Genomic DNA, 115,343 nt, shown 5'->3' on the forward strand with positions numbered 1-115,343 from the left:
TGTAACCCTCCCCAAAAAACTGGTCATTAGCTATTAGAGTTTTTCCGTTTACACTGAAACAAACGGAGAACGCATGATGAAAAAATCACGCTACACAGAAACGCAAATCGTAAAGATCCTGAAGGAAGTCGAAGCAGGACGAAAGGTTAACGAAGTCTGTCGTGAATATGGCATCTCTGATGCGACATACTACAACTGGAAGTCCAAGTATGGTGGTATGGAAGCGTCAGATGTTAAACGGCTCAAAGAGCTCGAGGATGAGAATCGGAGGCTCAAGCAAATGTTTGCAGACCTCAGCCTCGAGCACCGTATCGTTAAAGATATCCTGGAAAAAAAGCTGTAAGGCCAGCGGTTAAACGCGAGCTCGTCGATTACGCTCGCAAACACTATCAGGTCAGTTTGCGAATGGCCTGCCGCGTAGTTGGCATTAGCGACTCAGTCTATCGCTACCGACCAGAGCCTCATCGAGATGATGAGGTTATCGCTAAATTGCAAGAGGCAGTAGAGCGGTACCCTGCATACGGTTTTAGCAAATTATTTAAAGTACTTAGGCGCTGGGGACACCGATGGAATCATAAACGAGTCCATCGAGTGTACTGTTCGCTCAAGCTAAACCTACGGCGCAAGGGCAAAAAGCGCCTACCTAAACGAAATCCAGCGCCACTGATATGCCCAGAGTCGATCAACAGTTGCTGGTCTATCGATTTCATGAGTGACGCATTGCTCTGCGGCAGACGCTTTCGTACGTTCAATGTCGTGGACGATTTCAACCGTGAGGTGCTAGCGATTGAAGTAGATCTCAATCTGCCTGCACCACGCATTATAAGGGTGCTAGAACGCATTATTGCCTGGCGAGGGTACCCCAGTAAGCTGCGCATGGATAATGGCCCTGAATTTATCTCGACCACTCTGGCTGAATGGGCTGAAGAAAACGCAGTTGAACTGGAATTTATTCGCCCAGGCAAACCAACGGAGAACTCCTATATAGAGCGATTTAACCGAACTTATCGGACAGAAATACTCAACATGTACGTGTTCAAAACCTTGAGCGAAGTCCGAGACCTGACAGAAAAATGGATGAAGGAATACAACGATGAACGCCCTCATGATTCACTCGATGATCTGACTCCTTGGGAGTATTTAGCAAGGCATGAAAGTAGGAAAAACTCTAATTTAGAGTGCCACTAAAACAGGGAGGGTTACAATTGGCTTTTCGATAGAGTGGTGCTTGCATCGTGTGTACTCTTTTGTGTACTTCACAAGATGCATTGCTTTAGTGCAGATATGAAAAAAGGCCTGATAAATCAGACCTCTTAGAATGTGGCGGTGAGTGAGAGATTCGAACTCTCGATACGTTGCCGTATACACACTTTCCAGGCGTGCTCCTTCAGCCACTCGGACAACTCACCGAATCAAATTGTGGTTGGTATTGCTAACCAACGAGGCGCTAATTTAATGATTCTACTCAATTAGGTCAAGCCAAATAGTGAAAAAAAGACGGCTTAAAGCACTGTTTGGTTACTAACTAACTCATTTGATCGCCAATGCATCAAATTAAGCTTGTTGATAGTAGCCAGGGACACGAAACCATTTACGGCAGATGTCGAGAAAGTAGCCGTACAACACGCCCATCGCACATGATACAACCGCATTTGAGCTGACGGCGGTGATAATTTGCTCGGGTGCTGCGCCAACCGCAAATAAAATCGCAGCGTACACCGGAGACTGGAACAAAACGTACGCGACTAAGTCTGAAACATTCTTCATCTTACTGGTTGCCGATATACGCGAGCCTTGCTTAAGTACAAAATCACGAAACAGGCCATATGGCCAAGCAATGGCAATGTTAACCGGAATCGAGAGCATTCTCGAGGCAAGCGACTGTTCAAATGACATACCAGAAACAAAGACTTCAATCAGCATTCCAGATATAAAGCAAAACACCACCATTGCAAAGGTATCCGCTGCTGCATTGCGAATACAAAAAGGCCCACGCGACTTCATCTTCACCTCAAAATATAAAACCAATCAAAAGACAGTTAAAAGAACCATTAACTAGACAACAAGCAACAGTGTAGTTAATGGCGCTATTAAAACATCAAATATGTAGTTTTAGATTTCAAATTAAATTATAAGGTGTGGATAAATGACCAAATTCTGTAATTAAGTTAGATTAAAGCACTGGTTTTGATGGAAACGTTCAAATAACAACCAAAAACAAGAAAGTTAGTAACAATAATCTTTAACCAAGACCGTCAATACATCCAATTCAGTTGCGCTTGGCATTTTACCTTGCTGCAAACTAACGTTGATGTCTTGAAGGCATTTTTGTAATTGTGGCGTAGAAATAGACTCAAGTGCCTGAGTAATGATCTCGTAGCGATTGATAGCATAAGGCAGATCTTGGTTCTCAATCGCCATATAGAACAGCGCTAACGCTTCTTCAAAGTCTATCCCACGGCCTTGCGCTGCAACTAACGAATGTTGGCGATATTGATAGAGTTTGTCTGAATAGGTCATTAACGCATCATCAAGCTCTATCTCATCGATGGGCTTCGAGATAATGAAATCGACACCAACGCCCATCATCCGCTCTCGCGTCTCTTTAAAGACATCAGCGGTACAACCAAAGATCAATACATTCGCTTTAGCACTATTGAGGCTGCGAATTGCAGCGGTGGCATCAACACCATCCATGACTGGCATATGGTTGTCCATCAGTACTAAGTCGTAGTTATCGTTGACGATAGCATGAACACTGAGCTCTCCATTTTCTACCGTGTCACAAGAGAAACCTTTATTGGTCATGAAAGTGGTTAAGATAATGGCGTTGGTGCGGTTATCTTCCACAATCAATGCCCTGAGGCCGTGGTAATCTAGTTTCTTGTTTTCGGTATAATCTGTATACGCAGGTTCGCAGTGCTGTACTTTTAAACGTACTTCAAAGCTCGACCCAATCCCTAATTCGCTGGTAAGTTGAATGTCACCTTCCATTAAATCGCACAGCTGTTTCACGATCGCTAAGCCAAGCCCTGTTCCACCATATCGCCTTGTTGTAGAAGACTCGGCTTGCTCAAATGGCTTAAAGACTTTTTGCTGCGCTTCTTTCGCAATACCGATCCCCGTATCACGTACACGGATAAGTAAGTAGTCACTACCCTGACGCTGCTCTTCTTTGAAATACACCTCAACATAGCCACGAGAAGTGAACTTGACGGCGTTATTGAGTAGATTAAACAATACTTGGCGCACGCGAGCTTTGTCGCACATATACCAACGATCACTTGCGACCTCTGAGTAAACTTTGAACTGTAAGCCTTTCTCAGAACAAAGGGTGTAGTAAACACTGTTGATACTGCCAATAATGGCTTCAAGCGGGAACGGGGCGCGCTCCAGCTCTAGATGGCCTTGCTCTACTTTAGAAAAATCGAGAATTTCATTGAGTAAGGTCATCATGTGCTCACCAGACTCGTACAGCGTCTTAAGGTGTTTGCGCTGCTCGTCAGTCAGGTCTGTTTTTAATAAGATTTGCGCCGTCCCCAATACCCCATTCATTGGAGTACGGATCTCGTGTGATAAGGTCGCTAAAAAGGCACTCTTGGCTTTAGTCGACGCCTGCGCTTTGACTTTTTCGCGCTCTAAATAGATGGTTTTGTGATTGAAGGTATCGATTAAATACTTAATTTCATCTTGGCTATCATAGTGAGTCTCAATGATGCCCCCTTCCTTTGAAGCGTCTACACTACGCGCGATGGCTATGATCGGGGAAATCAAAAAACGATCGATAAGAAAGTAACCAAACATCACACACACGAGCATTATCGGTACAATGCCCGCTTCTACTTTCGACACCACATCATAAACTTGATCAGCAACTAACTGGCTAGCATTAACCACTTCAACGCTCCAACCAAGCCCACCAAACTGGTTACGGCCGATATAGATATTCTGTGTGAGCTCAAAATTGAATTCTGTAATCGTCTCGCCATAGCCATCACGTAAAAGCACCCCCAGGCCATATTCTTCTGCATGCACTCGGACGAAATCAACAAGAGTCTCAAGAGAGATGTCCACCGTCGCTACCCCAGCGAATCGACCGTCAACGTAATAAGGAGAAGAAGCGGTTATCATCTGGACATGGATAAACGGGTCGATATAAACGGGCGACCATGACACCGTTCCTTGCGGCTTATCAACCACCGACAAATACCACGACTCGTTCTCGTACCCGCCTAGTGCCGGGTTGTTCCATGAGTGTATTTGATCAATAAGCCCGTCACTGGCACGAGAAAAAAACAGACTGGTATAAGCTTTATCGGTTGAGATTGAGTGGGGAACCGGCCATATACCGCCACTCACCGTGACACCATCAATGACGGTAAACAGCTGACTAAGCTGCTCGGTTTGATGTTGTGGAGAGTCAGCGTTACTGCCAATACTGACGATGGCCTTTAAGATACCTAAAGAGACATTCACCGGTTGTTTGATTTGTTCTGATATTAGCTCAGTACGCAGATCGAGGTTTTGCTTGAGCTGATCACGCGTTGGAGGTTCAACCACAAGGTAGCTGATCGTCCCTATAAGGGCGATCACAAGCGCAAGGTAGATAGCTAGCGCAACAATACTTTTCCTTTTGAGCGATGAACGTATATCCATAAATCTTTGAATTTTGTGTATTTATAAGAAATTATAGCGAATATATCACCACAGCAACCTTTTTATCTCACTGTTTGACTGTGATACCATCACGTCATTACTATTCTAGCTCGATATAGGATGTCTGTTTTGACACTACAACAACTACTTGCCCTGCCTGAACTTGAGGGAAGATTAATCAATGAAGCCAAGACCCAAGGCTTTGTCACGGCCATGGCAGCGGCGCCAAACATACTCCCTCCTAACGAGTGGCTACCTTTTTTGTGGGGTGGCGAGGAAGTCGCACCATTTAGTGACGGTGAGCAGTTAGAGTCTTATATCGAACATATTATTGCGATGTGGAACGACTATCGCCCGGCATTACTTGAAAACCGTTGGCAATGGCCACAAGGTTGTGCATTAGATGATGAAGAGATCGTCACTGAATCTACCCGCGAGTTTTGCGAAGGCGTATTGCAAGGGTGGCAACTTACTCGTGATGATTGGGAAACCGTAATGCCAGAAGAGAGCGAAGATAATGCCCTACTCGGCGGCGTGCTACTGTCATTGAGTATGCTTTATGATCCAGAAACCTCGATTGCGACATTGGCAGAACAAGGTATTCAAGGACTAGAGCAGTTTGAAGAGATTTTCAACGCAATGCCAACCATGCTTAGCGGTCTAACAATGCGCGCTAGTATGCTTGCAGAACAAGCATAAATCAGACTGGTAACAATCAAAAACGCAGCAAGAACGCTGCGTTTTTTTGTTTTTATCGCGCTGGTATCATCACGTTGTAATCGAGCGCCAGTTTAAGTGCTCGATACGTTCATCAGCAATATAGAACACCTTAGCGCCTGGGGTTATTTCTCTATCCAGATCTGGATTTAACTCGATGCCTTGACCAACATCGAGAGCAATCAAGGTGGCTTGGTAATGACGCTTCATAAAATCGAACGCCACATCGACCGAAATAGCCTCAAGATCTTGAGGATAGATAGTTGAGTACTGCGTCATGCCACGTGTCGATGCCAATAGCTCTTGATGGAGAGCGCTTGAACCTGGGTCTACCGCGGCTTTGGCGAGCATTTCAGCACCTACCGCCGGGATGCACTCCGCATTTGGGCAGTGTTGGCTGAGTAAATGGCTTAGCGCTTCATCTTTAAAATAAGCAAGTAGATGAGCAGTAGGATTAATATTGGTGCAATAGAGCGCGGCTGACAGGGTAATATCGTCTTCCATGTTATCGACGACAATACAGCTGGCCTTATCGATGGCTGCTTTTTCCATCTCTTGTTTATCGGTATAACTGTTAACTTTTACAAAGCCAATTTCACCTGGCAGCGGGTTTTCGATATCGGAACGGCTGCATAATACAATCGGTCGCTTACCTGCTTCTTCGTGTTGCAGCATACGAATTAAGTGCATGGTACGTTGACCATTCCAACCCAGTAATAAGATATGATTTTCCACACCAACTCTCCGTTTTCCTAATATACCCGCACGCCAGTACTCAACCGCCCCTGAGGCTAAACGGCCAATCAACGCCGCAAATAGTGATAATCCTCCGGGGATGACAAATAAGATCACCACCCACTTTCCTAAAGGTGTCACAGGTGAATGATCGCCATAACCGACCGTGCTTGCCGTCACCATTAAGAAATAAATGAATGTCGACACCTCTTCTGTTAGCGCCTGTTCACCGCTCAGGCGCAACAGCAGCCAAGACAACGCAATATACGTAAACAGTAAGATAAAAAGATTACGATTGCTTAAGCTAAACAGATGGGAGTGGAGCCACTTTCTTACTACGATCCAAACTGTCATAACGCTCCTTATTACCTTATTTCACTCTAAGTCATTGAATAAATTCAACATAGCTTAGAAACAAGAAATGATATCATAGCGAAGATGTTACAAAGCCAGCTCACAGGCTGGCTTTCATCGCTGTCAACACATGCGGTTTATGCGTTGCCTTTGACTTGCATGTTCAGCTGCTCAGCAAAGTCGAGCATACGATTAAGAGGAATCAATGATTTAACGCGTAGCGCTTCATCAACAAAGATTTCATGATCCTCACCGCCATCACGTAACGCAGTTTCAATCGCTTTTAATCCGTTCATCGCCATCCAAGGGCAATGTGCACAGCTGCGACACGTTGCTCCAGCACCTGCTGTTGGCGCTTCAATCAACTCTTTTTCTGGCACCAATTGCTGCATCTTAAAGAAGATACCTTTGTCGGTGGCAACGATCATTTTTTGCTGAGGTAGAGCTTTCGCCGCTTTGATCAATTGGCTAGTAGAGCCGACCGCATCGGCCAATTCGACTACGCTCGCTGGTGATTCAGGGTGAACAAGAATAGCCGCATCTGGGTAGACACTTTTCATCTTACGCAATGCATCAGCTGAAAATTCATCGTGTACCACACACTCGCCTTGCCACAGCAACATATCTGCACCCGTTTTATTGGCAATATATGAACCTAAGTGACGATCTGGCCCCCAAATAATCGGCTTATCTTCAGCATCAAGGTGTTCCACTATTTCCAATGCAATGCTTGAGGTCACCACCCAATCGGCGCGCGCTTTCACGGCCGCCGAGGTGTTGGCGTAAACCACAACCGTATGATCAGGATGGGCATCACAAAACTGTGAAAACTTGTCGGCTGGACAGCCCAAATCAAGAGAACACTCGGCTTCAAGCGTCGGCATTAAGATACGCTTTTCAGGCGTCAGAATTTTTGCTGATTCGCCCATAAAACGCACACCCGCGATGATCAGCGTACTGGCCGGATGACGATTGCCAAATTTGGCCATCTCTAGCGAGTCACCCACAAAGCCGCCAGTCTCTTCAGCTAGTGCTTGGATCTCTGGGTCGGTGTAGTAATGGGCAATCAAAACCGCGTCTTTTTCTATCAGCAGCGCTTTGATGTTGTCAATATGCGCTTGCTGCTGCTCTTTGGTAAGCGGTGCAGGTTTTGCTGGAAATGGGTAAACGGTCTCTATTTTGTCTAATATGTGGCTCATTGCTCTTGCTCTACGCAACTTCCTATAATCCGGCTATTGTAACCTTAACGTTGGCGTAGATGCCAGTTTCGCTCAATAGCAGAATAAAAAAAGGAGCGACTGGCGCTCCTTTTATACTGTTGGATAAGACTACAAATGCTCTTGCGCCAATTTAGCCGAGGCACTATTTGGATACTCTGCAACAACTTGCTGATAGTACTTAGTCGCTTGCTGTTGGTTATTATTGCGCTGGGCGAGATCACCCAACTTAACCAACGCATCGGCACGCTTATTAGACTCTTTGTACGCCACTACCGCGGCAAAACTCTTCGCGGCTTCTGTATCTTGCTTTTTGGCAAAATAAAGTTGGCCTAACCAATAATGTGAGTTAGGAGTAAAGCTGGATTCCGGATAATCGTTTTGGAACTGCTTGAAAGCAGTAATCGCACCGGTGTAATCACGCTTTTTCAGAATTAGGTCGACCGCATTTTGATACGCGGTTTGTTCGTCAACGTCAGAGCTGAAAGTCCCCGCCTTTTCTGGTTGACTATCACTCACCTGCGGAGTTTCTGCAGGGCTTGCGACTTGCGAGCGCAGTTTATCTAATTCGATAAACAGTTCACGTTGACGCTGCAACATTTGTTGCATGTCGTAAGTGCTTTTTTCTAGCTGACCACGAAGGTTGCTGATTTCGAGTGACATATCATCAAGCTGCTGCTGCATTTGCAACTGAACTCGATTACGATTTTCCAATAGGCGCTCTAAGCGCTGGACATCGGTTTCATTAGAAACTGAAGACGTGGTGTTGACAGTGTTGCTGCCGCTTAGATCGGATACTGGAGCTGGTGCAGCGAACGCATGGCTCGCTGCACTTGCCAGTAACGTAAGCGTAACAACGCGCTTAAGGTTACTGAACATCAGGTATTTCCTTTATTAGTACACTAGAACTGCGCGGCGGTTCTTAGCGTATACATCTTCTGATTGACCTAGAAGAAGTGGTTTCTCTTCACCGTAGCTTACGATAGAGATTTGGTCAGCTTGAACACCTAAAGCTTGTAGGTACTTAGATACCGCGCTTGCACGACGTTCGCCTAGTGCGATGTTGTACTCTGGAGTACCACGCTCATCAGCATGACCTTCAACCGTCACGTTTAGTGCAGGGTTCTTGCTTAGGTATGCTGCGTGTGCTGCTAGCATCTCTTCGTAGTCGCCAGCAATCGTCGCGTTGTCAAAAGCAAAGTAGATGGTTTGAGTTTCGCGTAGCGCTTGCTCTTTTAGTTCTTGCTCTGACAGTTGACCGTTTGCATCAAGTGGAGAGACAGCGGTGTTATCAACAGTTTGAGTTTGATTAGTCTGAGTAGAACCAGATGCATTTGCCGCGTCATCGCTTGAGCTACATGCAGTAACTGCAAGTACTGGTAGCGCAATTAGAAGCCCTTTAAGAACTTTGTTAAGTTGCATTATTATCGTTTCCTTTGTTATTGATACTTACTTGCTACAAAAACGGTGACCATGCAGGTGCACGAACTCGACCATTTGTTGCCGGTAATCTTGCTTTAAAGCGTCCATCAATAGAGACCATTGATAGTACATTTTTCTGGTTGTAGATCGAGCTATAAATGACCATCCCACCGTTTGGCGAAATACTCGGAGACTCATCTAACAATGTTTTGGTTAATATTTCCATCGCCCCAGTTTCCAAATCAAGCTTGGCGAGATTAAAGCCCGCGTTGCTTCGATTAACCATCACTAAGAAGCGACCGTCTGGGGTAATTTGACCACCTAAGTTTTGGCTACCCTGCCAAGTTAAGCGGTTGGCTGAACCATTTGCCAAATCTACTTGATAAATTTGAGGTTTTCCACCCCGATCGGAGGTAAAGATAAGAGATTTACCATCTGGATGCCAATACGGTTCCGTATTATTAGATCGACCACGAGTTATTTGAGTCAGTTTTCTTGTGGTTAGGTCAAGTGTATACACTTGTAAGCTGCCCGTTTTAGACAATACTAGAGCAAGCTGACTGCCATCAGGTGAGAATCTTGGCGCACCATTATGACGCGGGTATGACGTCACTTTCTCACGTTCACCGGTGTAGATGTTCATGATGAAAATCTCAGCTTGACCGTTTTGGAAACTAACATAAGCCAGCTTCTGACCATCTGGAGACCAAGCCGGAGACATCAAGGGTTGCTTCGAACGTAACACTAAACGCTCGTTGTAGCCATCATAATCCGCCACGCGCAGTTGATAAGGAAAACTGTCACTATCGTTAACAACCACATAAGCAATGCGCGTTAAGAAGGCGCCCTTTTCACCCGTTAAAGCTTCATACACCAAATCAGAAATGCGGTGTGCATACTCACGCATGCGCTTACCGGGCACAGTGGCACGTTTATTAAATAACACATGATCTTTTGACAGTACTAACTGGCCATCATTGCTTAACGCTTTGCTCTGACCTTGCGTTAACTGACCACGCACCACGTCAACCAATTGATAATTGATCACGTAATTGCCTTCAGCATCTTGTGTAATCGAGCCTGTGACTAACGCATCAACCCCAAGTCCGGTCCAAGCATTGAAGTCGACTTCGGCTTCGCTGTACGGTGTTTGTGGCATCTTACTCGTCGCAACCGGGCTAAACTTACCGCTGCGCTGTAAATCGGAGGCAATTACAGACGAAACGTCTTGAGGCAATTTACCCGGGCCATCCCATTTAAATGGCACAATAGCGATGGGACGCGCCGAGACGATACCATCAGTAATGACCAACTCTAACGCGGCATTTGCCGTTTGAACTACGCTCAACAACGTGAGCACACATCCTATTACTAGTCGCTTTAACACAAGCTATTCCTTATCACTCAGGTACTACGGTTAAATTGATATTCTTAACTTTGTTGACGATATCCGGGTCTTTCGGCAATGGAAAACTGCTTACACGAGCCACGGCTCGTTTGGTTGCCGCACATAAACGACTGTCGCCCTCTAAAACCGAGAGATTGCCCAAAATCGCATCTGCTCCAGTTGGGATCAGACGTAAATTAACTCGGCAGGACTTTCCCCGAAAGCTGTCCTCCAACAATAAGTTTTGTTTGATCAGCTGGGTATAAATCGCACCATAACGTTGTGCTTCATTGGCAACAAACTTAGAGCGCGCTGAGGTATTCAACTCAACTTCCGATTCAAGGCCAGCAAAAATATCATTCAGTGCGGCTTCTTGCTCTTTACGCTCTCGCTCAATACGCTCTAACCGTTGCTTTTCTTTACGAGCTTTTTCCGCCGCTTCTTTAGCGGCCTTCTCTTTCGCTATCCGTTCTTGTTCCGCTTTGGCGGCGGCTTCACGTTCGCGACGGGCTTTTTCTTCAGCCTCTTTCGCAGCCTTTTCGCGTGCCACTCGCTCTTGCTCTGCCTTAGCGATGGCGGCCTCTTTGGCTAAACGTTCTTGTTCAGCCTTTTTGACTGCTTGCTCTTTCGCTTTACGTTCTTGCTCTAGCTTAACCGCGCGCTGTTTTTCTTCTTGAGCACGTTTTTCTTCGGCTTGGCGCTCTTTTTCTTTTTCTGCGCGACGCTTTTCTGCCTCACGAGCCGCTTTAGCTTCTTTAACTTGCTGCTCTTTGAGCTTACGAATACGCTCTTCTTCTATCTTGCGATTTTTTTCGAGCTGTTCGCTTTCACGACGCAGTTTATCAAGGCGATCTTGCTCTTTTTTCGCCGCCGCTTCACGCTGACTACGAATTTGCTGCGCCTGTTGCTTAACCAGTGCCGGATCAATGACCACCGCCTGAACCATTCTGCCGCTCGGCTCTGGCTTAGACATGGTAAAGTCAGTGCCCCAGATAAGGGCGATAATCAATAACGCATGCAAAGCGACCGAGATTAAAATCGGCTTTTTGTAGTCGCTACTTTTTTTAATTTGCTTCTCTTTCATGAATCGCGAACGTTATTCCTTTATGTCCGTCAGCAACCCGACTTTCGGGATACCAGCGCGACTCAATTCGTCTAAAACCAAAACCACATCAGCGTATGGAGTGGCTGCATCTCCACCCACCGCAACCGGTGAATTGGGTTTAAGTGATAACTCAGCTTTGACACGAACAATCACATCTTGCAATGAAATACCGCGCGTGACTTCTTCATCATTGACGCTGAGTCCCAAATTACCCTCTTTATCGATTTCAACAATGATAAAGCTAGCATCACTGTCACCAGCAAGATCGGAAGCTGGTTTGGCCGTGGCGGTTTTTGGCAATTCAACATCTACCCCTTGGGTAACAAAGGGAGAGGTGACCATGAAAATGATCAGCAGCACCAACATAACGTCGATGTAAGGAACCACATTGATCTCAGCCGTCAGTTTTCGCTTTTTCGTTTGGTAACCAGCCATTACCATTAATCCTTATGCACTGTGTCTCGTCCAGCCATGGCTTGACGGTGCAAAATACTGTGGAACTCTTCAGAAAACGTCGCATAGTTGTGCTCAAGCTTACCCACTTGATTGCTAAGGCGGTTATAGGCCATAACAGCAGGAATCGCGGCAAATAAGCCCATCGCGGTTGCAACCAAGGCTTCAGCGATACCCGGAGCCACCATGGCTAATGTCGCTTGCTTGACTTCACCTAAGGCGATAAACGCATGCATGATGCCCCATACCGTACCAAACAAGCCGATATAAGGACTGATCGAACCGACTGTTGCCAAGAAAGGCAAATGGCTTTCTAACTCGTCCACTTCACGCGCGACCGCAACACGCATGGTGCGCCCAGTGCCTTCCATAATGTAATCTGGTGAACCGGAATTGGATTTACGTAAACGCGCAAATTCGGTAAAACCTGAATAAAAGATCTCTTCAGTGCCCGTTAATTCATCTTTGCGTTTTTTAGCATTTTGATAAAGGATCGACAGGTCAGTCCCCGACCAAAACTGGTCTTCGAATTTTTCGGTATCTTTCGCGGCTTGTGACAATACTTTGCTGCGTTTGATGATCATCGCCCAAGAAAGGATCGACATACCTAAAAGAATCAGCATTACCATTTTTACAAGCAGACTGGCCTGCAAAAACAGATCGAGCATCGAGATATCAGCGGTCACTGTAAGTTAACTCCATCACTATTGATTTAGGCATCGCTTTCGGCCTCATTTTTTTATTATCGATACATGCTACCTTAACCATTGCTTTACACAATGTCTTGCCATCATGATTAACGATCTCCTGACAGAAGACCAATGAGGCTTTTTTCAGGTCAGCAATTTTGGTCGTCACTGTCAGGTGGTCATCAAGACGTGCGCCTTGTAAGAAATCGATGTCCATGTGTCGGACTACAAAACCTAAGTTTTGTTCCAACAGTACCTGTTGCGACACACCAATTGTGCGAAGCAGTTCTGTTCTTGCCCGCTCAAAGAATTTGAGATAGTTCGAATGATACACAACGCCACCGGCGTCAGTATCTTCGTAATACACCGTCACCGGCCATTCAAAAATCGCAGCTTGCTGTTGCACCTTACTATCCACCAGTGAATTATCCACCAATTACTTTTCTAGCTAGATACTATAACGCAACTCGTCACCCACAATGCAAGGGTAAATCGATGAATTCAAAGCTTGAAACAAAAAAAAGCGCTCACTCTTCAATGAGTCGCGCTTTTTTTATACAACCGGTTTTACATTAAGCTCAAAACGAGGCTAAACGCAGTACCGTCAAATAAATTAAGATGGTCAAACTGCAATAAGGGCTGAACAACAACTGCCAGTACCAATTGCGTGGTTTAAAACCCAGTCCAAATACCATACTTGAGCACACTGCCCAAATTAGCATCGGTGAAATCAGGCCGTTAAAACCGCCAATCGATGCTGCATAGAGTTCTGGATTCCACATTACCATTGCGACATGGTAAAAACCAAGAACCAGAGATAAGGCTCTCAAAAGAGCCTTATCAACAGGGGCATGAAGTTTCGCCACCTGCTCAGAGAGATTACTCACTGTCTTTGTCCATCATTTCAGAGTGCTCTAACCAAAGAGCGTTGATGATGCCAAATGCACAAGCCAATAGTACACCTAGAATCCATGCAAAATACCACATAGTCAATGCTCCTTAGTAAGCTGAAACGTCGTTGTCTTCGATGTGCTTGTTATCTAGACGACCGAACATTTTGTAATAAGTCCAAGTCGTGTAGCCAAGAATCACAGGAACCATCACAGCAGCAACCGCCGTCATTAGGCCTAGCGTCAACTCGCTTGCTGTTGAGTCCCACATGGTTAAGCTGTGGCTAGGCACAAGGCTTGACGGCATGACAAACGGGAACATAGCAAAACCGGCGGTTAAAATCACACCAGCATTGGCCAAACTAGAGAATAGGAAGGCAAAGCCACCACGCTCTAGACGAGAAGCGACCACGGCAAGTAGCGGCATAAATACCCCTAAGATCGGTGCCGCCCACATCGCTGGGTAGGTTTCAAAGTTTGTCATCCAAGCACCCACTTGAGTCACCACTTCTTTGTTCAATGGGTTTGAATCGGCGAAGGTATCTAGGGTGCTGGTAAGGACATAACCTTCAATAGACTGAACCCAGAAGCCACCTAGTACAAACAGTGCAACGACAATCAGACCTGCAATCTGCGCGGTATTACGAGCACGGGCATGCAGCGCTTGAGTGGTTTTCATCTGTAACCAGGTTGAACCTTGAAGCACAAACAACATCAGGCTCAATACACCACATAGCAAAGCAAATGGATTAAGCAGAGCAAAGAAGGTGCCTTTGTATTGAGACATCAATAAGTCATTGAGTTCAAATGGGACACCTTGTAGCAGGTTACCAAAAGCGACACCGAAGATAACCGGAGGCACTGCACCACTGAAACAGATAGCGCCATCCCATACATTACGCCACTGTGGGTTTTCGATTTTTGAACGGTAGTCTAGGCCCAAAGGACGTAGCCAGAGCGCCGCAAGGGTAATATACATTGCCAGGTAAAAACCTGAAAATGACGTGGCATACACAAGTGGCCATGCTGCAAACAAAGCGCCACCAGCGGTAATTAACCAAACTTGGTTACCATCCCAGTGCGGTGCGATGGTGTTGATCATCACACGGCGCTCTGTGTCAGTTTTACCAATCACAGGCACAAGCGCGCCCACACCCATATCGAAACCATCAGTCACAGCGAAACCAACCAGTAGCACACCAATCAGTACCCACCAGATGAATCGCAAGATTTCATAATCAAACATTGTTCTCTCCTTGCCTATGCTTCTACTTGGCGGCTAACTTTGTCTTCAACAGTGTCGACATTCTGTTCGAAGTGGTAGCGTCCCGTTTTCAGGCTACTTGGTCCTTTACGCGCAAACTTCACCATGAGGTAAACTTCTGCAATCAAGAACACGGTATACAGCGCTAGAATGGCAAATAGTGACGTCCACAGCTCAGTGACAGTCAATGCAGAGGCTGCAACATGGGTTGGCAAGATTTCACCAACAGCCCAAGGTTGACGACCAAATTCTGCAACGAACCAACCGGCTTCAATCGCAATCCAAGGCAATGGAATGCTGAGTAGTGTCGCTTTAAGAATCCAACGTTTTTGTTCGATCTTTTGGCGACATGTTTGAATAAACGCGGCACCGAAAACAAACAGCATGATGAAACCACAAGCAACCATAATACGGAACGAGAAGAACAGTGGCCAAACGGTTGGAATTGAGTCATCCGCCGCGGCTTGGATTTGCTCTTCGGTCGCATCAACGACTTGTTCGGTGTAACGTTTTAGCAGCAGTCCGTAACCTAAGTCACCTTTTACTTCATCAAACGCGGCTTGGTTTTCTGCTGATTTGTCACCAGCACGCAGTTTTTCGAGCAGTTCGTAAGCGTACATACCAGTACGAATGCGCTCTACGTGTTCGTCACGCAGGTCACGAAGACCAGTGACTTGCTCGTCAAATGAACGCGTTGCAATAATGCCCATAACGTAAGGGATCTTGATCGCGTAATCTGTGTGCATCTCATCTTGGTTTGGAACACCAAACAGAGTGAAGGCCGCAGGTGCTGGCTCGGTGTGCCATTCTGCTTCTACTGCCGCAAGTTTGACTTTTTGAACTTCACCTAGCTCGTAACCAGACTCATCACCTAGCACGATAACCGACAAAATGGCGGCCATACCAAACGAGGCGGCAATGGCAAATGAACGACGAGCGAAAGCAACATCACGACCTTTAAGTAGGTAGTAAGAGCTGATACCAAGAATAAACATCGCGCCAGTGGTGTAACCGGAAGCCACTGTATGCACAAACTTAACCTGAGCAACTGGGTTAAGCACAACTTCGGCAAAGCTGACCATTTCCATACGCATGGTCTCAAAGTTGAATTCTGCCCCTACCGGGTTTTGCATCCAACCGTTGGCAACAAGAATCCAAAGTGCAGAGAAGTTAGAACCTAATGCCACTAACCAAGTGACAACTAAGTGTTGACGTTTTGATAAGCGATCCCAGCCAAAGAAGAATAAACCGACAAAAGTGGATTCTAAAAAGAATGCGACCAGTGCTTCAATCGCCAGTGGTGCACCAAAAATATCACCGACATAGTGTGAGTAATAGGACCAGTTAGTACCAAACTGGAATTCCATGGTAAGGCCCGTGGCCACACCTAGTGCGAAGTTAATACCAAAAAGCTTACCCCAGAACTTGGTCATGTCCTTGTAGATTTGCTTGTCCGTCATTACGTACAAAGATTCCATGATGGCAAGTAGGAATGCCATACCCAGAGTCAAAGGTACGAAGAGGAAGTGATACATCGCTGTCAGTGCAAATTGCAACCGCGACAGATCAACTACGTCTACGTCAATCATGTTTACTCCTATGTGTCGGCTGAAGACACTTTTCACATTAATGCATTGTTAGTCAGAGTTAATCAAACTCGAACACTGTTGCCAAACATCGGCTTCTTGTTGCAAAAATGTACTGTAATGGTTAGTTAATTGTTAAGCATCAGCTAATATAGCTGGAGCTAATACTACTGCTAAAAAATGATTGTTTCAAAAGGTTTATATCCAGAGTTCGCTTTGATTTAAATCAAATTTTGTGCGCCCAATCTGAGCATAAAACCATCACATTGATCTATATCAACAGTTTACATTATGTTTTGTTACGGCAGGGTTATTGCCAAGATGGTGATAACTATTTATGCAAAACAAGCGGTTAACAACTCATTCATTTGCGCTACGTATCCACTGACAAGCAATATTTATTAGTGTGATCATGATCACTAAAATAAAAAGCCAGCATTTAATTGCTGGCTAGTGGAAACTTATTTTTCAATTCCGAAATGAAGATAGGCACGGTCGGTTGCAACCCGTCCTCTTGGCGTTCTTTGCAAATAGCCTTGCTGAATAAGATAAGGTTCGAGTACATCCTCTATGGTGTCTTTTTCTTCACCGATCGCGGCTGCCATGTTATCAAGCCCCACGGGACCACCACCAAATTTCTCCATAATCGCTAGCAAAAGTTTTCTATCCATGTAGTCGAAACCTTTGGCATCAACATCAAGCATGTTAAGCGCTTTGTCAGCAATATCGAGGCATATATGCCCGTTACCTTTCACTTCAGCGTAGTCACGAACTCGACGTAATAATCGATTCGCAATACGTGGAGTGCCACGGGCGCGTCTTGCCACCTCTAAGGCTCCTTCTGCTTCCATCGACAACCCTAAGCAATCAGCGCTGCGTTGCACAATATTTTGCAAGTCAGGGATATTGTAATACTCAAGACGCTGAGTAATACCAAAACGGTCACGCAATGGTGAGGTTAACGAGCCTGCTCTTGTCGTCGCGCCAATCAGAGTAAAAGGCGGCAAGTCGATTTTAATTGAGCGAGCAGCAGGCCCTTCCCCGATCATAATATCCAACTGATAGTCTTCCATCGCAGGATAGAGCACTTCTTCAACCACTGGACTCAGACGGTGGATCTCATCGATAAATAACACATCGTTTTCTTCGAGATTGGTTAGCAGCGCGGCAAGATCACCCGCTTTTTCTAATACCGGCCCTGATGTAGTGCGGATATTAACGTCCATTTCGTTGGCGACGATGTTGGCTAATGTGGTTTTGCCCAAACCCGGTGGACCAAAAATTAGCAAATGATCCAGTGCTTCACTTCTTAGTTGCGCAGCCTTGATAAAGATTTCCATCTGGCTGCGCACATGGTCTTGCCCTTTATAGTCTTCAAGTTTTTTCGGCCGTATGGCTCTATCAATAACGTCTTCTTCTCGGTAGACACTATTGTCAGGTGCGATAAGGCGATCCGCTTCAATCATAGTTTATGCCTCTATACCATCGACTTAAGAGCTTCTCGGATAAGCTGCTCACTGCTCATATTCTCTTTCATTACCTGAGAAACGACTTTAGATGCTTGTGTCGGCTTGTAGCCTAATGCCAGTAGTGCACTCACGGCTTCTTCCTCAGCGCTTGACTGAGCTAATTGAGGTGAACTGTCCGTCGCAGCGGCATCCGTAAACGGTGTAAAGAGATCGCCAGCCCCCCAACCTTTGAGACGGTCTTTCATTTCCACCACCAAACGTTCGGCAGTCTTTTTACCAACGCCCGGTAATTTGACCAAGGTCGACACATCTTCACGCTCAACTGAAGCTACAAACTGGCTGGCCGTCATGCCCGATAGAATGCCTAAGCCCAATTTAGGACCAACGCCATTAGCTTTAATCACTTCGCGAAACAACGCACGCTCTTTAACATTGTTAAAGCCATACAACAATTGAGCATCCTCTCGAACAACAAAATGAGTATAGATGATCGCTTCTTCGCCGACATTTGGCAGTTCATAAAAGCAGCTCATCGGCATCTGGACTTCATAGCCAATACCATTCACTTCAATAAGCAGTTGGGGAGGTTGTTTTTCAATTAGAATGCCGCGTAGACGTCCAATCACGGTGAGTACTCTTGGAAAAATGGATTTGCGACAGGATAATAAAGAACTGGATAGACATCCAGTTCTTTATCAATCGAGGATCAAAAAGGCGTGAGCGAATCGCAGAAGGCTACAAGTTTAAAACTAGCGGTATCGACCGCGACGCGCACTGGTCGCTTTACCTGCAAGTGCAACGAGAGTTTTGTTGGTATTGGCATGGCAAATTGCAACGCCCAACGCATCCGCGGCATCCGCTTGAGGTTTAGCGGGTAACTTGAGCATATTTTGCACCATGTGTTGAACCTGATCTTTATCAGCGCCACCGTTACCGACCACCGCTTGTTTAACTAGCCTTGCCGCATATTCGTAAACGGGTAAGTCAGCATTGACCGCCGCTACGATAGCACTGCCTCGTGCTTGACCTAATTTCAAGGCAGAGTCTGGATTGCGCGCCATAAAAACTTGTTCAATGGCGAAGGCATCAGGCTGGAACTGAGTAATGATTTCAGACACTCCGGCGTAGATTTGCTTAAGTCGGCCTGGCAGCTCTTTTTCTGAAGTACGGATACAGCCACTGCCGAGATAATGCAGATGGCGACCCGTTTGTCGAATCACACCATAGCCTGTGATGCGTGAACCTGGGTCGATACCTAAGATGATAGACATGAGATTGTTAATTATCGCTAAAATGGCCAATGATCTTAATCTAGCTCGACCACTATAGCGAGGTAATTATCGCCCGGCTGGACAAACCGGCCTCAAGTGCCACTTCTAGGACTGGCGTCGGATCGGCCACCAGCCTCTCTCCTGTCCAATAGTCATACCAATAGACCGGGTAGTTGGCCGTCAGCGTCACATCACGGGCCCGACCGCGATAATTAAACAGACAATGTAAGTCGTTGCGTTCGGTAAGCGGCAAATATGCATGGTGCAAGTTCAATGCGCTAAATCGGGCTGACTCTTGATTATGACGATGCCTAATAATGAGCTTGGCTAAGGATCGCTTGGCAAATGGTGTTAACTCATCTAACGGATCGCCGGAAAGCAGTAAGCCACCACAAGCAAGTAGTGTATCTCGATGGAATTGGTAATTTCTGCGCTCAGTCGCTTGGTTTGGCAAAGACACAAAGGTGGCGCAATCTGGATCAATTTGCCATAACTTACGATGTTGCCAGCTGCGATAGAACGTCTCTTTGGCTATTTGTTCAAAACGGTTTGCGCAGCGCTCGACATCATCAGAAACACGCATCGCATCAACCATGCCAAGCGATGGCCACATTGGCGCGTTACAGCCCAAAATAAGCGCCTCTCCTGCGCCTTCAATGATCGCTTCCATGCCCAATCGATATGCTTCTACTCCTGTAACACCACTTTGGCTACGCACGCCTTTTAAAGTCCCCCAGTAGTTGGCGTCGAGTTTGAATAGCTCTACCCCCCACTCTTCTCGCATCGTGCGCACGACTTGAGTCAAATGCTCTTGCACTTCGAGGTTAGTGGTATCAAGAATATACCAAGGGGTACAGCGCCAGCCTCCATAGGTAACATCTTCAGCTTTGAGCAAACTGCCATCAACATGACGCACAAACCAGTCAGGATGGTCTTGAAAGAGCTGTGATTCAGGTTGAGCGATAAAGGGAGCCAACCAAATAGCGGGCTTTTTGCCTTGCGAACGAATCTCGCTAAGCACCGATTTAATTCCAGAGGGAAACTTAGTGGAAGGCGTTAACCAATCCCCCATATAAGCTTGGTAACCGTCATCTAATAATACATAGTCAAGCTGCTTAAGGTGTTGGCGCATCTCAGCAACGTTTTTCTCAATATGCTGTTCCGTCACCTCTGCGTAATAGGCATACCAAGAACACCAACCTAATGGTGAACGTTGCGTCACCCCCTGACGTGCAGGGTGGCGTTGGTTTATCAACTGAGTAAATTCTTGATAGAGCTCTGATAGCGAATCTCCGCGTAACACCACCACCGACTCCAGCCGATTGGTTGACCAGTCCTGCGGGCAGCTATTTTCGCCATCAAGATAGGCATGAATTCGCAGTTTTTCCTGCTGCTGTGTCACGGTAAAGTACCCAGCAAAGCGCTCACAAGAGGTAAAACCAAACAGAGCATAACCGGCAGAATCTTCAATCACTAAGTAGTTGTAGTAACGCTTAGCTTCATCGGTTGGATAAATGCGATAACTGGGACTGTTATCTGGGCAGCGGCCAACATCAATGGGGTTATCCCATTTCCCCGTTGTTTGTGCCAGCATCTGAAAACCATCGCCGAGCAGAGTCGCTTGCTTTTCAAAATCAAAGTCACTACTAAATAACAGATAATGCTGACCGATAGCGTGATTGGACAATCCGCGATAGAAGAAACTCAGCTGGTTTTGCAACACCTCGACACTAAGGTCGCGATTATCCACCGTAACCCACCGATCGTTGGATAAACGATAATTTTGCGACATATGACACTCTTTATTATTCGTTTTGGTCAATTAGAGCATTACGCCTTGATATTGTCTATTTGCTCAACAAAAACTAACACTACCGAGCTCACGTTTATGACACCAGTGAACAGAGCGACATTCTCAACACGCCTAACTCATTAGCCGAGCGCGTAACTAGGCTACAATTACTGATAATCCACACAACAGGTGAAGTCGGTGTACTCAATGAGGATTAAGCACATAATGTCGGTTGTATTGTCGCTTTGGTGTACGGCGGCCTTCGCACAGTCACAGTCACAATCACAATCACAATCAGCACCAGTATTAAAGGTGGCACAAACACAGTGGCCACCGTTTATTATGGATTCCGCCTATGGGCAGGGCATCGCTTATGATTTCATCATTGAAGGACTCGTCGCAGCAGGATACCAAGTTGAGTTTAGCGAAAAGCCTTGGGGGCGAATTCTAAAAGAGACGACTCATGGTAAAAATGATGTCATCGTCGCAATGTGGAAAACGGAGCAGCGCGAAAAACACTTTTTGTTCACCGAACCTTATATGCATAATCAGATGTCAGTGTTGTCACGCCGCAACAGTGATTTTGAGTTTACCGACATCGATAGTCTTAAAGGTAAAGAAGTCGCCTTAATCAATCGTTATGCTTATACCGCCAAGTTACTCGATTACCCTCATTTCATTCCTGTTAATTCGATTGATCTGCCCAACAGCGTGCGCTTGGTACTGACCGAACGTGCCGATGTGCTCGTTTCTGATGAAATTGTTGCACGTTGGACGCTAAAAGAGATGAGACTTGACCCATCACAGATCAAGTTCAGTAGCACTTACCTCGATACGTCCCCTTTGTACGCAGGTGTGCGACGTGATCATCCTCTTGCACAAGAAATCGTCAATGCGCTCAATCACTACTTTAAAAATCACGGAGAAAGACGCTTGGTAGAATTAAAAACCAAATACGGCCTATCAGACTAGAGCCAAAAAATGAAAAACCAGCCAAACGGCTGGTTTTTCATCAGTAGCAAAATGGTTATGCCACTTCGATTGGACCACCAAATGAGGTCACTGGTGGTACCTTACCAGTGAATTTCTCAAAGTTGACGATACAAGTATTAGCAGAGGTTGCCTGTGCGAGCTCAGACGTGCCGATATCTAACGTTAGCGTATTTGGATCGCCGTAGGTACAAATCGCCCCTTCTTTCTCGTTGAGTGGGCCATACCAAGCCCCCTCTTCAATCCGAATAACGCCACGTGGGTAGCTGTCGGTCAGTACTGCACCCGCAAGCAATTGGCCACGGTCGTTGTAAACACGCACTAAATCGCCCTCTTTAATGCCTTTCTCTTTGGCATCAAGTGGGTTGATGTAAACCGGTTCACGACCTTGTACAGCGTAGGTCGCACGGAACGCTTCAGATTCACACATTTGCGAGTGAAGACGCTTGTCTGGGTGACATGACTGTAACCAGAACGGATGCTTCTCAGAACCAGGGCCACCGTGTGAACGCTCGGTTTTTTCAAACCACATTGGGTGCTCTTGACAGTGTTCATAGCCGTAACGGCCAATCTTACGTGAAGTGATTTCGATAAAACCAGAAGGAGTACCCAGTGGGTTAATTTCTGGATCTTGACGGAAGTCAGCATGGCGAACCCAAGGTTTACCTTCACCGAAATCAAGCACGCTCTTCTCCCAGAACTCATCAAACTCTGGCATATCGAACTTACCGTCATTCGCTTTACGACAGTCGTTATAGAGGCTTTCGATCCACTCCATTTCACTCATACCGCGCGTGTATTCATCACGACGGCCAAAGCGCTGAGTCAACTCACTCATGATTTGGAAATCAGGCTTCGATTGGAACAGTGGATCAACCAAGCGATGCATGGCGACCAGGCCTTTGCTTGAGTAAGAACCGTAAACGTCGATATCGTTACGCTCCCACTGAGTACAAGCTGGTAGCACGATGTCTGAGAAACGACAGGATGCCGTCCAAGCAAACTCAATCGTCACCACGGTTTGTAGTTTCTTGAACGCTTGCTTCATACGGTTGCGGTCTTGGTGGTGATGCCAAGGGTTGTTACCTGAAATCACCATCATTTTGAAGTCTGGAAGCTTCACTTTACCGCCATTGTAACGGATCTCTTTGCCCGGCTCTAACAGGCAGTCAATCCAACGCGCAACCGGAATCGTGCGGCTATAACCGTTGAAATCGTTGTTGTCCCATTTCGGCTTCATTCCGGTGTCTAGATTACGTGGGAAGCCACCAGGTCCGGCAAAACCGGTCGATGGCACACCGATACTTGAATAGTGGTGACCGTATGAAATGCCGCCACCAGGCAGACCAATTTGACCCACCATCGCAGCGACTACGGCAGCGGCCCAGTATGGCTGCTCACCATGCTCTTGACGCTGAATACACCAACCCATCAAGATTTGAGTGCGACCGTTAACCAACATGCGAGCAAATTCACGAATCTTATCGGCTTTTACGCCACAGATTTCCGCTGCCCACTCTGGAGTTTTCGCTACTTTATCTTTGGTTTCACCCTGAATATATTGGATGAACTCGCTAAAGCCTAAACAGTAAGTATCGATAAATTGCTTATCGTATAGGTCTTCATTGTAGAGTACATGAGCCACCGCCAATATAAACGCCACATCGGTTTGTGGGTTGATGTAAAGGTGGTCATTGTCGAGATAGCGCTGGGTTTTATTCTTAACCGGATCAACCGACAAGACATTGATCTCACCTTTAGCGACTTTTTCTTTTAACTGCTCAAGGTAAGCAAACGACTCATGGGTTTCACAGTTCCAACCCACTTGGAGGTTTTTAACCGGATCGTTGGCCCACATTACGATATTGTCTGAATGTTTAAGGATTTCAGACCATGAAGTTCCTTGTGCATACACTTCGGTAGACCCGAGAACGTATGGCAAAATGGTTTGGCCTGCGCCCGTTGAGTAGTCACCCACTTTAGTAATAAAGTTGCCATGCATACCCACAGCGCGCTGCATGTGCGCCGTACAGTTGTTAAATGAACCCGTTTGGTTCCAACCCGTTTGACCTGCGTGCAGTGCCCAAGGGCCGTAATCTTTTTGTACTCGCTCTAGTTCACGATAAAACAGATCTAACGCTTCATCCCAAGTGACGCGAATGAAACGGTTATTACCGCGTGTTTCTGCGCTGTATTTGTGTTTCTTAAGCCAATCTAAGCGCACCATAGGGTAACGAACACGTGATGGGCTGTAGATAATACCTTTGATGCCGTTAAGCATCTCGGTCGGGTTTTTATCTAATTCTAACGGTTTGATCTCTTGAACTTTACCTGCGTAGATGTGGGCACGAAACGCGCCCCAGTGAGAACCAGATACCTTCCAAGTTCCAGTACTCTCAACCGCATGAGCAGAAGTAGACGCTAATAAGCTCGGACCAATGACCGACGCCGCACTTGTCGTTGCAACGCCTTTGAGAAAACTTCTTCGTGTAATAGCCATTTAAATTACTCCATCCGACGCTTATTAGTGATGACCTTCAGCATAATCTGAAGAGTGTTTTTGCAAGTACTTCAAGATAAGTGCTTCACTGTCTGTATCTAGGTTAACGAAGGCAAGCATACCGTCGAACATACCTGGCCAAGTATTGGCATCAAAGTGCTCTTCTGCTGGCTGGGTATGACAAACCGAACAGTTGGTTTTGTAGGCTTCTTTGGATTTTTCCCACACTGGCGTGATGTCGTTTAGCATCGACTCTTTCTTAAGCCAAACGTTAGCAGACACTTTCTCCCAAGGCAGGCCAGTCAGTTCATCGACTTTTTTCTCGCCCGTTTTGACCACGTTGGCGTCCATTGAAGCTTCTTTAAGTAAAGATGCCACGGCAATGTTCTTACCAAAATCTTCTTGGATAACGCGACCAAAGCCTTTTGCTTTACGCCAACCATCAATTTCGATCGCGACATAATCGCCTTTTTCTTCAATCACTTTGACCACCGACGCTGGGTTAAGCAAGCCCGCTTCTGTCGCCCCTTGCTCGTCAAAGTAAATCGGCAGGTGACGTACACTAACCAATGATTGACCAACAGAGTAATTCGTATTCGAGGCAAGCGCTTCTAAGTCACCAACAATGCCACCGATGCTATCCATACCTGCAGGTAGTTTGTGTGCGATGCCTTTGTGACAATCAACACAACTTTGATCTTTCTCTGCCGCTTGCTTCATTTGAATGCGAGCTGTCGGAGACATAAGTTCAAAGTCCATTGAATCGTAATTGTGACAGTTTTTACACTCTAACGACTTATTAGCAGAGAAACGATCCCATTCATGCTTGGCCAATTCGATACGACGCTCTTCAAATACTCCGGGTTCGTCATAATTGCCAAACACCTGAGCAAACACTTCTTTGGAAGCCTGCATCTTACGTGCAATCTTGTCGGTCCAATTGTGTGGTACGTGGCAGTCAGGACAGGTCGCACGCACTCCTGAATGGTTTTTCCAGTGAACCGTTTCTTGCAGTTCAACGTAAACATTGTCACGCATGGTGTGACAACTGATACAAAATTCTTCTGTGTTGGTCGCTTCTAGCGCAGTGTTAAAACCACCCCAGAAGATAACCCCAGCAACAAAGCCGCCCATGGTCAGCACGCCTAGGCTGATATGGACAGCTGGACGCCGCATAGTGCGCCACAGTTTAACAATCATTGATTTCATGGTTTGCTCTCTTAAAATCTTTTTAAAAATGTGGTGTTGAGCTCACGGACTTTTACATGCCGTGCGCGCCCGGAGGTCCCATTACAAACACTTGGAGCATCCACACCAAGAATCCGTAACCGCCGACGAACGCCACACTTAAAACCGGAAAAAGAACAACCGCGATGAAGAAGAACGACTTCCACTCCAGAGAGCGTTTTTCACTACTCTCAGTTTTGTTAACATCACTCATACATTTGCCTATTTTGTATTTAGTGTTATTGGTTAGCTCAGTCAGATGAGCTGAAGTTTTTTACAATCTCTAATGAAAAAGATTAGACCATACTAGGAGTAAGGTTCAATCAATTCATCGCTTCTGAAGCTTGTTATTCCACACTTTTTTGAGCTCAACCAGAGATGTGTTTAATCGTGCTTTGATGTGTCAATATGCCATTATTTATGAACAAATATGAACAGGATTTTGGGCGATAAAAAAGCCCAAAAATACCCAAAAACTGACCCTGTTTTCGACACTTAAGCAGTGACTATGTCAGTTAATCTTAGACTGAATGTAAATGAGTTGTTACTTGGCTTGTTGAGGATTGGGCTTATTATCAATTTCAAGACAAGGTGACCTTTGGCGGTTTTCGCGTACAATAATCCTTCATGATCAGGAGGATGTTATGGACAGTGTGGTGGATATTTCATGGTTGACCTTGGGGTTGTTTTCGAGCTTGCTGATCATTCCATTCTCAATCAGTCGCTACTATCAACTTAAACTAAGCAAAGAGATCGCAGTTAGCGTTGGGCGCATGGCACTGCAGTTAATCTTGGTCGGGGCCTATCTTGAATACCTTTTCAAGCTCAATAGCTTAGCCATCAATGTCATCTGGATTATCGTCATGACCCTGATTGGGGCGAGTGCCATCACAAGCAAAGCCAAATTACCACGCGCTAAACTGATGCTTCCGGTGGTGACAGGTCTGTTTGTGGCTTTGATTCCAATGCTAGGAATTATCGCGTTAGGCGTGATTAAACCGACGCCTTTTTATCATGCTCAATATTTGATCCCTTTGGCTGGCATGTTGCTTGGTAACTCGATGAGCGGCAATATTGTGGCATTGCAAAATTTTTTCCGCGCTTTCGAAGCGCGCAAAGCAGAATATGAAGCGGCGATATCGTTGGGCGCCTCCCCAAGCTACGCCACACTGCCTTTTGTACGCGATGCGATTGCACGTTCAGTCGCACCAACATTAGCCACGATGGCAACGACTGGTCTTGTGACGTTACCGGGTATGATGACAGGTCAAATTCTCGGTGGTGCCAGCCCGATGGTGGCGATTAAATATCAAATTATGATCATGATTGCGATATTCGTTACCATGTCACTTTCTGTGGCATTGTCGCTGAAACTGTCAGTCCATAGTTGTATCAGTCGTTATGGTCGTGTGCTGGTCAACGTCGTTCATGATGACGCCATATAGCGCCTATTTAGCGATTGTAGGATCTTATCCACAGAATCTGTGGATAACCGTGGTGATACCTAGAAGTCAACTGGTCAAACCTGAGTTAATGAATTATCTCTCACAAAATTCACTTTGCATTCATACGCATATCTTTTAATTCTACCAATGTAATAAATACGTAAAGACCAGACATTAGCCTTGCGCTATCAAATCAATGCAAGGAATGCGAGCGATGACTTTGGACCAACACAGCTTGGATAATGCATTTACCGAACGAGATGAAATGAGAGATTGGTTAATCACTCAGCCTGAGGCCTTAATAGAGAATGCGGTTAACGATGGCTTGTTAGGCCATCATCAAGATCAAAAAAACTCACTTAAAGTGAGTTTTTAAACCAGTTCGCATCATTGCTGTCAATCACGTAGATAGATTAACCAGTACCACATGCCGACAAACACCCCACCACCAATGATGTTGCCCAATGTCACCGGGAGCAAATTATTGGTGATAAAATCCAGCATATTCAAATCAGCATAGTCGGCGATATTGGCTCCGGTCATTTGCCAAAATTCAGCAGGTGCGAAATTTTTAATCCCAATCGCCATCGGAACCTGGAACATATTGGCAATACAGTGCTCAAACCCTGCAGAGACAAACATCGCAACGGGTAAAATCATGACTGCGATTTTATCTGTCAAAGTTCGGCCACTGAATGTCATCCAAACGGCCACACACACTAAGACATTACACATGACACCCAATGCCACTGCTGAGAGAAAAGTATGATGAAGCTTGTGTTGTGAAATCGCCATTGCGTTGAGGCCAACTTGTCCATGGTCAAACATATATTGTTTGGTCAACAGCATACAAACGACCAATAACAAGGCACCAATCAAGTTACCGCAATAGACAACCGTCCAGTTTTTTATCAGGGTTCGCCACGAAATTTTGCCACTTGCTCGAGCAACTAAAGTCAGCACTGAGCTAGTAAATAGCTCACCGCCAGTCACCACTACCAGAATCAGTCCGAGACTAAAGGCTAAACCGCCTAATAAACGCGTAATTCCCCACGGTAGATCGCCTGCCCCTGTAGTGACCACAGTATAAAAGACAAAAGCGATACCGATATGGATACCTGCCGAAATCGCCAGAAGGAAAGACTTGATAGGATCTTTGGTCGCTTTGCCCACGCCAATTTCAGCCGCACGTTCGGCCATTTGTGGGGGTAAAAGAGAATCAAATTGGTTGAGGTTTATCATTTCGAAACATTTTGCAACATCAGGGTCAATGGGCGCGGATAATTACTTGAAATGTGATCAAATTCAAGCACAAATTATACAATGCCGATGAAAAGCCGTTGCATGTAAACTAAGTAAGCGCAGTTTTGTCTTTTACGACTAATATCTATGTTAAAAAAAACTCCACACAAATACATAAAGCCCATATTTTTCAATCAATTAAAATAAACCTTCTACCGTTAATTGTGTCTGACACCATTTTTAGGCTAAATATTCATATTAAAGTCAATTTTTATACTATTTTCTCATTTATAGGCGCAAGGCGGCTCGCGATACTGTTTAGTGGTAGCCTGCTTTGATCTCGCTCTAGTCTTATCGTGACTGTTTAACTCCTGAACAATCTGCTCCAGTTATCTGATCAAACTCTGGCTTAGGTAACATTTCTATATAGTGGGCATTGCTGAACGCCAACTTCCTGATTAAGTTGAGTACATACACTTTATAAGGAATCGAATATGAAATTTACGCCTGAATATATATCTGAACTTAACTTACTGCTTCAGTTTGATATCAGCAGTGCTGCAACTGGCATTAAAGTTCATAATGACGCATCTGAAGAGATTCAATCGGCTGTGCAGCGTCTTTACGCCAAAGGCCTATGTACTCTTCCTGATGGCGGCTACTTAACCGATGAGGGCATCGAAATGGCCGAGCACGCAGACAAAATTATCCGTGTGCTTTCTAGCTAACTTGACTCAACAGCAAACGCCAGAGGCGCACTCTGGCGTTTGCTAAAGCCCCTCCCCCCTTAGATACCATCTCGCACATAACACCACTGATATTGCTGCAACAACAACGGTTGTTGTTGCGTTCAATAAATGCCAAAGTAAGTACGTTTCAGCAAGCTTGTAGCCCTAGTCTTTGGTATACCAACAGTGACTATATATTGCTGGATCTGATACAACATCAATCGTTGACTACCCAACCCATTCATAAAGTGTTGCGTACACAACTTGGTCATTTATTCGCAAGGAGTCTGACATGAAAACCATCACAGTCGTCGGTGGAGGTTGGCTAGGTAAACCACTTAGCCAATACCTGACATCCATCGGGTATCAAGTCTTCACTAGTAAAACAACTCCAGAAGGGGCGGCAGAGCTTGAGCAACAAGGACTCAACAGTTTTGTGTGCGACTTAAATTTGGGTCATGAACAACTCAAAGATCAACTCAATACAGCACCGAGCGAAATAGTGATTGGTTGTTTTCCTCCAGGATTTCGCCGAGGAGCTGGCGATAATTACGTCACTCAATGGCAAAATCTTATCCAAGCGGCCAAGCAGAGTGCGGCACAACGTATTGTTATGGTCAGTTCAACAACCGTTTACCCAAACACCGCCACAGAGATGGTTGAAGAGGACGCTAGCCTTGCATTAGCACAAAGCCATTCTCTATTTAGTGATAATGCGATAACGATGTTAAAAGCTGAGCAAGCGCTGATTAATTCTGGCCTGAGCTACGCCATCGTTCGTTGCAGCGGGCTGGTCGGCCCCGATAGACACCCATCGCGCTTTGCCGCTAGATTAAAGCAAGTCAGTGAGCAAGCGCCTGCTAATATGCTTGAGCTAAAAGATGCGATTGGCGCCGTGAGCTATATGGCCCTAGCAACACACAACACGGTAGTGAATGCCACCACACCAAACACGGTCAGTAAGGCACAGTTTTATCAGGCAGCGCTCGACAGCGTTGGTTCAAGCGACCCTCTTCCACCCGTGGTTCAACAGCCCGATAAGCGCATAATGGCAGACAAGATCATTGCCCTTGGCTATCGTTTCCATTTTGACCACACACTCGAACTAGTGTGAACTGAGAGGGGTTTATGAACCAAACTAAGTTGTATCAACACATTGAGCGCTTATGGCGTTACATGCAACTCTCCGACGATTTAATCCAATCAGATTGCCTCTTCGTGTTAGGCAGTAATGATGTTCGTGTGGCGGAGTATGCTGCGAATTTGTATCTACAAGGCTGGGCTGAATATTTAGTCTTTTCTGGCGGGTTCGGCCGTTTAACTGCCGATGTGTTCGAGCAGAGCGAAGCGGAAACTTTTGCCCAAATCGCACGTGATTTAGGTGTGCCGAGCAATAAAATTATTATTGAGGATCAGGCAACCAACACCGGAGAAAACCTGCTCTTTACGCATCAGCTACTTACGCAAAAAAATCTCAACTTCAACTCGTTTATCTTAGTGCAAAAGCCGTACATGGAACGACGCACTTACGCTTCATTCCGTCAGCAGTGGCCAACACAGGTCAAGCATCTTTGTGTAACCTCGCCCAAAGGTGAGTTCTGCGACTATTTTAATGAAGAGATCGACCTCTACACCACCTTATCGGCCATGTTGGGCGATTTTGAGCGAATTAAGACTTACCCTGCTTTGGGCTATCAAATTGAACAAGTGATCCCAGACGACGTCAACACGTCATATCAAGCGATTAAGTCCGCACTAAGTTAATTGTTTAGCAAATAAAAAAGCCAGAGACGCAATACTCTGGCTTTTCTCATTTTGGTTGATTAATGAATCGCGGCTTCTTTTTGACTGAGATAAGTGAATTTAAGCTCATCATCTTTCAGGTCAACTTTCACCGTACCACCATCGACTAGTGAACCAAATAGCAGCTCATTAGCGAGGGGTTTCTTCAGTTTGTCTTGCACAACTCGTCCCATTGGACGCGCGCCCATGGACTTATCGTAACCACGAGAAGCCAACCAATGACGTGCATCGTCCGACACTTCAAGCGAGACACCACGCACATCAAGTTGCGCTTGCAGTTCAACGATAAACTTATCAACCACTTGATGGATAACGTGCTCATCTAGGCTGTTAAACCAAATGATGTTATCGAGACGGTTGCGAAACTCTGGAGTAAATACCTTTTTAATTTCAGACATCGCATCGTGACTATGATCTTGTTGGATCAAGCCGATCGATTTCTTAACCGTTTCTTGCACGCCCGCGTTGGTGGTCATCACCAAAATCACGTTACGGAAATCCGCTTTACGACCGTTGTTATCCGTTAACGTGCCGTTATCCATCACTTGCAGCAACAAGTTAAAGACGTCTGGGTGCGCTTTCTCAATCTCATCAAGTAACACCACCGAGTGAGGGTGTTTGATCACAGAATCAGTCAACAGACCGCCTTGATCGTAACCGACATAACCCGGAGGCGCGCCGATAAGACGACTGACAGAGTGACGTTCACCATACTCAGACATGTCAAAACGCAGCAGTTCAATACCAAGCAGCTTAGACAATTGCACTGTCACTTCTGTTTTACCGACCCCGGTTGGGCCTGCAAACAAGAAGGAACCAACCGGTTTATTGTCTGCCCCCAAACCCGCACGGGTTAACTTAATCGCTTCGCTAAGAACATCAATCGCATCATCTTGGCCAAACACCAACATTTTCATCTTCTCATCGAGTTTCTGTAGAATCTCTTTGTCAGAAGAAGAGACGGACTTCTCTGGGATACGCGCCATCTTGGCAACCATCGCCTCGATATCAGCAACCCCAACCGTTTTTTTACGACGACTCGCCGGAGTAAGACGACTACGAGCACCCGCTTCATCGATAACATCGATCGCTTTATCAGGCAAATGACGCTCATTAATGTACTTAGCCGACAGTTCAACCGCTGCACGCAGTGCTTTATTGGTGTAACGCACTTCGTGGTGTGCTTCGTACTTCGGTTTCAGGCCCATCAAGATTTTAGTGGTATCGTCGAGTGAAGGCTCAACAACGTCGATTTTTTGGAATCGACGAGAGAGCGCGCGCTCTTTCTCGAAAATATTGCTGTACTCTTGATAAGTCGTTGAACCAATACAGCGTAGCTTGCCACTACTAAGCAGAGGTTTAATTAAGTTGGCGGCATCGACTTGACCACCAGAAGCCGCGCCAGCACCGATGATGGTATGAATCTCATCAATAAACAGAATCGCATCTTCTTCTTTTTCAAGTTGTCTTAGTATTGCCTTGAAGCGTTTCTCAAAATCACCGCGATACTTAGTGCCCGCTAGTAGCGACCCGATATCTAATGAATAGATGACGCTGTCAGCGATAATTTCTGGGACCTGCCCTTCCACAATACGCCACGCTAAACCTTCTGCGATAGCAGTTTTACCTACCCCTGCCTCACCAACGAGCAATGGGTTGTTCTTGCGACGACGACAAAGCACTTGAACGGTTCTTTCAAGCTCTTTCTCACGACCAATAAGTGGATCAATCTGGCCCTGCTTGGCCAATTGATTGAGGTTAGTAGCAAAGCTTTCTAAACGATCTTCGTTACTCGCTTCTTCGGCATTCTCGCTACCAAAAGAGTCGGGAGAAGACGGTTCATCACCTGCACTTGATGCCTTAGTGATGCCATGCGAAATAAAATTAACAATATCAAGACGGCTAATGTCGTTTTTCTTGAGTAAGTACGCCGCATGGGACTCTTGCTCACTAAAAATAGCCACCAGTACGTTAGCCCCTGTCACTTCACTACGACCAGAGGATTGAACGTGAAACACCGCGCGTTGCAAAACGCGTTGAAAACTCAAAGTGGGTTGCGTTTCGCGAGTTTCATCATTTTCAGGAATCAGCGGCGTTGTTTGATCGATGAAGATATCTAGTTCACCACGCAAGGCATCGATGTCCGCCTGACACGCCTGAAGTGCTTCTCTCGCAGCATCGTTTTCTAACAACGCCAGCAGGAGGTGCTCGACAGTCATAAACTCATGTCTTTTGTCTCGAGCGCGGGAAAAAGCGCCGTTGAGACTCGACTCTAACTCTTTATTCAGCATAAGTACCTCCTTTAAGAACAACTTAAGTTGCTCGAACAAGCATTAGGCTTGTTCCATTGTACAAAGCAAAGGATGCTCATTCTCGTTCGCATACATAGTAACTTGCGCTACCTTGGTCTCAGCAACTTCTGCAGTAAACGTGCCACAAATTGCTTTGCCTTCATAATGCACCTGGAGCATTACCTGTGTTGCTTTGTCGATATCCATTGAGAAAAATCGCTCTAAAATTTCAATGACAAAGTCCATCGGGGTGTAATCATCGTTGTTCAAAACAACGTTATACATAGATGGTGGCTTAACTTTTGTTTTTTCTCTCTCCAGTAAATCTGAATCTGGAGTAACCCATTCAAAATGTTTGCTCATGACTATAACGACGTTGATGTTTGACTCTGTGAATTTTACCACTTCGACGAGCAGAAGTTTTGAATTTAGCTCTCTTTAAATAAGGACCATTTAGGTAGAAAACAATATTTGGCCCTACTTAGAGACTAATCCACCATTTGAGTCGCTGCAAATAAAAGATTTTGATCCGCCTAATTGGCGTATCTAATTGATTAAAAAGAACCCGAATTCCATTCACAGTACGTATATTTTAATACGTGGCATTGAGCTATAAGTTGCACAAATGTAAATCTTAAAAGTGATTTGCTTGCAAATATGTCGACTATGAGACCTTTTTACTATTGACTGCGCTCGCCCATTGGCTACATTGGTCAAATAGTGACTCAAAATTTGGCAGCGGCTGAATGGATATTCACTTTCTGTTTACTAAGGATGATAAGTAAACACTTAACAACGTTACAGACACAATGCATGAGGGATGTAAAGCATGGCTACAGGTACAGTAAAATGGTTTAACAACTCCAAAGGATTTGGTTTTATCTGTCCAGAGGGAGAAGACGGAGATGTGTTTGCGCACTATTCAACGATTCAAATGGACGGTTATCGTACTCTGAAAGCGGGCCAACAAGTAAGTTTTGAAGTGGAAGAAGGGCCAAAAGGTTATCACGCAAGCTCCGTGGTTCCAGTGGAAGCCCACTCAGCAAAATAACCGCTGCCAACTGACTTAGGTTACTGATAAAAACCGGTTGTTGATAAAAAAACCCGCTTGGCAGCGGGTTTTTTAGTTTCAACGTATTTATTATCGGTTGATAATCGCGTTCAAGGTCGCACTCGGGCGCATCAAGGCTGATACCTTTTCAAACACCGGTGAGTAGTAACCCCCTAGATCAGCAGGCACACCTTGGGCTTGATTGAGCTCAGCAACGATTTGCTGTTCGTTTTCTGCCAGTGTTTGAGCAATTGGCGCAAACTCGGCAGCAAGATCAGCATCTTGAGTTTGCTCAGCAAGCGCTTTAGCCCAGTAAGTCGCAAGATAATAATGGCTACCACGATTATCAAGCTCACCGACACGGCGCGATGGTGACTTATTATTGTCGAGGAACTCACCTGTCGCTTTGTCTAGCGCATCAGCAAGCACTTTGGCTTTAGCATTACCCGTCACCGTACTTAAATGCTCTAGAGACGCAGCCAATGCTAAGAATTCACCCAATGAATCCCAACGTAGGTGGTTCTCTTTCTCAACTTGTTGCACGTGTTTCGGTGCACTACCGCCCGCGCCTGTTTCAAACAAACCACCACCATTCATCAGCGGCACGATTGAAAGCATCTTCGCCGAAGTACCGAGTTCTAGAATTGGGAACAGGTCAGTTAGGTAGTCACGAAGAACGTTACCCGTCACTGAAATAGTGTCTAGGCCTTGCTTGATACGAACCAGCGAGTACTGACACGCTTCAAGTGGTGCCAGAATCTTAATTTCTAGCCCTTCGGTATCGTGCTCAGGTAAGTAAGCGTTAACTTTCTTAATCAGCTCCGCATCGTGCGCACGATTTTCGTCTAACCAGAATACCGCTGGAACACCAGTAGCACGAGCGCGAGTGACAGCAAGTTTAACCCAATCTTGGATTGGCGCATCTTTCACCTGACACATACGGAAGATATCACCTTCTTCGACCGCTTGCTCAAGCAGTACTTTCCCTGACGTGTCAACAATGCGCACAGAGCCTGCCGCATCAAGAATAAATGTCTTGTCGTGAGAGCCGTACTCTTCGGCTTTTTGCGCCATTAAACCAACATTTGGCACGCTGCCCATGGTGGTTGGATCAAAAGCGCCATTCTCTTTACAGAAATCAATTACCGCTTGATAGATGCCAGCATAGCTACGATCTGGGATCATTGCTTTGGTGTCTTTCTGCTTACCATCAGGTCCCCACATTTGACCGGATGAACGCAGCATCGCAGGCATAGAAGCATCAACGATAATGTCACTAGGTACGTGGAGGTTAGTAATACCGCGGTCAGAATCCACCATGGCTAATGGTGGCTGAGTTTGATATACCGCTTGCAGCGCAGCTTCAATTTCTTGTTTTTGCTCAGCAGGCAAAGTTTGAATTTTAGCGTACACATCACCAATACCGTTGCTGACATCGACGCCTAGTTGCGTAAAGAGTTCGCCATATTTTGCAAATACATCTTTATAGTAAACTTTAACCGCATGGCCAAAGATCACAGGGTCAGACACCTTCATCATGGTGGCTTTCATGTGCAGTGACAGTAGCACGTCTTGCTGCTTCGCTTCTTCAATTTGCTGTTCGAAAAACTCTACGAGTGCGTTCTTGTTCAGTACCGCACTGTCGATTATCTCTTTATCTTGGATTGGAAATGGTGCTTTAAGTTCTTTTACCGTGCCATCGGTAGCCACAAACTCGATTTTAACTTCTGTTGCGCCATCAATCGTGACTGATTTTTCGCTACCGAAGAAGTCTTTATCAGCCATGCTTGAAACATGTGATTTAGAATCCGCAGACCACGCGCCCATTGAATGAGGATTTTTCTTGGCGTAGTTCTTAACTGACAGCGGTGCGCGACGGTCAGAGTTACCCTCACGCAGTACTGGGTTTACCGCACTACCTTTGATCTTGTCGTAGGTCGCTTTGATCGCTTCTTCTTCGTAGGTGCTCGGCTCTGCAGGATAGTTTGGTAAGTTGTAGCCTTTGTCCTGAAGTTCTTTGATCGCCGCTTTTAACTGTGGGATAGAAGCAGAGATGTTAGGTAGCTTAATGATGTTTGCCTGTGGTGTTTTTGCCAATTCACCAAGTTCAGTTAGCGCATCACCAATGCGCTGCTCTTCAGTCAAATGTTCTGGGAAACTAGCAAGAATACGCCCAGCTAGAGAGATGTCACGAGTGTCAACATCAATGCCAGAAGAAGCAGTAAACGATTGAATAATCGGAAGTAGCGAATACGTTGCTAGTGCAGGAGCTTCATCTGTAATGGTGTAAATGATTGTAGGTTTTTCTGTAGGCATGAAATTTCCCTATTGTTCTAACAAAGCCATCGGATGAGTAGCCTTGTGTGAATGGCCGCTAACAAGTTGAATACTTCATCTCCCCACTTGTTGCGATTTATCCGTCTCTTATTGTTTTTGCCACTGACCAGTGACGTCCATGAGAGCGATTAATTATAATTAAACAAAAACAAGATAATAGTCTATCATCTTGCTCGACAATCCTGTTTTTTGGCGCGCAAATGATAGCTTAAATTGGATATATAAGAAACTTTCAAACACACTTTATTCACATTTTTGCAAGGTAGTTAACATGCCACCACCATCACGTCGGGACTTCTCATCCGATTCTAACACCAAGTCCCAATCTGGTTTTAAACGCAGTAAATCCGGTTCTTCAATGGCCAACAGTTCGACCAAACGTCGTCGCAAGCCTGTGAGTCAAAAACCGAAAATCTCAGCCGCAGAAAGACGCGTTATCCTTTTTAACAAACCTTTTGACACCTTAAGCCAGTTTACTGATGGCGATGGTAGAAAAACCTTGGCCGATTATATTGAGGTCAAAGACGTGTATGCCGCAGGCCGCCTCGATAGAGACAGTGAAGGCTTAATGGTGCTGACTAATGACGGAATTTTGCAAGCAAAGTTGACCCAACCCAAATCAAAATCCCCGAAAACCTATTGGGTTCAGGTTGATGGCGCACCGAGCGAAGCTGACCTTGATAAACTGCGTAAGGGCGTTGAACTCAAAGATGGCCTAACTCTGCCAGCGACAATCGAGCGTATTGATGCGCCCAACGTTTGGCAACGTAATCCGCCAGTGCGTTTTCGAGCCAATATCCCGACCACCTGGCTTGCTATTACCATTATTGAAGGACGTAACCGTCAGGTGCGACGCATGACCGCGCATATCGGCTATCCGACCCTGCGCTTGATTCGCTATTCGATGGGAGATCTTACTCTGGGAGATTTACAACCGGGCGAGTGGCAAGAGATTAACATCTAACTTCAGCCCTTATTGAAAGCACACCCAATCCTAGATTCCAGATCATTCGTTGCTCGCTTGGGCAATGACGAACAAAAAAAACGGCGCTTCAAGTGAAGCGCCGTTGTTAAATCTTCAAAGATAGTAAGCGATTACGCTTATTGTTTTTTCTCTGCAATTTTAACCGCAATCGATAGCTCTTCAAGCGACGCTGGGTTCGCTAGGCTTGGAGCGTCTGTGAGTAGACACGCCGCTGCTGTTGTTTTCGGGAACGCGATAACATCACGGATGTTCTCTGTACCACATAGCAGCATCACTAGGCGATCAAGACCAAATGCAAGACCTGCGTGCGGTGGCGTACCAAACTTCAATGCATCCAGTAGGAAGCCGAATTTCAGTTGCTGTTCGTCAGCTTCGATACCTAGAATATCAAATACCGCTGCTTGCATTTCTGCGTTGTGGATACGTACCGAACCACCACCAACTTCATAGCCGTTAAGAACCATATCGTACGCGTTAGAGTTTGCCGCACTTGGGTTGGCTTTCAGCTCTTGCGCTGTCACACCCAAAGGCGCGGTGAATGGGTGGTGCATCGCATGGAGGTTACCTTCGTCATCTTCTTCAAACATTGGGAAGTCAACAACCCATAACGGAGCCCATGCAGATTGGTTGGTTAGCTCTAGATCTTTACCCAGTTTCAGGCGTAGTGCACCAAGTGCTTCTGCAACGATACCCGCTTTGTCGGCGCCAAATAGGATGATATCGCCAGACTCTGCTTCAGTGCGCTCTAGAATGGCGTTGATTACGTCTTCGTTTAGGAACTTAGCTACTGGAGATTGGATACCTTCCATGCCTGCAGCGCGGTCGTTAACCTTCATCCACGCCAGACCTTTCGCGCCGTAGATACTAACAAACTCACCGTAACCGTCGATTTGTTTACGAGTAAGAGATGCGCCACCCGGAACACGGATTACTGCAACGCGGCCTTTCTCGTCATTCGCTGGGCCAGAGAAAACTTTAAACTCGACGTCTTTGACAAGATCAGCAACATCAACAAGCTCAAGTGGGTTACGAAGATCAGGCTTGTCAGAACCAAAACGACGAATCGCTTCACTAAATGGCATCACTGGGAATTGACCCAAGTCGACGTTAAGCAGCTCTTGCCACATATCGCGAACCATGTTTTCCGTTACGTCACGAACTTGATCAGCGCTCATGAATGACGTTTCGATATCGATCTGGGTGAATTCTGGTTGACGGTCAGCACGCAAGTCTTCATCACGGAAACACTTAACGATTTGGTAGTAACGGTCAAAACCAGACATCATTAGCAGCTGTTTGAATAGCTGAGGAGATTGAGGAAGCGCGTAGAAACTGCCTTTATGAACACGACTTGGCACTAAATAATCACGAGCGCCTTCTGGCGTTGCTTTGGTCAGTACCGGAGTTTCGATGTCAAGGAAGCCGTTGTCATCAAGGAAACGACGCACAAAACTTGACGCTTTAGCACGCAGTTTAATACGGTCACTCATTTCTGGGCGACGTAGATCTAGGTAACGGTATTTTAGACGCTGTTCTTCCGAGTTCTTTTGGTTGAAGTCTAATGGCAGTGCGTCAGAACGGTTGATGATTTCAAGGCCTGTGGCCAAAATTTCAACTTCACCAGTCGCCATATCTTTGTTGGCTTGGCTTTCTGGACGAGCGCGTACTTCACCCGTTAACTTGATACAGAATTCATTACGAAGTGTATTGGCCACTTCGTGTGCGTCTGCCATATCTGGATCGACAACTACCTGAACAACGCCTTCACGATCTCGCATATCGATAAAAATAAGACCGCCTAAATCACGACGACGGTTAACCCAGCCGCAAAGTTCTACAGTTTGTCCTGCAAGGGACTTGTTCAGATGACCACAGTAATGGGTACGCATAATGAATTTCCCAATCTCTTTAAATTTGTTGATTACTCTCTATCAGTGATAGATTTACCGATAGAGCAAAGTTCCATTTATACGCTGAAAGTCAGTTTAGATCGACTATTCAACGTACAATTTATTGCGATTTATCATCTGTTGATGCTTTTTAAACCAATAAAGCGGTAAAAGCACTACACAGACAATTGAATGGCGCTGATTATAGCCTTTAAAAGGTCGGTTCGGCAAAGCTCTGATAGATCCAATTCAAACCAACGGTGAATAGGGGCACTATGGACGATTTACCCATCAGGTTCGGCCTGACGATGTGGTCGCACAATCACTGGCAGCACAGCTTTTATGGTAAGGGTACTCAGGCCAATCAACGACTTGAGAAATACGCGCGCGTCTTCCATACCGTTGAGGGCAACACGACCTTCTATGCCACCCCAAACCCAACGACCGTGCGTAATTGGTATAACGCCACTCACGATCAGTTTCGCTTTACCTTTAAACTGCCGCAAAGCATCACCCACCAGCAAATGTTGCGCGGCTGTCAAGCTGAGCTAAAAAGCTTCATGCAAGTGATGCAGCCTTTGCATGAGAGAATTGGCCAGTGGACCATTCAGTTGCCTGCCGCGTTTGGCCCAGAACATTTAGCGCAGCTACAACAGTTTTGCACGCTATTCCCGCCAGATTACCCGCTAGGTATTGAGGTTCGTCATCCGGCATTTTTTGCCAAAGGTGATGCAGAGAAAGCTTTAAATCAGTGGCTTATCGAGCGAGGATACGACCGAATCATTATGGATAGTCGCCCAGTGTTTGCCGCCAAACCTGATAACGAAGCAATTATCGATGCGCAAATGAAAAAGCCCAAAGTCCCAGTGCATGCCATAGCGACCGCCCAGCAACCCATGGTTCGTTTTATCGGTCACCCACAAGAGCAGTTTAATTATGAATTTTTCGCCCCCTGGCTACGCAAATTGCCACAATGGATAGCCGAGGGAAAGCAGCCTTATGTCATGATTCATACCGCCGATAATATTGTCGCCCCCGAACTTGCCGCCGGTTTATATCAACAGCTACAAAAAAGTGTCACGTTACCCGATTTAGCGCCTTTCCCGGCTCAAAGCGGCCAACGGCAAATTTCGATGTTTTGATTGATTCACCGTCAATGCATGACAGCGCGGTAAATTTCCCATAAAATACGCGCCTTTTTTAGTGGCAGGCAATATCCCCTGTCGTTGGCATGTTACGAGAACTGAGCTATGAACCCGAAAAGCAATCCCGACACTATTTTTTCGGCTCCTATCGATAAAATTGGTGATTTCACCTTTGACGAACGCGTTGCAGAAGTGTTTCCTGACATGATTCAGCGCTCTGTTCCTGGCTACAGTAACATCATCTCGGCGATTGGCATGCTGGCAGAACGATTTGTCAAACCGCACTCCAATATCTACGATTTAGGTTGCTCGCTTGGTGCCGCAACCCTTTCTATGCGCCGCCATATCAAACAAGAAGGCTGTCAGATCATCGCGGTCGATAACTCGTCAGCCATGGTCGAGCGTTGCAAATTACACGTTAATGCCTACCGCAGCGATACCCCCGTTGATGTGGTCGAAGCGGATATTCGTGATATTGAAATCGACAATGCGTCTGTGGTGGTACTCAATTTCACGCTGCAGTTTCTGTCCCCAGAAGACAGATATACCTTATTGAAAAAGATCTACGCCGGTTTACGCCCTGGTGGCATTTTGATCCTGTCAGAAAAATTTGTCTTTGAAGATAAAATGGCCAATGAACTGCTTGTCGATTTACATCACGACTTTAAGCGTGCCAATGGCTATAGCGAGCTCGAAATTAGTCAAAAACGCAGTGCAATCGAAAATGTCATGCGACCTGACTCTAAGCAAGAACACAAACAACGCTTTGCACAAATTGGCTTCACCAGTTACGACGTCTGGTTCCAATGCTTTAACTTTGGGTCAATGTTCGCGATAAAATGATGCGATAACGCGTGATTGAACGCTGAGCCATTTGAGTCAAATTTTTAATTTATCTAGCAGTGAAAAACTATGTTTAACTTTGCAAATTTCTACCAATTGATTGCACAAGACACACGTCTCCAGCCTTGGCTAAACGTATTACCTCAACAGTTAACCGATTGGCAAAATACTGAGCATGGTGATTTCGCTCGCTGGTTAAAGGCACTCAATAAGATCCCTGAAGGCTCACCTGATCAAGTGGATTTAAAAAACTCGGTGACTATCGCCAACGACACACCATTCCACAGCGGTGAACTTAAAAAGCTCGAAAGCCTGTTACGTACTTTTCACCCGTGGCGTAAAGGCCCATACACGGTTCATGGTATCCATATTGATACCGAATGGCGCAGTGACTGGAAATGGGATCGTGTTTTACCGCATATTTCTCCACTGAAAGATCGCAGTGTCCTTGATGTAGGGTGCGGTAACGGCTATCACATGTGGCGTATGTTAGGCGAAGGGGCGCGTCTGACGGTGGGCATCGATCCATCCCATCTGTTCCTGATTCAGTTTGAAGCGATACGTAAGCTGATGGGCGACAATCAGCGCGCACATTTGTTGCCGCTGGGTATTGAACAATTACCTAAGCTCGAAGCATTCGATACCGTGTTTAGCATGGGTGTTTTGTATCACCGTCGTTCACCGCTGGATCACTTGATTCAACTCAAAGATCAGTTGGTGTCTGGAGGTGAATTAGTACTGGAAACGTTAGTCATTGAAGGCGACGAAACCTCGGTATTGGTTCCGGTTGATCGTTATGCACAAATGCGTAATGTCTACTTTTTCCCTTCTGCCAAAGCGTTAAAGGTTTGGTTAGAGCAAGTGGGCTTTATTGATGTTCGCATCGTTGATGAAAATACCACCACCACCGGTGAGCAGCGCACGACTGACTGGATGACCCACAATTCGTTGCCAGATTACCTCGATCCCAATGATCCAAACAAAACCGTTGAGGGTCACCCAGCCCCCAGAAGAGCGATTTTGGTTGCACAAAAACCTTAACCGATGTGAATTGACAAAGAGTTAACTCAAGTGAGCATCAAATCGATTCCTCTGTGAGTGATTCCCTTTTACAATAAAGGATGCTGTTATTGCATCCTTTATTGTATTTATCGCTTGAGAATCAGATCATTATAGAACTGAACGTATGCTCTTCGATAAAGTGACATAGAGATTGGCTTGACTCCACATTTGCAAAATCTCAACCTGACTTAGGCGAATCAATGTTTACAAGATCTATCCCCGTATTGGCCCTGATACTGCTTTCCGGCTGTACCCTTACCAACAGTGAAAAATACCATCTAGAGACGTTAGCCGCGATTAAGTCTTCTGAAAGCAACCTGACTAACCACTACCAGAATCTTGATGCCCATATCAGTAACCAAAATGATTACATCGAGAGCTTAGAAGAACGTTTAACCGCTTTAGAGCAAGAACTGTCAGACTTCAAATATGAATCTTTACAAAAGCAGTGCTTAGCCGAGAAAGCGGCTCAGGTTCAAACCATGCCTGCCGTGCCGACCCCACCAAGAAATGAACTACTGCTGGGCGAAGTTGAGAAAGTCACCATCGATAAAATCCAGCAGGTGTTTGATGCTCGAATCGACACCGGCGCTGCCACCTCTTCTCTCAATGCGGTTGATATTGAAGAGTTCGAACGCAACGGCAAAAATTGGGTACGTTTTCACCTCTCTGACGGTGAAACGCCACTGGACGACTCAAATTGGATCGAAGCCCCCATTGTTCGTTTCGTTAAAATTCGTCAATCTAGTAATGATGACGTTGAGAGAAGAGCTGTGGTTGAGTTATGGGTCAAGCTCGGAAAAATCCATGAAAAAGCGCAATTTACCTTGGCAGATCGCTCTCAAATGAGTCATCCTGTATTGCTAGGGCGTGAGTTTATTCGAGACATTGCGATCATTGACGTAAGTCAAAAATATATCCATGCGAATACTCCTAAAAATTAATAACGGTAGCGTGAGTTTATGACGTCTAAAATTCCTTTTTATGTATCAGTCATTTTACTGATCTTAGCGGGCATCGCCTTGAGCATGTTCCGTCACCAAAGTTATGGTGTTCCTTGGACTCCAGGGGAAACGCGCCAAGTCTGGGACATTGAAGCGCGCATTGAGTTTAATGGCCAAGCCAAACCTGTTAAAGCCTCACTTGCGGCTCCCCATACTCAAACGGGCTTTACTCTGATTAGCGAATCTTCTTCCTCGCCTGGTTATGGTGTCTCTTACCTTGAAACTGAAACTGGCCGCCGAGCCGAGTGGTCTATCCGTCAAGCGACAGGCCCACAAACCATCTACTATAAAACTCAGTTCTTGGTTGACCCACAGGCAAAAGTAGATCCGATTCCACCAAGTGGTGAGATCATTGCACCAACCTTTGAAGGCCCAGTAGAAGCCGCCGCGATTGCTTTGATTGAGCTGGCTAACCAACGTTCAGCCGATGACATCACCTTTACCCGTGAGTTGATCAAATCGTTCAATGACTCTGACAGTCAGAACGCATCGCTCGTCCTCAACACCATGTCTAAAGTCGATGCGGTCAATGCACTGCTTTCTTATGCTAAAATTCCCAACAAGATTGTCGGTGTCATTGAGTTAGAAGATGGTCGTCGTCGTCAAACGATTCAGCATATGAATCAAGTATGGGATGGGACCAACTGGATTTTGTTCAACCCGAATAAAATCAATCAAGTTATCGCCGATAACCTTCTGGTTTGGGACGAATCAAACGTATCATTGCTCGATCTGATTGGTGGGCAAAACAGCCAAGTCCATTTTTCGATGATTGCTCTAGAGGTCACACCTACCCAAGCGACGGTAGACAAAGTCGAAGCGGATGGCTTACTTAACTTCTCAATTCATAGTTTGCCACTCGAAGAGCAAGCGATGTTCAAGACGATTATGCTCATCCCTATTGGCGCACTGATTGTTGTGTTCTTGCGGGTGATTATCGGCCTTAAAACTTCTGGCACCTTTATGCCGGTTCTTATCGCGGTAGCTTTTGTCCAAACTCAGCTCGTCACAGGTATTGTCGGTTTCTTGCTCATTGTCGGCACCGGACTGGTGATACGAAGTTATCTTTCTAAACTCAATCTACTTCTGGTGGCGCGGATCTCCGCGGTGATTATCACGGTGATTATGATCATATCGGTCTTCACCGTCGTCGCATTTAAGATTGGCCTAACCGAAGGTTTATCCATCACCTTCTTCCCGATGATTATTTTGTCATGGACTATCGAACGTATGTCGATTCTATGGGAAGAGGAAGGTGCAAAAGAAGTGGTACTGCAAGGCGGTGGATCACTGCTCACCGCGGTGCTGGTCTACTTAGCCATGACCAATCCATTTATCCAACACCTGACCTTTAACTTTATTGGACTACAACTAATTGTTTTAGCTTGCATCTTATTGCTAGGTACTTACACAGGTTACCGCCTGACAGAGCTACGTCGCTTTAAGCCACTTGCGGAGGACTAACTATGTTTTCTCGTATTACTTCGCCAAGTAAGCTCCGTCATAAAGGCATCATGGGGATGAACAAGCGTAACCATAGCTATATTGGTCGCTACAATGATCGTTCCAAATACCCATTGGTGGATGACAAGCTCAAGACAAAAATCATTGCTCAGCAACATGGCGCCACCACACCTGAGCTGATTGGTGTGATCAGTAATCAAGCTGAAGTGAAAACCGTCCATAACATGGTTAAAAACTGGCCAGGTTTTGTCATTAAGCCAGCACAAGGCAGTGGTGGCAAAGGCATCTTGGTGATCACCTCGCACAAAGATGGCGTCTATACCAAACCTTCAGGCGCGACCATCAATAAAGAAGGCGTTGAGCGCCACATCAGTAATGCACTGGCGGGGCTTTTCTCTCTTGGTGGCAAAAACGATGTGGCCGTCGTTGAAAACCTAATCAAGTTTGATAGCTGCTTTGATGGTTTTAGTTTTGAAGGCGTGCCTGACGTACGAATTATCGTATTCAAAGGCTACCCTGTAATGGCAATGATGCGCTGCTCGACGTCGGCTTCAGACGGCAAAGCGAACCTTCACCAAGGCGCGGTCGGTGTCGGCATCGATATCGCAACAGGTCGTGCGGTGCGTGCCGTGCAGTTTGATCATCCTGTCACGCATCACCCTGATACGGGTAAAGACCTTTCAACACTTCAGGTCCCTCATTGGGAGCGTTTGTTGATTCTGGCATCCAGTGCTTGGGAGATGACAGGGCTGGGTTACATGGGGACGGATATGGTACTCGACCGAGACGAAGGCCCAATGGTGTTAGAACTTAACGCGCGTCCTGGACTCGCAATTCAAATAGCTAACGGTGCCGGGTTATTGCCTCGTTTACATCATATTGAAAGCTTGGGCTCACCCGCTGAATACCCCAAACCAGCTGAACGTGTTGCCTATGCGGCGAAGCAGTTTGGTATCTTTGCTAAAGAAGTCACCAACTAATCTTGGTTCCAATGTAAAAAAAGCCCGTTTATCACGGGCTTTTTTATTGGCTTTACAACTCTTCAACGAGCTGTTGAACTTCACTTTTTGCTTTGACCTCTTGCCCAAAGCCACGTAAGCCGACCACATGAACGTGCTCGTGATCCTTAAACACTTTCCGTACTAGCTTATACGTCGTGCCTTTTTCAGGGCTGATATTCTCTGGCGCGGCAATAAGCAACTGCATATCTAGGCGATCACAAAGCTCAAACAGGGTAGAGATGGATTTAGTATCTAAACGCGCCGCCTCATCAAGGAACAATAAACGACATGGCACAATGTCTTTACTGCGTAAGCGACGAGACTCCTCTTCCCAACTTTGCACAACCATCAACAAAATCGACTGACCCGTACCAATCGCTTCACCCGTTGATAGTGCGCCAGACTCGGCTTGTAACCAACCATCGGAACCACGGCTTACTTCAACACTGAGTTCAAGGTAGTTGCGGTAATCAAGTAACTCTTCACCCAAAACCTGCGGTGAGCGTTGACCCATATCGATATGTGGATTAACACGTTGGAACAGTTTCGCCATCGCTTCCGAGAAGGTGTAGCGCGTAGACTCAAATAGGTCTTTATGCTGCTCTTGCTGTGTGGATAAACCGTTGAGTAGCACCTCGTGGCTTTCGCGCACCTTAACGTTGAGACGAACCCCTTTCACTTGACCAAAAGAAATATTAGACAAGCCTTGGTTAAGCATACGAATACGGTTTTGCTCACGCTGAATGGTCTTGTTAATGATGCTTGCAACCGATTCAGAGCTGATCGCCAAGCGGTTTTCACGTTGCGTAAGCTCTTCAGTCAACCGCGCTAGCTCAACTTCCATCTCTTCAATCGCTTCGACTGGATCATCAGTGCGAATAATATCTTGACGAATACGTTCACGCAGATGTTGATAGACGGCAATATAAAACAGCACTTTACGCTCTGGGCGAGCATTGTCTTCCGATAAGCGCAGCGCATCACGCAAATCCTCATTATCGGCAACAGCAAGGCGCAGTGCCCCTAGCGATTTATCCGACATTGAACGCAGTTCATCCGCAGACAGGTAGGCAAGTTCACGTTTATGTAGACGACGCTCGACATCGTTCTCACGCGCCAAACGCAGCACTGAGCACCAACCTGCTTTCGCTGCAACAACGAAAGTACGCAGTTCAACATACTCTTTCTGCACTTTCTTCAAACGCTTAGCCAGCGCTTTCATTTCAAGTTCAGTTGACGTAATGCTGCGTTCGTATTCACTCTTACGCGTGCGTGAGGTATGCAGACGCTCCTGCAACTCATCGCGACGGCGTAAAGCGCGTTCTGCCGAGCCCTCGTCCGCAGTAACACCGAACTCTTGCAGTTCTTGCTTGAACTCTTGCACAGTTTCCTGTTTGGCTTGGTGTGAGCTCTTGAGCGATGCAAGTAACTGGTGATATTGACTCAATTGACTTTGTGCTTGCTTGAGTTCATCACGTGAACGCGTACGAGCACGCTCCGCCTCAACCAATTTCGCCTTCAACTGCTCACTCAACTCGCTGCTCTTGTTGAGTAAATCCACCGAATCCGAATAAGTAAAGTAATGACGACGCTCAACCAAATCGGCCAAGGCAAAAATTTGGCGTTTCAACTGCTGTAGCGCTTGATCGGCCGCTTGGTATTCAGCAGCCAGCACATCAAATTGCTCAGGGTCAGTATTGAGAGAAGAGGCGATTTTATCCAGTTCCGCAAGCGCTTTGCCATGCTGATCAACAAAGGCTTTCGCTTCAGAAAGCGCGCTCAAACTGTGCTCAAGTTCTTCAAACTGAGCCGCTAAGGTGTCCTCTTCAATCAAGGCCATATTTGGCGCTATCTTGTCGAGATCGTTTAACGCTTGTTTGCATGCTTCTAACTGACGGCGCTGCTGCTGTTCTTTGCTACCAATATCAGCCAGCTGGCGCGTCACTTGATTGCGCTTGTCACGGGCAATCGCCAGTGCCTGCTCAGGATCCGCTTCAAACGCGACTTGAATGTGTTGTGCGACAAAACGGTTCAGTGCTTGATATAAGCGTTGCAGTTTCTGTGAGTCAAATGACGCTTTGGCGTGCTGCTCGACCACATCTTCGCGCTCGTTACGCAGCAACTCTAAACGCTGCTCACGCGCCGCACGACCAAATAGAGGTATGTCAGGCAAACGCGAATAACGCATTTGACGATCGTTCATGCGAACACACACTGCACCTTCAAGCTCTTCGGCGTTAAAGGAGCTATCATCAAAGGCATCGACATCCCCTTCTAGGATGTACAGATCCTCTGGACAGTCATCAAGCTCAACCAATTTCTCTTCGATACCTGACAAGTCAGACACAACGATCGCGTGGCGAGCTGGACCATACATGGCACTGAAATATGGCGCATCTTCAATGGTAATATCGTCGTAAATCTCAGACAGCAAAACACCGCCTAAGCTATCGGCAAGTCCCTTCAGGCGCGGATCATTCGATCCCCCCGGAGACGCGAGGCGCTCAATCTCGTTGTCGAGTTGATTGCGACGCTCAGCCAACTTATCTTTTGCCACCGACTGTTGCTTTTCTTGCTCAAGCACCACTTGCATGTGACTCATCACGGACTGGCTATCGTACAGATCAGCACCACTTTGCTCTCGAAGCGATTCTAATGCGTCGTTGGCCGCAATCCAGCTTGGCGCTATGGCCTCAAACTTGTTTATTTCAGCGCTCACATCTTGTTCAACCCGACGCTGCTCACTGCGCTGTTCACGCAGATCTTCTTGCGCCAATTGCAAAGACTCAATGTGCATGGCATGACGTTCGCGCTCTTGTTCAAAAGCCAACTCGTCATTGAGCTCAATCTGGTGCTGTTTTTGGTAATTGTTGACCAATTCTTGGGTCTGACGCTGCTTGTGTAGCCGACGTTCAATATCACGATGCTGCGCGCGCCATTGGGATTCGTTTTGCAGCAGTTGCTGTGCATCTCGCCCTTGTTGTATCGCAGCGAAAGCTCTTGTCGCAGCGTCATGACGCTCAACCTGACCGACAATACTCTTAACTAACGCGAGCGCTGTTTCAAATTGCTCAGCGGCCGCAGACGACATATCCAATTTATGCTTGGTCGCAAGAAGCGCAGTGGTGTGCTGTGCTTCTTGGGCTTTTAACTCAGCCAAACGCGCCTGGGCGGTGTCAGCACTCAAGCTATCATCAGCCAACAATTGTTGAGCTTTATTCAAAGCCTGAATCGCTTGTTGGTACTGCAATGCACGTGTTTGCTGGACATCAAGCGCTTGCTGGTAATCAGCCAACTGTGTTTTTAAGCTATCGACTTCTTGTTCTGAAATCGTGGCTTGCTCTTCCGCCATCATCACGCGTTCTTGCGCTTCTTCAACCACCATCATTTGTTCTTCAAGACGCTCACTGAGTTCTTCAAGATCTTCTTGATAACGTTCGATTTTCTCTTGCTGACGCAACGCATTTTGCACCAATTGCAAGTGATCAGACGCGGCTTGGTAGTCTTGCTCTAAGGACGACTCAGACTCAACCAACAGTTCTAGTTGTTCTTGAACTCGATTAAGTAAGGTGTTTTGTTCAAGCAATGTCTCGCGTGAGCTAAACAGCTCTGAGCGCAAAGATAGTGTCTGATCAAGCTTATTGCGTCGATCGTTAGCATGACGCATGTAATCTGCGGCGACGTAATTGGTCGATTCGGCGATCAAATGTTTGAACAGATCGCGGTCAGCTTGAGTGGTTTTAATCGCGTCGAGCGTCATGCGGTTTTCACGCAGCGCAGACTCCATATCCTGGAAGGCTTTCTTAACCCCACCATTTTGTGGCAACAAGTAATCACGCAGCGAACGAGTGATGGCACTTGAAATACCACCATAGAGTGATGCTTCGATCAGGCGATAAAACTTCGAACGATCACTTGAGTTGCGCAATTTCTTTGGAATCACGCCGTACTCAAACATCTGCGCATGGTAATCCACAATCGACGAGAAAGTTTTAAATTGTACTTCTTCCCATTGAGCGACCGACTGTTTGACTTCGTTAATTTGACGCACACGAGCTTGAGTATCAGACACACTCTCGATCAGCACATCGGTCGGTTTCACATGGCTTGGCAGCCCTTGAATAACAAACGGTTTAATGTCGACTTTCTTATCTCGGCCTGCCACTTGTTGCAGCTTTACCACAAATAACAAGCGTTGATTACGCGAGTTAACCACATCAAGCGCGGCATAACACGCCCCCGCTTGCAGCTTGCCGTACAAACCTTTGTCACGTGAAGATTGGCTGCTGCCCGCTTCCGTGGTATTGCGGAAATGAAGCAGAGTTTGATCAGGGATCAAGGCGGTAATAAAGGCCGCCATAGTGGTCGACTTACCCGCACCGTTACCACCAGAAAGCGTGGTGACCAGGCCATCAATATCAAAAGTACGGGCAAAGAAGCCGTTCCAGTTGACCATGGTTAACGATTGATACTTACCACGTTCAATCATGCTTGATCCTCTTTAATCATTGCTTCTTCGACTTGTTCTTCATCGGTTTGCTCTAACAGACTGCCTTGATTCGGTTCTTTGGTGTGCACGACCGCTTCGCCATCGCGAATTAATCGGAGCTGCGCTTCACGCATATCATCGCCGACACGCACGTCGGCACCGAAGCGAAACACCGATTCGCTAATACTAAATTTACCGGTCTCACCGATGTTGATGATCATGCCAAGACGACGCAAACGACGCAGCGACGTACGGACTTTCTCAAACAGCTTTTCTTTATCGAGATCAGAGCCGCTTGCTCGGTTGGTCACAAGCTTCATTAACTTGGCTTCATCTGCCAAAGCCAGCAGTTCTTCATACAGCTCTTGGTTAGTAAAGATACCTTCATGCGCCAAGCGCTCTGGGCTGAGGTAAAGAAAACACAGTACCTTACCCACCAACATGTCTAACTCAGACAGGACACTACGACCAATTAAAGCTGTCGAACGTGGGCGCAGATAAAAGAAACCTTCTGGCGCCTTAACAAGCTCGGTATTGTAGCGTTGGTAAAAAGAGGATAATTCGATTTCAAAGTCTGACAACAACGCATGGTTGTCGAGATCTTCCGTTGAGATATGGCGCCCTGCGCGGAGCATGCTATCTAACGCAGGGAACAGTGGGTTTGAAATCGCTTTTGCCAGGTTATCTGACATGTATTCATTAATATCGGTCGATGACATTTGCTTGTACCTTTGCACCGTAATTGTTGATCGCTTGCCAGTCAGGTTGAACGGCTTGATAGTCTGACTCGGAATAACCGAGACGCACCGCTTGGTCGATAACAATTCGTGCTAAATCAAAATGATGAGTCTGAGGATGTTGTTCTAAGTAGTCGCGTAGTACCAAGCCGAGATCAATTGGCGTCCCGTTATGCTTGTGAACTTTTAACATGCTACCAATACGTTCAGATAGCTCATCGTTGACCTGTTGAAACTCTTCGTATTCCACGTCAAGTGGGACTTGGCCAGTCACTTCATCATCTCGAAGGACTAACGCTTCATCACGAAGATCAGTTAGGCGCTCGGCATCTGCATAAGTGAGATACCAAGGCATATCGAAGTAATCTTTTACCGATTGACGCAAACGCGAACTGAACGCTCGGTTCTTATCCATATCAATCGCGGTTCGAATAAATTTATGCACATGACGATCATAACCAATCCATAGGTCAATCGTCTGTTGCCCCCAGCTAGTGATGCGATCAAGTTTCATCTGTAAACCAAACAAGGTCTCTGCGATAAATTCTAATTCATCATCACCATAAACTAGCTCTTGAATATCGAGGATCTGGGTTTGTAACTCATCACCCGCAGCTTGCAATGTATCTTGCAGCTCTTTGAGGGTATTTGATGTTTCAGACAACAGAGCTTCACAGTTATTGATCGCGTCGCGCCAATCTTTATTCAAAAGCTCTGCGATCTGAGTTTTGACCGATTGTTGCTGCTCATCCATGACTCGCTGATTAAGATCAATCTGGTCAAAAATTTCACCTACAGAGTATTTGAGTACGCCGTAGACATTTTTACGCCAGTGACCAGCGGTACCGCCTTGACGAGCCGATTCAATCGCTTTAGCCATCTCATCCGCTACCATAGAGAGCTGAATAGAAAGTCTTAGCTTTGAAAATTGGCGATGACGAACGTAATAATCCGTGATCCCCAGAGCCAACGGAGACAAGCGATAGATACTTGCCCCTTCGTTCACTTCACTGGTAAAGCGAGTGATTAAACGTTGTTTGACCATCTCATTGATGGCGTTGTTGGCGCGAAACGCCGACGCCTCTCCTGTTTGTTCAAACAGGCGCGTTACTATGGTGAACGCATCGTGCAATTCACCCTCACCCAGCTCTTCATCAAATCTTTCATTACTGAGTACCGCAATCGCAATCAGGAATGCTAAGCGCTCATTAGAGAGATTTAATGAGAAATCGTGCTGTTTAACCCAGCCGACCAATTCGTCGAGCGGCTGCTCTGCAGCATTTAGAGTCATCTCACTCATTGTTAGTCCTGCTTATTGTTCTTCTTTGCCCATACATGTATGTATCGGCCTAACGAGAGGTAGGGCTCTTGTCTGCACAATTGTCTTTCTAGTGCCAACACATCTTCAGGCTGGTAGTCACCCATATACTGTTGATTACCGATGTAATCGTTAAAGCAACGGATACCAGACTTGCCACAAATTGAGAAACCAGCGTCTTCTATCCATTGATAGACTTGCTCTGGTTTTAAGCCTTTTTGTGGTTGTAACTTAAATCTTTTGCGATGAGGCATGCCCTCGAGTACATGAGGAATATTGCCACACACCACATTTTTGTAGACCAAACCATGATGGTTATAGAACATCACAGAGGCCATACCGCCGGGTTTAACCTGATCAAGCACAGTTTCAAGTGCAGCTTTAGGAGAGGCAAGCCACTCCATCACCGCATGAAACAGGACAACGTCCACTTTACTAGTAAGGTGTTGCTCAATAGATTGAACTGGCGAATGAATGAAACGATACTGCTCAAGCAGGCGATTATTTGCAATATCCTGCTGTGCCAATTGCAGCATTTCAGAAGATAGATCACATAACGTAATCTGATGTCCGAGTTTAGCAAGCTTTTGCGACATTTGGGCTAAGCCACCGCCTGCATCAAGGATGTTCAACGCTTGCTTATCCCTTTCAACCAGCTTGAGTATCTGTTGAAGATCTTCCCAAACAATGACTTGACGAATGTCGCCTTTGTCAGAGCCGTAAATGTTTTTTGCAAATTTGTGGGCAATATCGTCGAAATTACGGTCTTCAGTCACAGCGGCTTGAGTTATCATGTCTAATCGTGCTGCTATTCTGTCACAAGAAAAGCAGGAATAAAGAGGCTTTCTCTTAAAATGTAATCAATTGATGTTTTTTCGGACTATTTAGTATGTTTGAGCTGAAAAAAGTAGTGTCTTCCTTACTTATGCCGCTGCCAGCCCTATTAATCATTGGCCTGTTCGGCTTAATGTTGATCATGTTCACTCGCAAGCAGAAGAGTGGCTGCTTTGTTGTTCTCTTCGCTTTTATCGGTATTTTCCTTATCGCATTCCAGCCTGTGTCTTCACGTCTGTTAATGCCACTTGAACGGCAATATTCCGCATTCTTCCCTGTTGATGAATCGATAGACTATGTCATGGTGCTCGGCAGCGGGCATGTCGTCGATGATAAAATTCCTCCCACTTCCGAGCTCAGCCGGACCGGATTAATGAGACTTGCGGAAGGGATTCGTATTATGCGCATATACCCAGGCTCTAAGCTGATTTTATCAGGCTATGCCGGAGGCTCGGAAGTCAGTAACGCGCGAATGATGGCTAAAGTCGCCCTCGCCCTTGGGGTTTCTAAATCAGACATCATTTTGCTCGAAACCGCCAAAGACACGTGGGAAGAAGCGCGTCAAGCTGCCGCTTTCGTCACAACCAAACAGTTGGTGGTCGTAACGTCAGCGAGCCATATGAAGCGCGCGTTACATGAGTTCCACTCGGCCGGCTTAAAACCTTACCCAGCACCAACCAATTATTTAGCTCAGTCGAATATTACCCAAGCTTGGGAAAAATATACGCCCAAAGGGAAATACCTTGAGCAAACGGAACGCTACTGGCATGAAACCTTAGGCCGCTTGTGGCAAAAACTGCGTGATTGGGCGTCTGATTACGAACAAAAGGCGCTCCAATCAGCCGAGAGCCAAGTCTAAACCTCACCGATAGAAAAAGACCGTGGCATGCCACGGTCTTTTTTATCGGTCATTTTAATCAGTGATAGCCACCTAATCACCCGCGAACATATACCCTTCACCGTGAACCGTAACAAAGATTTGTGGATTCTTAGGATCAAACTCCATCTTGGCACGCATACGACGTATCAAGACATCAATGGTACGATCATTCGGCGCATCAACTCGATGGCTGATCATATTCAGAATACGTTCACGACTGAGTACCTGATTCGGGTAGCTCGACAATGCCACCAGCAATTCATACTCAGCTTTAGTTAGTTTAACTGGCTCACCATTGCGACTTAGAGCGCGGCGTTGAATATCAAACGTCCAATCACCGAAGCAAACTATATTATCATTACCTGCTGATGATTTACTTTTATCGCTTGAGTCTCGCGCCGAGGCAATACGCCACAATAAATTTTTCACTCGTACTAAGAGTTCACGTAGTTCAAAAGGCTTAGTTACGTAGTCATCTGCCCCCATCTCTAAGCCAACAATTTTATCGATGCTATCCGTGCGTCCTGTAACCAGGATAATTCCAATGTTAGATTGACTGCGAAGCTCACGTGTTAGCATCAACCCATCTTCACCGGGAAGATTGATATCTAGCATCACGAGATCAATCGCGTTATTACTGAGTGCTTCACGCATTTGTTGGCCACTTTCGGCCTCACTCACTTGGTAACCTTCATGTTGAAAGTATCCAACTAGCTTATTGCGCGTCACTGCGTCATCTTCTACAACGAGGACATGATAGCTCATCTACACCACTTTATTTGCATTGGTCATGGGTCTACCAATTATTCTATTCATAAATAGTCACATTTCTAGTAAATATGAGAGTAAAACCAAGAAAGATGATTTTTTCTTGATTCAAGACAAACCCACTCCTTTATTCATAATCTTTCATATCTACTCTTATGCTGACATATGAGCCATTATCGCTATTCATTTTTATTGGTTACACTAATAGGTAATTATTTTAGGAGTAGCCCCTAGTGCAAGAAACTAAAGCATTTAATGAAAAACGCGCCGAAATCTATTGGTGGTTGTCGAGCCTGTTCGCAAAAGAACTGACCGAGGAGAACTTACAGCAATATCATTCAGCTCAAATTCGCTCTTTTCTTTCAGGGTTAGGAGAAAATGCCGAGCTGAAGCCCGCCGTTCAGCGTGTGGTTGACGCACTCAATCGCCTGATCGACAGGGAAGATTCTCAATTGGAATTAGCAGCCGACTTTTGCGACCTGTTCTTAAAGTCTGACCGAGACTCTGCGCTGCCTTACGCCTCTATGTATATTGGCAAAAATGGCTTGCTTAATGACACCCCCGCCAAAGAGTTAGAAGCGTTAATGAACGAGCATGGCGTCTCAGTTGAACACGGACTCAATGAGCCTGTCGACCATATCGCTATCGTACTCGATTTCTTAGGTCATTTAATTATCCGCTCCAATGAGCTTGAGCAACAACGTCACCTTGAAGACGCGTTAATCCAACAAGCGCAATTTATTCAGACCCATTTGTTGAGTTGGGTGCCACAGTTCGTTGCGAAGTGTCAAAAACTGGACCAATTTGGTTTCTATGCTGCGATTGCGAGTTTGACCGAAGCGTTCCTTAAACTCGATAGTCACTACTTAATTGGTGATGAATAAAAGACGTTGTGAACTCAGGCATGCCCTTCGCGCGTTTTTTGTTTGCCCTAATGACGTTTGCGGTCTAAAATTGTGACCGAAAACGATAAAAAATTAACGACTAAAATACAAACCGCTAGTTAAGAGCGGTTTTTGTGTTTCTGGTACTTCTGCCTCGATATTCTAAATTAGGATATAACCTTGTGGCAGTCATCGACAGGACAAAACCTATGGCCACTATTAAAGATGTTGCTCGCCTCGCTGGTGTATCAACGACCACCGTCTCTCACGTAATCAATAAAACGCGATTTGTAGCTGAAACGACTCAAGAAAAAGTAATGGAAGCGGTTACTGAGCTAAATTACGCCCCGAGTGCCGTTGCTCGTAGTTTAAAATGCAACACAACTCGAACCATCGGCATGCTCGTCACCCAATCAACCAACCTTTTCTTCTCTGAAGTTATCGATGGTGTCGAGAGCTACTGTTATCGTCAAGGTTATACACTGATCTTGTGTAACACGGGTGGTATTTACGAAAAGCAACGTGACTACATTCGCATGCTCGCAGAAAAGCGCGTCGATGGCATTTTGGTAATGTGTTCCGACTTGACCGAAGAGTTGAGTGAAATGCTTGATCGCCACAAAGACATTCCGAAAGTGGTAATGGATTGGGGCCCTGAAAGCTCACAAGCAGATAAAATCATTGATAATTCCGAAGAAGGTGGCTATCTAGCGACCAAATACCTGATTGACCACGGTCATAAAGAGATCGCTTGCCTAAGTGGACATTTCGAGAAGGCCGCCTGTCAAGAGCGCATCCGTGGCTTTAAACGGGCCATGACTGAAGCCAATCTAAGCGTAAATGAAAATTGGATCCTAGAAGGCAACTTTGAATGTGATACCGCTGTTCTTGCCGCGGATCAAATCGTTGCAATGGATAAGAAACCAAGCGCTGTTTTCTGTTTCAATGACACCATGGCACTCGGTCTGATGAGTCGCTTGCAGCAGAAAGGTATTCGTATCCCTGAAGACATCTCTGTGATTGGCTACGACAATATCGAACTGGCAGAATATTTCTCTCCACCACTCACAACGGTTCACCAACCAAAACGTCGTGTGGGTAAGAACGCATTTGAGATCTTGCTTGAGCGCATTAAAGATAAAGAGCACGAAAAACGCATCTTTGAAATGCACCCTGAGATTGTTCAACGAAGCACCGTTCGTAACCTCAATAAATAGCCTCTGATTTCACTCAACTGAGTTGTTTAACCTTAGTTGAGTGAACCAATAACAAACATTTATGAGACATGTATCACATATACTTCACATTAATGTGATGCTCTACGCATATTTATTTATTCTTTTAGAGTTCGCAACAAGCCACGAACAGGGCAAACCACTTCGAAAGGGTGGGACGCAAAGCCTCCGGCCTTAAACATTTTATGTCAGGTAGCGGGGTTGCCGATGGCAAATATGCATACCGTCTTAAGACATACCTACAAAGGTATAACATCATATTGACACAGTAACTGCATTTTTTTGCTATTCTCTCGGACCTGAATTGGTGGCGTATATTTATACACCGAGATAAAGACAGCATGGATAAACCTATTTTAAAAGACTCAATGCGATTCTTTGAGCAGCTTGGAAGCATCAAGTCTCGCTCAATGTTTGGTGGTTTTGGAATTTTTGCCGATGACACCATGTTCGCACTGATCGTTAACAACAAACTGCATGTTCGTGCCGATACAGCACTAACGAAACAATTCAAATCTCAAGGTCTTGAACCCTACGTTTACAAAAAACGGGGTTTCCCAGTTGTGACCAAATATTTTGCTCTAGATGACGGCTTAATCGCTGACACAAGCAAAACCTTAGAGATAGCGCGGCATGCACTCAGTGCAGCCAACAAAGAGAAGCAGACTCAGTCGCAAGCAAAACCAAACCGGCTCAAAGATTTGCCTAACTTACGCCTAGCAACGGAGCGTATGTTAAAAAAGGCCGGAATTGACACGGTGGAGAATCTTGAAAAGACGGGGTCGGTTAACGCATTCAAAGCAATACAGTCTACCCACTCTACCGATGTTAACATCGAACTCCTCTGGGCTTTGGAAGGCGCGATAAAAGGCACACATTGGTCTGTCATTCCTCAAAATAGACGCCAAGAGTTACTCAATCAGCTCAGCCACTAGGTTAAATATGATAAAAAAGTCAGCCATTGAGCTGACTTTTTTTGTTTTCAGTGAAATATAAATCTTGCTTTCTCTGTCTTGTCTATTAACACTTGAAACGCATCTGCTTTACATCAGGACGGAACGTCACAATGAATAAGAAAGTCATCTTTGGTGCCATTTTTTTGGCCTTAATTGTCATCTTGGGGGTCAACTTTGGCCAGTATTTGACCTTGGAAAATGCCAAAGCACAACAAGCAGAACTCGCGGTCTTTATTCACGATAATTTCGCCCTCTCCGCTGCCATTTATTTTTTCGCTTATGTCGCCGCAACCGCTTTCTCGATTCCCGGAGCTGCGGTAGTGACCTTACTCGGCGCGGCACTGTTTGGCTTTTGGACAAGCTTGTTTTTGGTCTCTTTTGCCAGCACCATTGGCGCTACTCTGGCATTTTTAAGTAGCCGCTACCTGTTGCGTGATTGGGTTCAGTCAAAGTTTGGCGATAAGCTTAATGCCATTAACCAAGGTATTGAGCGCGACGGCGCGTTTTACCTGTTCTCGTTACGACTTATCCCTGTTTTCCCCTTCTTCCTGATCAACTTGTTGATGGGGTTAACGCCACTTTCAACCCTGCGTTTCTATTTAATCAGTCAATTAGGTATGCTTCCAGGGACCGCTGTGTATCTTAATGCTGGTACTCAACTCGCACAGATTGACAGCCTGTCTGGTATTGTCTCGCCCAGTGTTTTACTCTCTTTTGCCCTACTTGGGCTTTTCCCTGTGATCGCTAAATGGATCATGGCCAAGCTTAAAAATACCCCACCGACATCGAATGGGAACGTTTAGTGAAGATATTTACCGCAGCAACCCCGACCGAGGCGCATATTGTTTGTGAGCTATTAAAATCGAACCAAGTGTCGTGTGAAGTGCGTGGCGAAGGTATTTTTGGTTTACAAGGTGAAGTGCCGTTCGGTGAAAACAGTGAACCCTATGTGTGGTTATTGGATAACGATACGTTGCCACTTGCCCAAGCCATCATCGCTGACTACCAACAAGCCCATCTTGGCGAACAGTGGCAATGTCATCAGTGCCATGAAAGCAATGAGGCACAGTTTGGCATTTGTTGGCAGTGTGGCGCGACTGCGCCTTAAATACCTTAGCATTAAGTGCCTTAAGCAGTAGGAGAGTCGATCTGTTGTTGGATAAACGCAATAGAGTGCTGATTGAACTCTTCAGGGCGTTCTACATTACACACATGACCACAATCTGCAATTTCAAGTAACTGACTTTTGCGATGTGCCGCCACCATCTCTTTAACTGGCTGGATAAACATATAGTCACGCTCTCCCATTAGGTAAAGCGTCGGAATGGGTATTTCCCGATCCTTAAAATAACGCATTAGTGGGTTCACTTCTGCGGTAAGTATAAACCAACGTTTAAACTCTTTCTGACACAGCTTTTTCGCTTCACGGATAAACAGGTGTCGAGACTCTTTTTGCGTCCTTTGCGGCATGACAATGTAAGCAAACAGGCTATATAGCCACATGTAGGGCAAGATATGCTTACATAGATTACCAAGCTTGACCAACACCTGAGAACGGGTGTTTAAACGCGTTACCGCACCACCAAGAACCATTGATTTGACTCTGTCAGTCGCCAGCTCAGCTAAATTGCGCACAATAATGGTACCTAAAGACATGCCGACAAAATGAGCAGAGCGAATCTTTAAGTGATCCAACACTTTGAGAATATCAAGCGTGACCGACTTGAAGGTATAGCGATTTGACATTAACTCTTTCAACAGCTGATTTGATTTTCCGTGACCACGTAAATCAATCAACAACAAGTTAAAATGTTGCTTATAAGCTTTGATCTGCTTAAACCAAATGGATGAACTGCCTCCTGCACCATGCACAAAAACCACCCACTCATCACTGGTTGGGTGCGCAAAGGTCTTATGGAAAAGCAAAGTGTCACTCATAGTCAAAACAAATAAACGCGGTTGATGTTGGCTTAGGAGATTACCACAAAGATAGCCGAATTTGAGTCGTCTTGCGTTAAATCTTGGCGAATGTAGCGATAAAATTGTAAACAGTCATCAAAAAAGGCGCCATATTGACGCCTTGTGAATACCAATTATACACCTAGTGCACTCTGGTAGAGTTTAATGTATTGACTGGCGGATTTTTTCCAACAAAAATCTTGCTCCATCGCATGCAACTGCACGCGTTTGAACTCGTTCGGTTGTTGAAGATAAAGTAGCAAAGTACGCTGAAGTTTAGCCAATAGCGCCAGAGGATAAGGCTCATCAAACATGAACCCCGTCGCTTGAAGTGGATCGGTATCATAGTCGCGAACACTGTCACGTAATCCCCCGACACCACGCACGATAGGTAGAGTGCCATAAGCCATACTGTAGATTTGATTCAGTCCACAGGGCTCAAATTCGGACGGCATAACAAAGAAATCACTGCCTGCTTCGACTAAGTGTGCGAGCTCATTATCGTAGGCTTCAACAAACGCCAACTTATCTGGATTATCGTCCGCCACTTCTCGCAACGCAGCAGCAAGTTCAGGATCGCCCGTACCAACAATGACTACTTGCACTTGGTTGTGCAAAAAGTCTTCCAGTATAGGCAGTAAGTAATGCACCCCTTTCTGATGAGTCAAACGACAAACCATTCCGTACACCGCCACATCGAGCTCTTGCAACCCTACATGTTGCTGCAACGCGCGTTTACATGCTTTCTTACCACGAACCATACTTTGACGATTCGCTTTGTAGTTAGCAGGTAATAAAGGGTCAGTCTGTGGGTTCCAAGCTGAATAGTCGCAACCATTAAGAATTCCAACCAAATCAAGCGCACGACTTTGAAACTCCACCGCCATACCATGACTACCTAACTCGGTGGTAAGCTCTTGGGCGTAAGTAGGGCTGACAGCATTAATTTTGTCCGCGTTCATCACCCCGGCTTTCAACATGGTGACATGAGTACTACTGACCGCAGCATCAGGAGCAAAACGAGTATGCATTTCAGGTAGGAACTGCAACTCATCGTAACTAAATACCCCTTTGAATACCGCATTGTGGACTGAAATAACGCTTTTTGTTTGTGCAAAAAACGGCGTCGCGCCATAACGATGCTTTAACAAATAAGGCACAAACCCAGTATGCCAATCGTTAGCATGAATAATATCAGGTTGAAAACCAAGCTTAGGCAGCATATCAAGACTGGCCGCGCTGAAAAACGCGAAGCGCTCGCCATTGTCGGCATACGCTTGATTGTTTTCTGCGTACATTTCAGGTCGATCGAAATACTGAGCGCATTCGATAGCGTAAACCGGCACGTCTACAATTTCTAACTGCTTGACGCGGTATTTTGTATGTGGCCAATGTTCTAGCTGCGTTTCTAGTATCACCTCAGCCTCAGCGGCTTGCGCCATCTTCTGATAGGCTGGTAACGTCAAACGAACATCTTGCTGAAGTGCACGCAGCGCTTGAGGCAGTGCCTTGGCAACATCTGCCAAACCACCGCTCTTAATTAACCCTTCAACTTCTGACGCTACAAATAGAACCGATAAATTCTTAGTAGCCAACTCGTGCTCCTTTAGGAATGACCACAATGCCCTCTTCAGAAACATGGAAATGCTTCTTATCTTCCGACAAATTAACACCAATTTGAGTACCAGGGGCAATATCCGCGTCTTTATCGACAATCACTCGACGTAATACGCACCCTTCGCCCACTTTCACATCACCTAGCAAGATACTTTCACTGATGTCACAAGTTGATGCAATGTTGCTGCGAAAACCTAGCACCGACTTTTCGATACGCGATCCCCGCACATAACTTCCGCTACAGACTAAGCTGTCAATGATTTGTACTCGACCATTGGCTGAGTCGGTAAACGTCGCTGGTGGCAGTGGCGGATAGTAGGTATGTAATGGCCACTTACGGTTGTAGAGAGAAAACGGCGCATCTTTCTTAAGCAGATCCATATGTGCGCCCCAGTAGGCATCAATGGTTCCAACATCACGCCAATAGACCTCTTCCTTTTCACCCGTAATGCGATTGGTGCTAAAGTCATACACAAAGACATCACCTTTAGGAAACATATTAGGGATTATGTCTTTACCGAAATCGTGCGAAGATTCAGGATTCTCAGCATCTTCAATCAGTTCGGCGAATAATCGTTGTGCTTCAAAGATGTAATTGCCCATAGAAACCAAGGCAAAATCAGGATCGCCAGGAATCGATTTTGGCTTAGCGGGTTTTTCTTCAAAGCCAACCATGCGCCCCTCTTCATCCACTTCAATCACGCCAAACTCTGAGGCTTCTGATAATGGCATACGCAAAGCCGAGACTGTCAGTGAGGCTTGCTTTTGCGCATGGTAATCGAGCATTTGCTTGATATCCATTTTATAAATATGGTCTGAACCAAAAATACACACTTGCTCTGGCTCGGAGAGTTCCATAAAGCGTAAGTTTTGATAGATGGCGTCTGCGGTACCTTCATACCAGCGTTTACCTGTGCGCATCTGAGCAGGAATGGGATCAATAAAACGGTCGGTAATGCCGCTGATATTCCAACCCTTTTTCATGTGATGGAACAAAGATTGGGATTTAAATTGAGTCAGCACGTAAATGCGCATCAAGTCAGCATTGACAAAGTTATTCAGAGCGAAATCGATAAGACGGTAGCTACCGCCAAAAGGTACAGAGGGTTTACTACGAGATTCTGTTAAAGGGCGAAGGCGTGATCCCTCACCTCCAGCCAAGATCATTCCCAAAACTCCAGCCATTCATTGTTCTCCATTCTATTTTTTCTTGTGGGTCAATCCTTTATTGAGGGGAGATTCACCCAATATATTCCGTTTTTAGTCCCCATTTTTAGAGAGGGACCTATCCAGCTTAAGCCATGTCACGTCAGTATCAAGGCGTCGATCAACAAGCCCGATAGACGTGCAAAAGGTTTACTATAAGTTATCGTATTCCTTTAAGATTACAATTTAAAATATGCTGTACTATCGACCGCACATTAATTACTTTTTAGAGCCCTGCGTTAGCTCACACAAAATCATCGAATAGCTACAGGTTAATAACATCTCGCCTACATTAAAGTGACCTAGTTCGCAGACTGATTTTATTGAGTATGAACTGCTCAATCTGTACTCACTACCATACTTGTCATAACGTTTTGCTATAAAAAAAGCAGCCATTCGGCTGCTTTTTAATTGGGTGTATTCGATTATTTTGCGCTCTTCTTACGCTTGTCGGTAATTTCCCACTTACCATCAATATATAACGCGGTATAACCTGAAGGCTTACCATCGATTTCAGAACGCACGTAATTCTCTTTGGTCTTGCGACTAAAGCGCACGACCATTGGCAGACCATCAGGGTCTTTTTGTGGCGCATCTGTCAGATAATGGAATTTAGGTGAAATACGATCTTTAAATCTGACCAACTCTTCAACAAGAGGCGCTCGTGTTTCACGCGATTTAGGGAAAGTACTCGCGGCTAAAAACAGACCTGACGCACCATCACGCAGTACAAAATAAGCATCTGAATTTTCACACGGCAACTCTGGCAGGTGAACTGGATCTTCCTTAGGCGGAGCCACTTCACCGTTTTTCAAGATCTTGCGCGTGTTTTTACAACTTTCACTGGTACAGTCCATGTATTTGCCAAAACGACCATTTTTCAGCACCATGTCGCTGCCACACTTGTCACACTCGACGACTGGGCCATCATAGCCTTTGACTTTAAACTCACCATGCTCAACCACGTAGCCTTCACAGTTTGGGTTGTTACCACAAACATGCATTTTACGCTTGTCATCAATCAGGTAAGCATCCATCGCCGTTTCACAGATAGGACAACGTTTCTTCGCGCGCAGTGCAGCTGTTTCAACGTCTTCTTCAAGCACATTGATAATGCCATCTTCATCGCCAAGGTTGATCGTTGTCTTACAACGCTCTTTGGGTGGCAATGCATAACCCGAACAGCCTAAGAATACGCCAGTTGATGCGGTACGAATCCCCATTGGACGCGAACATGTTGGACACTCAATATCGGTATAGACGATATTATTTGGCTTCATACCACCTTGTTCTTCGTCAAGCTCGGCCTTCTCAAGATCGCAGGTGAAGTCTTTAAAGAAGTCATCAAGGACGGTCTTCCAGTTGGCTTCTCCTTCTGCGATTTGGTCGAGCTTTTCTTCCATACGCGATGTGAACTCATAGTTCATCAACTCATCGAAGCTACCATCAAGACGGTCAGTAACGATCTCACCCATTTTTTCTGCGTAGAAACGACGCTGCTCGACCTTTACGTATCCACGGTCTTGGATCGTAGAGATGATCGATGCGTAGGTTGATGGGCGGCCGATACCGCGTTTTTCGAGCTCTTTTACTAGCGCGGCTTCAGTAAAGCGTGCTGGCGGCTTAGTAAAATGCTGCTTAGGATCGAGCTTAATCAAATCAACGCTATCACCCACTTGAACCGCAGGTAGGATTTGATCTTCGTTTTTACCCAGAGGACGTTGAACGCGAGTCCAACCATCAAACTTGAGAATACGGCCTTTTGCTTTCAAGGTGTATTCTGCCGCTTTCACACTGACGGTGGTTGAATCATATTTAGCTGGCGTCATTTGACAGGCAACAAATTGATTCCAAATTAAGGCATACAGTTTGTGTGCGTCAGCGTCCATTCCATTGAGATCATCCGTTTTTACCGCAACATCAGAAGGTCGGATCGCTTCGTGCGCTTCTTGCGCACCTTGCTTGCTGCCATAAACATTGGCTTTAGCAGGTAAATAAGCATCACCGTACTCTTCACCAATGAAGCCGCGTACGGTCTCCACAGCTTCCGAACTTAGGTTCGTTGAGTCAGTACGCATGTAAGTGATGTAACCCGCTTCATAAAGGCGCTGAGCTAACATCATGGTCTTTTTCACGCCATAGCCAAGACGCGTACTCGCGGCTTGTTGCAATGTCGAAGTAATAAAAGGGGCCGAAGGCTTGCTTGAAGTCGGTCGATCCTCTCGTTTGCAGACTTCGTAGCGCGCTTTTTCAAGCACCGCCGTCGCAACTTGGGTTTCGGCTTCATTGACAGGCTTAAACGCAACACCATCTTTTTGCGCCACTTGCAAACGAAAATCGGCTTTATCTTTGGTTTTAGTGTCTGCGTGGATATCCCAAAATTCTTCAGGAACAAAGGCCTTGATTTGACGCTCACGCTCAACCAACAGTTTAACCGCAACCGATTGAACACGCCCGGCAGAAAGACCACGCGCCACTTTCTTCCATAGCAGCGGAGAAACCATAAAGCCCACAACGCGATCCATAAAACGACGCGCTTGCTGTGCATTAACACCATCAATACTCAACTCGCCCGGTTTCTCGAACGCTTGTTGAATGGCGTTTTTGGTGATCTCGTTAAAGACTACTCGTTTGTATCGCTCTTCATCGCCACCGATGATCTCACGAAGGTGCCAAGCGATGGCTTCTCCTTCGCGGTCCAAATCGGTTGCGAGATAGACGCGGTCCGCGTCTTCAGCGAGCTTTTGCAGCTCGGCGACAACTTTTTCTTTTCCGGGTAGAATTTGATAGTTCGCTTCCCAACCATGATATGGGTCTATCCCCATTTTCTTGATTAAGGATTTACGATCTTTTTCTTTCTTAATGCGTGCTTTTTCTTCAGCGCTTAAGCCTTTAGTGGATACCGCTGCCGCTTTCTGGCCCGTACTTTGGCCAGCCGTCGGCAGATCACGTACGTGACCTACACTGGACTTTACAATAAAGTCCTTACCTAAATACTTATTGATGGTCTTCGCTTTGGCTGGCGATTCCACAATAACCAGTGACTTACCCATAATTGACTCAAGTGTCCTTTATCGAGTGCGAATTTATCGCACGACATTCTTAATATTCTGCTTCTTTTTTACTATCGAGCGAGAATGCAAGAAGATCAATCTCTTTTTTAAAAATTCTCTCTTGACTGCTCGACAAAGCAGCGATGTATCCAAAAACGCCAAGTCGATTTGATATTGATGTCCACTTGAGTGTTAATGGTGGGCTAGAAAGTCGGACATACTAAACGTCAAGGGCAAAAAGTTGCCAAACTATCACAAAGATTTTTGCCATCAGTCACAAAACCTGTCGCTAGCGCAAGCCAACTCGATTGATCTATCGCATTGGAATTTGCTGTGCAACTCCTTACAATCACGACAACCCTTCCTGTGAGAAGCTGATTAACACGAGGCAAGACTTTTATGAGCGAGAAAAAAATCATCCCACAAAACGAACTATTGATGATAGCTAACCACCTCATTCAAGAACATGACGACTACATCGAGGGGATGCGCGCGGACAGCGTCGAGGAAAAAGAGGGCGTGCTCGTTTTTAAAGGTAACTATTTCATTGATGACAAAGGTTTACCTACCATTCAGACAACAGCGGTATTTAATATGTTTAAGTACTTAGCCCACCATTTGTCGAAAGAGTTTACCCTACAAAAATAGCAACGAAAAAGGGTTGGCACACTGTGTCAACCCTTTCATTTTTTTGAGCCTTAGATCAAAGCCCAGCAATCCGCTATGAGCTCAGCCCTGCCAGCTTGTCAAAATAGTCTGGGAACGTTTTTGACGTACATTTAGGGTCATTGATCGTAACAGGGGTGTCACTCAGCGCAACCAGAGAGAAACACATTGCCATGCGATGATCATCGTAAGTGTCGATCGCAGCATGAATCAGCTGCTGAGGGGGAGTGATGATAATATAATCTTCACCTTCTTCCACTTCCGCGCCTACTTTGCGCAGTTCTGTCGCCATTGCCGCTAAACGGTCGGTTTCTTTCACTCGCCAGTTGTAGACATTACGAATTGCCGTTGTACCTTTAGCAAACAACGCAGTCGTAGCAATGGTCATCGCCGCATCAGGGATATGATTAAAGTCCATATCTACCGCGTTCAGTACGCCAACGCGAGAGATAACATAGTCATCACCCCACTCTATTTCAGCGCCCATTTTCTCAAGCGCATCGGCAAACTGAACATCACCCTGGATGCTCTTTTTGCCAATACCTGTGACTTTAATCTCACCGCCTTTGATTGCCGCAGCGGCCAAAAAGTAAGACGCCGATGAGGCATCGCCTTCGACTAAAAACTCGCCTGGTGCAACATAAGATTGCCCTTTACGAATAACAAACTGCTGATAGTTATCATTTTCCACTTCGACGCCGAACTGCTGCATAATATGCAAAGTAATGTCGATATAAGGTTTAGACACTAAATCACCGATGATCTTAATGGTGACATCATCTTGGGCAAGTGGCGCTGACATGAGAAATGCGGTTAAGAACTGACTAGAAATCGAACCATCAATTTCTACCGTCCCACCCTGAAGACCGGTGCCATAAATCTTAAGTGGCGGATAGTTTTCATTTTCTAGGTAGTCGATTTTGGCTCCCGCTTGACGCAGGGCCGTCACTAAATGACCAATCGGACGCTCTTTCATGCGTGGCTCACCCGTCAGAACAAATTCACCATCGCTCAAACACAGTGCCGCCGCCAAAGGTCGCATCGCTGTACCCGCATTGCCCAGAAATAGCTCTAACGCCTGTGGGCTCGTAAAGGGCTTGCCAAGACCTTCCACTTCACACACGGTTTTGTCTTGAGAAAGCGTGTAAGAAACACCCAACTGAGTAAGTGCATTGAGCATATGACGAATATCGTCGCTATCGAGCAAATTGGTTAAACGGGTCGTACCATTCGCCAATGCTGCAAGTAACAAGGCGCGATTTGATACGCTTTTAGAGCCGGGTAAGTTGACCTCACCATTGACTTTATTGATAGGTTGTAACGTAAGGCTTTCCATTAAAATTGTTAGTCCTTGCTCATCCCACTGTCCTAATGCTGAATGGAATGATGAAAAATTCTTCGTAGTTGCAGACTATCTAAAAACAACGCGTAAAACCAGAGCCAAACTGCGATTAGGACTGAATAATTATGTCACAGGGCAGAGAGCGTTAATGATCAGATTAATACGCTTTATCAACCCGCACACCATTATCAAAATAGAGTATGCGCACCTTATCACCACGTTTGAAAAGCATTTGATTATCAACATCTTGAATGACATCAATTAACTGCCCATCATCACTGTTAATTAGTAACTCAACCAATTGATACTCTAGTTGGTATTCTTGTTGGCCATGATGGCGCGCCACTCCTGCGCCCGCCACAGCGCCAACCGCCGTGGCGACTTCCTGACCAGTCCCGCCTCCAAACTGATGACCAATTACGCCCCCAATAACAGCGCCAAGCAGGGTTTGCCAACCATTGGCACGTGACTTGATAATCTCTTGTTCACTGATATACCTGACCGTATCGACTTGACCAAAAACGACTTGGTTGACGGGTCTGGCGCTATTTCTTTCATAAGCTGCATTGGCAATCAATGGAAAAACCAATATGATCCACAACCACTTCTTCATTCACGTTACCTCGACCTAATATGGCGTTTTATCTTACTGAACTTGATTCCGACCAACTCTGGTTTCCGTCTCCCTTCGAAGCGTTAACCGACCCAAACGGGCTCCTCGCTGTCGGTGGTGACCTAACCCCAGAGCGAATCAAACTCGCCTATCAAAATGGCATCTTTCCTTGGTATGGACCTGGAGAGCCGATTTTATGGTGGAGCCCTTCTCCGCGTGCGGTGTTTAACCCTAAGACCTTCAAAGCGGCAAAAAGTCTCAAAAAGTTTCAACGCAAGCACCAATATACTGTCAGTATTGACCACGCAACGAATGCTGTCATCGACTATTGCGCCTCGACTCGCAGTGAAGATGAAACGTGGTTGAATGAAGAGATGCGTGCGGCCTATAAACAGTTGGCTGCTCTTGGAATTTGTCACTCAGTCGAGGTTTGGCTTGATGACGAGTTAATCGGCGGGTTATATGGTCTTTCAATTGGTCAGGTCTTTTGTGGCGAGTCGATGTTCAGTTTAAAAACCAACGCCTCAAAAATTGCACTTTGGTATTTTTGTGAACACTTTCATAAACATAATGGTCAACTTATCGACTGTCAGGTCATGAACTCTCATTTGCAGTCCTTAGGTGCATACGAACTGGAAAGATCGGATTTTTTACAAACACTGCTATCCTTTAAGAGCCAAAGCGTAGTAGAAAACTGTTTTGCAAAACAGTGGCTAAAGAGCGAGACCTAAAGATTGATGAGTTCAGACCTACAACAAATCCGTATTGGCTTAACCGATAGCCATGCGTGCAGCTATTTAAGTGACCGTCAGGAGCGTGTGGCGGTTGCTCTCGATCCCGCGATGCACTGCGGATCAAGTTATGAGGTATTGCTTGCCAACGGTTTTCGTCGAAGTGGAGATACCATTTACAAACCTCATTGCGATCGTTGCCAAGCTTGCCAAGCGATTCGGATTTCGATCCCCGACTTCACTCTTTCTCGTAATCAAAAACGCTTGCTCAGTAAAGCTCGCTCAATAACTTGGCAATTAAAAGATCAAATGGACAACGATTGGTTTGAACTTTATAGCAAGTACATCGAGGCACGACATCGTCACGGCTCAATGTATCCTCCCAAACGGCGTGAATTTGCTCAGTTTGCTCAATGTAATTGGCTAAATACCCAGTTTTTGCACCTCTATGACGATCAGCAATTGATTGCTATCGCCGTCACCGATATGCTGTCGAACAGCGCCAGTGCCTTTTATACTTTTTTCGATCCCGAATACTCGATTTCACTAGGAACCTTAGCCGTCTTGTACCAAGCAAAATATTGCTCCCAACAAGGAAAGCAGTGGCTCTATTTGGGTTATCAGATTGATGAATGCCCAGCAATGAGCTATAAAGTCCGATTTCAGCGCCATCAAAGGCTAGTAAATCAGCGTTGGCAAGGGTAGAATACCGCCCAACTTTACTTAATTCATTTTTATCGGCATGAAAAGTCGCTAAAAATTGTCCATTTTTTAAAAGAGGATTAAATGGCTAAAGAAGACGTAATTGAGATGCAAGGCACCGTCCTTGATACTCTTCCAAACACAATGTTCCGTGTTGAGCTAGAAAACGGTCACGTAGTTACTGCTCACATCTCTGGTAAAATGCGTAAGAACTACATCCGTATTCTTACTGGTGACAAAGTAACTGTTGAGATGACTCCATACGACCTATCTAAGGGTCGCATCGTCTTCCGTGCTCGTTAATCTCTGATTCTCGAACACAAACAAAAAACGGAGCTTCATGCTCCGTTTTTTGTTTCAATCACAAGTGGCACTACTTACCAAGCGCTTCTTTGTAGTGTTGACGACAGACAGAGACATATTTGTCATTACCACCAATGGCGACTTGGTCACCTTCAGCAATCGCAACACCATTCTCATCCGTACGAATCACCATATTCGCTTTGCGTCCACAGTGACAGATAGTTTTCAATTCAACCAACTTATCAGCCCAAGACAATAAGTATCGACTACCTTCAAACAATTCACCAAGAAAGTCAGTTCTTAGGCCATAGCACAATACTGGGATATGCAGTTTATCAACGACTTCTGTTAACTGATAAACCTGCTCTTTACTCAAGAACTGACATTCATCAACTAAAATACAGTGACGCTTTTCTGCGTCATTCAGCGCGACGGTTTCCTGATATAGATCGGTATCAGGGCGGAACAAATGCGCGTCAGACTGCAAACCAATCCGTGAACTCACTTTGCCAATACCGTAACGATCATCAAGCGCCGCGGTAAAAATTACGGGTGTCATGCCTCGTTCTTGATAATTGAACGAAGACTGAAGAAGAGTGGTTGATTTACCCGCATTCATTGCTGAGTAATAGAAGTACATCTGAGCCACGAAATGCCCTACCTCAAAATAATAATTTAATAGAAAAAAGGGCTGAAAAACAGCCCTTCATTTAATCATCGTTGTCTATCACTTGCGACGCCAGATAGTTCCTTCTGCGCCGTCTTCTAACACAATACCCATCTCGTTAAGCTTATCTCGTGCCATATCTGCGTTGGCCCAATCTTTAGCGGCGCGACTATCGTTACGCAGCTTGATTAACGCTTCAATTTCAGCAACTTCATCATCATCGCCCACAGCACCTTGAAGGAAGACTTCCGGCTGTTGATGAAGAATACCAATCACATCGGCAAGTTCACGCATTAATGCTCCCAGAGAGCTCGCTTGATCTATTTTTTCACCTTTGAGACGGTTAATATCACGGGCCATATCAAACAGTACTGAGTAGGCCTCCGGTGTATTAAAATCATCATTCATCGCGGCAATAAAGCGCTCAATATATTCTTCACCACCCGCCGCAGCAGGTACGCTCAGGTCAAGACCACGCAACGACGTGTATAAACGCTCAAGTGATGCACGCGCCTGATTAAGGTTCTCTTCGCTATAGTTCAACTGACTACGGTAGTGGCCCGACATAAGGAAATAACGTACCGTCTCAGCATCGTAGTGGCCTAATACATCACGAATGGTAAAGAAGTTACCTAATGACTTAGACATCTTTTCTTTGTCGACCATCACCATGCCGCTGTGCATCCAAGTATTTACATATTGGGTGCCGTGCGCGCAGCAAGATTGAGCAATTTCATTTTCATGGTGCGGGAACTGCAGATCAGAACCACCGCCATGAATATCAAAATGGTTGCCAAGGATTGATGAGTTCATTGCTGAACACTCAATGTGCCAGCCTGGACGACCAGGTCCCCAAGGTGATTCCCAAGTTGGTTCGCCTGGCTTCGACATTTTCCATAAAACAAAATCTAGAGGGCTGCGTTTCGCGCTTTCGACATCAACGCGAGCGCCCGCTTGCAGTTGGTCAAGGTCTTGCTTAGATAACTTGCCATACTCGTCAAACTTTCGAACTTCGAACATGACGTCGCCGTTACTCGCAACGTAAGCGAAACCACGCTCAATTAACTTTTCGACCAGCTCTACAATTTCAGCAATAAATTCCGTTGCACGGGGTTCTATATCAGGACGCTTCATATTGAGCGCATCAAAATCGGTATGCATTTCGCCGATAAGACGTTCAGTCAAGGAGTCACAAGACTCACCATTTTCGTTTGCTCTCTTGATGATCTTATCGTCAATATCCGTAATGTTACGCACAAAGGTCAAGTCGTAGCCTAGGTAGCGTAAGTAACGTGAAACGACATCAAAAGAGACGAAAGTACGGCCATGACCAATATGACAGAGATCATAGATGGTTACCCCACACACATACATGCCAACTTTGCCAGCATTGATTGGTTTGAATTCCTCTTTCTGTCTTGTGAGTGTGTTATATATCTTTAACATGATCTCTTTCTAATTTTCGAGTGATACAAATGGTCGACCAGTATATCAAGTCACGCCCTGTTAGGTAATCCCTCAAACGCTCAAAAACCCATCAAGGACACCGATACCTAGGTCTCAAGACGTGCTTTTGACGTATTAATGTCGCCAAAGTTGAGCTAGAATCTTGGGCTCAAGTTAAAAACATCTGTAAAGGAAACAATCATGATCACCCTTCACACTAATTTTGGTGACATCAAAATTCAGCTCAACGATGAAAAAGCACCAGAAACTAGCGCAAACTTCCTTCAGTACTGCCGTGATGGTTTCTACGACAACACTCTTTTCCACCGTGTTATCGATGGTTTCATGATTCAAGGTGGTGGTATGGAGTCTGGCCTTCGTGAAAAACCGACTCGCGCAGCAATTAAGAACGAAGCAAACAACGGCCTAAGCAATAAAATCGGCACGTTGGCGATGGCACGTACCATGGAACCGCATTCAGCAAGCTCTCAATTCTTCATCAACGTTAACAACAACACTTTCCTAGATTTTCGTAGTGAAAGCCTAGACGGATGGGGTTACTGTGTCTTCGCTGAAGTCGTTGAAGGCATGGATATCGTCAACAAGATCAAAGGCGTGAGCACTGGCTCATCAGGCATGCATCAAGACGTACCACTCGAAGATGTAATGATCACTGGCACGACTATCGAAGAATAATAAAGAATAACAGAGCGCCTAGTGCGCTCTGTTTGTATTGACTATGACCACATTATTTATATCTGATCTTCACCTCTCTCCCGCGACCCCAGCAACCACCGATTGCTTTGTTCGATTTATGCGCCAAGAAGCCATCCATGCTGAAGCATTATATGTGCTCGGGGATCTGTTTGAGTTCTGGATTGGCGATGACGACCGATCTGAATTTGCCGAACAAATTAGAGCCGAGTTTAAAACCTTGACCGACAGCGGTGTTGCTTGTTTCTTTACCCAGGGTAACCGCGATTTTCTGGTTGGCAAACGTTTTAGCCGCCAAACAGGCGTGACGCTACTGGGCGACGAAACCGTTATCGACCTCTACGGAAGAAAAGCCTTAGTATTGCATGGTGACACCTTATGCACCCGAGATGTCAAATACCTCGAATACCGCAAAAAGGTTCATCAACCTTGGCTACAATGGTTGTTTAATCGTATTCCGATGCGTTATAAGAAAAAAATTGTCAGTAAGATACAGTCAGATATCAAAACCGATAAACAAACTAAGTCGCTCGACATCATGGATGTGACACAGAGCGAAGTAGAACACGTCATGCAAGCCTATAATGTCTACCTAATGATCCATGGCCATACGCATCGGCCTAACGTTCACACATTCGAGTCAGACCAAACCATCTGCACCAGAATTGTGTTAGGTGATTGGTATACACAGGGCTCAGTGTTAACATTCGATAAAAATGATTTCGAGTTACAGCAAAGACCTTTTTCAGGATAAGCGCAGTTTTTATGCATAATGTCGCCGTCCAATGATTTGGGCAGTCAAACGCATAAATGATTCATACGGAGCAGGTTATTACCTTGAAATACTCATACGTCGCAAGACAACCTATTTTAGATATCAATAAGCAAACGGTTGGCTATGAGCTTCTCTTTAGGGATGGACCACAAAACACGTTTCCAGAAATTGATCCAGAACAGGCAACAAGTCGCTTGTTGTCTGACCATTTTCTCTCTACTCACTACGATACCTTGGGCGACAAACTTGGCTTTGTTAACTTTCCCTATCAAAGCTTAATCAATCGAGTCCCGACTCTGTTTCCAATGGATAATTTAGTCGTCGAAGTGCTTGAAGACTGCCCGCCGACTACAGAATTACTTGATGCGATCAAAGAGATGACCGCCCTTGGCTATAAAATCGCATTGGATGATTTTATTCCAAGCAAAGAGTGGCGAGCATTTCTTCCTTATATCTCAATAATTAAGTTCGATATACGCCAAGTTCCCATCGAGAAAGCACGCATTTTTATGCTGCGTTTAAGTGGTAGCAATATCGAATTTCTTGCTGAAAAAGTTGAGACTTACCAAGAGTTCGAATTGGCAAAAGACGCAGGATTTGATTATTTTCAAGGTTACTTTTTTAGCAAACCCGAGATGATCACACGTAAATCGCTTGAGCCTTCATTCATGACGGTCATTCAGCTTCTCACGGAAATAGCCAAACAAGACATGGATTTTGCGGCAATTGAGTCTTTGATTAGCACTGATGTCACCCTATCGTATAAGCTGCTCAGTTTTGTCAACTCGTCATCTATTGTCATGACTAAGATTCATTCATTCAAGCAGGCGCTTATCTACTTGGGTGAAGACAAATTGCGTAAATTTATCTCGTTAGTTGCACTCGCTTCTAGCCAAGACAGCAAACCCGATTATCTCTATCGGCTATCAATTCAGCGTGCGCGTTATTGCGAACTTGTTGTCTCTCGGCTAGAGACCAAATTTGAGTCTGGTCAAGCGTTTCTAACCGGAATGTTCTCATTGCTCGACAGCCTACTTGATCGCCCTCTTGAACAAATCGTCAGCCAAATATCAATTGACGAATCAATCAAGCTTGCCATTACCAACAACGAAGGCACTCTGGGCGATATTCTTTCACTAACCAAAGCCTACGAACAGGCACAGTGGGACGATGTAAATCACTACTGTGACAAGATCGGCATTGACCAGAGCACATTAAGTGAGTGCTACGATGAATCGGTGAAATGGACCGCTGATATTCTGTCTGTCAAAACAAACTAATTGGAGTCGGTATGAATTCCTGCCCTTGTGGAAAGCCAAGCGCCTATGAACAGTGCTGTGGTCGCGTGCACAATGATATCACTCAAGCCCACACCCCAGAAACATTGATGCGTGCCCGCTACTGTGCGCATGTCAAAGGGTTGGTCGATTTTGTCGTCAACACATACCATCCTAGCTGCCAAGCACAAGCACAGCGCAGCGAAATCGCCGAGTCAATTGACAGCGATTGGACACGCTTAGAAGTTATTTGCAGCGAAGATGGCAGCCACATCGATGAAGGTTTTGTTACCTTTAAAGCCTTTTTCCGCCAAGAGGGCGACGAGTATTGCCTACAAGAGCGTTCTCGCTTTGTGCGGGAGAATGGCCAATGGCTGTATATCGATGGAACCTTCCCTTCGGAAAGTGACACTGTACGCGACATTGATGCTAGGTTAAATGAATCAATAAGCAGTATTAAGCTTGGTCGAAATGATCCATGTTTGTGCGGCAGCGGCAAAAAATTCAAAAAGTGCTGTGGGTAACATCTTAGCTAACACCGCTATAGCAAAAGGCAAGGTTTCCCTTGCCTTTGTGATTTATTGATCTTCGTTAAAGCGATTCACTCTTGATTTGGGTTGACTCGCACAATGTCATCCTGCCCTTGCTGAAACTGCCTTTTCAGCTCCGCTTTAGATTTAAAACTGATTTCTCCACCCTGAGCAACTGTCATATGTTGAGCTTCTGCATTATGCTTAGATTGATACAACATCACAGCTTGCATACAAGTGCCTCGCTGCTGCTCAGAAAGTAGAGTACCCTCGGGCCACTTACCAGTTTCTACTGCAAATAGTAGACGCTCATAAGCCTCAGGTGTGATGGCATTAATTAACTGCTCTGCGTCCATGTTATGTCCTATAAATCGACTAAAGTAAGCAAACACTACCGGGCTAGCAGAACGAGTCAAGACACCTGCAATGATTAAGTGTAACGGATCACAAGCAACGATAGTATGAAGATAACCAACGCGCTAACACTCTTGGGATCGAGCCTCCTGCTTACAGGGTGCTTCGAAGGAAACAAGAACACTGAACAATTATGCAATGACAACCCAGCCTTGCAATGCGAGCGACTCAACATTGACGATGGTCAGTGCCGCGTTCCTCGCACGGATCTTATATGGCATCGTTTTGAAGTATTAAAAAACCCAACAGACACTAACCAAATAAAAGAATACCTGCTACTAGCCGACTATCGAAAGTGTCTCGGGCTCGCCGCACAAATTCAACCACTCGATCAAACCAATTTGAAACAACGTCGCTTCAATGCACTGGTCAATTCTGGTGAAGACTTAGAACACATAGTCACTAAATTACAACAGTCTTCATCTCCGAACGCACTTTACTTTTTGTGGAGTCAAATTGGGGATGATCAAGCACGGCGACGCTTCTTGCAACTCGAAGGATCTCCCGCACTAGAAAGCGCGGAAATGCAATATGCCCTGGCGACTTTTTACACTAGCCGTGATCAGGGAAAGACACGCCAACTATTATTTCATGCCCTTGAGTTGACCAAGGGTAACAATATCAATACCGAAATATTTAAGTCTCTGGCCAGTACCACGTACCGACTTAACTTGAAGGAAGAAGCGTACATATGGACACGTATTGCCGAATCGTTCAATGTACCGATCGCGTCTCAAAGTGAATTACAATTGCTGTACGGATTTGAGCCCAGCATTTATGACCAACTTGACGACATCGCCGAGCAAATCGAAGATTCCATCCGTGCTGGCGCTTTCAACTCAGAACAAATTCCCAAATTTGCAAGCGCCAAACGGTAAAGTGAAAGGATAAAACAATCAGCGGTGGTTAAATCACCGCTTTTTTATCAATTGTTGAAAATTAACGACACTGAGTTAACACAGTAACGCTCACCTGTTGTTTGCGGTCCATCATTAAAAATGTGACCTAGGTGGCTGTCACATGTGGCACAACGTATCTCAGTTCTCACCATTCCGTGACTCACATCTTCTAAATAGCGAATAGCCTCTTTATTGATAGGGGCATCAAAGCTTGGCCAACCACATCCAGAGTCATACTTATTATCAGAGATAAACAGTGGTGCTTCACAGCAAGTGCAGTAATACACTCCCGTCTCTTTATTATGCAGTAACGTCCCAGAAAATGGTGCTTCAGTACCCTGCTCTCGGCACACTCGGTACTGTTCATCAGATAGCTTTTCACGCCAGTATTCATCAGGCTTAGTGACTTTCTCTACCTTATGTTTCAAAACGTTATTTCTCCGTATTCTCAATTTTAATCATGATTTTTTTTTCGAAAAACTTGCGAATATCAACCTTTGTAGCACATACTTTGAAACCATAAAAGGATGTTCAAACTTTCAGCACTGCTGTCAACATCTAAACTATTTTACGTCAACTGGTTTAGGAAGAAACTAGCAATCCGTTCAAAAGTTGACCATTTGCGACTAATTGTGAAAAAAAGCGTCACTTTTTTTTGACTTTAAACAAGTTAAGTCCGATTATCAGTTGCAGATTTTGACTGGATTCTGTAATTTTACTACCAGTTATCTTTAATCAGAAATTAAGTTGTGGAGCAACTATAATGACTATCAAAGTAGGTATTAACGGTTTTGGCCGTATCGGTCGTTTCGTATTTCGTGCAGCGCAAGAGCGCAACGATATCGAAGTAGTAGGTATTAACGATCTTATCGACGTTGAGTACATGGCATACATGCTTAAGTACGATTCAACTCACGGCCGTTTCAACGGTACTGTTGAAGTTGAAGGCGGTAACCTAATCGTTAACGGCAAAACTGTACGTGTAACTGCAGAGCGTAACCCTGAAGATCTTAAGTGGGATGCAATCGACGTTGACGTTGTTGCTGAAGCAACTGGTCTTTTCCTAACAGATGAGACTGCACGTAAGCACATCACAGCTGGCGCTAAAAAAGTTGTTCTAACTGGCCCTTCTAAAGACGCGACTCCAATGTTCGTTATGGGCGTAAACGACGCAACTTACGCAGGTCAAGACATCGTTTCTAACGCTTCTTGTACTACTAACTGTCTAGCACCTGTTGCTAAAGTTCTTAACGACAAGTTCGGTATCGAATCTGGTCTTATGACAACAGTTCACGCTACTACAGCAACTCAAAAAACTGTAGATGGCCCTTCTGCTAAAGACTGGCGCGGTGGCCGTGGTGCTTCTCAAAACATCATCCCATCATCAACTGGTGCTGCTAAAGCAGTAGGCGTTGTTCTTCCAGAACTAAACGGCAAACTAACTGGTATGGCTTTCCGCGTACCAACAGCTAACGTTTCTGTTGTTGACCTAACAGTTAACCTTAAGACTGCTGCATCTTACGAAGCTATCTGTGCTGCGATGAAAGAAGCGTCTGAAGGCGAGCTTAAAGGTGTTCTAGGTTACACTGAAGACCAAGTTGTATCACAAGATTTCATCGGTGAAGTTCAAACTTCAGTATTCGATGCTAAAGCTGGTGTTGCTCTAACTGACAAATTCGTTAAAGTTGTATCTTGGTACGACAACGAAATCGGTTACTCAAACAAAGTTCTAGACCTAATCGCTCACATCTCTAAGTAATCATTACTTTAAGATAAGCGTTTAGCGCAGAATATCGTAAAGGCGGCTCTCGAGTCGCCTTTTTTGTACCTGTTCTATTGCTCACTGGCAAAAATATCCTGAGCTAGATTTGATTCAATTGGAAGCGCTTCATATAAGAAGTGAAACCCTGTCTAATTGAATACAATTTATTTTTGAGGGACATGCGATGAACCTGAACCAATTACCGGCATTAACGGTACTGTCTGATAACGTCACGATCGTCGAACAAGACAAAGTAAAAATCGTCCGAATCATCCACAATAAAGCATCTGCTGGTATCGCTCTTCATGGCGGTCACGTGGTGTCATTCAAACCTGAAGGTCAAGACGATCTGATTTGGATGAGTGAGCAAGCCAAATTTGATGGAAAAACAGCATTACGCGGTGGTATTCCAATATGTTGGCCATGGTTTGGCCGTCTTGCCGCCCCTGCTCACGGCTTTGCGCGCACTTCGCAATGGACACTGATCGAACATCGTGAAAGTGATAACGGCGTTATCGTTGAGCTTGGTTTGATGCCTTCTGAAGAGACTCTTTCGGTGTGGCCACACCTCTTTTCTGCTCGACTCTTGGTCGAAGTCAGTGAAGAGCTCACAGTGACTCTAAATGTACAAAATACCGATCAAACACCTTGGACATTTTCCGGCGCGCTGCATACCTACCTTAACCTCGGTGATATTACCCAAGCACAAACCACAGGTATGGGATCTCAATATATCGATAGCCTAAAAGGTGGCGGGATTTTCCAAGGTGATGATGTACTTCAGCTTACCGACACCATTGATCGTGTTTACACTCAGCCGCAAGCGAACATTATCGTTAAAGATCCCGTGTTAGGTCGCTCTATGGTTGTCAAGAATCAAGGTCACAACTCGGCGGTACTTTGGAACCCATGGTCCGAAGGCGCACAAAGCATGGGTGATATGGCCGATAATGGCTATCAAACCTTTCTCTGCGTTGAATCAACATTGCACGCGGCCACATTAGAGCAAGGAAAAACGCTGCAACCTGGCGAAACTCATCAGTTGGTCACCACCATCTCAAGTAAGTAGCTTCCTGTACGCAGGTCGCCAGACCTGCGTCTATTCAATTGCCACTAGATTGGCAATGATGTTTTTTCACTTCTGCTTTCTCTTTACTCCCTCTCTTTAAGCTTCCACCAAAGACTGTATAGTTGGTCTCTAAACCTTGTTGCTAAATGAATTTTCTAAATATATCAGCCACTTCGTTTAGTTAGTTGATCCTAGCGTAATGGAATATGGACATTTCAAAGACTAAAAACAACTTCTAAATACACACAATATATATGGACATTATGAGTATTTATTCACATTAATAAAATATCGACATGGATATAAACATTGTGTTTAACAGTTTTTTAATGACAGTTTTATCAAAAGCAATCTACATTTAATTGTCAGTACCAAAATCATTAGTTAAATTTATTTTCAACAATATTATTAAAAGCTAGTAATCATATTTCAATCAACTGATTAAATGGAGTCATGTATGAGACTTTTAAAAATATCTAACATCGTTAATTTATTAATAATCTCCCTACTACCCTCTATATCTCTAGCGCAGAGTAGCAGTCCATCTCTAACTATAAGGACAATTTCTGGTTTATCCTCGGCAACTATCTACGCTAATGGGAACATGCAAGCGAAGTTGCTTGTATCATATAAAAACATTCCTCAAGACTACACAGTTGAAAAACTTTCAATAAGGGAAGCTTATACGAATAATCCATTACCAAGTAGCTGGGAAAATAGTTCCATTGATAACGGGTACGATAGTGACATTAGTGGGTATCGCTCAGCTGAAAAAAATAAAACTGTTCAAAACTCTACTAGTCAAATATTTTATTTATCAACGCGAAATAGTGATAATAATATCACATTATGCGCTGAACTTGTGGCATCAAATGCTAATGGAAATAGGGAAACACTGACAACTTGCAACGGAGATGTTAATAGTGGTCTTGTTTATTTAAACGTGGTTCCAGAAATAAACTATGGTATCGAAGATCTAGATCAAGTAACTAGCCGTGAATGGTATGAAAACGACTCTTATGCAATAGCTCAAGAGAGGTTCACGCTGAAAAACAATCGGGAAATTAGAGGTGTTGGTGGCTGTGATACAAAACATGAAAACAATGGTAAAAGATATTTAATCTCATCGACGAATGGACCTGAACACCCATATAGCGGCAATCGAAAATATGGTGCTGCATACTTATTTGAACCAGTTCGTGGAGTAGTAAGTACAAGTTTTCCATATTTTGGTATAACTGTGAACTTAATTACTTTCCGGGAAGAATTTGTTGAAAAAGAAACAGAAACATTAAAATTCAACACTACTAACAGTATCACTTTTGCTTGGCTTAATGGTCAAGATAATCTACATACATATATAAATCCATTAATCAACATTGAAATTCATTGCCCACTTGTGACATTTGTGGATAATTATGGTAATAACGGGATAATAAATATATCTAGACATTCAAATCCTAATGACAAATGGGGTAAGGTGTATTATCGCTTCCATTAACTAGTCACACTATAAATTATAGTGTTACAGTCCAATTTTAAAAATTATTTAATCGATTTATTATTGTATAATAAGGACATGTTGTGAGTATTCAATCTAATGCTAATAACTTTATGGAAAGTCTGACCTCTGACGTAGATGTTAGAACAGGGATGTATTCTGTAAGTATCCCCCTAGTCTATTTCTTGTCACATAAACTTTTGGGCCCTAGCATACCCATTACGCTTTCTTACAATGCTGGTAGCACACAAGATATCGGTTTTGGTCGTGGGTGGTCACTTTCTCTCAGTCAATACGACAAAGTATCTAACACCATAAACCTTTCAACAGGTCAATCTTTCAAGATATTTAAACCTTGGGAAAAAAAAGAGTATGAGATCCCATATAGAAAGCTCAAAGACATTAAAATAACATACTCAGCTGAAAATAAAGAACTAAAAGTAATTAGCGAAGGAGGCGTCTGTGAGCATTTGAATGAAAGTTCTGGAAAGACAAATAAAATATCATCTCCGGATGGAAAAAACGTCTATTTTAGCTATCACGAGTGGACGGGGAGAATAAATAAAATTTATGATGATGATGGACGTGAGGTACTCTTTAACTGGAGTGAGGAGGCAACCAAAGTCGATATTATCCATAATTTGGATAAAGAGACATTCCAAGTGTTGACTATTTATAAAAGCGACAATGGTGTATTCAAACGCTTATCCAGCGTAAAACTAGCTGATGAACTACCTTGTGTAGAGTTTGAATATCGATTTATCTCGAGCTCAAACTATGACGTCATAGAAAAGGTCACCCACCCCTCTGGATTGATTGAAGAGATGGTTTATCTCGATGATGGTCACTCCCTACCATCTGGATCTCCTTTGTCGAAAATTCCATTCATTCAAACTCATAAACTCATACCTGCTTCTGATAATAGTCAACCTGCTCGACTGACAGAATATGACTATTCAGATAAAAACTACCTAGGATTTGCTAGTGAAAGAGTATGGGTTCCCGGCGAAGATACATTATTTAAATCATCTGCTAATTACACTTATACCACTACAGAGATCATTAACAACTCAAAAAAAATAGTTAGAAGTTACAATAAATATCATTTACTGGACTCAGAGAAACACTATAATAATAATTCACTCTACAGAAAAGACTCATATGAGTATTACGCGATTCTCAATAAAAGTATAGAACAGCAACCTGCCATTTATAGCTTGCCCAAAACTCAGACGACGACCCATTATTATAATGGCGCTTCGAGAAGTATCACCAAAAGATACCAATATGATGATTACGCAAACCCTACTTTAATTCAAGAATCCGATGGTTCTCAGCAGGTTTATAGGTACTACCCTGCTGAAGGGGAAGAGGGTAATTGCCCTGCAGACCCTTACGATATGATTTCCCAGTTAAAAGAAGAGCAGTTTATTCCAGCCACGTATCAATATGGAGAAACACCTCTTACAACAAAATACACATATACTTCCTTAGCAAGATTAGACGACCCAAGTCAGTATTTTATTGTGTTAGCCACTGAAAGTGATGAAAATCAAACGGACGAATTAAGCTATTACGACAATAATAAAGAGTCTGATACCTACGGACGTTTAAAAAAACTCGTTTCCAGTATAAACGGCTATAACAACACAGTTACTGTCAACTACGAATCTTTAAGCAATGGAGTTAAGACAACCAGAACGGTGTTAACTCATGACGGGTTAACAAGAACTTATTCTACCTCTATAGAGTATTTCTGGGGACTACCCATTGAGAAAACAGCAGAGGGGGAATCTACGATTAAAGTAACCTATGATTCTATAGGAAGAAAAAAAAACATCATCGTAGCACCAAATACAAACAACGAATCCGCAACGTCATTTGCCTATACCGTTGGTAATGACAACAATACCATCACCCAAAGCGACGCGAAAGGGAACCTAGAAGTCACTGCGTATAACAATGCGGGAAAAGCCATAGCAATAAAGCAGTCACAGGGTATTGATCTATATACGATTAAGTCAATGACTTATAACGAATATGGTCAACTAGAATCAGTAGTCGATACTGACTGGCTAAATGGAGAGCAAATTAGTATTACTACTGGTTTTCAATATGATGTTAATGGTGAAGTGAGAGAGATAAAACACCCAGATGGTCGCCAAGAAATTATAGAGCAAAACCCAGTGTTACTGACGACTGTGCATAAGCAGGTTGGCTTAATTACAGAAACAACAAGTTATAACCTTTCTGGTCTAGAAATTTATAGAGAAACCATCGACGCAGCAGGGAATATACTGGCCAAAACTCACTATGAGTATGATGCTTTCGGCAAACTTCGCCACACAACAGATACTCAAGGTAAAGCCACAAGATATCGGTATGACGAGTTTGACCGACTCAGAGAAGTGGTACGAGTTATTGATGGACAAGATGTCATTGAGTCCTATTCTTACCCTAAGTTCACTTCTGCAGACCTATGCCAGAGTGTCAAGGTTAATGGTATATCGCTTGGTGACAGAAATTATGATGGACTAGGTCGAATAAAAGATGAGACCGTCAATGGAGCAATCAACTCATATGACTATGTGGGTGCCTCTAATCAACCAGATAGTGCAGTATTAGCTGATGGCAGTGTTGTCGATATGGTAAATAATACTCAGCTTCAAGTCACTGAAACGGTATCTGTACGCGGAAAACCCGCACTAAGCAGCCATTATACCTTCGACCCACAAACCGCGCTGCCAACCGATAGCTTAAATCAGGGAGCTAAACGAACTGTCACTCGTGACTCTTATGGTCGAATAGAAATTGATCAAATTGAGGTTAATGATGGTGAAATCAGACAGGCAAGCGAAGAATATTCACTCCAAGGTAGGCTGCTAAAGAGTTGTGATTATTTTGGTAACCGTCAGGAGTATCAATACGACGCATTAGGTCGACCAGAAATTATTACTGAACATGTTGCTGATGTCACCACAACAACACATATCGATTACGACAAATTTAGCCGTCCTTGGATGTATACAACCAAGCGTGAAAAAGATACCGCGGTTATTGCGCTAACATTCAACAGTATCGGCATGGAAACCCACCGAGTGGCAAAGTTTAATGGTGTCGAAGAGTTTAGTATTGACCAAAATTATAATAGTAATCTTCAATTAGAAACCAGAGCCTATGCAGATGGACTCGAGACCACAACAGAAACCTTCGACTATGATGAACTTGGGCGTCTAGAGACCTATTCATGCCATGGCCCCAATGCACCTTCTGATGAATATGGCCATCGTCTTCTTAAACAAGTATTCAAGCATGACCTGTATGGCAATATAGCTAAAGTCGTCAGCGACTTTCGTGATGGCACATCGAACACCGCAGTATATGCATATGACCCTAACAACCCTACCCAGTTAGTACTGGTTACTAACACACATCACAGTTATCCATCCAGTGTTCAATTGCACTTCAGCGTTAGCGGAAACATGTTGAATGATGAACAGGACAATGGCTACCATTACAACGAATTAGGCCAGTTAACCTCAATTGACAATGCTCATGGGGAACAGCTATCGCGATACCAGTATGACGGAGACGGTCGAATGGTGTCTCAAACGGTACAGGAACAATTAGTCTACCTTTTTTACCGTCACACACTAGCCAATGAAACGTCAGGGGGAGTGCATTCTAGTTACCATCATATTGCCCCAGGCCTTGTTAGCCGAAGTGTCCGTGATGACGCCGATCATATCCACCACCAACTGTTACTCGGCAACAGTCAAGGAAGCATCATTGAGTCATTGTCCACCTCAGCAGAATCTGAGAATCGAGACAAGCAAACTCGCCGCTATACACCATACGGAAAGGATGATTGTTATGAATAGCAAACACAAAGTCGATCTGCATAGCCGAAGACTATTCTTAAAACAGACAGGTGGACTCTCAGCGCTTGCTACCACAAATGCGTCATTGCCTATGTCATCAGCATTAGCATCAACCAGTTCTTTTGACACAAATGTTATTGTGAAAAGTCCGTTAGGTTTTAACGGAGCTCGACAAGACCCAGCAACTAAGCTCTATCCGCTAGGTAATGGTTACCGGATGTATAGTCCAACCCTAATGCGCTTTAATACGCACGACAACCTCAGCCCTTTTGGTCCAGGCGGCGTGAATGGCTATGCTTATTGTCTCGGAGACCCTGTCAACCGCCGCGACCCAAGTGGCCATTTTGCTCTGCTTAGTATCTTAATCGGCGCTATTGTGGGTGCCGTGGTAGGAGCAGCAGTATCTGCCGCCGCAGAGGGTATTCAGATGGCAGTTGATCCGACGCATAAATTTGACTGGAAGCAGGTGGGAATCGGAGCGGCATTGGGCTTTATTACTGGTGGTTTAGGGATTGCCGCTGCCGCACCAAAAGCCGGGACACAGTTAGGTCTTGCCATTGCTAAATCAGCATTAGCAGAGGTTGCATCTGTACCTATTTCGACCGTGACTGCTTTATCGATGCAACCCAACGCTTCAAAGGGATTGCAGATATTAGGTAAAGCGTTGGGCTTTTCACTCGCGATTGCGGGGGTAGGATATGGTCTAAAAGGGAGCGCCCAGCTTGGAAGAACGATTGCCAAAGGTCGGGTACTTAGCATCCGCTCCAGTTGGAAAAAGAGTCTGCCGTTCTATGATGATCATATTACTCTGCGGCAAGCTGTATTTACTGGTGCTAGCATTGTAAGCGGCATTTCTAGTGCTTCTGCTGGTATCGCCTTTAATACCATGAACCATTTAGGTAAAAGCTCCTATAATAGCGAGTTAGTCATGCGACTTTTCCATTTTACCAGCTCTTCGTTTGGCGCTCTGGCTGGTAAATCGATTAACCCAATAAAAAATATCAAATCCGATCCAGTGGGTTATTTATCCGCTAGATTTACAGATGTTTCGCACGCAACAGGTCTTATTGCACTGCTCGCGACAAAACCCGGTAGTGACGCCAATCGTCAATGGAATACCGTTTCATTCTTGGCTGGCATCACCTCAGTTTATACATTAAATACCCAAAACCATCTGAAGCATTTCGATAGAAAGCCACTTTGGAAGCAATTTGGCTTATCCGAATCTGTATGGAACAAAGCGTTAAGCAATAGTCCTTCAGCAAGGTACCACTATCTGGATAGTGATCTACTTCCTTATTAGTTTGTGTTGTTAATTACTAGTAAGTAATTAAAACAACGATCATCAATACGGTTATTAGTATCTTTTATTAACCTAGGCTTAGGGCAGCAAAACTGCCCTTTGTTTTCTTGGTGCTAGTGCCTGACAACGCTTCCTGATAAAATCTTCGCCTTCACTATTAAGCGAGCGATTTATGTCTTACACCTGCCCTCTATGTCATCAAACTTTGAGTTTTTCTCAACACACCTATCAGTGTGCCAACAACCACAGTTTTGATCTCGCGAAAGAAGGCTATGTCAATCTCATGCCTGTGCAACATAAACGCTCAAAAGATCCTGGTGATAACAAAGAGATGATGCAAGCTCGTCGTCGATTTTTGCAACTGGGCCATTATCAACCTTTGATGCAACGAGTCGCTGAAGTTTGCGCACAACATACAGTTAACACTCCGCATCGCCTACTCGATATTGGATGTGGAGAGGGCTATTACACTACGCAAGTCGCCACTGCGCTCACTAAGCAGTTCGAGCCAGCTCAAACCTATGGCCTCGACATTTCAAAAGTAGCGATTCGTTATGCCGCCAAACGCTACCTCAACTGCCATTTCAGTGTCGCTTCGAGTCATCGCTTACCTTTTGCTGATCAAAGCTTAGATGCCGTACTGCGTATTTATGCACCTTGCAAGGCACAAGAGCTACAACGTGTTGTAAGTGACAACGGGGTTGTCATCACGGTGACGCCTGCCGCTCGTCATCTTTATCAACTACGGGCTAACATTTACCCGGACGTCAGGCTGCACAACGAAGAAGCGGAGGCTATCGCAGGCTTTGAGCTTGAGCATCAAGAGATGCTTAACTACACCATGTCACTAGGTGAAGGGGCCGGATTCGACCTACTGCAAATGACCCCTTTTGCGTGGAAAGCCAGTGACGAACTACGTCAAAAACTGACGCAGGCGAGTTTATTTGAGTGTGAAGCACATTTTATGATCCGAGTTTATCGTAAACAATAACCCAAACAAACGACAATAATTCTCATTAAAATTGAGTTGTCCCATAGCCTCGATTACTATTAGATTATCTTTAGTGGAGGCTTTTATGTTTCAGCGTATATTCATCGCACTATTATCAACGCTACTTAGCGCTTGCTCAATGTCGCCCCATTCCGAGCAAGCGATCATTAGCTTTTATGACTATCAACTCTATTCTCCTCAATTGACCCCCGTCGAACTACAGACACTATCTGACGACATTAACCAAGCCGACATCATCTTAATTGGCGAGTGGCATACTCATGCTGGAATCCATCGCTTTCAAAGCGACTTTCTTAAGCAGCGACTACAGCAGCAACGACCTGTCACACTGTCTATGGAGCAATTTTCGCGAGACAAACAAGCGGTTGTCGACCGTTACTTAGCTGGCGAAATTGGAGAGCAGGTGCTGATCAAGCAAGGCGCAGCTTGGCCAAACTATGAAAGTGATTACCGACCATTAATCGAACTTGCCAAGTCACATAATGCCGATATTATCGCAGCGAACGCGCCCAGAGCCATCGTACGCTGTATCGGGCGACAAGGGTTAAGCTATCTTGACACACTCGATAGTCAACAGCGTCAATGGGTTGCAGCGCAGATTGACGACTCCGAAAGCCCTTATAAAGAGAAATTTATGGCGTCAATGCATCATGGCACACTGGAGCAAACGACACGTCAATATGCGGCGCAAGTAACATGGGATGAGACGATGGCAGACAGTATTGTCACTTACCTTCAACACCATCCCTCAGTTCAAATCGTCCATATTGCGGGCAAGTTTCATACCGAGCAAGGACTAGGCATCAAGGCGTCAATACTCAAACGTAATCCAAACCTCAAGGTTGTGGTTATTACCCCAGGATCGCTCACCTCCATCAGTACATCCTTAAAGCAAGATTACTGGCTTGATGTTCTTGAACCTCCAGCGCGTTACGTCAGCGAAGAGAATCGCCAAGCGGCCTATCGCCATATCGGCCAAACAAATAATGACTCAGACTGCCAATAGGCACTGATTTTGCTTTGATCATCAATCAGACGAGCTTTTTTTGGATGAGGAATGTGGTAAACACTCGCGCATTCTTCTCACTGGCGAGGAAGCCAGTGAGCAATAGTTAAATAAGCACGGTTAATAGTTAAACAGGCACGATTTATGCTTGGTTTGTTTTTATACAAATTTTGCATATTTTGCACAAGTTTTTCTTAAAGCAGTCGATATATTGTCTGAGGATGATGTAAGGAGATCATTATGACACCAGTAGGAATGGAGCCAGCCAAGCTGTCACCGACCCAGCAGGTAAAGCCTCAAGCAGCTGCAGCTGACGCCGCCTCTAAACCAGCCCCACTCAAAGTGGAGCAAAATAAAGTGACCCTTTCCGATGAAGGTAAAGCGCTTTTAGCTGCTCTTCAAGAGATTGATAAAGAAAGTAAAATTGCTGATAAGAGCGTCGGCGAGAAAGTCGAGTCGTTTGCCCATGGCGCACTAGGGATGGATCATCCAGACAAAATTGAACAAGAGGAAGATGGTTCGTATTCTGCAGGGCAATATCTTTCCGCAGCGGCAACGGTTGGTGGCATTCTGCTGGCACTCATTTAGGGTCTTGCCAGCTTGGCCATAACCCTCTATTCCCCTCACGACAAATCACCCGGTTTGTCGAGAATTAGCTGTGGATCCGATAATTTCATCCTTTTTAAATCATGACATCATTGCGCGTGGCTGATTTCAACATTCAATAAACTAACATTTTTGGACTGACATTAATGCTACTCTCAATGGCTATTTTGTTGATATCTTTTTCTAAATAAGTTCCAACGCTTTCCTCACCATTACTCAACACAACCGCTCTCTTGATTCAAAGCTCAGTAATTGGTGAGCTTTTTCTATCCCTTGTAACAGAAGCCGTGACGCCTTGTTGTTATCATTTTGCAACCAAAGTGAAATATTCACGAAATAAATCAATGTTTTAATTATTGCGCTTTTATAAACAAGGACCATTTAATGAAGCTCTATATAAAACCAATTATTGCCGCAGTGGCAACGTCTACGCTCTCTTTTAGTGTCATTTCAGCAGAAATCAAAAACGTTATCTTAATGATTGGCGATGGTATGGGGCCACAGCAAGTTGGCCTACTCGAAACCTACGCTAATCAAGCTCCCAACTCTATCTATCAAGGTAAAAAAACCGCGCTCTATCAACTGGCAGAACAAGGTGTCATTGGCTCCTCCTTAACCCATCCAGAAGATGCGATTGTGGTCGACTCCGCTTGTTCAGCGACTATGCTCGCAACCGGTATTTATACTGGTTCTGAAGTGATTGGTATCGATGCACAAGGTAACCACGTAGAGACCGTTCTTGAAAAAGCAAAACGCGCGGGCAAAGCGACGGGGCTTGTGTCTGACACACGTTTGACCCATGCCACCCCAGCTGCTTTTGCCGCCCACCAGCCGCATCGTTCCCTTGAGAATGACATTGCTTCCGACATGCTAGCCACTGGCGTCGATGTGATGTTATCGGGTGGTCTACGTCATTGGATTCCTCAGTCAACCAATGACAAAGGTGATACTTATCAGCAGCTTGAAAAGCTTACTCAAGGCGATGTTTACCTTAAGTCAAAACGTAAAGACCAACGTAACCTTCTCACAGAAGCACAGCAAAGTGGTTACCAACTTGCGTTTAATCGCAGCATGTTGGACAACGCAAAAGGCGATAAACTACTAGGCCTATTTGCCTATTCTGGGATGAATGATGGTATCGCTTATCGTAACGAGAAAGACGATCCTCAACGCAGCCAACCAAGCCTAAAAGAGATGACCAATAAAGCGCTCGAAGTATTGGCGAAAGACAAAGACGGTTTCTTCTTGATGGTTGAAGGTGGGCAGATTGACTGGGCGGGACACAGTAACGATGCAGGTACCATGCTGCAAGAATTGATTAAGTTTGATGAAGCAGTTCAATCTGTCTACGACTGGGCAAAAGATCGTGACGACACCATTGTGATTGTGACCGCTGACCACGAAACAGGTTCATTTGGTTTTAGTTATTCATCAAATAACTTGCCTCAACCACAAAAGCGTTCAGGAAAAGCATTTGAAAATCGCGACTACGCACCAAATTTCAACTTTGGCGCTTTTAATATCCTCGATGGCTTATACAACCAAAAACTCAGCTACTACGCGATGATCAGCCAATTTGAAAAACTCGAAAAAGCGCAACAGACACCTGAAAAACTCGCAGAAATTGTCAACCAAAACAGTGCATTCCCTATTACGCCAGCGCAAGCGGCGAACATACTGAAAAGCAAGCCCAACCCATACCGTTTAGCAGGTCATAGCTATCTATCGGTAGAAGAAGTGCCAGCAATTAACGACTTTGATGCTTTCTTCCCGTACAACGACCGTGGCAACCTGCTGGCGCGTGAACAAGCGACCGGACAAAACATTGTTTGGGGAACGGGCACGCATACTCATACGCCTGTAAATGTATTCGCTTGGGGTCCTGCGGAAAAAGTGTTACCTGTCTCTAAAATCATGCACCACTCAGAACTTGGCGAGTTCATTAAATCTCAAGTGAAATAGCCTGGACAGATTTCGCTTGGGCTAATCAACGCCCTACGGAGCGTTTTTTAGTTCGCCACAGACATTGTCTGTTGTTGGCGATGCCCTTATCTCAGCAACAAAAAAGTCCGAGTGTTATTAAAAACACTCGGACTTTGGACTCTTTAGAAGAGGGGTTCATAGGCCAGCATTAACTGCTGACGATCTCCGCTAGTTTAAAGGTAATTATTACTTACTCGCGTTGATCATATCGTTGAAGTAGTTCACTTGATTTGACATAGACAGACCTTGGTTGTTCGAACCCAAAGTCCACATAAAGAAGCCCCCATAACCATTGTCTTTCTGCCATTGTGCGCGTTTTAGATTGTTTGCACGGCTTTCAACGAAAGCGCCATCGGGTCCCCACTGACTGTTGATTGTATTACCTAAAACAATCTTCGACTTGTCGCCAATGTGTCGAGCATAGTTGTTCATCGCGACATCGTAGAGGAAGTTTTCACCCGCGTCGTAAGTCATCACATTGAAGAAATCAACGTCATGCTTGGTATCCTCTATAAGGTCAATCACTTCACCATGGTGAGATGAACGACCAGATGGCTCAATGTAAGAACAATTTTCGAATACGCCTGCATCCTGACATTCAACCGGATCGGCGCCCACGTGGTAAGTCGTTAATGACAATACTTTTTTATCGGCTACTTTTTGACGGATTAGCTTTATCAATGCCGTTAGATCTTGATTCTCTTTGTCGGTAATCCGAGCTGCTTTTTCAAAGTCAAAATCCAATCCGCCAATTTGAACGTAACCAGCTAATTGGTATTTGCTGTAATCACAATTGCCACTCCAATCTGTCGCCAGACATTCACCAACTACTTCTTCAGGTTTAAGGTTTTTCTTGTACACAGGGTACGGAGTGTTGACTAAGTCGACAAGACTGTTGGCAACCGCTTCACGGCTTTGCTCTGTGCTGATTTGAGACCAAATACTTTCATACGTCTGACCACCAAAAGCGACCATCATTGTGACATTGCTTTGATCATACTTTAAGGTCGTCCATGCTAAATACGGAGCTGGCATCCAGTCTGGGTTATAATTTGGTGGCGTTAGCATGTTATCAGAGACGGTGATATTACCGTTGGCATCCCACCGACCGAATGACAGTAAGTAGCCATCACCTTTTGAGTTAAGCAGTTCTTCGTGATCGTTTAACCCCCAAGAGGTTAGGTAACTAATCGAGCGATCTGAGTTATCCATTAAACCACCATCTCCAGCCCCTGCGCCCGTATTCTCTTTTACAGTAATGTTCGATGGTGCAGAAGTTTGCTTATGGTTTGCTGTGTTGGCCGCTTCTGCAGAGATTACGTGACGGCCAGGTTGCGCTCCTAACCATTGGTATTCGTAAGGGGCTTCTGTATCTTTGAAAAGCGTATTGCCATTTGACATAAAGGTTACTGAAGTCACCTTACCTTCATAACTTTCCGCATCCGCTTTGATTGAAATAGCGTGGCCTTCAGTAAAGCTGGAACCATCGACAGGTGAAGACAAGGACACCATCAGGTCTTCATCCGTGACAGCGATAGACATTGGGATGGTTTCTGCGCTTGCATTTTGATCATCATATGCAACGGCCGTTAGCGTATATTGGCCTTCACGTTGACCGGGGACCGTAAGGGTATACAGATCGCTGCCCGAAGATTTCGTCGACGTGGTAACCACTTCTCCGTTCAGTTTCACTTCAACACGTTCAACGCTAGTATCGTCTGTCGCTTTCACAATTACATTAAATGGTTGATTTGGTGATATTTTGCTTCCATCTTGTGGTGATTGTACATTCACTTCTGGCACAGGGTTATGGTCGCATTGACCCTCTTCACTCCACGCATCTTTCCATGCACCTGGGTAGTTAGGATCGCCAGTACCCGGAGTCCAGACTGAATTGCCACACCATCCTGCCACTTTACATGTATAGATATTACCAATATTGGTGACTTGATCACCCATCTTGTAAGCCACACCGTTTTCGTATTGCGGGACATCGCCACAACTGTTACTCGCATCCGTTACTGTAATGGTTAAGCTTTGGCGTGTGACATGACGTTCATCATCTCGAGCTTCTACGCGAATTGGCACCGTACCCTTGGTTTGAGGCGTCCAGTCACAGGAAAAGTCATGATGAGCTTTCGCATCTAGATTACAAACTTCGACATTATTTGCAAAGAACTTAACGTTCGATAGATCGTCATCAGCATCAAACACATCCGCTTCAATCGTTACGATTTCGCCTTTTTTATGCGAAGAGCCCGCTTGCGGAGAAACAAAATGCACTACAGGAGGGTTGGCTGCTGTCGATTCTGACTCTACTGACACTGTTACCTTTTGCTCTGATAGTTTCTCACCTTCATCATCAAAAGCTATGACAGAAATCGCAGCAGCACCGACTTCAGTTGGTTGCCATTCTTGCAAATACTCTTTTGTGCCTGCCACAACAGGCTGTTGTGCTAGTTTAGTGTTGTTAACCCAAAACTCGAGCTTATCAGCCCCCTCACCTTCAACACTCGTTATAATATCGACATTAGATCCCTTATAAATAACAGAGCCTTGTGTTGGTGAAAGGATATCTAGAGAGACCTCTGGCGATGGCGTGACTTCACCATCAGTTTTCACCACAACAGAATCTTCAAACGCATTGATATCTTTCAATTCGCCACCAAACGCGAGTGTCAGTGTTGCCGATTCACCTGAAGCAAGTGTACTGTCTACCCAAGAACCAGTTGGGAACTTAAGTTTAACTGAGTTGAGAACGCCATTTGACTGAGGAGTGTGCGTGATTTTCCATGATGGATAAGATAAATCAGATGATGCCCACCCAATATCATTAATCGCAACTGGCAATACGAACTCAATCACTGCTTCGTGCATGTTTTCTGCTGCGGAGCCTGTATTTTTCACTTCAAGTTTATAACTGCTCCACCACTCACTCTCAGATTGTGAATTCACTCCCGTGCTAAATTCAGACGCCATTGCTTGAGAAATCGGACTTAACAAGAAACCAGAAAATAGAACAGCCAATCCTACCGTTCGAAAACCGTTCATCGTTATTTCTGCCGAACGTTTCCTATATTGAATCATCATTGTTGTGAGCACCCATGTTTAATTTGATAACTTATTCAGTAAATTGAGAGAGGGGGGGTATTAAAGGCGATCAGACATCATTCGCGACAAAGTCGCAGGACTTTTCTGATTAAAATTAACCTCACCTATCTCACGTACGTTATAGACACCCAGTTTAGAACTCAGTGAATAACGGACCAGTATTTGACCTTATCGCTCCAATGAATAGAACTAAACAATGCGTTTAGTCACTGCTCTTCTAGAGGAAAGATAATCATGGCGGCTTGCTACCAAGATGAAGATGTTTTACAAAAATAGCAGATAAAGTAGAGCGCCAATCGACGCTCTTTTATGAAGTGATTAGGCAGTGTGATCTTGATTGACCATGTGCAAATGGACATCTTGTTGTGGGAAAGGAATCGAGATCGCTTCTTTATCGAACCTAAGCTTGACCTCTTTCGTCACATCCCAATAAACGTCCCAATAGTCATCCGTTTTCACCCATGGACGAACAATGAAATCGACCGAAGAGGTATTAAGTGTGTGCACTTTGACCATCGGCTCAGGAGTACGTAATACCGAGGGGTGTGAGGTGATAATGTCAGTCAAAACCAGCTCTGCTTTTAGCAGATCATCGGCATAACCGATACCAAACACCATATCAACGCGACGAACACGCTCATGAGTAACGTTCTTGATAACATCACCCCAAATTTTGCTGTTCGGAATAATAATGATCTGATTATCAAACGTTTTAATGGTGGTGTTAACCAAACTCATATGGCTGACCTTACCATCAACGCCACCCGCAAAAACAAAGTCACCCACATCAAACGGACGATAGATTAGTAACATCATCCCCGCCGCAAAGTTCGACAGGGTATCTTGCAAGGCAAAACCAATAATCACACCTGCAATCCCGAAACCAGTCAGCACAGGGGCAAGGTTTAAGCCAATTTGTGACAAGGCGACTAAAAAGCCAATCACCCAGATGAACTTGCCTGACATGCCGATAAAGAAGTCTTGCATCAAGTGCGACAAATTGAGGTTTTTGGTCACCACTGTCTTACTCACGACTTTACGCACCAACTTTGCGAGCATACTTGTCGCAAGCAGGATTAAGGCAAAGACAAACAGTTGGAATAAATGCTGGGGTGCATTATTGACCATCCAATGCCATAAGTTGTCCGTCCAAGTTGTCACAATCGCTAACATTACCGGACCATTGAGCAAATCTTGAGTAATACTGCCGGTCACTTCAAACTGCAAGCGTTTGTACTCGGCACTATCGATATCAAGCTTGTCTGCTAGGTTAATCAGTGTAGAGAGGCTGTCGACCGCAATACTCATGCGCTGTTTAATCACCAACTGATTAAGTTGCAATGCTGATTTTTCCGACTCTGGACTGACCGTAAGTTGCTTACCAACCACACTTATCTGTTGATTAAAGTACTCAACAGATGCGGACACTAATCGCAGCCTTTTCAGCACCACATTGCGCAGTTGCTCTTCTGCCACGGCTTCATCAAGACCGAGCGCTTTGAGCCACTGAATATTCTGCCAACGGGAGGTAATGACTTCATCAAGGTAATGTTGTAACTCTTGATATTCGGTAATCAACGACAATCGCTCGGTATTCTCAGCTTCATCGATTTTTACGTTCAGTGCTTTGATCTTACTTTCAAGATAGGCAGTGGCATTGCTGGTGTACTTTCGTTGCATTTCCACTTGCGCAATCAACATTTCCTTATCAATGCTTTGGCTGTTGATCGCACTCGTCAGTTGCGCTCTGAGCTCTTCATTTTTTTGAAATAACTTGAGTTGCAGAGCATCCTTTTCATCGCCGCTGGCACTGTTCAAAGAATCACTCAGATCTTTTAAATCGCTATTAATTGTCTGCAGCGCTATTGCGTCTCGAGATAATACCGGTTGCGTGGACTCTTCGACAGCATGAGCATTCAGGCTGACAACCAAGGCTAGCACCGCAACCAGTGACCAGCAGAAAAAAGAGAAATGTGAACGTTTGACTTGTCCCATATTTACCTCAAAAAGACTCAAACAAGTCTTTGTTTTACAAATTGATGCTTTCTAGTGTACACCACTCTCCGTACAAGTTTTGCATTCTCACTGTTAGCCGTCAGCAAATACAAAAACAGCCGCGAATGGCGGCTGTTTGTCTCAACTAGTCTCGGTTAGGATGATTCAAAATGTGATCTTCCCAATTGACGACATCAATTTCGTAAACCACCTTATTACGCACGCTTTCACCGGCGGCATGCATGGCAGATTTGGAACCTGAGATCAATGGGTGCCACTCTGGCAGAGGTTGTTTTTCTGCCAGCAAACGATACGCGCATGTGTGTGGAAGCCAGGTAAAGTCGTCGATATCATCACGAGTCAACTTTGTGCACTCTTCACCTGAGGTGAAACGGTTTGGGTAATCTTTACACGAACAGGTTTTGCTGTTTAACCAGCTACATGCAACATTGGTGTAATAGATCTCATCACTGTCTTCATCCATCAATTTATGCAGACAACATTTACCACAGCCATCACACAAAGATTCCCACTCTTGTTCAGTCATCTCTTCTAATGATTTTTGTTGCCAAAACTGCGTCATGTGTCTAAACCCTAACTACTCGAGTACTTGATGAAAAAGCAAAGCCGAATTTATATAGATCCTGAGCCGAAAGTGCAAGTAGTTAGGGTGAACATTCTATTAACTACTGTTCAAGCATTTGATTTAACTGCGCCACTTTCCAACTTAAATTGTTTAGCCTGCGTTTGAGCTCTTCAAACTCTTGTTGTGCTTGCTGATATTGCTGCTTCTCTATCAACTCTTCAACGTACCCTACGCGGCCGTATATTGGCGATAGACTGACCGCAAAAGACTCTAACGATTTTGTTTCGTTGGCCACATCAGACCAACGACGCTTTTTCGCTAACAGTGCAACATTGGCCATTTTGGTGCGAATTTCACTAAAGCGAGCGACAAACTCGTCCGCTTGCTCAAGAGCGTATTGCTGATCTTGACCAAGCTGATCACTGATTGCAACTACCTGCTCATTATCTGCATAGAGCTGCTGCAAAATGTTGAGCTGCTCCATTGCCTCTAAATAAGGCTGCTCTATCGACACCTGGGTGTTGCGCTTAATCGACGCTTGATACATAGGCACCATTTCATTGCGAAATGACTGCAGTGTATCTGGGCTGGTGAATTCAACAAAGTCAGGTAAATTGCGACTGTCGAGCGAAGGTACTTCAACCGATTGTTTGTAATAATATTTATGAAAAAGATCGGGGTGACTATAAGCCCACAACCCGCCCCCGCCAATCACGCTGCCCAGTAAACCCGCAGCAACTAAACCCAAACGAAAACGTTGTGGGCTAACTTTCTCACTGGATTCTTGGCGCTGTTTTTCTTGGCGCTTGAGCGCCGTATGGTAGCGCGTTTCTATCTGATCAATATGCTCGAACAAAACAAACCCTACCCCCTCGAAGTTAACCCTTTGTTCTGGTTGTTGCAGAGTTAACCAATCATTAATCCGTTCACACAAGCGTTCACTGCGATACAAATCGCGAAGCTGTTCCTGAGTCGGTTTCATCTTTTTCAGCTCAGGGATCGCTTTACCATTGACCCAATCGAGAACTTCTTTGCGCATTTTGGCCGACTTAGTGTCTGGTTTTGGTAATACCAATAAACACTGCATAATTAACTCTAAGCCGTTAGCATAACCGGTCAGCCCTTCTATTTTGAGTTTAGCAATGGTCATGTAACTGCTAAGCAACAGATCAATACCAGGTCCTTTGGCTAGTGCTTCACAACACTCATAAACCGCTTGCCAATTCGTCCCACCCGAAAGTGGATTAAAGCGTGCATTAATTTCATCACGTACCTGTTGGTAGTGTTCAAGGTGTCGAATCGCTTGTGAGTCTGAAACGATATGGTAAACATTGTGATCAAGAAAAATCGTTGTGGACATGGAAACTTCGGTCCTAGTAGTCAAAGGAGCAAGTTACCTTGCTCCTTTTTCTGGTTAATACAGGGTTTTAGAAAGCTTGAACGACTTAAACAGCCTCTCAGTGAACGGGTTCGCATCAGACTCGGCGTTGATTCGATAAATCATCTCTCCACCATCGACCGAGAAACGATAGTCGACCGATGTTTTACTCGCTGACAAGACACTGCCCTCTTCGAGCAAGCGGAAAAATGCCCATGGTCCCTTGAGATTAATACTGCGTGGTGACAAGTTAGACTTCGTTGGTACTAAGGTCACTTTCGACACCGCCGAATCTCGCAATGTGTTTGGCCAAATCAGCTCGGCGCCTTCACGTGGCCCATGACTGTACGTTAAGTACTGGCCATCTACATTCAAGACACTGCGCCGTTTGTTGCCACTTAGCTGCAGCGGCTCAACCGAGAAATTGACGTCCAAAATCCCTTTTCGATTAAAGAAAGCTTGGCGAATGCGCTGCGCTTGAGCAATTTGTGCCAATACTTCAGGGCGAATAATCGACTGGGCACTGTCATACTCATCAACCGCAATGTTCTCTTCAATAAACACTTTCAACTGGTTATTGTAGAAATTATCTAACGTTCCCTGCGGAGCAAAGAAGGCTTCAAAATCTTGTAACGCCACATCTTTGTTCGACTGTTCATTAAACGGATAGCGACTGGCTAGTTTAGTGTAGTAAGGCTGGTAAACGTCTTCATACCAACGTACTTCCAAGTGCTTAATTGCCTCTTGCTTAACCACATACCAGCTCTCATCAGCGAGTTTTGCCACCATGCTGTCAAGTGGCCTTGGCAAACCTGATGAAATCCGCTTTAAGGTATAAATAGGGTCGGCGCTGACCAGCTTGACCCGTGCCTTAGTCGCATCTAATGCCGCCATACCAACATCTGGTGACTCTTGGATCGCTTTCAGATAGGTTTTGAGTTCATCAACCGATGCCAGTACTTCATTGATATAAGCTGGCTGTTCGCCGACAGGTTTAAGCATCAAGTTAAGTTCCGCGAATGGCGATTGAATGCTCGACGCCACTTTGTACTTAGCACTTTTTAATAGCTCATCCTTTGCTTCACTGTCTGGGTCTAAACCCGCAATCACTTGGGTATTATTTTCCAACGTGCGCAGCAGTCGCTGCATTGGCTCAACGTTACCAGTGAGATTTTCTAGCACCATAACCGCATCATTGATATCACCGAAATACTTCATATCGATATCATTGAGCGCCGCTCGCCAGGTATTGACGTAATCGGCGACATATAGATTGCGGATCTTCTCACGCAGTACCTGTTTATCCGCTTCACTAAACTGAGCAACTTTTGACTGCCCCAGCACCCAGCTGTCAATCAGAGCCAACTCAGATACCGACTCAGAGCGCGGCATAAAGTAGTTTTCAAAGCCCTCTTTGGTCAGCATTTGTGGGATGTATAAGCTACTATTAGCAACACGTTCTTCAAATACGATATCAAAAATAGGCCCGACTAAGTTGCGAATACTGATAGCAGGACCAAGCACGGTTTGCGCATTGAGCTTAAGGTTACGATAAACACGTTGATCGTTCGGCATCGTGCTCAGTTCAGACTGAACCTTAGCAATAGTGCCATCATAAGGTTTCATCACTTGCTCTGCGAACGCATCTCCTTGAGCTCGCGCACTGGCCAAATCGGTGTGGCGCATCGCGTAATCTAAATGCTCAATCAACTCGCCTTGGACTTTCTTTTGTCCTGCGAAGGCGCGTTGCCAATACTTGCCAAAATAATCAAGAACATAGTCTTTATAACGACCACTTTTATCAACCATCATGCGATAGACACGCAGTACCGCGAGCTTTTCTTCTTCGGTTTTCGCTTGCTCAAGTGCGACGACAACATCAGCCATCAACAAGGGGAGGAAGCGGTTTTCCAATAAGTTTAAGTAGGTATCTTCAACCATTGGTCCGATTGTATGCCCTTGATAAAGACCAAAGTCCGAGATGTAACGTGGTTTTTCACGAAAGAAACCAAACTCTAACGTCGCTTGACGAATTTTGTTTAATGGCTCCAAAATATCCTTTTGTGACGCCAACGCAAGATTCGATGGGTACTTAGCTTTGTACTCATTCACCTTGGTCAATACCGCATCTGATTGATTAACGTTGACCTGATAGTAACGATGCCAAGTTCCGAACAGTAATACCGACGCCACCAAACAAGCGGCAAACGACAGCCCCATCAAACGGCGCTTTTGCTTCGCGACCCGGAAGTTATCCGAGGCTAATCCCGCTTCAGGATAGATAACATTGCTAAACAACTGCTGAGTAAAATAGACCGTTGAGTTCTTCGCGTTTTGCGCTTTATTAACCGAATGCGATAAACCATATCGGCGTGACGCAGAGTCACCAAAGGCATTACTTGGTACGCCTTGTTGATAGACCGAAGTAAAGTAAGCACCACGAACCAAGGCTGACGTCGAAAACTGGTCGCTAGAGAGCGCATCTTGGAAAAACTCTTTCAAGATACTTTGCAACCCGGACATTTGACGCGTAAAGCTATAAATGGCGTCGCGCTCTTCTTGATCTATTGGCTCTGCAACCGCATGAGGAAAGAGATCATTAATACGGGCAACAAATTGACCATAGTCGTTATCGAACTCTTCGAGCCAATGGTCAAGGTTATCGACCGATTCAAGTGAAAAGGTAAAACCCAGCACTTCATCACGTTGCGACTTGGAATAGTGTTTGAAGAATGGTTCAAAACCGTAGAGCAGATCGAGCTTTGTCAGCGTAATATAAACGGGCAGACGAGTGGCCAATGTTTCCATCAACTCACGAATACGTGCGCGCAATAGATTGGCATAGGCTTTACGCTCACTCGCAGTAGAGGTTGCTAAATGCGATACATCCAATGCCAGTACAACACCGTTAAGCGGTCTGCGACTGCGTGTTTTCTCTAACCAATTGACAAAGTGGAGCCACAAACGACGCTCCAGTTCACCATCATTGTCTTCGCTACGATTTCCCTGAGTGAGCAATTCACCGTCAGGGTCAATCAGTACCGACTCATCACCAATCCACCAGTCGAATGAGTATGGGTTCTCACTCTTTTGCCCAGAAGCGCGCATCACCGAAGATAACGCGAAATTCTGTCCAGAGCGATTGATCAAACTGGTTTTACCGGCATTTTCCAAACCAAGTACTAGATACCAAGGTAAAGCATAAAGGTAATTACGTGTGTTGAGACTCTGCTTCATCTCTTTCATCACGTCATTAAGTTCGGCTTCTTGGCGCTCTTCGTAGACCTGGATCGGATCTTGTTTTAACTGCTCTTCGCGCTTTTGCTGACCTTTGAAACCTTGCAGTTTTCGCCACTGCCAAATCCCCCAGCCTGATAGGGAGAAAAGCATGAATAGCGCACTCGCTAAACCGCGAGCAAATACGCTCTCTAATGGTTTACTGCCTTGAATTTCTACCCAAGGACCGGCCCACCAAATAGCGACATTTAATAGAATAAAGAGTGTAAACAACAGAATTGGAAGCGCTGCTGCAATACCCGGCTTAAATTTCTTAACGATCCCAATGATACTTTTCCACATGGATAGTCCCTTAGCTTAATCTGACGCTGTATTTCGTTCTAATTGTTCGATGAGTGACGGCTCCCACTGGGTAACGCTCGTCTGTGTAATTTCTTGTTTTAAGGTTTGATATTGCTCTTTAGCCATCGCATCTAGGTGGTTATGTTTAAGAAGATCGGCACTCAATAAGCGCCAGTAAAAACGATCGCGCGGCTCTGTTGCGGCCACTAAACCATCATTGAGCATCGACATCGCGACCGCAATGCCGCCCTCTTTGGCCAAACTGAACGCTTCGTCGCGCTGCTCTTGCCAACTGCCAGAGCCTGAAACAGCCGCCGCGCCGCCTTGATAAGCAGTGAGCCACTCTCGAACTGCGTCACTAATAAATGGCGCGCCCCCTTTAAATTTCAGTTCCACAACCGTGGGGAATCGCTCAATAAACGCTTGAGTTTCTTCAATAATCGCTTTGCACCATCCTTCTTGGCCCAATGCCTTTGCGATATCGTGACTCATCAGTTGACCTTCAAACCAATACGGTGCGATGGTCAAGCTCTGTTCCACTCGACGCCATAGTGCGAGATCCGGTTGATGCAGATGATCTTGATACTCTTTCACGCGCTCAGTTTGCATTCCTCTTAGCAAGGTTTGGCCTTGATGATCGTGATCAGGCAGCGTAGTAATCGCTCCCCATAGCGCATGGCGACGCACGCGAATGGCCAGCGCGCCCGAGAATTCTTGTTCAGAAAGATATTCCGCGACTTTCAGCAGTGTCTGTTTAGCCGCTTTGTCACTTGAATTGTCAATCGCTAAAGATGACGAGGACGTTGATGACGTACTCGTCGGCGCAGCAGGTTGCTGCTGCGCGGCTTGCGCGACTTTCTCTCGCTCTTGAGCTCTTGTTAGTTGATTAACAATCGTCACCACGACCGACTCGGCCACATCAGACGATAACTCGTTGTCTTCAAGGACCGCCTGCCACTCTTGCACCGTTTGTTGCAACTCCTCTCGGTCTTGGCTATCGAGTGTGGCAAAATCAAACTTATCCACGGCCAATGAAAAACGCTGGCAGATTTGACTAAAAAACTTTCGTCTCGGCAGGTTGCCGCGTTTACCCGGAGCTGGAAAACAGTCTTGCCAATAGTGGGTAATAAAATCACTCATGACACCAAAAGAAGTGATCAAACGTTTGGGGGTCAATTGATGATGCAAACACTGCAAAAGGTAAACCAACAGTTTGATGTCTTTACTTTTTTCATTCAACAAGGTGACGGTACTATGCTCGACCTCTTGCCACTGCACACTGGCATGAGATAACGAACCCACCTTCATCATTTGATCTTCAACAAAATCAAACAGTGGCTCATCCAATAGTCGTTCACCGACTGGTGACTCTGCGCTGATCGGGCGCACAATGCTGGCTCGATACTGAGTAATGTCCATTGTTACCACCCACACCTTTGTCGCAATGGCACTAGGGCTTGATCTAACTGCGTAGCGTCAAATTTTAGGCCGTCAATCTGCGGCGAATTTGAGCGCAGAGTCAAACGCGAGTTTTTCGTCATCGCTTTCATCATTGAAATCGCAGGCATTCCTCGTGCTGACGAGAACAACACCCCAACATCATCGCTGCGCCAATGCTGTTTTGGGCCATAAGCAACAGAAACCTGAATCCGTGCATCTTCCAGGGCAGTCGGTAGCGCCAATTCAATCCGGCTTATTTTGTTAATACAGCTCATCATCAACACGGGTGAAGGCTTATCTGGAGTTTGCGCCACGGATAGCGTTAACCACGCATCACCATTGTCTTTATCGCCCTGTTCAATCACATTGATTGGCTGCGCTTCAAGTGCGGTGGTAAACGCGGTATGCCAAGCTTGTGGTTTGTTATCGCCTAAAGACTGAGTCGATAACTGTGTTGGTGTATTTAGGGCTTGATCAAAGCAACTTAATCGCTCTAGGCGCTCGCTAATGGTGGTGCATTGCTGAGCACGCTCAAGCGGGGACATTGTGGCGTCACTCGCCACCGTCTGGGCGCTAAACAATAAGCTGTTAACCGATATTGTCAGTAGCCAAGTCGAGGTTTTCATAACGCTTTGATCTCCAACTTCTGACATTTGTAGGCGAGTGTGCGCTTAGGGATACCTAAACTCTTGGCCGCTTTACCACGATCACCCGAAAATTGATTCAAACGCTCACGAATGATCTGCTCTTCATAATCATTCATCGCCTGTTTCAGGTCATTAATGGCAGAAAAGCCCCCTTGAGCTGGCGCATAAGGATGATCACTGATAAAGGTTGACTGTAGATTGTGATGCATTGTTGGCTCGGCACTTTGCAATTCAAAGTTCAAGCACGCGATGCGATTGGCGAAACTGCCTTCACTCACTTCAGATTCATCGCGGCACTGAGCACAGCCAAATTCCACTAAATGTTTTAACTCACGCACATTTCCCGGGAAGGTGTATTGCTTTAAACAGTCCAAAGCACGGTAATGCAAACCACGGATTTTAGTCCCATGTTGTCGATTGAATTCACTAACAAAATGTTGGCTCAACTGATCAATATCTTCGAGGCGTTCAGACAAACGCGGCAAAGTGAGTGGGTATTGGAACAGACGATAGTACAAATCTTGGCGAAACTGCTTGCTACGTACTTGTGCCAGCAAGTTAACATGCGTTGCCGAGACCAAACGAAAATCTGAGCTGAGCTCTTCTTTGCCCCCAATCGGGCGAAATTGTTTGGTTTCGAGAACGCGAAGCAACTTAGCTTGAAGTGAAAGCGGCATATCACCAATTTCGTCGAGAAATAGTGTCCCACCATCGGCTTGAGCGATCAGACCTTTTCGGTCAGATTCAGCGCCAGAGAATGCCCCTTTACAGTAACCAAATAACTCACTTTCAAGCAGGTTTTCGGGGATAGCAGCACAGTTAATTGCCACTAATGGCTGCGCACTACGAGTGGATAGATGATGAATCGCTTGTGCGACCAACTCTTTACCCGTTCCGGTATCACCTTGTACCATAACCGAAAGCTTTGATTCCGCCGCACTGACGATTTGCTGACGAAGCCTTTGCATCGAACCACTTTGGCCAATCAATGACTCAGACAGTTTATCCGCCATATCACGCAACTTTGTGTCGCGCTGAATATCGCTAAGCGATTCAGACAACACTTTAATGTCACGCTGCTCGCGTTCCATCTCTTCAAGCAAATGCCATTGTTTGGTGAACACATCAACAAACTTAATGCAGTCTTGGCTTGCAAACGCGCGACTGACCGTGCGTTGATCTCCCAACATGAACAGCACTAACTGCACCTGCTTCGAGTTCAACGGCAGAGGATGAATACACACGCTTTCAAACATGCCAACCCCAGCCACCAACTCAGCAAAAGCGCGATCGGATTGCCAGAACAATAACTCATCCGAAGAGAGTGCCATTGGTGATGCGCTTTGCAACACATGGGCAAATGGATTATTGAGATCATCGACCCCCCACGAGACGTTAGTCTGCCCATCATGAGGAACGAGACGACGTCCCTCTGAGTTAGGCATTAACATCATGCAGTTAGACAGACTCAACTCACCCACAACAATTTCTACAAACCGAGCCATCAGCTCACTCTTGGTCTTGATGCCAATAAGATCAGTGACTCGCTCTAACCAGTTAGACATCACTACTCAACCTCGCCGATAAACTCACCGTCTTGCGCAGCAAGGTAAATACGAGTCACAGGTTGCTGCTCAGAAAGCTTGTTGAGTAACGCCAGCGAAATTGGTGGTAATAATTGACCTTCGATAATCGCTTCTAGCATACGCGCGCCATTTTCTGAGCGAGTCGCACGCGATAAGATTTCATCTATCAGCGAATCTTCGATCAGTACTTCCGCTGCATAACGTTCTTTAAAGAGTGTTTCGAGACGCGAAAGCTTAAAGCGCACAATAGACTCAAGCACTTCGTTACTAAGTGGCATATAAGGAACCACTTCCATTCTTGCCAATAGCGCGGGTTTGAAGAAAGCGGCCAACTCTGGATAGAGTGCATCATCAAGCTTTTCGACTTGGTCAGCGTAATCAACAATGGTCTGGAAACCTAAGTTTGAAGTTAGGAAGAAGACAATATTCTGGCAATCGATAATGCGACCTTCACCATCGGCAAGTTCCCCTTTATCAAAGGCTTGATAGAAAAGGTTGAGGACTTCCGGATGGGCTTTTTCTACCTCATCAAGCAACACTACTGAATAGGGCATCTTACGAATCGCTTCCGTCAATATGCCACCTTCACCGTAACCAACATAACCCGGAGGTGAACCGATTAAACGCGATACTGTGTGTTTCTCTTGATACTCAGACATGTTAATCGTGGTTAGAAATTGCTTACCGCCATACAAGTGCTGGGCAAGCTGTACTACCGTTTCGGTTTTACCGACACCACTTGGCCCCACGAGTAAGAAAGCCCCTTTTGGTCGGCCTGGACGACGTAAATCGGCACGAGCGGTCAGAAGGTGTCGATGAACACGTTCAATGGCGACGTCTTGCCCCTTGATTGACTGACCTAAAATGCTCGCTAAGTGCGTAATCTTATGCAGTTCATCGCTGTTCATTTGATCAACAGGTACCCCCGTCCAATCGGCTATCACTTCCGCGACTTGCTGAGCATCAACTTGAGGATGAATCAGACGTTCAGTGTGGGGAATGGCATCTAACTGCTGATATTTTTCGCGGATGGTCGCGACAATTTGCTCGCGCTGATCGACAGGTAAAGCGTTTTGTTGCTCGCTTGTGAGCGAAGATCTAAGTTCAATAATCTCTTCAACCAACTCTTTTTGCTGCTGCCACTGAGCCGTCAAGCGCTCACGCTCTTGTTCGTCTTCTGCCTCTTGAATTTTAAGCTCTTCCAGACGTTCATGGTCAACGTCTTTACCGAGTAATTGAGCTCGTTCCAGCATATCGATTTCAAGTTGACGTTGGTGACAAGCGGTTTCGATAAACGCTAAACGTTTTGGTGGCGCGGTCAAATTGATGGCAATACGTGCACAGGCGGTGTCGAGTACGTCAATCGCTTTATCAGGCAGTTGTCGACCCGAGATATAACGCACCGACAACTCAGCCGCCGCTTTCAATGCATCATCGGTGATCAGAACATTGTGCGTTTTCTCATACACGCTGTTCAACCCGCGTAGAATATCAACCGCTTGCTCTACACTTGGCTCATCAAGTTTAACCAGTTGGAAACGGCGAGTTAATGCCGGATCTTTCTCAAAGTACTTTTTGTACTCTTTCCACGTAGTTGCTGCGATGGTGCTTAGTTCACCTCGAGCGAGCGCTGGTTTAAGTAAGTTAGCCGCATCACCGCCCCCTTCTTGATTGCCCGCTCCGATTAGGGTATGCGCTTCATCGATGAACAAAATGATCGGTTTTGGTGAGTGCTTAATCGCATCAATGACCCCTTTAAGGCGCTTCTCGAACTCACCTTTAACTGAAGCACCTGCTTGCAACAAACCTAAATCGAGTGAGTGAAGTTCAACACCTTGTAGTTGCAAAGGCACGGTCCCTGCGACCACGCGAAGGGCCAACCCCTCAATCATAGCGCTCTTACCAACACCGGCATCCCCGACCACGATCGGATTGTTCTTGCGTCGTCGACATAGGATATCAATCATAAGGTTGATTTCGTTTTCACGACAAAGAACCGGATCCAGTTGATTCTGGCGCGCCTGCTCGGTCACGTTAGTGCAGTATTTGGCAAGAATAGAGGTATCGCTACCCTCTTGTGCCAACGTTTTACCTGGCGAGCTTGGTTCAACTTGTGTTTCTGAAGAGTCAGCGAGCACCATATCAAAGTGCTTTTTCAAGCTCTCGCGATTAATACCATCAACAATACGCACCAACTTATGGTCCATATAGCGATCAGCTCGTGTCAACGCGGCCAATAGAATGGCACCTGAGCGAAGTTCCGGTTGATCCAGTTCGGTGGTTGATAATAGCCAAGCTTCTTGAAGCAGCTCTACCAATAGTGGAGAAAACGCTGGATAACTATCAAGCGCTTGTTCGCGAGCAAAACTGGTCACAATGGCTTGTTTAATGTCATCGATCGATAAGTCAGATTGCTTCAAGATCACGCGCACATCTGAAAGTGGGTTGTCTAATAAGACTTCAAGATAGTGCTCAAAAGTAATTTCACTGTGCTGACGTTCAATACACACAGACGCTGCCTGCTCTAGGGCAAGCTTGCTCTGTTGATTTAATTTAGCAATAAGAGTGGGTAGTTCAATACGTATCACGGCAATCACCTAGCCTTAATTATTTTTATAGAATTTGATTGAGTTGTTCGATTACGTCACTGGTTTTGACGTGGAGTAAGTAGCTGTAGCCGAGAAACGCGCCACTCCATAGCACGACAAAGCCTACAAATATCGACCACAAAGGCACCTGCTTACTCAATTTGTACTTAGAACGCACCACATGCTCAGTGGCGCTCGTGAGCTGAGCAATATCGGCCTCATTATCTCGATTAAGCAATTTGTGCAACTGACTAATAACTTTCTCACGCTCAATCTTCCCTGATTCAATCACGCGATATTTGCCTTCGAAACCAAGTACTAAACATTGATAGATGAATTCAAGTAACGGTTTGTACTGTTCAGGTTCAGCTTCAAGACGCTTAAGGATGGTAAAAACTTTTTCGCCTCCCCACGTTTCATTATGAAAGCGCGATAGCATGGAATGCTCTGCCCATACTGTTGATGCGCCCCACGACGTTCCCATCACAGACTCGTCCAAAAACGTACACAGAATGTAGCGATAAGCCATTAACACCGCGTGTTCATAACCAAGCTCCGTGAGCTCAATTTCAATGGTTTTGATCTCTTCTACGGTCTGCTCATAAATGGCTTCAATATTGTCACACTCAGCCAGTTGGCGAACTCGCAGTGCCAAACCAAGCAGCGGGGTCGCCGCATCAATCAATGGGTTATTCAAACTGCCGCGCATCTGAAACCAGTAGTCCTGGTCATGATTGATTCTCTCGACATCATCAAATAGCAAACTGCTGTATTTACTGTCTTTTTTATTGATATCCATGCTTAACTCCTGATTGCCCAGAACTGCAGATCGAGTTCTTCAAATGCCGCTGCCACGTGGAACGCAAAACCACTAGAGTGCTGAAGCATACTCCAGGCACTACTGGTCTTATCCAATTGGTAATAGGTATAACCCGCGTGATAAGGAAGCTGACGTGGTGCAACTGGCAACGCAACCAGAGGGACACCAGGCAATTGCAGTGAAATAAGCTCACGGATTTTCTCAACAGACGAAACTTTGGTTTGCTGAGTGAATTGACGACGCAGCTCATCCATTGGCATACGCGCCTTAACAGCGATAATAAAGTCAGCGTTCGCCATCAACTGTGGATCTTGAATTGGCGCGACCATCAAGCCGTACTTACGTTTATCTAACTGAATGGATACCGCTCTCGGTTCAAGTACCACACTGAGCGACTGACGTAGATTACGGATCAAAGGCCAGAACGACTCCGTTGGCATATCATGGTTATAGCTAACGGTTTTCGGTGGCAGACGGCTTTCGTCGGTAAAGGTCGCTAGTTCACCAGCCACTGTTGACAGGCATTCAAACAAGCGCTCTGGGTGGAGACTACGTAACTCTGCCAAATGTTGCATCTGCGGCTGTAAGCGGTTTAGAGCTTGCAGCAACATAAAGTCAGACACATCCGCAACACCACCTTGTGATGGTGAACTAATACGCTGAGCAATATTCTTGGCGCGTTCACGCATCAGACCTGAAATTTCATTAACAAAACGGTGCAAAGCTACATTACCGACCACATTGAGGTGACACGGAATAAAATCGGCGTCCATCACCACACTGCCATCTGGACGTTTTTCTAAAATGCGACCGACCGCCATTGACGCATACGCGCTACGATCTTCTTTCTCAAGCATCAATTGAATGCGCATCGGTGACACATCAATGGTCGTCATGTCGCCTTGTACGGTATGGACATCACGAACTTCAAGACGGCGGCTTTCATAGCGCCCTGTGCCTTGAACTTCTGGCCAGTTAACCTCCATTAAGGACTCACTACGCAGCGGAATTGCTAGGTAAACCAGTTGATTTGCTAGCGATGCATCTTCTATTTCTAACGCGTCAGGCAGTGTATCTTCTTGAGGAATACGAAACGCAGTACCGTCAGGCATAATGCCAACAGCACGTTCAATCGCGATACGACCGAAAGAGAGGTATTCTGGGTTTAACGAGAATTCTGACACACCATATAGATAACGACTCACCGAACTCATGCGTTCGTCGATATAGTATTCTGTGTATCTTTGCTGCTGTTGGAAGTGCTGAGGCTTTATAAATAAGCCCTCATTCCAAATAACACGATTGCGTGCAAACATCTTGTCTATTCCACCTTTTCCAACTTCACGTCGTATTCATCTAGAAGCATCAAAAGGTGATACTCCCTGCCTTTGTTTAGTACTTTGACCGCTTTCTTCCACTCACTCAGCTCAATATCGGAGAAGTTCGCCATGATGCCGATATAATTAGTCTCTTCATCGACTTCGATCTGATTGACGAATTTAAACTGCCCTGGCATCAAGACGTAGTCATAGCTTTTGACGAAATTACTTTTCAGTGCTTTCTCATAATCCGCTTTCAACTGGTCATAACTTGATGACATAAACATCGAGTCGTCCACCAGCTCAAACACTTGAATTTCGACTGGTGATGCCTGGCCCCAAAGACTCGGATTAACGTCATCACCTGCGACAATACTGAACGTCACTTTGGTCGGTAACAGCGTAGGATCGTAACGCTCCGGTTCGCTGCTACACGCAGTGAGGATCACAGTGAGAAAGCCCATCCATAACAGATTTCTCACGCCTAAAACTCCAGTTGCTTCTCGCGAATCTTCTTGTCGTACGCTTGCTCAAAAATTTCCCAGAACAATTTTTCAAAGCCTTGTTGGCGATGTGAGGTCAGCTCTTGGTAATAATTGCAGTACATATTCCACGCCCAGGCGTCTGTGTCGTGGGCAGTATCTTGATGAGATCGCTTGTAGTTTTGGAAACGACGTTGCAGCACCTGTGGCGAAAATGCGCCAAGAATCTGGTTTAACGCTTCACCAGTAGCATGTTGCATCGCTTCATTGTGCGCTTGAACATTACGTAAGCTTTCTGCAATGGCTGCCGGCGCCGACAAATGCACGGCACTTTTCTCTGCGTCATACAAGGTTTTGATTGTCTCTTGGTAAGACAAACCTAAACGCAACGGGTTATCTTCAATCGGCTGCAAATTACGGTTCAAGGTGCCAAATCGGCCGTTACAGACCTGTTGATGTAAATCAAGCAACCCTTGAATACACGCTTGTAACGATTCACCCATTTCTTGCGAGAGCATGTGCATGCGCTCAATATCATCCGTTTGATCAACTTGTACGCCTAAACCATTGAGCATCGGCCCGGTCAATAGGTGACCACCTGTTGCTGACTGGCTGTGATTCGTACTTGGTTCTGGTTGAATGCTTTTTGCTACTTCTTCCTCTAGCAAATCTAATGTCTGCTCGTCCATTTGGAGGCCCTCTGAAACGTTGTCGTGAGTTATCTGTTGTTGTGATTCAAGCTGATTAGCTTGTTCAATATGGGTTTGTTGCATCGGTTTGCTCGGCGCTGCTGCTTTCTTGCCAAAGCCAAAGCTAAGAATGCGTTTCAGCGTCATTGATGAGCTAATTTCATTATCACTGTCTGCTTGCACGGTAAAATTCGGCGTACGCAGGGTTAAATCTTCTTCAGGAACAATCGAGCGCTGCTCGTCTTCCCTTGCCGTTTCAAGTTGACCGTCAATCAGTGACTCTTGCTCGCTGCCGATCATAAGTTCATCAAGCGCCGCTAATGGCTCGGTGCTGATTTCGCTCTCTTGCTCATCCTCTGTGTCGATATCGAACGTATCATCGGCAAGCAAGTCAGTACTTGTTTCTTCAAATAATTGGCTCAATGGACCCGCAGTGTGATCTTCTTCGTACTCACCTAACATTACTCGCAGTTGGTAAGGACCAATGTTGATGTGGTCTTTGTGAACCATTTTCGCCAGCAATCCTTTGCCGATCGGCATTTCGGTCCCATTAACGAATGTCTCGCCACTTAAGTCACGCAGACAGAAGGCACCATCAAACATCAACACTTCACAGTGCTCACTTTTAACTTGACCCTGACCATCTTTGAGCAGCCATTTACTGTGTGACCCAGAGCCAATAATGCCGCCGGACTTGTCCCACTGCATCGCAGCAGAAAGGCCTGATTCCAGTCGCTGTGCGTTTATCACTATCAAGGTGAGATTAGGTTGAGCCGAAGAATCCATTGTTATTGCCTTACTTGTATTAATACACTTTTCTCTTGTGAACTGGTGCCAAGAAATGATGTCCAGCCAAGTGCAATACCCGACTGTTCGCCCAATACGAAATCAGGGGCTTCATCGTCATCCATAGTCAGCTCCAAGTCGTATGCCATTTGCTCACGTAATATAAATTCAACCAGTTTGCATAGCGGTTCAAACTCTTGTCCTGATGGTAAAAAGTCAGAGAACTTACTGCGCGATAGTTGGCGAATACAGATCGTAAACTTACCGTTGCAGTCAATAATCGATTCACCCACCATGCTGGTCACGCCCAGTTGTGAATTTGCTTTACCCAAGGTCGTTTGCTGAGCCGGGTCAATCAGCACTTTACGTCGCGTCCATTGGCGAATTTCAACATCGTCCAAATCAAAACAGTGGGCAATGATCCCAGACACCACTTGCGGCGAGCGACTTCGCCCTGCCAACGTGCCTGAGTAAGCCAACATCTTGCACCAGTTGATTGGCGTATCACCGCGCAAATCAGGCGAACCTAAGCCAACAAGTGACAGTAATTGAGCGGAAAAATCGTCCTGAGCGTCAGGTTGAAAACGCACAAAATAGCGATACTTACGCCAAATTCGGTACACCAGATTGATTAGTCGGTTGTTAAAAAAGTCGAAAAATGGCTGCTTAAAACCACCTGGCTCTTCGTTTAATAATTGTTCGACCACAAACCCTGGTAGTGGTGATTGCGCTCCTGACAAACCAAAGAAATTAGTCAGCATGACCAAACGTTGGTCATCCCGCTTATCAAGCCGACTGACATCCGACGGTGAAAAGCCGAGACTCGGGTTGCCACTAAATACCAATTTGCACTGGCGCTCCCAATCGTCATTTTCCGGATTTAATTCAAATAGCTTTTGCAGCAACTCAACCAGCTGATAAAAGTTGTAGTCATGAACGTCTTGTGGCAACACGGCCTCAACGGTTTGACCCAACTCATCCGCTAAATGAGTGGTTGCATCCCCGTCTGAGTACCCCATGTGTACCTCTCTTGATTGGTGGTATTGACCACATTAAGCTCATGAAATGAGTTAATGCTGGCGTATAAAGCAAAGAAATGACTCAACACGGTGCCAAATAGGAACAAATCACCTTCTGAGCCAAAACCTGATTGGTCGATGTATAAGGTGGATTGCAACCCACGCACCGGCAGTCCACGCAATACCTTATCCAGTGGCTTAGATTCTATTTTCTGAATCGCTGCGAGCCGCTGCCTAGAAACCCGCTCGGCTTGGCGATCAACCAAAGCACGAAAATCATAAGCACGTAACACACTGCTTAATGCGTCTTTAGATAACAGCGATAAATAGTTAAGCGACAAGTTGGAAATCAAGGTCCACAATAAACTTCCATCTAACACTGGGCGCAGCGACTGCGAAGGCACAGATAAATTGGCGAACGTGGCAAATGGCGGTGACGTATCGGTGGGTAGGCAAATATCTCCCACACCGAGTTCTAGTGGCAGCAGTCGGTTAGTGCAGTTGAGCTTAATCGAGACCGCTTCATCAACATCAAATGAGACCGTTTCATCACTGCGGACAAACGAGATAAAGGAATCAAAACCATCACCACGAATACTCTCTTTAACGCGAGTGCGGTAATAGAGGGCATTACGATTACGCACTCGCTCAACTTCGTGCTGGAAGCTTTCAAACGAGGAATAGACACGTTTTGCACCACGAACCCGCTTACCTTCACTAGCTGAGTCTTGCCAACCCGTTACCGCCTCGACATTGAAAACTTCATAATGCGATGGGTAACGGCTTGACGGCGCAATACGATATTCAGATTGACGGCCGGACAACGCAATAGGATCAGCATCGTGTTCAAATAAATTGATAATCGGGGTGCAATAAAGCTGAAAATTGTCTTTCTGAACCCGAACATCTGCGGGGAGCGTTTTGGAGAAATGCAGCTGGATAGAAAACGTCCCAGTGACATTTTTCGGGATTGCTCGGTCAAGCCCTACCAAGTCAAAGAAATGAAATGCCTCAGGAAATGACAAGTATTCTTGCAAGACACGATAACCTTCATAGACGTTGGTTGGGTAAGGGAGTAGAGCATCGTCACTATCAAAACCTACGGTTTTAAAACAGCCTTCATCAAGTGGAAACTGAGTGCCATTGACATCAATGGTGACCTTGTCCAAGTAGTGATTAAGCCACAGGTAGATCATCTGTGAGCTGTACTTATCGCCACCCAGATAAAAGCGCAGGCCATCAAGCAGTGCACTGCCTACTGTGGTGTCTCCTAACATCTCAAGTGATAGGTCAATTGTGGTTGCTTCGCGGGTGTGTTGCGCTCTAACATCAGTGCATGTTAATGGGTAAAGATCGACACTACGACAGGTGCTAAAGTGACATTTAGTGCCAAAAACTGGCTTACTGTCTACCTGAGTGCCTTTAGCAATCACCTGCTTTTCACTAACACTTTTATCTGGTTTAAAAGCCAAAATAGTCATGCTTGGGATAGGCCTTAAGTAGTTAGGCCAAAGCATGTTGATCATTGAGTGAGTGAGTTCAGGGAATTCATCCTCGACTTTTTCTCGCAAACGCGCCGTGAGAAAAGCAAACCCTTCAAGCAGTCTTTCGACATCCGGGTCCATTGTTCTACCGTGCAAGAATCGAGAGAGCTGAGGGTGAATTTCGGTAAATTCACGCCCTTGCTCTTTGAGAAAAGCCAGTTCCTCTCTGAAATACTTGTCTTGAGTCATAATCCCTAAATCACTCGATATTGTCTGTTTTGGTCCAAAAGCAAACTGATGTGAACGCGGTCGTGAATTGCATCGCTATTAATTTGTGCCGTTATTCTGAACTGCAGCGACAACGGACTGAATCTGTCCGTCTCAGCAATGACTTCAATGTTCTTGAGTCTCGGCTCAAAATTATGTAAGCAGTTTTGAATCGCTAACTTGACCTTTAGCGACAGATCTAAGGTGTCTAGCGTGGCATCATTGAAATCAATCAATCCCAAACTCGGCGAACTTTGTGCCCCACCAACACGTGTATTTAAGATCTTGGAAACGTTACCTTTAATTGAGTTGAGAACATCATTTGGCTCTGGGCCTTGTGTTAAAGAAACGTTCTTAGCGTTGGCTTCTAAGCGTTCAAAGAAGCCAACACCGAACGTACTTTCTTCAGGAGCAA

At 45.3% G+C, this 115,343-nt stretch carries 98 protein-coding genes, 1 tRNA gene and 1 riboswitch (1 of these 100 running past the window's edge); of the genes, 40 read left to right on the forward strand and 59 right to left on the reverse strand.

Annotated features, from left to right (window positions below):
- The first annotated feature begins 76 nt into the window (after nucleotides 1–76).
- A protein-coding gene (locus BS19_RS16590; RefSeq protein ID WP_342665236.1) for an IS3 family transposase occupies nucleotides 77–1,188 on the forward strand; the annotation gives its coding sequence in 2 pieces (ribosomal slippage) (nucleotides 77–329 and nucleotides 329–1,188; 1,113 coding nt in all).
- A 133-nt stretch (nucleotides 1,189–1,321) separates the two neighbouring features.
- Here the strand turns inward: BS19_RS16590 and BS19_RS16595 are convergent.
- The 3 genes from BS19_RS16595 to BS19_RS16605 all read right to left on the reverse strand — a co-directional run bounded on the left by BS19_RS16595 (nucleotide 1,322) and on the right by BS19_RS16605 (nucleotide 4,656).
- Nucleotides 1,322–1,409 (reverse strand) — tRNA-Ser (locus BS19_RS16595).
- A gap of 145 nt (nucleotides 1,410–1,554) precedes the next feature.
- Nucleotides 1,555–2,004, reverse strand: coding sequence for an L-alanine exporter AlaE (locus tag BS19_RS16600; protein WP_038176845.1), 450 nt, complete (start codon nucleotides 2,002–2,004; stop codon nucleotides 1,555–1,557).
- A gap of 222 nt (nucleotides 2,005–2,226) precedes the next feature.
- Nucleotides 2,227–4,656 (reverse strand): hybrid sensor histidine kinase/response regulator, encoded by a 2,430-nt coding sequence (locus BS19_RS16605; protein ID WP_038176846.1) that lies wholly within the window; start codon nucleotides 4,654–4,656, stop codon nucleotides 2,227–2,229.
- A gap of 129 nt (nucleotides 4,657–4,785) precedes the next feature.
- Between BS19_RS16605 and BS19_RS16610 the strand changes: the two genes are divergently transcribed.
- Nucleotides 4,786–5,355, forward strand: coding sequence for a UPF0149 family protein (locus BS19_RS16610; RefSeq protein WP_038176848.1), 570 nt, complete (start codon nucleotides 4,786–4,788; stop codon nucleotides 5,353–5,355).
- Nucleotides 5,356–5,424: 69 nt separating this feature from the next.
- Here BS19_RS16610 and BS19_RS16615 read toward each other — a convergent pair whose 3' ends face one another.
- The 17 genes from BS19_RS16615 to BS19_RS16695 all read right to left on the reverse strand — a co-directional run bounded on the left by BS19_RS16615 (nucleotide 5,425) and on the right by BS19_RS16695 (nucleotide 21,007).
- On the reverse strand, nucleotides 5,425–6,462 hold the full coding sequence (locus BS19_RS16615) for a potassium channel family protein (protein ID WP_038176849.1): 1,038 nt from the start codon (nucleotides 6,460–6,462) through the stop codon (nucleotides 5,425–5,427).
- A gap of 137 nt (nucleotides 6,463–6,599) precedes the next feature.
- Entirely contained in the window at nucleotides 6,600–7,661 is a 1,062-nt protein-coding gene (nadA, locus tag BS19_RS16620) for a quinolinate synthase NadA (RefSeq protein WP_038176851.1), read from the reverse strand.
- Between the two features lie 129 nt (nucleotides 7,662–7,790).
- Nucleotides 7,791–8,558, reverse strand: a complete 768-nt coding sequence (gene ybgF, locus BS19_RS16625) for a tol-pal system protein YbgF (protein WP_038176854.1) — start codon at nucleotides 8,556–8,558, stop codon at nucleotides 7,791–7,793.
- 15 nt (nucleotides 8,559–8,573) lie between these two features.
- Complete coding sequence (gene pal, locus BS19_RS16630) at nucleotides 8,574–9,101, reverse strand: peptidoglycan-associated lipoprotein Pal (RefSeq protein ID WP_038176855.1); 528 nt, start codon at nucleotides 9,099–9,101, stop codon at nucleotides 8,574–8,576.
- Nucleotides 9,102–9,135: 34 nt separating this feature from the next.
- Nucleotides 9,136–10,488, reverse strand: a complete 1,353-nt coding sequence (gene tolB / locus BS19_RS16635) for a Tol-Pal system beta propeller repeat protein TolB (RefSeq protein ID WP_038176857.1) — start codon at nucleotides 10,486–10,488, stop codon at nucleotides 9,136–9,138.
- Nucleotides 10,489–10,501: 13 nt separating this feature from the next.
- On the reverse strand, nucleotides 10,502–11,572 hold the full coding sequence (tolA, locus tag BS19_RS16640; RefSeq protein WP_038176858.1) for a cell envelope integrity protein TolA: 1,071 nt from the start codon (nucleotides 11,570–11,572) through the stop codon (nucleotides 10,502–10,504).
- A gap of 12 nt (nucleotides 11,573–11,584) precedes the next feature.
- Nucleotides 11,585–12,028: an ExbD/TolR family protein gene (locus tag BS19_RS16645; protein ID WP_038176860.1), complete on the reverse strand. Its 444-nt coding sequence runs from the start codon at nucleotides 12,026–12,028 to the stop codon at nucleotides 11,585–11,587.
- A 5-nt stretch (nucleotides 12,029–12,033) separates the two neighbouring features.
- The gene (gene tolQ, locus BS19_RS16650; protein ID WP_038176861.1) at nucleotides 12,034–12,732 is read right to left on the reverse strand and encodes a protein TolQ; all 699 of its coding nucleotides are present in this window, start codon (nucleotides 12,730–12,732) and stop codon (nucleotides 12,034–12,036) included.
- Nucleotides 12,722–13,141: a tol-pal system-associated acyl-CoA thioesterase gene (gene ybgC / locus BS19_RS16655; protein ID WP_038177244.1), complete on the reverse strand. Its 420-nt coding sequence runs from the start codon at nucleotides 13,139–13,141 to the stop codon at nucleotides 12,722–12,724. The genes tolQ and ybgC overlap by 11 nt, the downstream gene beginning before the upstream one ends.
- A gap of 172 nt (nucleotides 13,142–13,313) precedes the next feature.
- Nucleotides 13,314–13,622, reverse strand: coding sequence for a cyd operon protein YbgE (ybgE, locus tag BS19_RS16660; RefSeq protein ID WP_038176862.1), 309 nt, complete (start codon nucleotides 13,620–13,622; stop codon nucleotides 13,314–13,316).
- Nucleotides 13,615–13,722 carry a cytochrome bd-I oxidase subunit CydX gene (cydX, locus tag BS19_RS20050; protein ID WP_000270284.1) on the reverse strand — a complete coding sequence of 36 codons (108 nt, stop codon included), beginning with the start codon at nucleotides 13,720–13,722 and terminating at the stop codon, nucleotides 13,615–13,617. Before cydX ends, ybgE begins: the two co-directional genes overlap by 8 nt.
- Nucleotides 13,723–13,734: 12 nt before the next feature.
- Nucleotides 13,735–14,871 (reverse strand): cytochrome d ubiquinol oxidase subunit II, encoded by a 1,137-nt coding sequence (cydB, locus tag BS19_RS16670; RefSeq protein WP_038176863.1) that lies wholly within the window; start codon nucleotides 14,869–14,871, stop codon nucleotides 13,735–13,737.
- 14 nt (nucleotides 14,872–14,885) lie between these two features.
- Nucleotides 14,886–16,478, reverse strand: a complete 1,593-nt coding sequence (gene cydA / locus BS19_RS16675; protein WP_038176865.1) for a cytochrome ubiquinol oxidase subunit I — start codon at nucleotides 16,476–16,478, stop codon at nucleotides 14,886–14,888.
- A gap of 458 nt (nucleotides 16,479–16,936) precedes the next feature.
- Nucleotides 16,937–17,941 (reverse strand): Holliday junction branch migration DNA helicase RuvB, encoded by a 1,005-nt coding sequence (ruvB, locus tag BS19_RS16680; RefSeq protein ID WP_038176866.1) that lies wholly within the window; start codon nucleotides 17,939–17,941, stop codon nucleotides 16,937–16,939.
- An 11-nt stretch (nucleotides 17,942–17,952) separates the two neighbouring features.
- Entirely contained in the window at nucleotides 17,953–18,570 is a 618-nt protein-coding gene (ruvA, locus tag BS19_RS16685) for a Holliday junction branch migration protein RuvA (protein ID WP_038176867.1), read from the reverse strand.
- Nucleotides 18,571–18,693: 123 nt separating this feature from the next.
- On the reverse strand, nucleotides 18,694–19,215 hold the full coding sequence (gene ruvC / locus BS19_RS16690; protein WP_038176868.1) for a crossover junction endodeoxyribonuclease RuvC: 522 nt from the start codon (nucleotides 19,213–19,215) through the stop codon (nucleotides 18,694–18,696).
- A gap of 52 nt (nucleotides 19,216–19,267) precedes the next feature.
- Nucleotides 19,268–21,007: a glycoside hydrolase family 36 protein gene (locus tag BS19_RS16695; RefSeq protein ID WP_038176869.1), complete on the reverse strand. Its 1,740-nt coding sequence runs from the start codon at nucleotides 21,005–21,007 to the stop codon at nucleotides 19,268–19,270.
- A gap of 225 nt (nucleotides 21,008–21,232) precedes the next feature.
- On the opposite strand from BS19_RS16695, the gene BS19_RS16700 reads away from it, so the two are divergent.
- Complete coding sequence (locus BS19_RS16700; RefSeq protein ID WP_245609305.1) at nucleotides 21,233–21,979, forward strand: substrate-binding periplasmic protein; 747 nt, start codon at nucleotides 21,233–21,235, stop codon at nucleotides 21,977–21,979.
- Nucleotides 21,980–22,034: 55 nt separating this feature from the next.
- Here the strand turns inward: BS19_RS16700 and torA are convergent, their stop codons facing one another.
- The 3 genes from torA to torE are packed head-to-tail and all read right to left on the reverse strand — an operon-like array spanning nucleotide 22,035 to nucleotide 25,938.
- The gene (torA, locus tag BS19_RS16705; protein ID WP_038176872.1) at nucleotides 22,035–24,497 is read right to left on the reverse strand and encodes a trimethylamine-N-oxide reductase TorA; all 2,463 of its coding nucleotides are present in this window, start codon (nucleotides 24,495–24,497) and stop codon (nucleotides 22,035–22,037) included.
- Between the two features lie 24 nt (nucleotides 24,498–24,521).
- A complete protein-coding gene (torC, locus tag BS19_RS16710) occupies nucleotides 24,522–25,706 on the reverse strand; it encodes a pentaheme c-type cytochrome TorC (protein WP_038176873.1) in 1,185 nt (394 codons plus the stop codon).
- Between the two features lie 52 nt (nucleotides 25,707–25,758).
- A complete protein-coding gene (gene torE, locus BS19_RS16715) occupies nucleotides 25,759–25,938 on the reverse strand; it encodes a trimethylamine N-oxide reductase system protein TorE (protein ID WP_038176875.1) in 180 nt (59 codons plus the stop codon).
- A 430-nt stretch (nucleotides 25,939–26,368) separates the two neighbouring features.
- On the opposite strand from torE, the gene BS19_RS16720 reads away from it, so the two are divergent.
- Together BS19_RS16720 and BS19_RS20300 are read left to right on the forward strand one after the other, a co-directional pair.
- On the forward strand, nucleotides 26,369–27,169 hold the full coding sequence (locus BS19_RS16720) for an ABC transporter permease (protein WP_038176878.1): 801 nt from the start codon (nucleotides 26,369–26,371) through the stop codon (nucleotides 27,167–27,169).
- Nucleotides 27,170–27,383: 214 nt separating this feature from the next.
- Nucleotides 27,384–27,545 carry a hypothetical protein gene (locus BS19_RS20300; protein WP_157631205.1) on the forward strand — a complete coding sequence of 54 codons (162 nt, stop codon included), beginning with the start codon at nucleotides 27,384–27,386 and terminating at the stop codon, nucleotides 27,543–27,545.
- 20 nt (nucleotides 27,546–27,565) lie between these two features.
- Here the strand turns inward: BS19_RS20300 and focA are convergent, their stop codons facing one another.
- A complete protein-coding gene (focA, locus tag BS19_RS16725) occupies nucleotides 27,566–28,408 on the reverse strand; it encodes a formate transporter FocA (RefSeq protein ID WP_038177245.1) in 843 nt (280 codons plus the stop codon).
- Nucleotides 28,409–28,905: 497 nt separating this feature from the next.
- Between focA and BS19_RS16730 the strand changes: the two genes are divergently transcribed.
- From BS19_RS16730 to BS19_RS16740, 3 genes are all read left to right on the forward strand, one after another.
- Nucleotides 28,906–29,139 (forward strand): TIGR02647 family protein, encoded by a 234-nt coding sequence (locus tag BS19_RS16730; RefSeq protein WP_038176879.1) that lies wholly within the window; start codon nucleotides 28,906–28,908, stop codon nucleotides 29,137–29,139.
- Between the two features lie 292 nt (nucleotides 29,140–29,431).
- Nucleotides 29,432–30,253 carry an NAD(P)H-binding protein gene (locus BS19_RS16735; protein ID WP_038176880.1) on the forward strand — a complete coding sequence of 274 codons (822 nt, stop codon included), beginning with the start codon at nucleotides 29,432–29,434 and terminating at the stop codon, nucleotides 30,251–30,253.
- 14 nt (nucleotides 30,254–30,267) lie between these two features.
- Entirely contained in the window at nucleotides 30,268–30,903 is a 636-nt protein-coding gene (locus BS19_RS16740) for a YdcF family protein (RefSeq protein WP_038176882.1), read from the forward strand.
- A gap of 59 nt (nucleotides 30,904–30,962) precedes the next feature.
- On the opposite strand, the gene clpA is transcribed toward BS19_RS16740, so the two are convergent.
- Nucleotides 30,963–33,233 carry an ATP-dependent Clp protease ATP-binding subunit ClpA gene (clpA, locus tag BS19_RS16745; RefSeq protein WP_038176884.1) on the reverse strand — a complete coding sequence of 757 codons (2,271 nt, stop codon included), beginning with the start codon at nucleotides 33,231–33,233 and terminating at the stop codon, nucleotides 30,963–30,965.
- Between the two features lie 42 nt (nucleotides 33,234–33,275).
- On the reverse strand, nucleotides 33,276–33,596 hold the full coding sequence (gene clpS, locus BS19_RS16750; RefSeq protein WP_038177246.1) for an ATP-dependent Clp protease adapter ClpS: 321 nt from the start codon (nucleotides 33,594–33,596) through the stop codon (nucleotides 33,276–33,278).
- Between the two features lie 466 nt (nucleotides 33,597–34,062).
- Here clpS and cspD point away from each other — a divergent pair, with 466 nt between their 5' ends.
- Nucleotides 34,063–34,284 carry a cold shock domain-containing protein CspD gene (gene cspD, locus BS19_RS16755; RefSeq protein WP_038176885.1) on the forward strand — a complete coding sequence of 74 codons (222 nt, stop codon included), beginning with the start codon at nucleotides 34,063–34,065 and terminating at the stop codon, nucleotides 34,282–34,284.
- A 90-nt stretch (nucleotides 34,285–34,374) separates the two neighbouring features.
- On the opposite strand, the gene BS19_RS16760 is transcribed toward cspD, so the two are convergent.
- Nucleotides 34,375–36,600, reverse strand: a complete 2,226-nt coding sequence (locus BS19_RS16760) for an NADP-dependent isocitrate dehydrogenase (RefSeq protein ID WP_038176886.1) — start codon at nucleotides 36,598–36,600, stop codon at nucleotides 34,375–34,377.
- A gap of 292 nt (nucleotides 36,601–36,892) precedes the next feature.
- Between BS19_RS16760 and BS19_RS16765 the strand changes: the two genes are divergently transcribed.
- A complete protein-coding gene (locus BS19_RS16765; RefSeq protein WP_038176887.1) occupies nucleotides 36,893–37,585 on the forward strand; it encodes a pseudouridine synthase in 693 nt (230 codons plus the stop codon).
- Between the two features lie 137 nt (nucleotides 37,586–37,722).
- Here the strand turns inward: BS19_RS16765 and aspS are convergent, their stop codons facing one another.
- Nucleotides 37,723–39,495 (reverse strand): aspartate--tRNA ligase, encoded by a 1,773-nt coding sequence (gene aspS / locus BS19_RS16770; RefSeq protein ID WP_038176889.1) that lies wholly within the window; start codon nucleotides 39,493–39,495, stop codon nucleotides 37,723–37,725.
- 275 nt (nucleotides 39,496–39,770) lie between these two features.
- Here aspS and BS19_RS16775 point away from each other — a divergent pair, with 275 nt between their 5' ends.
- The 6 genes from BS19_RS16775 (at nucleotide 39,771) to BS19_RS16800 (ending at nucleotide 45,993) form a co-directional block, all read left to right on the forward strand.
- Nucleotides 39,771–40,637, forward strand: coding sequence for a DUF72 domain-containing protein (locus BS19_RS16775; protein WP_038176891.1), 867 nt, complete (start codon nucleotides 39,771–39,773; stop codon nucleotides 40,635–40,637).
- A gap of 108 nt (nucleotides 40,638–40,745) precedes the next feature.
- Nucleotides 40,746–41,483 (forward strand): carboxy-S-adenosyl-L-methionine synthase CmoA, encoded by a 738-nt coding sequence (gene cmoA / locus BS19_RS16780; protein ID WP_038176892.1) that lies wholly within the window; start codon nucleotides 40,746–40,748, stop codon nucleotides 41,481–41,483.
- A 69-nt stretch (nucleotides 41,484–41,552) separates the two neighbouring features.
- Complete coding sequence (gene cmoB / locus BS19_RS16785) at nucleotides 41,553–42,524, forward strand: tRNA 5-methoxyuridine(34)/uridine 5-oxyacetic acid(34) synthase CmoB (protein WP_038176894.1); 972 nt, start codon at nucleotides 41,553–41,555, stop codon at nucleotides 42,522–42,524.
- Between the two features lie 221 nt (nucleotides 42,525–42,745).
- Complete coding sequence (locus BS19_RS16790; protein ID WP_038176897.1) at nucleotides 42,746–43,489, forward strand: ATP-dependent zinc protease family protein; 744 nt, start codon at nucleotides 42,746–42,748, stop codon at nucleotides 43,487–43,489.
- An 18-nt stretch (nucleotides 43,490–43,507) separates the two neighbouring features.
- The gene (locus BS19_RS16795) at nucleotides 43,508–45,013 is read left to right on the forward strand and encodes an inactive transglutaminase family protein (protein ID WP_038176899.1); all 1,506 of its coding nucleotides are present in this window, start codon (nucleotides 43,508–43,510) and stop codon (nucleotides 45,011–45,013) included.
- A 2-nt stretch (nucleotides 45,014–45,015) separates the two neighbouring features.
- Complete coding sequence (locus BS19_RS16800; protein ID WP_038176900.1) at nucleotides 45,016–45,993, forward strand: alpha-L-glutamate ligase-like protein; 978 nt, start codon at nucleotides 45,016–45,018, stop codon at nucleotides 45,991–45,993.
- 52 nt (nucleotides 45,994–46,045) lie between these two features.
- On the opposite strand, the gene mukB is transcribed toward BS19_RS16800, so the two are convergent.
- The 4 genes from mukB to cmoM are packed head-to-tail and all read right to left on the reverse strand — an operon-like array spanning nucleotide 46,046 to nucleotide 53,334.
- A complete protein-coding gene (mukB, locus tag BS19_RS16805) occupies nucleotides 46,046–50,503 on the reverse strand; it encodes a chromosome partition protein MukB (RefSeq protein WP_038176902.1) in 4,458 nt (1,485 codons plus the stop codon).
- Complete coding sequence (mukE, locus tag BS19_RS16810) at nucleotides 50,500–51,222, reverse strand: chromosome partition protein MukE (RefSeq protein ID WP_038176903.1); 723 nt, start codon at nucleotides 51,220–51,222, stop codon at nucleotides 50,500–50,502. The genes mukB and mukE overlap by 4 nt, the downstream gene beginning before the upstream one ends.
- On the reverse strand, nucleotides 51,203–52,540 hold the full coding sequence (gene mukF, locus BS19_RS16815; RefSeq protein WP_038176904.1) for a chromosome partition protein MukF: 1,338 nt from the start codon (nucleotides 52,538–52,540) through the stop codon (nucleotides 51,203–51,205). The genes mukE and mukF overlap by 20 nt, the downstream gene beginning before the upstream one ends.
- A 2-nt stretch (nucleotides 52,541–52,542) precedes the next feature.
- Nucleotides 52,543–53,334: a tRNA uridine 5-oxyacetic acid(34) methyltransferase CmoM gene (cmoM, locus tag BS19_RS16820; RefSeq protein WP_038177247.1), complete on the reverse strand. Its 792-nt coding sequence runs from the start codon at nucleotides 53,332–53,334 to the stop codon at nucleotides 52,543–52,545.
- 113 nt (nucleotides 53,335–53,447) lie between these two features.
- Here cmoM and elyC point away from each other — a divergent pair, with 113 nt between their 5' ends.
- The gene (gene elyC, locus BS19_RS16825; protein ID WP_038176905.1) at nucleotides 53,448–54,251 is read left to right on the forward strand and encodes an envelope biogenesis factor ElyC; all 804 of its coding nucleotides are present in this window, start codon (nucleotides 53,448–53,450) and stop codon (nucleotides 54,249–54,251) included.
- A 72-nt stretch (nucleotides 54,252–54,323) separates the two neighbouring features.
- Here the strand turns inward: elyC and torR are convergent, their stop codons facing one another.
- Nucleotides 54,324–55,037 carry a two-component system response regulator TorR gene (torR, locus tag BS19_RS16830; protein ID WP_038176906.1) on the reverse strand — a complete coding sequence of 238 codons (714 nt, stop codon included), beginning with the start codon at nucleotides 55,035–55,037 and terminating at the stop codon, nucleotides 54,324–54,326.
- Nucleotides 55,038–55,273: 236 nt separating this feature from the next.
- On the opposite strand from torR, the gene torD reads away from it, so the two are divergent.
- From torD to BS19_RS16855, 5 genes are all read left to right on the forward strand, one after another.
- Nucleotides 55,274–55,924: a molecular chaperone TorD gene (gene torD, locus BS19_RS16835; protein ID WP_038176907.1), complete on the forward strand. Its 651-nt coding sequence runs from the start codon at nucleotides 55,274–55,276 to the stop codon at nucleotides 55,922–55,924.
- A gap of 209 nt (nucleotides 55,925–56,133) precedes the next feature.
- Entirely contained in the window at nucleotides 56,134–57,141 is a 1,008-nt protein-coding gene (gene purR, locus BS19_RS16840; protein ID WP_038176908.1) for an HTH-type transcriptional repressor PurR, read from the forward strand.
- Nucleotides 57,142–57,282: 141 nt separating this feature from the next.
- A riboswitch (cyclic di-GMP riboswitch) is annotated at nucleotides 57,283–57,368 on the forward strand.
- 132 nt (nucleotides 57,369–57,500) lie between these two features.
- Complete coding sequence (locus tag BS19_RS16845; protein WP_038176909.1) at nucleotides 57,501–58,094, forward strand: TfoX/Sxy family DNA transformation protein; 594 nt, start codon at nucleotides 57,501–57,503, stop codon at nucleotides 58,092–58,094.
- Between the two features lie 131 nt (nucleotides 58,095–58,225).
- The gene (locus BS19_RS16850; protein WP_038176911.1) at nucleotides 58,226–58,918 is read left to right on the forward strand and encodes a TVP38/TMEM64 family protein; all 693 of its coding nucleotides are present in this window, start codon (nucleotides 58,226–58,228) and stop codon (nucleotides 58,916–58,918) included.
- A complete protein-coding gene (locus BS19_RS16855; RefSeq protein ID WP_038176912.1) occupies nucleotides 58,918–59,223 on the forward strand; it encodes a putative signal transducing protein in 306 nt (101 codons plus the stop codon). Before BS19_RS16850 ends, BS19_RS16855 begins: the two co-directional genes overlap by 1 nt.
- 20 nt (nucleotides 59,224–59,243) lie before the next feature.
- On the opposite strand, the gene BS19_RS16860 is transcribed toward BS19_RS16855, so the two are convergent.
- From BS19_RS16860 to topA, 4 genes are all read right to left on the reverse strand, one after another.
- Nucleotides 59,244–60,053, reverse strand: coding sequence for an alpha/beta fold hydrolase (locus tag BS19_RS16860; protein WP_038176914.1), 810 nt, complete (start codon nucleotides 60,051–60,053; stop codon nucleotides 59,244–59,246).
- Between the two features lie 155 nt (nucleotides 60,054–60,208).
- Nucleotides 60,209–61,669, reverse strand: a complete 1,461-nt coding sequence (gene glgA, locus BS19_RS16865) for a glycogen synthase GlgA (RefSeq protein WP_038176916.1) — start codon at nucleotides 61,667–61,669, stop codon at nucleotides 60,209–60,211.
- On the reverse strand, nucleotides 61,659–62,876 hold the full coding sequence (glgC, locus tag BS19_RS16870) for a glucose-1-phosphate adenylyltransferase (protein WP_038176917.1): 1,218 nt from the start codon (nucleotides 62,874–62,876) through the stop codon (nucleotides 61,659–61,661). The genes glgA and glgC overlap by 11 nt, the downstream gene beginning before the upstream one ends.
- Before the next feature lie 446 nt (nucleotides 62,877–63,322).
- Nucleotides 63,323–65,950, reverse strand: coding sequence for a type I DNA topoisomerase (topA, locus tag BS19_RS16875; RefSeq protein ID WP_038176919.1), 2,628 nt, complete (start codon nucleotides 65,948–65,950; stop codon nucleotides 63,323–63,325).
- Between the two features lie 399 nt (nucleotides 65,951–66,349).
- Between topA and BS19_RS16880 the strand changes: the two genes are divergently transcribed.
- Nucleotides 66,350–66,598 carry a YciN family protein gene (locus BS19_RS16880; protein ID WP_038176921.1) on the forward strand — a complete coding sequence of 83 codons (249 nt, stop codon included), beginning with the start codon at nucleotides 66,350–66,352 and terminating at the stop codon, nucleotides 66,596–66,598.
- A gap of 73 nt (nucleotides 66,599–66,671) precedes the next feature.
- Here the strand turns inward: BS19_RS16880 and aroA are convergent, their stop codons facing one another.
- Nucleotides 66,672–67,952, reverse strand: a complete 1,281-nt coding sequence (gene aroA, locus BS19_RS16885) for a 3-phosphoshikimate 1-carboxyvinyltransferase (protein ID WP_038176922.1) — start codon at nucleotides 67,950–67,952, stop codon at nucleotides 66,672–66,674.
- Nucleotides 67,953–68,115: 163 nt separating this feature from the next.
- Nucleotides 68,116–68,571, reverse strand: a complete 456-nt coding sequence (locus tag BS19_RS16890; protein WP_038176924.1) for an outer membrane lipoprotein — start codon at nucleotides 68,569–68,571, stop codon at nucleotides 68,116–68,118.
- 20 nt (nucleotides 68,572–68,591) lie between these two features.
- On the opposite strand from BS19_RS16890, the gene aat reads away from it, so the two are divergent.
- The 3 genes from aat (at nucleotide 68,592) to infA (ending at nucleotide 70,307) form a co-directional block, all read left to right on the forward strand.
- Entirely contained in the window at nucleotides 68,592–69,302 is a 711-nt protein-coding gene (aat, locus tag BS19_RS16895; RefSeq protein WP_038176925.1) for a leucyl/phenylalanyl-tRNA--protein transferase, read from the forward strand.
- A gap of 6 nt (nucleotides 69,303–69,308) precedes the next feature.
- Complete coding sequence (locus tag BS19_RS16900) at nucleotides 69,309–70,007, forward strand: arginyltransferase (protein ID WP_038176927.1); 699 nt, start codon at nucleotides 69,309–69,311, stop codon at nucleotides 70,005–70,007.
- A gap of 81 nt (nucleotides 70,008–70,088) precedes the next feature.
- Nucleotides 70,089–70,307, forward strand: a complete 219-nt coding sequence (gene infA, locus BS19_RS16905) for a translation initiation factor IF-1 (RefSeq protein ID WP_001040192.1) — start codon at nucleotides 70,089–70,091, stop codon at nucleotides 70,305–70,307.
- Between the two features lie 70 nt (nucleotides 70,308–70,377).
- On the opposite strand, the gene BS19_RS16910 is transcribed toward infA, so the two are convergent.
- Both BS19_RS16910 and cysS read right to left on the reverse strand, forming a co-directional pair.
- A complete protein-coding gene (locus tag BS19_RS16910) occupies nucleotides 70,378–70,956 on the reverse strand; it encodes a thymidine kinase (protein ID WP_038176928.1) in 579 nt (192 codons plus the stop codon).
- Between the two features lie 78 nt (nucleotides 70,957–71,034).
- Nucleotides 71,035–72,420 (reverse strand): cysteine--tRNA ligase, encoded by a 1,386-nt coding sequence (cysS, locus tag BS19_RS16915; protein WP_038176929.1) that lies wholly within the window; start codon nucleotides 72,418–72,420, stop codon nucleotides 71,035–71,037.
- 201 nt (nucleotides 72,421–72,621) lie between these two features.
- On the opposite strand from cysS, the gene BS19_RS16920 reads away from it, so the two are divergent.
- The 4 genes from BS19_RS16920 to BS19_RS16935 all read left to right on the forward strand — a co-directional run bounded on the left by BS19_RS16920 (nucleotide 72,622) and on the right by BS19_RS16935 (nucleotide 75,710).
- A complete protein-coding gene (locus BS19_RS16920) occupies nucleotides 72,622–73,116 on the forward strand; it encodes a peptidylprolyl isomerase (RefSeq protein ID WP_038176931.1) in 495 nt (164 codons plus the stop codon).
- Between the two features lie 43 nt (nucleotides 73,117–73,159).
- Complete coding sequence (gene lpxH, locus BS19_RS16925) at nucleotides 73,160–73,888, forward strand: UDP-2,3-diacylglucosamine diphosphatase (RefSeq protein ID WP_038176933.1); 729 nt, start codon at nucleotides 73,160–73,162, stop codon at nucleotides 73,886–73,888.
- Nucleotides 73,889–73,971: 83 nt separating this feature from the next.
- Entirely contained in the window at nucleotides 73,972–75,189 is a 1,218-nt protein-coding gene (locus tag BS19_RS16930) for an EAL and HDOD domain-containing protein (protein WP_038177248.1), read from the forward strand.
- A gap of 11 nt (nucleotides 75,190–75,200) precedes the next feature.
- Nucleotides 75,201–75,710, forward strand: coding sequence for a YchJ family metal-binding protein (locus tag BS19_RS16935; protein ID WP_084186054.1), 510 nt, complete (start codon nucleotides 75,201–75,203; stop codon nucleotides 75,708–75,710).
- Between the two features lie 77 nt (nucleotides 75,711–75,787).
- Here the strand turns inward: BS19_RS16935 and BS19_RS16940 are convergent, their stop codons facing one another.
- On the reverse strand, nucleotides 75,788–76,072 hold the full coding sequence (locus BS19_RS16940; protein WP_038176934.1) for a YeaC family protein: 285 nt from the start codon (nucleotides 76,070–76,072) through the stop codon (nucleotides 75,788–75,790).
- 105 nt (nucleotides 76,073–76,177) lie between these two features.
- On the opposite strand from BS19_RS16940, the gene BS19_RS16945 reads away from it, so the two are divergent.
- Nucleotides 76,178–77,008: a DUF2989 domain-containing protein gene (locus BS19_RS16945; RefSeq protein ID WP_038176935.1), complete on the forward strand. Its 831-nt coding sequence runs from the start codon at nucleotides 76,178–76,180 to the stop codon at nucleotides 77,006–77,008.
- A 47-nt stretch (nucleotides 77,009–77,055) separates the two neighbouring features.
- On the opposite strand, the gene msrB is transcribed toward BS19_RS16945, so the two are convergent.
- Nucleotides 77,056–77,457, reverse strand: coding sequence for a peptide-methionine (R)-S-oxide reductase MsrB (gene msrB, locus BS19_RS16950; protein ID WP_038176936.1), 402 nt, complete (start codon nucleotides 77,455–77,457; stop codon nucleotides 77,056–77,058).
- Between the two features lie 335 nt (nucleotides 77,458–77,792).
- Between msrB and gap the strand changes: the two genes are divergently transcribed.
- From gap to BS19_RS16995, 9 genes are all read left to right on the forward strand, one after another.
- The gene (gap, locus tag BS19_RS16955) at nucleotides 77,793–78,788 is read left to right on the forward strand and encodes a type I glyceraldehyde-3-phosphate dehydrogenase (protein WP_038176937.1); all 996 of its coding nucleotides are present in this window, start codon (nucleotides 77,793–77,795) and stop codon (nucleotides 78,786–78,788) included.
- A gap of 187 nt (nucleotides 78,789–78,975) precedes the next feature.
- A complete protein-coding gene (locus tag BS19_RS16960; RefSeq protein ID WP_038176939.1) occupies nucleotides 78,976–79,860 on the forward strand; it encodes a D-hexose-6-phosphate mutarotase in 885 nt (294 codons plus the stop codon).
- A gap of 457 nt (nucleotides 79,861–80,317) precedes the next feature.
- The gene (locus BS19_RS16965; RefSeq protein WP_038176940.1) at nucleotides 80,318–81,361 is read left to right on the forward strand and encodes a hypothetical protein; all 1,044 of its coding nucleotides are present in this window, start codon (nucleotides 80,318–80,320) and stop codon (nucleotides 81,359–81,361) included.
- 83 nt (nucleotides 81,362–81,444) lie between these two features.
- On the forward strand, nucleotides 81,445–85,242 hold the full coding sequence (locus tag BS19_RS16970; RefSeq protein ID WP_038176942.1) for a hypothetical protein: 3,798 nt from the start codon (nucleotides 81,445–81,447) through the stop codon (nucleotides 85,240–85,242).
- Nucleotides 85,235–86,545: an RHS repeat-associated core domain-containing protein gene (locus BS19_RS16975; protein ID WP_038176944.1), complete on the forward strand. Its 1,311-nt coding sequence runs from the start codon at nucleotides 85,235–85,237 to the stop codon at nucleotides 86,543–86,545. The genes BS19_RS16970 and BS19_RS16975 overlap by 8 nt, the downstream gene beginning before the upstream one ends.
- 172 nt (nucleotides 86,546–86,717) lie before the next feature.
- A complete protein-coding gene (gene rlmA / locus BS19_RS16980) occupies nucleotides 86,718–87,536 on the forward strand; it encodes a 23S rRNA (guanine(745)-N(1))-methyltransferase (protein ID WP_038176946.1) in 819 nt (272 codons plus the stop codon).
- Nucleotides 87,537–87,621: 85 nt separating this feature from the next.
- The gene (locus tag BS19_RS16985) at nucleotides 87,622–88,563 is read left to right on the forward strand and encodes a ChaN family lipoprotein (RefSeq protein ID WP_038176947.1); all 942 of its coding nucleotides are present in this window, start codon (nucleotides 87,622–87,624) and stop codon (nucleotides 88,561–88,563) included.
- Between the two features lie 240 nt (nucleotides 88,564–88,803).
- Nucleotides 88,804–89,151, forward strand: a complete 348-nt coding sequence (locus tag BS19_RS16990; protein ID WP_038176948.1) for a hypothetical protein — start codon at nucleotides 88,804–88,806, stop codon at nucleotides 89,149–89,151.
- 402 nt (nucleotides 89,152–89,553) lie between these two features.
- Nucleotides 89,554–91,131, forward strand: coding sequence for an alkaline phosphatase (locus BS19_RS16995; protein ID WP_038176949.1), 1,578 nt, complete (start codon nucleotides 89,554–89,556; stop codon nucleotides 91,129–91,131).
- A gap of 207 nt (nucleotides 91,132–91,338) precedes the next feature.
- Here BS19_RS16995 and BS19_RS17000 read toward each other — a convergent pair whose 3' ends face one another.
- The 16 genes from BS19_RS17000 to tssE all read right to left on the reverse strand — a co-directional run.
- The gene (locus BS19_RS17000; RefSeq protein WP_211253019.1) at nucleotides 91,339–94,236 is read right to left on the reverse strand and encodes an Ig-like domain-containing protein; all 2,898 of its coding nucleotides are present in this window, start codon (nucleotides 94,234–94,236) and stop codon (nucleotides 91,339–91,341) included.
- Between the two features lie 345 nt (nucleotides 94,237–94,581).
- Nucleotides 94,582–96,258, reverse strand: coding sequence for a mechanosensitive ion channel domain-containing protein (locus tag BS19_RS17005; protein WP_038176952.1), 1,677 nt, complete (start codon nucleotides 96,256–96,258; stop codon nucleotides 94,582–94,584).
- A gap of 145 nt (nucleotides 96,259–96,403) precedes the next feature.
- On the reverse strand, nucleotides 96,404–96,841 hold the full coding sequence (locus tag BS19_RS17010) for a YcgN family cysteine cluster protein (RefSeq protein ID WP_038176953.1): 438 nt from the start codon (nucleotides 96,839–96,841) through the stop codon (nucleotides 96,404–96,406).
- Between the two features lie 103 nt (nucleotides 96,842–96,944).
- A complete protein-coding gene (locus tag BS19_RS17015; protein WP_038176955.1) occupies nucleotides 96,945–98,204 on the reverse strand; it encodes a type VI secretion system ImpA family N-terminal domain-containing protein in 1,260 nt (419 codons plus the stop codon).
- A gap of 54 nt (nucleotides 98,205–98,258) precedes the next feature.
- Nucleotides 98,259–101,801, reverse strand: coding sequence for a type VI secretion system membrane subunit TssM (tssM, locus tag BS19_RS17020; protein ID WP_038176956.1), 3,543 nt, complete (start codon nucleotides 101,799–101,801; stop codon nucleotides 98,259–98,261).
- Nucleotides 101,802–101,816: 15 nt separating this feature from the next.
- Nucleotides 101,817–103,220 (reverse strand): type VI secretion system protein TssA, encoded by a 1,404-nt coding sequence (gene tssA, locus BS19_RS17025; RefSeq protein ID WP_038176958.1) that lies wholly within the window; start codon nucleotides 103,218–103,220, stop codon nucleotides 101,817–101,819.
- Between the two features lie 2 nt (nucleotides 103,221–103,222).
- Nucleotides 103,223–103,867 (reverse strand): type VI secretion system-associated protein VasI, encoded by a 645-nt coding sequence (vasI, locus tag BS19_RS17030; RefSeq protein WP_038176959.1) that lies wholly within the window; start codon nucleotides 103,865–103,867, stop codon nucleotides 103,223–103,225.
- Nucleotides 103,864–105,453, reverse strand: a complete 1,590-nt coding sequence (locus tag BS19_RS17035; RefSeq protein ID WP_038176961.1) for a sigma-54 interaction domain-containing protein — start codon at nucleotides 105,451–105,453, stop codon at nucleotides 103,864–103,866. Before BS19_RS17035 ends, vasI begins: the two co-directional genes overlap by 4 nt.
- 2 nt (nucleotides 105,454–105,455) lie before the next feature.
- The gene (gene tssH / locus BS19_RS17040; protein WP_425425020.1) at nucleotides 105,456–108,071 is read right to left on the reverse strand and encodes a type VI secretion system ATPase TssH; all 2,616 of its coding nucleotides are present in this window, start codon (nucleotides 108,069–108,071) and stop codon (nucleotides 105,456–105,458) included.
- 16 nt (nucleotides 108,072–108,087) lie between these two features.
- Complete coding sequence (gene icmH / locus BS19_RS17045; protein WP_038176964.1) at nucleotides 108,088–108,861, reverse strand: type IVB secretion system protein IcmH/DotU; 774 nt, start codon at nucleotides 108,859–108,861, stop codon at nucleotides 108,088–108,090.
- 2 nt (nucleotides 108,862–108,863) lie between these two features.
- On the reverse strand, nucleotides 108,864–110,198 hold the full coding sequence (tssK, locus tag BS19_RS17050) for a type VI secretion system baseplate subunit TssK (RefSeq protein WP_038176966.1): 1,335 nt from the start codon (nucleotides 110,196–110,198) through the stop codon (nucleotides 108,864–108,866).
- Nucleotides 110,199–110,203: 5 nt separating this feature from the next.
- On the reverse strand, nucleotides 110,204–110,683 hold the full coding sequence (tssJ, locus tag BS19_RS17055; protein ID WP_157631206.1) for a type VI secretion system lipoprotein TssJ: 480 nt from the start codon (nucleotides 110,681–110,683) through the stop codon (nucleotides 110,204–110,206).
- A 2-nt stretch (nucleotides 110,684–110,685) separates the two neighbouring features.
- On the reverse strand, nucleotides 110,686–112,158 hold the full coding sequence (gene tagH, locus BS19_RS17060; RefSeq protein ID WP_038176971.1) for a type VI secretion system-associated FHA domain protein TagH: 1,473 nt from the start codon (nucleotides 112,156–112,158) through the stop codon (nucleotides 110,686–110,688).
- A gap of 2 nt (nucleotides 112,159–112,160) precedes the next feature.
- Entirely contained in the window at nucleotides 112,161–113,177 is a 1,017-nt protein-coding gene (gene tssG, locus BS19_RS17065) for a type VI secretion system baseplate subunit TssG (protein WP_038176972.1), read from the reverse strand.
- Nucleotides 113,141–114,910, reverse strand: coding sequence for a type VI secretion system baseplate subunit TssF (tssF, locus tag BS19_RS17070; RefSeq protein WP_038176974.1), 1,770 nt, complete (start codon nucleotides 114,908–114,910; stop codon nucleotides 113,141–113,143). The genes tssG and tssF overlap by 37 nt, the downstream gene beginning before the upstream one ends.
- 5 nt (nucleotides 114,911–114,915) lie before the next feature.
- On the reverse strand, nucleotides 114,916–115,343 hold the 3' portion of the coding sequence (gene tssE, locus BS19_RS17075) for a type VI secretion system baseplate subunit TssE (RefSeq protein ID WP_038176975.1). It continues 10 nt past the right edge of the window; 428 of the gene's 438 nt are visible here — the last part of the coding sequence; the start codon falls outside the window, past its right edge — the gene reads right to left on this strand; it ends in the stop codon at nucleotides 114,916–114,918.

It is taken from the genome of Vibrio pacinii DSM 19139, assembly GCF_000711795.1.
Taxonomy (GTDB): domain Bacteria; phylum Pseudomonadota; class Gammaproteobacteria; order Enterobacterales; family Vibrionaceae; genus Vibrio; species Vibrio pacinii.

What these genes read in the sequence shown, in the direction of transcription:
- icmH (WP_038176964.1), bottom strand. Translation starts at nt 108,861, where the DNA reads ATGGATATCAATAAAAAAGACAGTAAATACAGCAGTTTGCTATTTGAT.
- tssA (WP_038176958.1), bottom strand. Translation starts at nt 103,220, where the DNA reads ATGGACATTACTCAGTATCGAGCCAGCATTGTGCGCCCGATCAGCGCA.
- BS19_RS16860 (WP_038176914.1), bottom strand. Translation starts at nt 60,053, where the DNA reads ATGAGTGACACTTTGCTTTTCCATAAGACCTTTGCGCACCCAACCAGT.
- BS19_RS16700 (WP_245609305.1), top strand. Translation starts at nt 21,233, where the DNA reads ATGTCGGTTGTATTGTCGCTTTGGTGTACGGCGGCCTTCGCACAGTCA.
- lpxH (WP_038176933.1), top strand. Translation starts at nt 73,160, where the DNA reads ATGACCACATTATTTATATCTGATCTTCACCTCTCTCCCGCGACCCCA.
- cmoA (WP_038176892.1), top strand. Translation starts at nt 40,746, where the DNA reads ATGAACCCGAAAAGCAATCCCGACACTATTTTTTCGGCTCCTATCGAT.
- BS19_RS16900 (WP_038176927.1), top strand. Translation starts at nt 69,309, where the DNA reads ATGAGTTCAGACCTACAACAAATCCGTATTGGCTTAACCGATAGCCAT.
- BS19_RS16775 (WP_038176891.1), top strand. Translation starts at nt 39,771, where the DNA reads ATGGACGATTTACCCATCAGGTTCGGCCTGACGATGTGGTCGCACAAT.
- BS19_RS17015 (WP_038176955.1), bottom strand. Translation starts at nt 98,204, where the DNA reads ATGTCCACAACGATTTTTCTTGATCACAATGTTTACCATATCGTTTCA.
- BS19_RS16920 (WP_038176931.1), top strand. Translation starts at nt 72,622, where the DNA reads ATGATCACCCTTCACACTAATTTTGGTGACATCAAAATTCAGCTCAAC.
- BS19_RS16975 (WP_038176944.1), top strand. Translation starts at nt 85,235, where the DNA reads ATGAATAGCAAACACAAAGTCGATCTGCATAGCCGAAGACTATTCTTA.
- aspS (WP_038176889.1), bottom strand. Translation starts at nt 39,495, where the DNA reads ATGCGTACCCATTACTGTGGTCATCTGAACAAGTCCCTTGCAGGACAA.
- cspD (WP_038176885.1), top strand. Translation starts at nt 34,063, where the DNA reads ATGGCTACAGGTACAGTAAAATGGTTTAACAACTCCAAAGGATTTGGT.
- cydX (WP_000270284.1), bottom strand. Translation starts at nt 13,722, where the DNA reads ATGTGGTATTTTGCATGGATTCTAGGTGTACTATTGGCTTGTGCATTT.
- topA (WP_038176919.1), bottom strand. Translation starts at nt 65,950, where the DNA reads ATGGGTAAGTCACTGGTTATTGTGGAATCGCCAGCCAAAGCGAAGACC.
- mukB (WP_038176902.1), bottom strand. Translation starts at nt 50,503, where the DNA reads ATGATTGAACGTGGTAAGTATCAATCGTTAACCATGGTCAACTGGAAC.
- infA (WP_001040192.1), top strand. Translation starts at nt 70,089, where the DNA reads ATGGCTAAAGAAGACGTAATTGAGATGCAAGGCACCGTCCTTGATACT.
- BS19_RS16890 (WP_038176924.1), bottom strand. Translation starts at nt 68,571, where the DNA reads ATGAAGAAGTGGTTGTGGATCATATTGGTTTTTCCATTGATTGCCAAT.
- BS19_RS16615 (WP_038176849.1), bottom strand. Translation starts at nt 6,462, where the DNA reads ATGACAGTTTGGATCGTAGTAAGAAAGTGGCTCCACTCCCATCTGTTT.
- tagH (WP_038176971.1), bottom strand. Translation starts at nt 112,158, where the DNA reads ATGGATTCTTCGGCTCAACCTAATCTCACCTTGATAGTGATAAACGCA.
- gap (WP_038176937.1), top strand. Translation starts at nt 77,793, where the DNA reads ATGACTATCAAAGTAGGTATTAACGGTTTTGGCCGTATCGGTCGTTTC.
- torR (WP_038176906.1), bottom strand. Translation starts at nt 55,037, where the DNA reads ATGAGCTATCATGTCCTCGTTGTAGAAGATGACGCAGTGACGCGCAAT.
- tssF (WP_038176974.1), bottom strand. Translation starts at nt 114,910, where the DNA reads ATGACTCAAGACAAGTATTTCAGAGAGGAACTGGCTTTTCTCAAAGAG.
- BS19_RS16730 (WP_038176879.1), top strand. Translation starts at nt 28,906, where the DNA reads ATGAAATTTACGCCTGAATATATATCTGAACTTAACTTACTGCTTCAG.
- BS19_RS17005 (WP_038176952.1), bottom strand. Translation starts at nt 96,258, where the DNA reads ATGGGACAAGTCAAACGTTCACATTTCTCTTTTTTCTGCTGGTCACTG.
- BS19_RS16800 (WP_038176900.1), top strand. Translation starts at nt 45,016, where the DNA reads ATGTTTTCTCGTATTACTTCGCCAAGTAAGCTCCGTCATAAAGGCATC.
- BS19_RS16695 (WP_038176869.1), bottom strand. Translation starts at nt 21,007, where the DNA reads ATGTCGCAAAATTATCGTTTATCCAACGATCGGTGGGTTACGGTGGAT.
- clpA (WP_038176884.1), bottom strand. Translation starts at nt 33,233, where the DNA reads ATGCTGAATAAAGAGTTAGAGTCGAGTCTCAACGGCGCTTTTTCCCGC.
- tolA (WP_038176858.1), bottom strand. Translation starts at nt 11,572, where the DNA reads ATGAAAGAGAAGCAAATTAAAAAAAGTAGCGACTACAAAAAGCCGATT.
- torE (WP_038176875.1), bottom strand. Translation starts at nt 25,938, where the DNA reads ATGAGTGATGTTAACAAAACTGAGAGTAGTGAAAAACGCTCTCTGGAG.
- mukE (WP_038176903.1), bottom strand. Translation starts at nt 51,222, where the DNA reads ATGTCATCGACCGATATTAATGAATACATGTCAGATAACCTGGCAAAA.
- BS19_RS16765 (WP_038176887.1), top strand. Translation starts at nt 36,893, where the DNA reads ATGCCACCACCATCACGTCGGGACTTCTCATCCGATTCTAACACCAAG.
- cydA (WP_038176865.1), bottom strand. Translation starts at nt 16,478, where the DNA reads ATGATTGACGTAGACGTAGTTGATCTGTCGCGGTTGCAATTTGCACTG.
- purR (WP_038176908.1), top strand. Translation starts at nt 56,134, where the DNA reads ATGGCCACTATTAAAGATGTTGCTCGCCTCGCTGGTGTATCAACGACC.
- BS19_RS16795 (WP_038176899.1), top strand. Translation starts at nt 43,508, where the DNA reads ATGACGTCTAAAATTCCTTTTTATGTATCAGTCATTTTACTGATCTTA.
- BS19_RS17010 (WP_038176953.1), bottom strand. Translation starts at nt 96,841, where the DNA reads ATGACGCAGTTTTGGCAACAAAAATCATTAGAAGAGATGACTGAACAA.
- cmoB (WP_038176894.1), top strand. Translation starts at nt 41,553, where the DNA reads ATGTTTAACTTTGCAAATTTCTACCAATTGATTGCACAAGACACACGT.
- BS19_RS17035 (WP_038176961.1), bottom strand. Translation starts at nt 105,453, where the DNA reads ATGTCTAACTGGTTAGAGCGAGTCACTGATCTTATTGGCATCAAGACC.
- BS19_RS16740 (WP_038176882.1), top strand. Translation starts at nt 30,268, where the DNA reads ATGAACCAAACTAAGTTGTATCAACACATTGAGCGCTTATGGCGTTAC.
- BS19_RS16720 (WP_038176878.1), top strand. Translation starts at nt 26,369, where the DNA reads ATGGACAGTGTGGTGGATATTTCATGGTTGACCTTGGGGTTGTTTTCG.
- clpS (WP_038177246.1), bottom strand. Translation starts at nt 33,596, where the DNA reads ATGAGCAAACATTTTGAATGGGTTACTCCAGATTCAGATTTACTGGAG.
- tssG (WP_038176972.1), bottom strand. Translation starts at nt 113,177, where the DNA reads ATGGGGTACTCAGACGGGGATGCAACCACTCATTTAGCGGATGAGTTG.
- ruvC (WP_038176868.1), bottom strand. Translation starts at nt 19,215, where the DNA reads ATGTCTATCATCTTAGGTATCGACCCAGGTTCACGCATCACAGGCTAT.
- BS19_RS16960 (WP_038176939.1), top strand. Translation starts at nt 78,976, where the DNA reads ATGAACCTGAACCAATTACCGGCATTAACGGTACTGTCTGATAACGTC.
- BS19_RS16880 (WP_038176921.1), top strand. Translation starts at nt 66,350, where the DNA reads ATGAGCGAGAAAAAAATCATCCCACAAAACGAACTATTGATGATAGCT.
- BS19_RS20300 (WP_157631205.1), top strand. Translation starts at nt 27,384, where the DNA reads ATGACTTTGGACCAACACAGCTTGGATAATGCATTTACCGAACGAGAT.
- BS19_RS16760 (WP_038176886.1), bottom strand. Translation starts at nt 36,600, where the DNA reads ATGCCTACAGAAAAACCTACAATCATTTACACCATTACAGATGAAGCT.
- BS19_RS16940 (WP_038176934.1), bottom strand. Translation starts at nt 76,072, where the DNA reads ATGGACGCAGAGCAGTTAATTAATGCCATCACACCTGAGGCTTATGAG.
- aat (WP_038176925.1), top strand. Translation starts at nt 68,592, where the DNA reads ATGGCGTTTTATCTTACTGAACTTGATTCCGACCAACTCTGGTTTCCG.
- BS19_RS16845 (WP_038176909.1), top strand. Translation starts at nt 57,501, where the DNA reads ATGGATAAACCTATTTTAAAAGACTCAATGCGATTCTTTGAGCAGCTT.
- pal (WP_038176855.1), bottom strand. Translation starts at nt 9,101, where the DNA reads ATGCAACTTAACAAAGTTCTTAAAGGGCTTCTAATTGCGCTACCAGTA.
- torC (WP_038176873.1), bottom strand. Translation starts at nt 25,706, where the DNA reads ATGAAATCAATGATTGTTAAACTGTGGCGCACTATGCGGCGTCCAGCT.
- BS19_RS16990 (WP_038176948.1), top strand. Translation starts at nt 88,804, where the DNA reads ATGACACCAGTAGGAATGGAGCCAGCCAAGCTGTCACCGACCCAGCAG.
- cysS (WP_038176929.1), bottom strand. Translation starts at nt 72,420, where the DNA reads ATGTTAAAGATATATAACACACTCACAAGACAGAAAGAGGAATTCAAA.
- BS19_RS16985 (WP_038176947.1), top strand. Translation starts at nt 87,622, where the DNA reads ATGTTTCAGCGTATATTCATCGCACTATTATCAACGCTACTTAGCGCT.
- BS19_RS16995 (WP_038176949.1), top strand. Translation starts at nt 89,554, where the DNA reads ATGAAGCTCTATATAAAACCAATTATTGCCGCAGTGGCAACGTCTACG.
- rlmA (WP_038176946.1), top strand. Translation starts at nt 86,718, where the DNA reads ATGTCTTACACCTGCCCTCTATGTCATCAAACTTTGAGTTTTTCTCAA.
- vasI (WP_038176959.1), bottom strand. Translation starts at nt 103,867, where the DNA reads ATGAAAACCTCGACTTGGCTACTGACAATATCGGTTAACAGCTTATTG.
- mukF (WP_038176904.1), bottom strand. Translation starts at nt 52,540, where the DNA reads ATGAGTGAGATGACTCTAAATGCTGCAGAGCAGCCGCTCGACGAATTG.
- BS19_RS16790 (WP_038176897.1), top strand. Translation starts at nt 42,746, where the DNA reads ATGTTTACAAGATCTATCCCCGTATTGGCCCTGATACTGCTTTCCGGC.
- BS19_RS16735 (WP_038176880.1), top strand. Translation starts at nt 29,432, where the DNA reads ATGAAAACCATCACAGTCGTCGGTGGAGGTTGGCTAGGTAAACCACTT.
- ruvB (WP_038176866.1), bottom strand. Translation starts at nt 17,941, where the DNA reads ATGATTGAAGCGGATCGCCTTATCGCACCTGACAATAGTGTCTACCGA.
- glgC (WP_038176917.1), bottom strand. Translation starts at nt 62,876, where the DNA reads ATGGCTGGAGTTTTGGGAATGATCTTGGCTGGAGGTGAGGGATCACGC.
- BS19_RS16945 (WP_038176935.1), top strand. Translation starts at nt 76,178, where the DNA reads ATGAAGATAACCAACGCGCTAACACTCTTGGGATCGAGCCTCCTGCTT.
- aroA (WP_038176922.1), bottom strand. Translation starts at nt 67,952, where the DNA reads ATGGAAAGCCTTACGTTACAACCTATCAATAAAGTCAATGGTGAGGTC.
- BS19_RS16935 (WP_084186054.1), top strand. Translation starts at nt 75,201, where the DNA reads ATGAATTCCTGCCCTTGTGGAAAGCCAAGCGCCTATGAACAGTGCTGT.
- torA (WP_038176872.1), bottom strand. Translation starts at nt 24,497, where the DNA reads ATGGCTATTACACGAAGAAGTTTTCTCAAAGGCGTTGCAACGACAAGT.
- BS19_RS16600 (WP_038176845.1), bottom strand. Translation starts at nt 2,004, where the DNA reads ATGAAGTCGCGTGGGCCTTTTTGTATTCGCAATGCAGCAGCGGATACC.
- BS19_RS16645 (WP_038176860.1), bottom strand. Translation starts at nt 12,028, where the DNA reads ATGGCTGGTTACCAAACGAAAAAGCGAAAACTGACGGCTGAGATCAAT.
- tssK (WP_038176966.1), bottom strand. Translation starts at nt 110,198, where the DNA reads ATGTTTGCACGCAATCGTGTTATTTGGAATGAGGGCTTATTTATAAAG.
- BS19_RS16605 (WP_038176846.1), bottom strand. Translation starts at nt 4,656, where the DNA reads ATGGATATACGTTCATCGCTCAAAAGGAAAAGTATTGTTGCGCTAGCT.
- tssM (WP_038176956.1), bottom strand. Translation starts at nt 101,801, where the DNA reads ATGTGGAAAAGTATCATTGGGATCGTTAAGAAATTTAAGCCGGGTATT.
- BS19_RS16965 (WP_038176940.1), top strand. Translation starts at nt 80,318, where the DNA reads ATGAGACTTTTAAAAATATCTAACATCGTTAATTTATTAATAATCTCC.
- cydB (WP_038176863.1), bottom strand. Translation starts at nt 14,871, where the DNA reads ATGTTTGATTATGAAATCTTGCGATTCATCTGGTGGGTACTGATTGGT.
- nadA (WP_038176851.1), bottom strand. Translation starts at nt 7,661, where the DNA reads ATGAGCCACATATTAGACAAAATAGAGACCGTTTACCCATTTCCAGCA.
- elyC (WP_038176905.1), top strand. Translation starts at nt 53,448, where the DNA reads ATGTTTGAGCTGAAAAAAGTAGTGTCTTCCTTACTTATGCCGCTGCCA.
- BS19_RS16850 (WP_038176911.1), top strand. Translation starts at nt 58,226, where the DNA reads ATGAATAAGAAAGTCATCTTTGGTGCCATTTTTTTGGCCTTAATTGTC.
- ybgF (WP_038176854.1), bottom strand. Translation starts at nt 8,558, where the DNA reads ATGTTCAGTAACCTTAAGCGCGTTGTTACGCTTACGTTACTGGCAAGT.